Here is an 81,692-nt window from a genome sequence, read left to right on the forward strand (position 1 = left end):
AAGGAGATCTTCGAGAAATTCGCTTTCAACCACCAGATCGATCGACTTGCCGATGCCGATCTTTTGTATAAGGTCGTCCGGCAGTTCGCCGAAATCGACCTCCACCCCGAGGAAGTCCCGAACGAGGAGATGGGCTACATCTACGAGGAGCTCATCCGGAAATTCAACGAACTGAGCAACGAGACCGCTGGCGAGCACTTCACGCCGCGGGAAGTGATCGAGCTGATGGTCAACCTCACCTTCCAGGAAGATGACGGGGCCCTGACCGAGCAAGACGCCATCCGCACAGTGTACGACCCGGCTTGTGGGACCGGTGGAATGCTCAGTGTCGCCGAGGAGTACGTCCGCCAGCTCAACACCGACGCAAACCTCCACGTCTTCGGCCAGGAGCTGAACCCCGAGTCCTATGCCGTCTGTAATTCGGATATGCTCATCAAGGGCCAAGAGCCCGAGAACATCATCTACGGGAACTCCTTTACCCAAGACGGCTTCCCGAGCCGGACCTTCGACTATATGCTCTCGAATCCGCCGTTCGGGGTCTCCTGGAAGAAGGTCAAAGACCAGGTTGTGCGCGAACACGAAGAGGAAGGGTTCGCCGGCCGATTCGGTGCGGGGACCCCCCGGACCAACGACGGCGCGTTCCTGTTCCTCCAGCATATGTTGAGCAAGATGAAGTCGCCTGCAGAGGGTGGCTCACGGATCGCTATCGTGTTCAACGGCTCGCCGCTGTTCAACGGCGGCCCAAACAGCGGGGAGTCGGCCATCCGACGCTGGATTCTGGAAAACGACTGGCTGGAGGGCATCGTCGGTCTGCCGGAGAACCTCTTCTACAACACGGGCATCCGGACCTACATCTGGGTCCTCTCGAACGATAAGCCCGAGCGCCGAAAAGGGAAGGTCCAGCTCATCGACGCCCAGGACCTGTACGCCGAGATGGACGAGAGTCTGGGCGAGAAGCGCCACGAACTCACACAAGACCATATCGACGAGGTCTCCCGTATCTTCGGCGATCTGAAGGCCAACGGCCGCTCGAAGGTCGTCTCCACCGAGGAGTTCGGCTACCGTCGCATCGTCATCGACCGACCCCTACGGATGAGCTTTCAGGCGACCGAGGAGCGCATCGAGAGCCTCGAGGACGAACGGGCGTTCACGAACCGGGACAAAGAGGTGCAGGAAGCGGTCAAAGAGGCGCTCTACGAGTTGGACTCGGAGAGACAGTGGATGGACCGCGACGAGTTCATGAAAGAAGTCGAAGACTGCTTCGAACGGAACGACGTCGACGTCCGCAACAGTGTTTATAACGCGATAGAGCGCGCGCTCGGCGAGCAGAACGACGACGCCGAAATCGTCACCGATAGTAAGGGGAATCCGGAGCACGATACTGATCTTCGCGACCGCGAACGGGTGCCATTAGGGACGGATCCGCGGGAGTACTTCGAAGAGGAGGTGCAACCCCACGTGGAGAACGCGTGGATCAACGAGAGCAGTAAGTACCACGACGATCAGGATGGCGAATTGGGAGTTGTGGGCTACGAGATCAACTTTGACCGCTACTTCTACGAATATGAGCCGCCGCGGCCGCTAGAGGAAATCGACGCCGACATTCGTGAACTGGAAGACGAGATCGTCGAGCTGCTGAGCGAGGTGACGGAGTAATGGATGGACAGGCGAACATCACGGAATTCACTGACGGTACAGAGAAAGCAAACGAACCGGAAACAGTCCGTCTGAAGCATCTCGCTCGAATCAACCCGACCAAATCGGAACTCTCGGATCTTGACCCGAAGACGGACGTGAGCTTCGTCCCGCTGGAGGATTTCGGGACAGATGGCGAAATCAAAGACACTGAAACACGTCCGTTAGAGGAGGTTTATGACGGGTATACCTACTTCCGGGAAGGAGATATCGCGATAGCGAAGATCACGCCGTCCTTCGAGAACGGAAAGGGTGCCATCTGTCGGGGGCTGGAGAACGGTATCGGGTTTGGGACGACGGAGCTTCACATACTCCGACCACGAAAAGGCGTGAACACAGAGTTCCTCTGGTACGTTCTTCGCTCAAAGCCATTTATGGATGAGGCTGAGACGGCAATGCGGGGCGTTGCGGGACAGCAGCGAGTTCCAACTGAATTTATAGAAGAATTCCGAGTCGATCTCCCCAGATATGAAATACAAACAGAAATGTCTAATTATCTGAGCTCATCGATCAATAACCTGAGAGCTGCATCTGATAAACTTGGAGAGCTCAGGGAATATCTCTCTTCAAAACGCAATGCAGAGATTACGAACCTGATTACTGGAAGACGCTCCGACGGAACTAGGGAATTGGCGCAGAAAGAAACGCCACTCATTGGGGTGGAATCAATTCCTGAGCATTGGGAGACCGCTAGAATCGGCTGGCTTATTTCCTCTCTTCAAAATGGATGGAGTCCCAACGCCAGTTCACGCCCTGCGGAAGATGATGAATATGGAGTACTGAAACTTTCTGCCGTTTCTAAGGGTGAATTCAGGCCGGGGAAAAATAAAGCACTCAGCCCATCTTCGGAAGTTCCAAGCGAATCCATCGTGAGTCCAGACCAGGTCTTGGTCACGCGAGCGAACACGCCTGAACTGGTCGCGGATGCCTGCACGGTGGATCAGCATAGTCGTCGGCTGATTGCGCCAGACCTAATGTTTATAATTAATGTCGATGCTGAGCAGCTCGATCCGCGGTATCTGTCAGAATGGTTAGTGACTGGTCCTGCTCGAAGTCAGATCCGTATGGATGCCCACGGTTCTAGTGGCTCTATGGTAAAGGTATCACAACAGAATTTGAAGGATTGGAAAATGCCTCTCCCACCAAAAGACGAACAAGAACAGATACTCGAAAAAGTGGATCAGCTACGAGACAAATCGGCTGCACTCAGCAATAGAATATCCGAAATAACCGACCTCCTCGAAGAGAAACGCCAAGCACTCGTCACCGCTGCAGTCACGAGCCAGATTGATGTACCAGAAGTGGAAAGTGAAGCTAAGACTAGTCTCCAATGAGCAAACAGTACGATGAGGCGGCCTTCGAGGACGAGATTGCCGCCGCCCTGCTGAAACGCGGCTACACACGTATCCCCAGCGACGACTTCGACGCCGAACGGGGCATCTTCCCCGACCAGGTCGTCTCATTCGTACAGGAAACCCAGCCGGAGGCCTGGGAGCAACTTGAGACTGCTCACAAGGGCAGCGCTCGCGAACGATTTCTCCAAGAACTGACCAGCGCCCTCGAACGCCAAGGGACGCTCGAACTACTGCGTCATGGCCTTCGTACCACCGGCACCCAAATCGAGCTCGCGACGTTCCAACCCAACACGGGAATCAATCCCGAACTGCAGGCTCGATATGAAGCGAATTGTCTCGGCGTCACCCAGCAGCTCCACTACTCGGCCACAAATTCGAAGCTGAGCGTAGACCTCGCACTGAGCGTCAACGGTATCCCCGTCGCGACGGCGGAACTCAAGAATACCTTTACCGACCAGGCAAACAGGGACGCCCGAGAGCAGTACCGTCAAGATCGCGATCCGAGCGAACCCGTCCTCCGGTTCAAACGCGGTGCGTTGGTGCATTTCGCTATCGATCAACACGAGATCCACTACACAACGGAACTCGATGGTGAGGACACCCACTTCCTCCCGTTCAACAAGGGGCACGAGAAGGGCGGTGGCAACCCCCCACGAGAGAACGACCACCGCACTGCGTATCTATGGAAAGACGTCTGGGCGAAAGATAGCTGGATGGAGATTATCCAGCGGTTCATCCACATCGACACGGAGGAGATCAAGAAAGACGGTATCACCGTGGAGGAAGACGAGACGATCATCTTCCCGCGCTATCACCAGCTTGAGTGTGTCCGCCAGCTAGTCGCCAGCGCAAAAGAGGAGGGTCCTGGCGAAGACTACCTCATCCAGCACTCCACCGGGAGCGGGAAGAGCAAGTCAATCGCGTGGCTGGTTCACCGGCTCAGTTCGCTACACGACGACCAAGACGACGCGGTATTCGACGGCGTCGTCGTCGTCACCGACCGAACCGTCCTCGACGAACAGCTCCGGAACACCATCTACGAGCTCGACCACAAGACTGGCGTCGTTCACCCGATCAAAGGCGAGAACCGCTCGAAATCCGAGGAGCTCGCGGAGGCCTTGGAGGCTGGCAAGCCCGTGATCATCACGACGCTCCAGACGTTCCCGTACGTCATTGAGCACGCACAGTCACTTCCGGAGCGGGATTACGCCGTTGTCGTCGACGAAGCTCACAGCAGCCAGAGTGGCGAGATGTCCGCCGAAATGAAGGGCATTCTCTCGGGTGTCGACGAGGAGGATATCGAGGATTGGGAGGATGCTATGGCAGAGAATGCTAAATCTCGGAACAAACAGCCCAACCTCAGCTTTTTCGCGTTTACTGCGACGCCGAAGGCCAAGACCTTGCAGGCCTTTGGTGGACCCGATGGAGACGGTGGGCACGAACCGTTCCACCTCTACTCGATGCAGCAAGCGATTGACGAGGGATTCATCATCGACGTCCTCCAGAACTACACGACATACGAGACGTTCTACAACGTCGCGAAGGTCGTCGAGGAGGACCCACAGGTGCCCGAGCAGAAGGCAGTGAACGCGATATCACGGTTCCTGAAACTCCACCCCCACAACGTCTCTCAGAAGGTCGAGATCATCGTCGAACACTTCCGGAGCCACACGCAGCACAAGATTGGTGGGAAGGCCAAGGCGATGATCGTGACGTCCTCTCGCGCTCACGCAGTCCGGTACAAGAAGTCCATCGACGAATATATCGAGGAGAATGGATACGACCTCAACGCGCTAGTCGCGTTCAGTGGAACGGTCGAGGACGATGGCGGTAGCTACACTGAAGAGAGGATGAATGATGGCATCAAAGAGTCGGAGCTTCCCAACGTCTTCGACACTCAGGAGTATCAGGTCCTCGTCGTCGCAGATAAGTATCAGACTGGCTTCGACCAACCGCTTCTCCACACGATGTACGTCGACAAGAAGCTCTCCGGAATCCAAGCTGTCCAGACACTCTCCCGGTTGAACCGACAGCATCCCGGGAAAGAGGATACGTTCGTGCTGGACTTCGAGAACGAGCAGGCAGAGATCAAGGAAGCGTTTGAACCATTCTACGGCAAGACAACCGTGACCGAGGAGATGGACCCACAGCATCTCCAACAGTTAGCCTCCGACCTCAATGGGTTCCGCATCTACGAGCAAGAGGAAGTCGACCGCTTCGCGAAGGTGTTCTTTGACCCGTCCAACACGGGGACGGAAGGTGCCCATGGAAAGCTCAGCAGTATTGTTCAGCCAGCCCGGGACCGCTTCGTCGCCAAAGAGGAGGAAATCCAAGAAGACTTCCGCTCAACGCTTCGGTCGTTCCTGCGGCTGTATAAGTTCCAGTCGCAGATCGTCAGCTACGCGGATACCCACCTCGAGAAGCTCTACACCTTCGGGCGGTTCCTGTACAAGGAACTCCCGAGGCAATCGCATGACCCCACCGTGGAATTCGACGATGAACTCGCCCTACAGTACTATCGTCTTGAGAAGTCCGAGGAAGGTTCCATCGGGCTCAGCGCGACTGACGGTGAAGTCAAAGGCCCGACAGAGACCGGGACGGGCGGTTCAGAGGCTGATGACGAAGTCGAACTGTCGACTATCGTCGAGAAAATCAACGAGAAACTTGGGACCGACTTCACGGAAGCCGACCAGCTGTTCCTCGAGCAGCTCAAGGAAGACGCCCTAGAAGACGATCACCTCCGTCGGTCTGCGCGCGCAAATAGTCGCGAAAACTTCGCACTTGAATTCGATGATGCACTAACCAGCATGTTCATCGATCGAATGGACCAGAATCAGGAACTCTTCGCAGAGTTCATGGACAATGACGAGGTTCAGGAAGCGATTACCAAACATCTCCGACAACAGGTGTATCGAGAGAGCCAATCAGGAGAAGTGTGATCTGAGCCCGACCGCTGTGAGCAGGCTATCGGCACGTTATATGGAATCTCATCGTGATCGGAGTGAGCGAAAGAGTGATTCCCGCGTTGGAGTCTTTCATCTCGATGATGGACTTCAGAGGGGTCAAGATGTTCAGGAGAATGCGCAAAGGGAGGGTCCTCATTCACGCCCATTATCGACTGGTTGAGATGGCAGTCCCATAAATCAACGCTTCCTCTTCTTACCACACAATTTGAGCTATTTTGCTCCCAGAATTTGGTAAGAGTATCGGGACACCCTCCAAGGGTTGGGCAACAGTATTATGGCTGTGGGAGATTCTCAAGCCGTTCGATGCCGTTGATTCCCCACTCTGATTTGTATCCGTCCTCCTTCTTTTCCGCTCGTATCGGAGTGACGAATGGATCCTCGGTTGCGGGTGTGATAACCTCAAAAAAGTAGGTGTCAGCTTCCTGGTCGCCAGCTGGTGGTTGAACATCAATTCGGGTCGTCGGGTACTCTGTTTCGCTATCAGGGAGAGGCAACGACAGCGTGACTTCAGTTTCAAACGGGGAAGTCGGTTGAAACTGGTGCGTACTGAAGCTCCCGTCAAAATGGAACCGTACCTTGTCACCGGTATCAATATCGCGAGCCACAGCAGCGGGATCAGTTGAATTCGGCATATTTACTTGTATAATGGTTTGCTGTTCGTATTTAAAATCGCCTTCTGTAGAGGAGGCGACGTAGCCCAATTTAACGAGAGGACCCTGATAACGGTGTGAGAGCGTGTAGTTTTACGTAATCTGAGCGACGGATACCAGTATGGTCCGGTTGCTGGACGCTCTCGATAGGGCACGAAGCGACCCTGAAAAAGAGAGTCACTATGCTCTACAACTGGACAGACTCTTTGATAGTGTTAGAGAGCCAAGCCGTCTCAACGAGAACACTCGTCTTCAGCTCGACGAAATGGAGGACGACAATCCTCTCCCGGAGCTCGTAGATGATCTCTCTGGATGGTATGATGACAATCAGTTCCAATCGGCGCTGGATGCTCTGGATCAGTTAGAAGCCTCGATTGCCGATGCAGAACAGAAAGACTGGCTGAGTGTGGCTGCTCAGTATCAATATAGGCGGATTCAGTTACGTGCTGGTCTTCAGGGCCATAATGCCACAGATGAGATCGAAGAAGTCCTCGATTTTCTCCGCGATCATCACGAAGCGATTTCATCGACGTTCATCACGCCCATCATCGAGATCGTCATTGAGAACCTAGACGACCTTTCGAATAGCATCAAGGACAGATGGTTCGTGCTACTGGAGGATATTTCGGACACGCATCGGGCTAACAACCAATTTAATCAAGAACGAGAAGGTCGCCGTCTCCTCCGACAGTTCAAACAGCAGGACGGTCGCGACACGGCCGACGTAGAACGTACTCTCATCGAGTCGTATCAGACTGAAGCCAACCTGATAGCGTCTAAAAGCCAGCTTCAGAAGGCCGACATCCTCCAAAGCGGGATTGCAGAATGTGGCGAGTATATGGATGATGAGCAAAGGCGGGACTGGAAACAGGAAGCACTCCGGGCCCGCCGGTCAGGAATAGAGAGCGAGCTGACCCAGATTCCGATCGAGAATCTCTCTGAAGAGGACGGTGACAGCCTTGAGGATGCACTGCTCCAAGAGATGGAGCAGAACACCGAGACACTCGTCGAGTGGTTCAAGCAGGTAAAGCAGGAAACCGGCTCCAGCGCCTACGCACTCTATTGCTTAGTCTTCTCGAGTAAACTCATTCCAGACGTCAACAAAATGCGGCTCACGACCGAAGAGTTCGTGATCTCTCAATTGGTCCAGCGACGGATTTACTCGCCAGAAGCACACTCGTTAGCCATCGATCCGACGGAAGTTGAGACGATTCCCAACGCCTACGCGCAACACGCTGGCAGCACTATGACCTCCCTTGGGAACGCACTGTACCAGTTGATCAAAGAAGGCCATCTTACGCCCGCTGATGTCTTTCAGCTCTTTTGGATTGGAGACTCGCTCTCACCCGATACCGGGGCGTTCCTCACAGACGGAGTCCTCGATTTGTATGATGGCAACCACATTCAAGGCCTCTTTGTGTTGATGCCACACCTCGAGGCAGCCATCGTTGATACACTCCGATCGATTGGCCGTCCCGCGTACAGCATCGTCGACCGTGGTACACGCCAACAGCTTCTCGGCGGTCTTTTTCGGAATGGTGCAGACATTTTCGGACAGCACTACGCCGTCTACTTGCGGTGGCGATACACGAGTCGACAGGGGATGAACCTCCGGAATCGGCTTACTCACGGCCAACTCCGCTACAACAACGCAAATTATCTGAACGCGGTTCTGCTGCTGTTCGATATCCTGAAATGTATGATTACGATCAACAATTCCGCATATCTCACCTACTTTAGTGTTCCCAGTCAGGCGTTGACGCCCGCGACGAACTACGGTCGCGGTCTCGATCTTTCCCTTTACACAGATCTCAACAAACAGCTTATCGGATATGGACGGTCAGATGACGGTCATAGCATCCTTGTACTGCGTCAGGACCCCCACGACGACCGGATAGAACTCTTCGTCGACAGAGGGTCGATCAACCACTACGACATCAACACGACCGACCTGACACGGGATGAGCTTATAGACCGAATCGATGACTTGCGATCTGACCATCCGTCGATCCCGGAGAACGTCGATTATACTTGGTTAGATACCGATGATCTCGTCCTCCACACCATCAAGAAAATCATCGACGAGGCACTCGATTCGCCGGCTGATTCAACCTCTCAAGAGGCAGTATTAGACACCGCAACCACGCGGGGGATCGACGAAAGCACTGGACGGTTCGCGATCTCAATGCTAGACGATCGCGGAGAGATTATCACTGCAGACGTCCGTGGAGACGAGCACATTCTCCGTAGCGACGAAAAACTGCAAGTGTTTGAGACTGCTCGAAGAATCGACGGTATAGGTACGTACCGTGGGTGGAATATTGCGGACTATTTCAAGAGTTACACAGCCTTTGAGGATGCGGACTCGGAAACGTTCGAACAGGTTGATGGAATTGGTCCTAGACTGGCCGTAGAGCTCTCATCACTACAGTAATATCACAAGGCAGCACACCCTTTCCGAGATCCTCAATACACGCTGGTATCTACCTCTCCACTGTTTCCGAAGCTTTTAGCTGCGAACTGACTGGCCTTACCAAACACATCAAGAGGTTGAAAACGAGATGTTTTGGTAAGACTTGATCGCTCGTATCCATTTCTTTCTCCCTGATTTCCGAAGCTCTTGGTGAGATTCAGACCCTCCACTGTTTCCGGAGCTTTCAGCGACAGGATTCGGCTCGATTTTCCTCTGGAGATCGTAAACGGACTTAATAGTCGGAGATATCCGACTGGAGGAGGTTGTTATCGTCGGCTGTCGACTGGATGATGTTCGCGAGTTCTTCGAAACGAGTCGTCGAGAGAAGGACCTCAAGCACTGCTTTCATCGGGACGTCAAGCTCATACTCGTGATACCGGCCGGCCGAGAGTCCCTCGTTCCGTTCGTAGACGCTGATGAGCCCGAGCATATTCATATCCGAGAGGTGGTCGCGAACACGCCGTTCGCTCACGCTGTCGGCATCGAGCCGGTCGCAGATCTTCACGTATCGTTCGTAGAGATCTCGAGAGCGGACAGGGACGTCGTCGACGTAGCCATTCGACCGTGCTCGAGGAAGCCCATAGAGTATGTCGTCAGACTGGCCGATGTTGTCGATCTCGTCGAAGACGATCACGACGGTGCCACCGAGTGCGTCGAGTTCCTCGTAGAGGATGTCGAAGACTCGTTGCTGGGAGTTACCGGTAGTGATGCGGTCTTGCCTCTCACGAATCAGACGCGAGTCTGAATGGACACACCCACCACTATTTCACCAATTTGGCGACGAGAGCGATGGCGAGGTGTCGGGTAACAAAGCTATAACAAGGAGACACCGTGGTTTCATGAATTCTGCTCCGAGTCGAGATCGACAGTCTCGAACAGCTCACAAGACACCCCACCGTTTCAGGAATTCAGGTAGCTCCAGGGACAACCACGCCCCCAGAATTTGAGTAACTGAGCACGTATCTCAAAGCGAGATAGTCGAACAACACTCGAGATAGGGGAGAAAATGAGGGCTATTTCCGAAAAGTAAGACCAAACCCGGCCTCCAAGGACCTCCCTTGAGGGAACGTCACGATCTACTTGAGTCCGGTATAGAGTGAACAGCGATAGCATGTAAGTTCGTGATTTTGCGCCGATAAAATACCGGGACCCCCACCACCGTTTCAGCAATTCTCTCGGATTAGAAGCAGGGTCAAAAATCCGGAAAAGCGCTCAAGAAAAGGAGTTAACGTATAAACACCTAGATTGCGGGTGTTTTGTGCTAAATAAACTGTCGTTAGTAGCTGTCTACTGCTATACTTACTACTACTAAACGAAAACGTTATAATATATAATATAGGGCGCTATGAGCTCATTCCGGATGAAACAGGCGTTCACAGCCTAAATACCGTGTTTTCGGGGTGGTAACCGAGTTTAGCCGTATTTGACCGCCCCCTCTCCCTCACACGAGAATTGCTGAAACGGTGGTGTGGGTGTGCCCCATTCATTTCTATTGGAACTCTCGTTGAAGACATTCAGGACATTCCTGAAGTCGGGGTTTTATTATGTCTTGCCCAGAGGGTTCCGTATATGACTGAGTTTTCGAATACTTCGCCTATCTTCCAACAAGAGGAGGTTCTCCGTGAAGAATATCGCCCTGACGACCTCCCAGAACGAACCGACGAAATGGAAGACCTCCATATGTCGCTGGCTCCTGCAGCCCGAGGAGTCGGTGCCAATAACGTATTTCTCCATGGAAAGGCCGGACAGGGAAAAACTGCTGCTGCGAAAGCAAAACTCTCTGAACTCCAAGCACACGCCGAAGAAGAATCTGATCACCTTGATCTCACGACTGCATATGTCTCCTGTGAATCCCACGACCTTTCGACGTCGTACAAAGCCGCTTCCCGTATCTACCAGGAACTCACCGGCGATAGCCGTCCCACGGGTTACGCGACCGACGTCGTGATGGATATGATGTTCGAGGCGATGAATGAGGCCGGTGGCACGATCATCATCGTCCTCGACGAAATTGATACACTTGGTGACGATGATCGAATTCTCTATAGTCTTCCGCGAGCTCGAGCCCAAGATTACGTTGAGGATCACGTCTTCCCCAGCATCATCGGCATCAGCAACGACCTCCAGTGGCGAGATAATCTCAGCCCGAAAGTGAAGAGTTCGCTCTACGATGATTCTGTCCTCTTTTCACCATATGATGCGACACAGCTCCAGCAGATTCTTCGTCGGCGCGCAGCGAAGGCATTTCGCGATACCGAACTTATTCCGATCGACGAACTTGGCGTCGATGGAGATTCGGACGGAACCGTCGTCGAAATCGACCAATCCGGGCAGGAGTATTTGTTCCGGAGTGGCGTGCTGACCGATGATGTGATTCCCCTCATCGCTGCGCTTTCAGCACAAGATACGGGAGACGCTCGTCAGGCGATCAAATACCTTCGCAAGGCCGGCGAACTGGCGGATAAGCACGGTGATGACTGGGTTGGTGCAGAACATGCTCGGGAAGCCCAGGCACTCGTTGAGCGAGAAGCCGTCGTCGAGGCAATGCGAGAAATGACGACACAAGCACATCTCGCCCTTGCTGCCCTCACTGCGTTGGAACTTTCCGGAGATGCTCCCGTCCGGGCGAAACCGATCTACGGCGTGTACAAGAGTGTCGCCTCACGAATCGATGCTGACAAACTCGGTCAGCGGCGATTCAAAGACCACCTCCGCGAACTCGATATGCAGGGGATCGCCGATGGCGAAAAGGTGACAGCGGGTTCGATTGGTGGGCCAGCATGGGAGTACCAGCTCCAGGTCGACACCGAGATCGCCGTTGAGGTTCTCAAGGATACGGCTCGATTCGCAGATATCGATTTCGAGCGAATCAGTGCTGATCGACCGAGTGCGTAGTCTTGTTGGCGAGTGAACCTCAACCTAGATTTGCCGGTACAACACCCACCACCGTTTCAGCAATTTCCCTGGGCCCCACCGTTTCATAAATTCTATCTGACACCATTCGTAGTGTGAGGCCGTCCAAATCGCGTAAAGCTCCGGTACTGGTGGAGGGTATCTCCGACTCTTACCAAACATTTATTCTTTAACAGACTGTCTTGTTTGGTAAGACAATGCCCATTCGGCCCCCTGCTCCCGATTCGCTTCCGCAGTATCTCGCTGAGGGCGTCCCAAAGCAATCCGACACGGACTTACGCGCCCTCCAGGACTGGATCGACGACCTGCTTGAGTACCGCCAGGATGTCGCCGCCGAGGACATCGACGCTGGCGAGGGCGAATCGATTGAAGCCGTTGAGGAATCCAGTGGAGGAACCGTCGTGATTAAGAAGGTCAGCTGTGGCAAGGACAACTGCAAATGCCAATCTGGGGCGCTACATGGCCCCTACAAGTATATCGTCCGTCGACAGGGAGACCGTCTCGATTGGGAGTACAAGGGGCCGGTCTCTGAGTAGCTACTCCGCGTAACTTTCTCACAGAAGTCCCTCGACGAGGTCCTCAATCTGCTGTTCGTATTCTGGCACTGTTTCCCATTCGTAGAGCTGGTCGTAGTACTCGAAGATCTCGAAGACGCCGAAGGCCTGCATCCAGCTGTACTGCTCTTTCTCGCGCTCGGGTGGATAGGTTCGCTTCAGGATATGGGTTTTGTCGATATACGATCGTGATTCGATCAGCAGTCCGTGTTCGATGAGTGCGCCGCCTTGGTCGTGTTCACAGACTCCGACGACGTAGTGTGAGTCGTCGGCGATGAGCTTGAATTTCAGAATCGGGTGGAGGATGAGATCAGTATCAGGGAGGAAGTCGTCCATCCTGTAGGCGACGGCGTCATCGCCCGTCTCTCGATTGATGTGGTCCTTTAGCTGGTTCACCCGGTCGACGTCGCCCTCGGCGAAACTCCCCAATATGAAAAATCGGTTATCGGCCTCTGCGGCGATATCCGCCCAGTCGGCTCGAAAGTGATTGAGGCTCTCGTACTCTTCCGGCGTTAACGACCGGTAGTGATGCCGTTGAGCTCGGGCCTCAAGGTCGCTCTCCGGGGAGCTGTCCGGCATTACCAGCCCGTTCGCGCGCCCAAATTAAAACCCTTTCGACCACAACGGTTTAGACCAATGTGGTTTCCACCAAAGCATTTATAGCGCCGGCGACTATACGCTAGCGTGAACACAAGCAACACAACCAGCACCGCGATACCGGTTGGATAACCCGCTATAGACCGGTATTTCGTCACTCCCATCCTCTGTTAAGGACGGGAGTACGACCACTCAGCGATAGCTGCAGCAGGTGCCCCAATCGACTGTAGCTGTCCATCAAAATCATGGCCCACAACACGACGCATCGGGATCACCCCGATACGACCGATGCAATCGACAGTACGGTTGAGAACCAGCGACAGCGCCTGAACGTTGTTACGCAAGAGACTCGGTTTGTCCTGATTCAGAACATTCTCTCCCATCCGCAGCAGCTTCCCACGCTCAAAGAGCTTGACTACGTGAATCCGAGCAAGAGCAAGAGTACCATCCGCGAACATCTCGGGGTGCTGATCGAGAACGATATCATCGAGGAGTGTACGCTTCCGAAGGGCGAGCGCAAGCGCGATCTGCCGTGGCGCTTCTACGGCCTCACCGATGTCGGTCGCGACCTGTTGGAGGAGATGGGGCTGCTTGGAGCTGAGGGCACGTTGCGGGATATGTACGAGATGCTGGAAACAACCGATGAAATCGACAAATATGCGCAGGCTCCACGTCCGGGGGATGAGAGTGAGGACGAGGAGCTGACCGGCAGCGATGCGATTGCTGCCTATATTCAAGACCAGAAGGGAGAGCTCCCCAGCGTTAATGATCAGATCTCTATTGTGACTGCCTTGTACGAAGAGGGAATCGGACCAGAGTCAGAGGGCCTGACTCGAAACGACATCGCGGAACGGTTGACGTTCGAGCATTCGTTCAGTACTGCTCTTAATCATCTCGTTGATCTTGATATCCTTGAAGAGTTCCAGCCCCCCGGTCCATCGATGTATGTGATCAGTGAACGGCGAGACCAGATCATCAATGGAGAGGTAGAGAAAACGGTTGAAGAGGAGATCGAACGTCTCATCAACGATATGGTGGATCGGCTTGATAGCCCGATGCAGCCTGGTAACGGTGAGTACGCTGGTGACACTGTAATCCGTGCGGATGGTGGTCATCGGACCCTTCGATTTATTCTGGCGGACGAGTTTGATATCCGGCCAGACAAGGTTGAATCCTATCTTCGCGAAGGGGATCAGTTGTCGAAACTGAATAGGGCGGTTGACGCGATTGAGGAGAGCGAAGTGGACAAAGGTGATGGCTACGGTCGGGTCATCTTCCGTCACGCTCCCTATCGCTATCGACTCTCTGAGTCTGCGATGTCTCTTGCAGAAGAAGGCCTGAGTTCGTGAAGTACAGTCACTTTCCTCAGGCTATATGATGTCCTATAGTCTAGTTCTTATCGAAGTTCAAAACACGTCAATAAGACCTGTTCTTACTGGATAACTATTTGTTCCCCACTTTCCTCCTCTCTACCTGTACCTGGATTTGTCAACAAGCCTGGCGCGTTTCATGTCATCCCGAGCAATCTTCCCAGCATCATCGCCCGTCACCTGTATTGGGGCCGTCGTACCAGGGCTCACATCTAACATCGACCGCCAGATCTCTGCGGTGATGTCGTGATATTCCATTAGTTGGACGACTTGCGTCAACTGACGATCGTTGATCTCGGGCGGGAGGATAATGCGCTCGATCAGGTCTCCTGGATTCACTTTTAGATTGAAGCCTGGATCGGCGTCGACTTCAATATCGATATCCCCCGTTTCACTCACCTCCAGATCCAGATTGTTGAGCTCTTGTCTCGCTAGGAGGCGCAACTCTTTCTCATCCCCGAAGGCGATACGCTTGTGGAATACTCGGTCAACTCCATTTGCTGCGAACCGCTCGTCGCTCCCCTTGTATTCCCTGTAATTGACTTTCCCGGTCAGGACCTCACGATGGGTCCGTTCCATTGCTGATGAAAGTGTATCCAAGGTTGTCTCGACGGCGACCCCATTTCCGTCGTTGATGTAGGCGTTCCAGAAGACAGCCGACTCCTCTCCACCATACCGCCAACAGGACACGAAGGATTGCTTTCGGAGGATTTCGTCTTCTGCGGCGTACATCTGCCGCAGATCATACGGCGGTGGGTCGTCTTCGAATTCAAGGTACTCCCACTGATCAAACCGATGCCTGACCGTTTTATCGGATACCCTCCCTTCGTAGTCATCGTCGAAATTGTCGAGTCGGCTGAACCAAATCCCATCCTGTAGCAACGAAACGAACTTCGAGAGATCGAGGTATTTACGAACCAGAATGGGCTCCTCATCGGATCTCTCGGGCAGCTCCGGTGGATCGTCTAATTCTGGGAGTGTAGCTGCGTTCTCTACGGTTTGTTCGAGGTGGGATGCGACGAAATCTCGGCGGATCTTCGAGCGGATCGCATCAGAGAGGTATTCTCGAACTTCCTCTTCACTATGGTTTTCTTGAAGAATCTCCCGTAGTGCGCTATCGTGTTCACCTGTCGCCTCAACGACTGCATCGAGGTAATCCATATTCCCAATCCTTCCGACAGTCACAAAATAACTGGGCTCCAACTCTCGTCAGCAGCTATCTCGTTTCTCTGACTGGATATAGTAATTCCTATAGGAAATCATAACACCACGAAGCAGCATTTGGACATATTCCGCGCCGGCTACGAGTTAGGCTGATTTCGGCGATGTCCGAACCAGGTGCATTATTCGAGATCAGGTTCGTCGAACTCGAGTGCCTCTGCAACCGCCGCTGGCAGTTCCGGTCGCGGTGCCGATTCGTGGCGTTCGATCTTTTCAGTCTTGCGGGTGTTCTCGTAGAGAGCTCGAGCAACCGGAAGCCCACGTAGATACTTGTAGTCGTGGAGAACCTCGACACCTCGAGCCGTGAAACCGTAGAACTGCGAGGGGAGGTCCCGTTTCCCCTCGCTCGGTTCGTACGTGTAGCGTGCGAGGAGCCCGGCGTCAATCAGCGTCTCAAGTTGGTCTTTGATGGCCGCCTGGCTCTTTCCAGTCATATACTCGAGTTCGGCGAGCGACATGAGATGGGCGGGATGGCCGAGAAGCTCCTGGATGATGAGGTGGCGTGTATCCTGGGACAGCAGCTTGAACAGCCGCTGCTGCTCTGCGAACGGGCCCGCATCAGCTGTTCCGCTGTGACTCTCGCTCATACGTGTCTCTACGAGCAGCGGCGCTATAACAGTTAGGGCTATCCAAGTTGGTGTTTATCGAATAGACCAAAGTGGTTCAGAAGAGATAAGGTTCTGTGGTCTGAATCGGCAGCTAATGAGTAAACCGAGTCCACCGCCAGACGCTGCGGACATTATGACGCTGGTCCACGAAGCGGTCGGCGGCATTGAACTCGAACCGGCGGAGAAGCGAGAGATATGGCGCTTCACTCAGCGTGAATTGCCGTATCTCTGGAGTCAGCGGACGTCGTATTTCATTCTCGGTAGCTATCGCGATCCCTATATCCGCCGTCTCCGCGCCGTGCAGAATGAACTCACGAAGCAACTCGGCGCGTATCCGTTCATAATGGGCGATCTCCTCGAGCTGCCGACTGACCGGCTCAATACGTTCGATATCATGTTTTCCCTGTTGGCGACGTACAGCGACTACATCGTCGGTGTCTTCGAGAAGGAAAGCGGTGGTGAAGCGCCGGAATTAGGCGAGATCGATGACTCGCCGTATTTCGACAAATCGTACGTGTTCCCACGCGACTACGCGTGGGTGGCTGACGAAAATCTTGAGTCGAAACGCCATGTCGTCCAGGCAGCTCTTGAAATTGCGTTCGCGGACGACTTGACGGAGGATGAGGCCCACTCGAAGATCGACTCGCTCATTGATCGCGCACAGGCTAGCGATATCGACATCGACGAACACGAGGTCTGGGATATTCTTGATGACCGAGTGGACGAAGATGAGGAACCAGCGACCTACAGTTGGGTCCATCTCAACAAGTTCCGTAAATTCGAACTACACGATCGGTGCTTCCCGTGGACGACAGAGGAAGAACTTCGAACTGCGGTCGATGAACTCCCGTCGCCGACACCACGACCAGAGTGGGAAGAGGATGGATAACCCTGGCCTTCGGTTGCCATATTCACACGCTCTGTAAACTATGACCAACGATATCGATCCTGAAGACCCGCACCCGGAAGGCCACTACCCTCGGTTCCGAAACAACGAGTGGCACTACGTTCCTGACGAGCTCGCACAGACGATCTCGCTAGGGCCAGCCGGCGATGGTGAAGAAGGTCAGGACTGGGTGCTAACGTACACTCCTGAGCGACGAACCAAGGACGAGCGAGAAAAGGTGCTCGTTCGATTGACGCCCCATGCACTACACGAACTGTACATCGAAGTCAAGGATCTGGATGTTGAAGCGCGGCAAATGGGGCACCGAGCAGAGTGTGATCTCTGTGGCGAGAGAGTGGACTTGGACCGGGCGATTCCGAACGCTAGGGGAGAGCCGTGTCACGAGCGATGTTGGGCCGAGTACACAGGCGCTCCGGACTGGTTCACCGAGCATGATTGATGGCTGATGCGCTGGTGCTGTAGCTGTACTACCCCGCCGATAATCGGTTTACCCCCCGGTTGCAGTGACGGCGTGCAAGCCCGATCTGAGAAGGCGTCTCACCTGTCGGAGCAGTCCGACATCGAGATGGCGATTCTCGACGAAGATACTGAACTGAGTGAGACAACTCGAATTGGCTATAGGGAATCCTATAGCCTGTAGAAAACGGGGTGTCTGACGTATTTTTAAGCATACAGGCTTCGCTATAGGAGTTACTATAGGGATACGACAATGAGCGAGACACTACGCGCCGCCGCGTTCCTGGATAAAGGCGGCACTGGGAAGACAACGACCGTCGCCCACCTCGGCGTCGCCCTCGAGGAACTGGGAAACGAGGTCTTACTTATCGATCTTGCTGGGAAGCAGGGGGATCTCGCGAAACACTTCGGCGTCTGGGGGGACTATCAGGCGCGGATCGAGGCCGACGAGGCGTGGCCGAACATCAGCACGGTCTTCGACGACGCGTGGGGGACGATCGCTGAGAAGCTGGGCGATGACGCTCTTGCTGATCTCGTTGTTCCAACTGCTGAGGGACCTGACCTCATCCCAGCCCACCCTGGACTCGACACGCTTGATGCTGAACTCGGAAATATCGACGATGCCCGCGAGCGGTACAGTCGGTTGGAGCAGTTTCTCGACACGTACGTCGACCCGCTTGGCTACGACGTCGTCCTCGTTGACCTCCCAGGGATGACGAACAACGTCGCGTACAACGGACTGTGGGCCGCTCGCCACGTCATTACGCCTGTCGAGATGGGTCCGTTCGAGGCCGAGCAGGCTGATGCGTTGCGACGTGATCTCGGGAAGATTGCTGAGAATTTCGCCGTCGACATCGATCTTGCACTCGTGCTCCCGAACAAGGTCGATACCCGGACCAAGCTGGCTGAAGAATATCTCGATGCGTTCGAAGCGGAGTATCCTGACGCGATCGCGCCCGACTACATACCGTATTCGCAAGATATTCGGAACGCGGCTGAACGGGGGATGACTGCGTTCTCGCTCGATGAACCATCGACGACAGCCCGTCGCGCCCGTGAGGCGTATCTTGCCGCTGCTGAAACGCTCGTCGCACGTCTCGGAGGTGAGGCTCATGTCTGAGGAGGACGACGATCTCGCGGCACTCCGGGAACAGACGTCGCACGGGGACCGCCTCGAGGAAGCTGCTGCCGAGGACGCAAAACGCGTTCTTGTCGAGGATATCCTTGATGAACTGGAGTCCATCGAGGCCGGGGACAAACAGAAGACGATTAGCGTGTGGGATGGCCATCTCGCGGCGTTTATTCGCGCCCTCGAGGAGAATCCTGATCGACTGATGGACGTCGGCCACGCACTTCAACGCCAGTTGAATCTCGAGGAGGGTGATGTCGATCGGAGCGAGATCCTTCGACTCGCGCTTCGACTGGGGTTCCAGGAAGCAGCTCCTAAAGAGTTCGAAGCGGTTCGCGAAGCGGCCCGGAAACAGGCGACGAAGGGGTTGTAGAGCCCTATAGTTTTAGCTATAGGTGCTCCGATAGGATTCAGTTTCACTTCGGTTTACATACCCTTTTGAGCAATCCGTTCAACACTCTACTATGGTATTATATCGCATTGTTTGTACGGACCAGAAACCGGCTGGCGCTTCACACGACGCCGCACACATCGTCGCCGTTGGCGTAGGGGACGATCCGAACGGAGCGGACCAGCGGTTCGAAGTCGACGAGGTACGAGCGAAAATAGATCGGGGAACCACGTTCTATACGAAGAGTGAAACCACCGGTAAAACGGCTGAAGTCGAGAAATACGACTGTAGCTGTGGCTACGAAACGATTCGGACCAATCCGGACGACAGGATCGACAATAATCTAGATAACCTCCGAGAGTGCAACTGGCAGTAATTGCGATCAATTTCAACCGGCGTTCCAAAGCCCTTCCGCGGCTTTCACAATCCAGTCTCTTCTCACTGGATGTTGTCTATTCCCTCAAGATCTGTCGATAGAGAGCGTCCGACTCCTCTATTGAGGAGGAACTCGCCGATCTCTTTGTCTCAGCTCAGAGGACGTTCTCATATTTATCCTCAGTCAGCAAAAAGAGGTGAGTTAAAACGACGAAGAGGAATCCAACCGTCCCAAAGAATAGCACCTCATGGAGTATCCACTCTTGAGGAAAGGCGTCTTTGAGTCTGAGTAGGCTGAACCCTAAAGTCACGAGCCAGACCACGCCTCCCAATACAAACATTGCTGTCGTTGAGAGGCTGACCTTGTCTGCCTGATCAACGGGAATCCCGTCCAGTATATTATAAACAACAGCTGATGAAGCGACGGCTAGCAGACAGAGAACAAACTCATAGCTCCGGGTTGTCGTTGCTACCAGTAATGTGTGGTTGACTGCTGGCAGGAAAAGAAACAGCTTCGGGGTGTTGAGTAGGTCGTTGAGATCACTTGCGGACATATCTCAAAGGGGCTCCGCATTTTTCGGATCAATACGATAGACTAGTTCTCTATCGTCTTCGATTGTTTCGACTGGAAGGGTTGCAAATTCCCCCTCAAGCCGTTCCAGCGCTTGCTCCGCAGTCTGCCTATTATCGCGTCCTTGAGCCCGTATATCGATGTATGGAATCGTGTATACGTGTGAATCGTGCTCAGATATGCGTGTTCTGGCTTGTTCTTTCACTCGTTCCGGAGTATCGTATCTTCCAACATAGACGACGAAGGGATGCTCTAGTACGATCTCCTCGTATTCTTCTTGTATTTGTTCGGGGTCCTCGTATTCGGAGGAGAGGCCGTCCATAATGTGCCGAAGAACTCCTCCTTCGTCGTAGTACCCAGAGCTACAGAAGTTTGAGACAATATTTGCGGAGTCGCCAAATTGTTGCTTCAGATCGTTTTTCCATTTTTGCATCGTTCGCCGGGGAGTATATCGATCTTCTCTTTCCCAGGCAATACGGATACTTTGGCTTCTACGTAGTAGCTTCAGCTGGCGAGAAGAGAGATACGATGAGAAGTGGTCTAAAATCTCGTTGGTCTTCTCATCTTTTCGGGCCTGTTCGGCGACCTCGAACTCTTGCTCCTGTTCGTGTTTGAGAAACCGCCCCTGATCAGCTTCCGTTGGTATGATCTCGTCCAGAATTTCTCGCTTGCCTTCCTCACTAAAGGCGTCGAGGTTGAGCTCGATGATTGTTTCCCCATCGACCTCAATTTCTTGGAAGGGTTCGACGCTCTCACCCTTCTCGACGATCTTTATCTCTTGCTCAGGGTGTTCTAGAATATCCTGATTGTAGATCGTCTTCGGACCCTCGTCAGCAGAGATTGTGTGGGAAAATACTGCCCTGAAGCCTCTCGTAGCAACCTCGAAGACTCGGTCCTTGACTGCGATAACCTGTTCAGATCGGACGAGACGGATGGCTGTCTCAACAAGGTTCGCGTTTTCTTCTTCTCCGCTATCCGCCATCTCAGGTGTCGGAACGGTGTTCTTCGACGTATTCTGAGACGGAGTTGAAATCGTCCTTTATGAAAACCCGAGAACCAACACCTGTTCCAGCAAACTCCTCGAGGGTCATCGGCTCATCGCTCCCACTAGGGATGACGGGGTCGCCGTCTTCGTCGACGAGATAGCCATCTTCGCCGACTTCAAGTCCGAATTCATTGGCCACTGTTTCAGTCGCACTTTGGCCAAATGTGATCGTGGGGGACATAGTGTGGTCTCGCTGCTCCTGTTACTAGAGGATAATTTGGCACGGGTAATATTCTTATTGGTCTGTGGAATTGATGCAGCGAGGAATCCGGTCTATACACTGGTCCACTTTTTCACAACCTCGGAGGATGGAATTGATGCGTGCCTTCTGTTCAACCGAAATCACCGTGAATAAGGAGAAGTCTGGTGGTTCCGGTTTCCTTCCACTCAGAAAACTTTTCTGAGCGACATACGCTCTATCGGTTCGGTAATCACCGGACAGGAGCCTACCCAACCACACAATCTGTGAAAATAAGGCACGCAACAGAACCCATCCTCCGAAACTCTGACTTTTCACAGTTTCGGAGGATAGCCCAGTTTCAGATCGAATTAACATCACTTCGTGGTTCTTCTCACCGACCAGTCCTGATTTGGATCCTTACCGATCGCATCTACTGGGCGGACGTGCGAAATTGCGTAGATTCTGCCGCTCCTGATTAGGGTTGTCACTCCCAAACGGCGGACTCAGGGGGATCAGCCGGTTAGTCGTGTGGAATCAACGACGAGGCAACGAGCTCAACACACTCACCCGCAGTAATCACAGGTGCGTAGTCCATCTCACCTCCCACACTCGCTTTCAGCAGGAAGTCGGTGAGCCGCCAGATATTGTACAAGAGGACCGCGAAAACGAAGTAGAACAAACGAATGCGGTAGTCTTTCGAGGAGGTCTTCGCGAGAAAATCACCTTTGATCGATTTGTACTCACTCTCGATCTGCCACCGGCGGCTGTAGCGCTGACAGAATGTCTCGGCTTCCTCAGGACCGACTCGTAGATTCGTCGCGAAGACGGCCGTTCCCTCCCCACTCGTCGACGGCACGTACAGGAGCCGCATTGGATGCGATCCAGATTCTACATGGATAGAAGCCGACTCAACAGCCACCTCTTGGTCGTCTCCCTCCATTTGTTCGAGCACATCCCGTTCGGAGCTTGAGACTCGCTTCGGAATGAGGTAGTTCACATCGAGGTTTGAGAGTGTCTGGAACACTTGTATCGAGTCAAACTCTCGATCACACAGCACCGTCTCGATCGGAACTTGTTCTTTCGCTCGTCGAACGAGCCGTCGCACAGTACGATGGATCTGATTCGACGGGTTCTCATCCCACTCGGAACTCTCACGGACCGGCTCAACCGCCAGAACGAGCGGGATGTTCTGCCCGATGATCGAGAGGGTTGCGAATTTGAATGCTCGACCGTCTCTGTCCTTGGTCCCGCTGACCATCGGCATTCCTTCGACCTCTCCGTAATAGGGAATAGTCGTGATATCGATTGCAGCGGTGACCGGCCTTCGAAAGGATGCTTCCGAGGCGATCACGGAGAGCAAGCGATCCGTTGTCTCGTTGAATCCGTTCACGAGTTCTTCGGGATCGAACTGCTTGACGGCGCGGAGGTGGGTATCACCATGGGGGCTGTACTCTTCGCCATGGCGATATTGGAAGCGAGTCGCTCCCTGCGCAGTTCCACAGTGGACCATCCCCATGAACGTCTGTAGCTCAAAGAATTGTGTGTCCTCGTACGAGGCGTTCGACGCCCGACCAGAGTCGAAGTGACCGAAGGCGTGATCACGCGCGAGGCGCGTTGTCTGGATGATCTCCTCCTGTGAGAAGGATTTGTCTTCTACTGGATCTGCGGCTTCTTGCTCATCGTCGACGATCTCTGCCTTAGGCCGCACCTCCGGCGCTGAGATGTCGCGATCGTGGACTTCCTTGATGACGTAGTGGGCGGCTGTGGTGACGAACTCCCGGGTCGCCTCGTCGAACCGGTTACGCCAGGTCCGCGAGAGCACCGATTCGTCGGGGATTTTCTCCAAGTCGAAGACAACTGCGAGTTCGGGATACTGGGCGAGCGAACGGTAGCTTTCGCCAGTGAGTTCGCGGTAGAGTAACAAGCGTACCATCCCCTCGAACGAGTGCGGTGCTGGATGCCACTCTGGGTAGCCGTCATTGAGCGAATCGAACGGCCCCTCCAGAGTTCGAAGAGCCGTGCAGAGGGACTGATCGGCTTTGAGTGCCTCTGTGAGTGTCAACCCGACAAGGTAGGCGTCGGTCAATCGGTGCTCCTGAGAAGTCATGTGAGCTATCCCATCAGCCAGTCACACAAGCGGCGCGATCCCATCCTCTTTGCGCAGGAACCGCTGCTGTTGAATCGGTCAGCACAAACAAGTACTCTGTAAGTCTCGCAGCTACGCTTCGTTCACTCATAGCTAACACCTTCATTGATGATGACTCAATCATCCTGCTCGACGTTGAGGGTGAGAAACTGGTCGGGAGATTCTGGAATCAACTATGCTGAGATAACTCGTGTGAGGACAACCAGCTTCTCAAGAAGAGGCGCGGCGTGAGTGGGAAAACTGGCATCTATAGCCCGTTAAATCGGTTTACAGAGTGCCATCTATCCAAACTGCACCGATTTTCTGATTCCGAATACCAACCGTATGCAATCGAAAAACCCCTCCTAAAGCGATCAGGCAGAGTTTCAGTCTGCAGTTTGGGTGCTAGTGGATGGTGTCACTCCTGGAAGCTCGGGGATGGATAGATCCACCCGGCGGAGCAGTTGCGCGTTGATGGCGACGATTACTGTACTCAACGACATCAGAAGCGCACCCACAGCGGGAGACAGCAGAATCCCGATCGGTGCCAACACGCCTGCTGCGAGCGGAATCGCGAACACGTTGTAGCCGGCGGCCCAGACGATGTTCTCCTGCATCTTCCGGTAGCTCGCCTTACTGAGTTTCACGAGTCGCACTACATCCATCGGGTTGTTCTGCACGAGGATGACATCTGCCGACTGGACGGCGACGTCGGTGCCGCTCCCGATGGCGATCCCGACGTCGGCTCGCGTCAGCGCCGGCGCATCGTTCACACCGTCGCCGACCATCCCCACCAGCTTCCCCTGGTCCTGGAGTTCCTGCACTTTCTCATCCTTGTCCTCGGGGAGGACCTCAGCGAACACCGTGTCGATACCCAGTTCGTCAGCGACAGCGTTGGCGACGTCCTGGGAGTCCCCAGTCAGCATCGCCACCTCGATGCCCAGATCGTGGAGGGCATCGACGACGCGGAAACTCTCCTCGCGGATCACGTCGGCCATCGCGAAGGCGGCGATCAGCTCTCCGTCACGAACGAGATACACCACAGTCTGGGCGTTCTGACCGGCCTCGTCAGCGAAGTGCTGGAGATGGTCGGGAATTTCGCTATCGAGTTGGGCCAACAGGTTCGGGCCACCGACGTACACCTCGTTTCCGTCGACATTCGCCCGGACACCCTTGCCTTTAATCGCCTCGAAGGCTGTCGCGTCAGGAGTAGTTACATCTCGCTCGTCGGCGGCCTCACGGATCGCTCGGGCGATCATGTGTTCGGAGTCACTCTCGACGGCTGCCGCCAGCCCGAGCGCGTCGTCCTCGTCAACGCCGTCGACGGTCGCCATATCCACGACGCCGTGTTCACCCTCAGTAAGCGTTCCTGTCTTGTCGAAGATGATGGCATCCAAGTTCCGCGCGTCCTCCATCGCAATTCGGTCGCGGACGAGCATCCCGTTGCGCGCTGCAAGTGAGGTGTTGATCGCGACGACCAGCGGGATGGCGAGCCCGAGGGCGTGTGGGCAGGCGATGACGAGCACCGTCACGACTCGCTCGATGACCGTCGCGTCGAACGAGACTGCGACCGTCCACGCAATCGCGGTCACGACTGCCGCCCCGAGCGCGACGTAGAACAGCCAGCCGGCCGCCCGGTCGGCCAACACTTGCGTCTTGGACTTGCTCTGTTGAGCTTCCTCGACGAGGCGCATGATGCCCGCGAGTGTTGTCTCCTCGCCCGTCGCACCGACGCGAACACGGAGACTCCCGTCGCCGTTGATGGTGCCGCCGATGACCTCGTCGCCAGGCTCTTTCGAGACGGGCTTGGACTCGCCGGTGATCATCGACTCGTTGACGTCGGAGTCACCCTCCTCGACGGTGCCGTCAGCAGGGACACTCGCGCCCGGCCGGACGAGCACGAGATCGCCTTCCGAGAGCTCACTGACGGGAACTTCTTCGGTCTCCCCGTCGTCGGTGATACGCTCGGCGGTGTCTGGCATCAGTTTCGCCAGTTCGTCGAGCGCGCTGGAGGCCCGCCGGACCGACCGCATCTCGATCCAGTGGCCCAGCAGCATGATGTCGATCAGCGTGACGAGCTCCCAGAAGAACGCCGACTGTGTGGGGAAAATCACGCTCGCGAGGCTGTAGACAAACGCGACGGTGATCGCCATCGAGATCAACGTCATCATCCCCGGCGACCGGTCTTTCAGCTCCGGCACCGCCATCTGGAGGAACGGCATCCCACCGTACGCGAAGACGATGACCGCGAAGACGGGGTTGATCCACTCGCTGCCCGGGAACGCGGGGGCGGAGAACCCGAGCCACTCCTGCAGCATTTCGCTGTATAGCAGGACTGGGATCGACAGGAGCGTCGAGACGAAGAAGCGCCGGCGGAACATCTGCTCGTGGCCCTCGTGCATCCCGCCATGCCCCTCACCGTGGCCCTCATGGGAACCGTGGTCGTGTCCTTCGCCCTCGTGTCCAGCGTGCTCGTGCTGCTCGTCGAGCACCGTCTCACTCTCCGCAGCAGGGTGTGCCTCTTCTTCCAGTAGCTCCTGTTCTACCCGCTGCTCGTCCGACTCGGCGTCCGATTCATCCTGCTCGCCGTGTTCGTGCTGGTGACTGCTGTCGTCCTGCTGGTGTTCCCCTCCAGGGGGATTCTCATTTGTATCTTTGTGGTCGTCCATAGCCCATATTCTCTGTAGAGGTGGATCCGCTGGCCCCCTGAATCTTCCCCACTGAAACTGTACAGCAGGACCAGCGTAGCGAAGCTTCAAAGACAACGGTTGGCCGTTGTCTCGGAGTGGTCCGCGCGATTCTCAGGCGTAAGCGGTGTACCCGGCGTCTTCGACGGCCTCCACGAGAGCTGTGACATTTGCCTCACCATCGACGCTCGCCTGTTCGCTCTCCCTGTCGACGGTCACGTCAGTCACGCCGGATACCTCTTCGAGGGCCTCTTCGACCGTCTGCTCACAGTGACCGCACGTCATGCCTTCCACGATGATCGTCGTCGTCATACAGGGATACACACGGCCTCCTCTCTTTAGCGGATTTCCCCTTCGATCATACTGATATCGTGGGGCTCAAACTTTAGATTCAAAGTGATACCTGCGGCCGTAACGAACTAGACATCGGATGCGCCAGGTGTCAATAGCGAGGTGGCTCAAGTATCGTTGTGACGCTCTCTGTACGTCTTCGCCGCTAAAAAGACATAGAGTGCGCCGATAGCCCGAATGCCCAAGCGGAATCGCTCGTTCCATTCTATCGACTCTGGACGCTCGTACAGGAACGCGGTGGCAAATCTCTGATACAGGTCGGGAAATAAGAGGACTATCGCACCGAACACGCCGGTAAGATTCATCAGCAATGCGTATGCTCGCCCGTTAAAGAGTGAAAGCGCAGCTATCAGAACACCCTCCGACCGGACTGCTGGACGTATCCACCCTCTCACTGTTCCCTCGTCTGGATTCGAAATGGCGAGTTTCTCGAAGAGCTCGACGATTTCGTCCGGGAACAGCGCTGAGATAGCGCCGAGGACACCGACGAGTGTTCGAATCATACGATATGGTACGACCGATATGGATATAACTCCCACTGCGACGCTACACTATCGAGAACGAGGGGAGTCCGAACAGTAGCGGCTTCGAACCGGGCACGACGCGCAGAGGCCGCTTGTCGAATGGGCGTCCTGAATCCTTATGAATTCGGGGCATACAGGGCGTAGAGGATAGACAGCATCCCGGCTGCGGTGACGAGTGCTGCGACGAATCCTGCTTCGAAGATCGACACCTGGAGGAGTTCGAAGAGGACGCCTTCAAGGAGGCCGCCAAGCCCGACCAATGCGAAGCCGGCGGCGACGTACAGGAGTAACTGCGTGTGATGTCGTTGGTACCCGCGATAGGCCTGATATGCGATGACCAGTGCTAACGCGGTCGTGAACAGTTTGCCGATGACGAATAGCGTGTGGTCCATGATTCAGTCTCCCCGCATTTCCTCGAAGATGGTCGTAATCCGGTCGGCGGGGTCAGGCTGGATGTCGATGTTGACGTCGAAGCCCTCCGCCTGCAGGAGGATTTCGATGCGTTCGAGGCGCGCCTCCTACTCGCTGTAGTGCCGTCCCCCGGGGTCGACGTGCGTATACTCCTCGAGGAGGCCCTGCTCGACGAGGCGGGTGACACGGCGCGAGACGGTCGGGCGTGACATGTCACATTCCTCGCTGAGCTCCTTCGCAGACAGGCGGTCGGTCTTCGTCGCCACGAGGATGTCGCGGGCGTACTCGTCGTCGAGTGTCGCGAAGATTTCCGACGGGTCGGCCTCCTTTGTAACTTCACAAAGTTTGGAGATTGTCGTCTCTCACGGTTGAAGAGTGGAGGATTTCTATGACGACCAGCTGATGCTAAGCTATTTCCTGTTATGAGTCGTACTGATTAGCATGGGTACCAGACCAACTGACCTCCGGATGGATATTGGTCGTATTGCTGATGAGTCGGTCGCCCGTGTCACGCCTGACGCCACGGTTGCCGAGATCGCTCACACGATGATCTCCCAATCGCGGTGTCCAGGTACGTGGTCGTCGAAGAATCCGATCAGATCTCTGGTATCATCACCGATCGAGACCTGATTGCTAACCTGCTCACCGAGGAAAGCGAGTTAAGTGTGCTCACAGCCGAGACGAGTGGAGACGACGTACGAGCTGCTGACGTGATGACGCGTGACCCACTTACTGTGCCAGCAGATGCTGAGATTCCAAAAGTCCTGAGACAAATGAACGAAGTGGGTGCTCGACACGTCCCGGTTGTTGAAGACGGGAGCGTTATCGGGATGATCACTCTGGACGATTTAATTACGCATGTTGCTGGTGAGAGCGCACACGTTTCAGCTCAGATGGATAACGTAGCGGGCATCATCCGAACAGAGTCTACGCACGATTGAAACGCTAATTTGGACTCAAAGTTTTTCGTGTTGCTTGTGCTTCCAGAAATAGAGTCAGTTGAGAGAGATTATCGCATGAGGAGCCGTCTAAGGACGTAGTGGAGGATGCCGCCGTGTTCGATATAGGTCACGGCGGCCGGCGTGCCGACCTGTGCTGTGACCGGGAACTCGGCAGTCGACCCGTCCGCGCGCTCGGCGATAACGGTCAGTTCGTCCATCACATCGAGCCCGTCATCGAGGCCGTGGATCGTGAAGATCTCAGACCCATCCAGACCGAGAGATTCCCACGAGTCGCCATCATCGAACTGCAGGGGGAGCACACCCATGCCGACGAGGTTGTCGCGGTAGATGCGCTCGTAACTCTCGGCGATGGTTGCGCGAACACCGAGTAGGTCCGTTCCTTTCGCCGCCCAGTCCCGGCTGGAGCCGGTACCGAACTCTTCGCCTGCCATCACGACGAGCGGGACTCCCTCCTCGCGGTAGCGCTGGCTGGCTTCGAACACGGTCGTCTGCTCGTCGGTTGGGTGGTGGATCGTATAGCCACCCTCGACATCGTCGAGCATCTCGTTCTCGATGCGGACATTGGCGAACGTTCCCCGCATCATCACCTCGTGGTTGCCCCGGCGCGCGCCGTAGGTGTTGAACTCGTGCGGCTCAACGCCGTTATCGAGCAGCCACTGGCCGGCAGGGAGGTCAGATCCGAAGGGGCCAGCAGGGCTGATGTGGTCGGTCGTAACGGTATCGCCGAGTGTCAGCAGGCAGCGTGCATCCTCAATATCGGCGACGCCGGGTTTTTCGAGGGGGAAGTCCTGGAAGAACGGCGGCTCTCGGATGTATGTCGAGTTGTCGTCCCACTCGTAGACGTCACCTGTGGGCGCGTCGAGAGCAGCCCACCGCTCGTCACCCTCGAACACAGAGGCATACTTCTCCTCGAACATCTCAGGAGAGACGTTCTCGTGGATTGCTGCCTGCACGTCCGCTGCGTCGGGCCAGATGTCCGCCAGATACACCGATTCCCCCTCCTCGTCGGTGCCTAGCGGCTCGTTCTCGAGGTCGACGTCCATCCGCCCTGCGAGGCCGTAGGCGACGACGAGCGGCGGGCTCGCGAGGTAGTTCGCGCGGATCTTCGGGTGAATACGCGCCTCGAAGTTCCGATTCCCGGAGAGGACGCTCGTCGTCCAGAGGTCGTGGTCGTCGATCGCTTGATCGATGGGATCAGGAAGTGGTCCGGCGTTCCCGATACAAGTGGTACAGCCGTAGCCGACGACCGCGTACCCGAGCTCTTCGAGATACGGAAGCAGGCCCGATTCCTCGAGGTACTGCGTGACGACACGACTGCCGGGTGCGAGACTCGTCTTGACGTACGGCGGGACATCTAAACCTTTCTCGACGGCGTTCTGGGCAAGCAGACCAGCAGCGATCATCACCGACGGGTTCGAAGTGTTCGTACAGCTCGTGATGGCGCTGACGAGGACGTCTCCGTGTCCAATTTCCACTGTCTCACCGTCGAGGTCGACCTCGACGCGTTTGGTTAACGGGTGCAGTTCCGATTCGGGTTCGACCTGAACACCGCCGTCGGTCTCCGCACCAGCTGCACCACCTTCGCCGAGCCACCGCTGTAGGGCGTCTTCGTCGACATCATCGAGGTCGTCTTCGAACTCCCCGTGGAGAAGTCCCCGGAAGCTCTGTTTCACGTCCCCCATCGGAATCCGGTCCTGTGGCCGCTTGTGTCCGGCGAGACTCGGCTCAACAGTCGAAAGATCGAACTCGACGACCTCGGTGTATTCCGGTTCCTGTTCTCCGAATAGCCCTTGCGCTTCGAGGTACTCGCGAACAAGGTCGATGTGGGCGGGGTCACGCCCGGTGAGTTCGAGATACTCGAGCGTCTGCTCGTCGACCGGGAACATACTGATCGTCGAGCCCTGTTCGGGCGCCATATTGGCGATCGTGGCCCGGTCGGGGACTGTGAGATTCTCCACACCAGGACCGAAGAACTCGACGAACCGGTCGACGACGCCGACCTCGCGGAGCCGTTCGGTGATGTGGAGCACGAGATCCGTCGCCGTCGCGCCCTCGGGTAATTCGCCTTCGAGGCGGACGCCGACGACCTCGGGAAGTTTCATCGTGACCGGCTGACCAAGCATTGCCGCTTCCGCTTCAATGCCGCCGACGCCCCAGCCGACCACACCGATGCCACCGATCATTGGGGTGTGGCTGTCCGTGCCGACGAGTGTGTCCGGCAGGAGCCATTTCTCACCGTCTCGCTCGCGGGCGTGGACGATCCGGCCCAGATGCTCGAGATTCACCTGGTGCACGATGCCGGTCCCCGGCGGGACGACGTTGAAGTTCTCGAAGGCGTTCTGCGCCCACTTGATCGCGCGATACCGTTCGGCGTTGCGCTCGTACTCCAGTTCGACGTTCTTCTCGTAGGCGTCCTCGGAGTCGAAGTAGTCGACTTGGACGCTGTGGTCGATTACGAGATCAATAGGGATCTCTGGTTCGACCAGGGTCGGGTCCCGATCTTTGCGGTCGACTTCGGATCGAAGGGCCGCCAGGTCGACAACTGCGGGCACGCCAGTGAGATCCTGTAGGACGACTCGTGATGGAGAGAACGGAACCTCTGCGTCCGGTACGTCTGGCTTCCAGCCAGCAGCATTCTTGACATCCGCTGCAGTAACAGTTTCGCCGTCGGCGTTCCGGAGCACCGACTCAAGCAGAATACGGATGCTCACAGGGAGCGTGTCGAGGTCACAGAGCCCCTGCTCTTCGAGTGCTCGAAGATCGGCCATCTTGTACGTCGTCCCGTCGACGTCGAGCTCGCGGACGGCATCGAACGGAAGTGTATCAGTCATAGTATCTACACCTGGGATTGGCAGTCGTATCAATCCCTCTCCGAATCCGATTCGACGAGAATCGGGATTTGTTACGCAGAGGCATCGTATCCAGCGTCTTCGACCACAGTCACAAGCTCATCCCGTTCAGCGGACCCCTCGACCGTCGCGGATTCTGAGTCACGATCCGCAGTAGCGGACGTAACCCCCTCAACTTCTTCGAGTGCCTCTTCGACGGTCTGCTCGCAATGTTCACAGGTCATTCCTTCGACGGTGATTGTCTGAGTCATATCCATTCGTAGATAGGGGCGAGTATTCTATGTGGTTTTCTGCTTAGAATCCAATGTTGTCGCAGCCCTAGATCACCGATTTCGAAGGTGTGTTGTGGGCAACAATAATGTATCCTGCGAGACGAAGCGGTCGTATGCGCAATTTGGATGAAACCGACTTAGAAATCCTCTCGTTACTCGCTGATGACGCCCGCCGCCCGTTCAGCGATATTGGCGAGGAGGTCGACTTGTCGGGGCCAGCCGTTTCTGACCGGGTAAAGCGATTACAGGAAGCTGGCATCATTAACAACTTCACGATTGACGTCAACCGGGCTCATCTCCGAGCTGGTGTACCGGTATTTATTCAGGCCGAAATCGGCTCAGCGTCGTTGGAGGCCGCCCGCGAGCGGGCTCGAGAGTCAGATGGCGTTGAACACGTCTTCACGACCTCCGAAGGAGATCTTTGGTTCTATGCCCGTGTTGAAGCCCAGAACGTACGTCAGTGGGTAGATGGACTCTTTAACGAGATCGATGTAGCAGATTACACCGTCACACTAATTGACGAGCTTGAATGGACGCCGTCCGTTGATGGCGTCGAATTTGCACTCACCTGTGATGAATGTAACAATACCGTTGATAATCAAGGTGAAACGACGAGAATCGACGGAGAGATCTATCACTTCTGTTGTCCGTCCTGTCTCACACGGTTCGACGATCGGTATCAGCGACTCGAAGAGGGAGCGTAACGCCGTCTTTGGAATCCAAATTTTCCTGCAGTCGAAACCCCGCCTCTCGAAGCAGTAAATCGCCTAAACCTAGACCCCGTATAGTAGAACAAGCATGACAAGCCAAACAATCCATCTTGATATCACGGGAATGTCCTGCGCCAACTGTTCGGCGACGATCCAGGACACTCTCGAATCGCTCGACGGGGTATCGGAGGCGGATGCGAACTTCGCCACCGACGAGGGTTCCGTCACCTACGACCCTGAAGAGGTATCGCTCAAAGAAATCTACGACGCGATCGACGAGGCCGGGTACGGCGCAGTCTCTGAGACGGTAACGATTGCCATCTCCGATATGACCTGTGCCAACTGCGCCGAGACCAACCAAACCGCTCTTGAAAATATTCCGGGCGTCGTTAATGCGGAGGTCAATTACGCAACCGACGAAGCACAGGTCACCTACAATCCTGCGGAAGTATCTATTGGTGCGCTGTACGATGCTATCGAGGAGGCTGGCTACTCGCCCGTCCGCGAAGATGGTGCCGACGAAGAGTCGGGCCAGGACGCACGAGATGCCGCCCGTCAAGCCGAAACTCGGAAACAACTCAGGTTGACCCTCTTTGGGGCAGTGTTATCGGCACCGTTGCTCTTCTTCCTCATCGACAATTATCTGCTCGGTGGCGCGATCGTCCCTGAAGCCGTCTTCGGTGTGGAACTTGGCTGGGTTGAGTTCCTCCTCGCCACGCCGGTACAGGCGATCCTCGGCTGGCCGTTCTATAAGAACTCGTACAAGGCGATCGTGAAGAACGGCCGCGCCAATATGGACGTGCTGATTGCGATCGGTTCAACAACGGCCTATCTATACTCTGTGGCAGTCCTTGCTGAACTCATTGCAGGTGGACTTTATTTCGACACGGCAGCCCTCATCCTCGTGTTCATCACGTTGGGTAACTATCTCGAAGCTCGGTCGAAGGGCCAAGCGGGTGAGGCCCTCCGAAAGCTCCTCGAAATGGAAGCCGAAACGGCGACCATTGTCCGCGAGGACGGCAGTGAAGAAGAAGTTCCACTCGAAGAGGTCACAACTGGTGACCGGATGAAAATTCGTCCAGGTGAGAAGATTCCCACAGACGGTGTCGTTGTCGACGGTCAGTCTGCCGTCGACGAGTCAATGGTCACTGGCGAATCTGTGCCTGTCGAGAAAGAGGAGGGCGATGAGGTCGTCGGCTCGACGATTAACGAGAACGGCGTCCTTGTCGTGGAGGCGACGAAGGTTGGAGAAGACACGGCCCTCCAACAGATCGTCCAGACAGTCAAGGAGGCCCAGTCGCGCCAGCCCGACATCCAGAATCTCGCCGACCGCATCTCCGCGTACTTCGTGCCTGCGGTCATCGCGAACGCCCTTCTCTGGGGTGTCGTCTGGTTCCTGTTCCCCGAGGCTCTCGCTGGCTTCGTCGACTGGCTCCCGCTGTGGGGTCAGGTTGCTGGCGGCCCGGCCCCGGTCGGTGGGACCGTTTCAGTCTTCGAGTTCGCGATAATTGTCTTCGCGTCCTCGATCCTCATCGCCTGTCCCTGTGCGCTGGGGCTGGCGACGCCCGCAGCGACGATGGTCGGGACGACGATTGGTGCCCAGAACGGCGTCCTGTTCAAGGGCGGTGACATCCTCGAACGCGCAAAAGACGTCGACACGGTCGTCTTCGACAAGACGGGCACCCTCACGGAGGGTGAAATGGAACTCACCGACGTGGTCGTCTTTGATAGCGATGGAAATGTGGTGACTGACGGTGGCGAGCCGACCCCAGATGGTGGACAGCTCAGCACCCGTGAGCGCCTCTCAGAGGATGATGTGCTTCGACTGGCGGCGATAGCTGAAAGCGGCAGCGAACACCCGCTCGCCCGTGCAATCGTCGAAGGGGCCGAAGAACGCGGCCTGGACGTGACTGAGCCTGACGACTTCGAGAACGTTCCGGGCCACGGGATCAAAGCAGTCATTGGTGACAGCGAGGTGCTGGTCGGCAACCGCAAGCTGCTGCGGGACAACGGGATCGACCCCTCTCCCGCTGAGGAGACGATGGAACGCCTCGAGAACGAGGGGAAGACGGCGATGCTGGTCGCCTACGAGGGGGAGCTCGTGGGTGTGGTCGCCGACGCCGACACAGTGAAGGAAAGCTCCAAGCAGGCTGTCACAGCACTCCAAGAGCGGGGAGTTGACGTGATGATGATTACGGGCGACAACGAGCGAACTGCCCGTGCGGTCGCTAAACAGGTGGGTATCGACCCGAAGAACGTCCGCGCAGGAGTCCTTCCTGAGGACAAGTCCAACGCGGTCGACAGTATTCAAGACGAGGGCCGGCAGGCGATGATGGTCGGTGACGGCGTCAACGACGCTCCGGCACTCGCGGTCGCACACGTCGGGACAGCAATCGGCTCCGGCACCGACGTCGCCATCGAAGCTGCAGACGTCACGCTGATGCGAGACGACCCGCTCGACGTGGTAAAGGCGATCCGAATCTCAGACGCGACACTCCAGAAGATCAAACAGAACCTCGTGTGGGCGCTCGGTTACAACACGGCGATGATTCCGTTAGCGTCGCTCGGCCTCCTCCAGCCCGTGCTCGCTGCAGCAGCAATGGCGTTCTCGTCGGTGTCGGTGCTGACGAACAGTCTCCTGTTCCGGCGGTACACCCCCGATCACGACTACAAGCTCTTCGGATTTCTTCGCTAACCGTCACCTCTAGATCAATGTCGAATATTTCCCGGCACACGGTTCGAAGGTACCTCGTCGAGACAGCCAGTAGCGAACCGACATACCTCCGGGCTCGCGAGATTGCCAGCGACCTCGACGGATCTCCCAAGGCAGTCGCGCAGTATCTCAGCCAGCTCCAGGACGAACTCACAATCGTTTCACTCGAACAGTGGGGGCGCTCGAAAAGCACGACGTGGCGATTGGAGGTAAACGGGTCGTGAGTACTGTCACCCGCCGCGTCGAGACTGTCCTTCCGGAGACCGGCTCACGCGAGTGGTGGGCGCTGTACCTGCTGGCCCCGCTCGTCCTCCTCGGTGGGGGCATCCTCGTGTTTCCGACGTTGGTCTACGACCGGTTCATCTGGCAGTATCTCTGGGGACCAGTCGTCGCCGATGCGGCCGGTCAGCCAGTCACGCACGAGGGGGTTCGTGCTGTCCAGGGCTACAACGCGGTGAACACGGTAATCTACCTCGCGGCAGTCGTATACAGCCTCCCCGGACTACGTGCGTATCTCGACCAACTCGACGTCACGTTCGACGCACGACTGGCCTACGGGTTCGCTCCGATCATCATCGCAGGTGGGGCGATGCGCGCCCTCGAGGATCTCGGGCTGCTCGGGGACTACGCGGTGTGGTTCATCACGCCATCGATTTACATCGTCGTCACCGCTGTCACCATCCTCGCGCTCGGTGTCGGTGCACTCTTGCGTGACCAAAATATCGGATCTATCCCGCTAACAGTCGGGCTCGTCGGGTCGGTGTGGGCTGTCGGGGCCGTCTGGTGGGCTGTTTGGCACGGCCTCTCGACATCGACCCCACTCCGCCTATGGGTTCCTGTCGCGACGACGGGGATAGCGCTCGGCGTAACCGCACTCTACTACTGGGGCGCGAGTTTCGTCAATATCACACACCTTCGACACCCGCTAATTCTGCTGGCCGTTTTCGGCCAGTTGTGGGACGCTGCGCAGAATCTCATCGGTGTGACGTTCCTCGGCTACTCCCCAAAGCTGGTCGTGACGAATCTCGTGTACCAGGCGACTGGATTCTCCGGATCGACGTTCGTGCTGAAACTCGTCGTGACTGTCGGCATCGTGTGGTATCTCGCCGATGCGAAAGAGGAGATGAATCACACGTGGTGGTGGCTTATGACGTTCTTCATCGGAGCGATCGGACTCCCGATGGGCGTTCGTGGGTCACTTCGGATGCTGTTGGGAGCTTAACGATGGCCTCAAAGATTGGCAAAAACCGATGACACGAACGTCCAAAATTGCGGTAATAGGTGGAGGGATGGCCGGGCTTGCAGCAGCTGCTGGATTCGACGACGCTGGATTCGTCGTCGAACTATATGAGCGGCAGTCCTACGATAGCAAACGCGTTAATTGCGGAGAAGCGATGACAGCGGTATCGAAGATCCCACTCGAGCCGACTGTAGAGAACGGCTTTCTCAATCCGCTGCCAGCGATGGAAGTGGAGGTGTATGACGGAATCGACGCCGATCGCCACCGCACTGGAGCCGGCACCTTTCCTGCTGCGGATACATATATAACGGACCGGCTCTGTTGAAATCCTCAGAGGGTTACAGGTTCGCCCGGTAGTTTGACCGAATGCAGACCCTCCCGAAGTCGCGGTTACTCCGGTTTGTTGAGCAGGCGTATCACTTGGCTCGAAGAGCCGTCGCTCGGTATTCCTCGAAGTTCTCGAAACGCCGGTACACACTCCACCAACACATCGTCCTGCTGTGCCTCAAGGTTCGGAAGAATACGACATACCGGACGCTTCTTGATGAACTCCTCGAGATGCCTCGGATACGAAACGCCATCGATCTTGAGAGACTCCCGTCGCCATCAACGTTATGTAAAGCGTTCAACCGACTTGATATGGCGGTTTGGCGCGTTCTGCTCAATCTCTCGGTCACACTTCTCCCGACTAGCGGTGTCGTCGGTATCGACGCCTCCGGGTTCGACCGGAGTCACGCCTCGAAGCACTACACGAAACGAGCGAAGTTGACGATTCAGCAGTTGAAAGTCACGCTCCTCGTAGACACGAGGTCAAACGCGATTCTCGACGTACACGTGACGACGACGCGAAAACACGATTCGCAGATTGCGCCGTCGCTCATTAAGCGGAATACCGAGAAAGTAGCGGTTCTCCTCGGCGACAAGGGATACGATGACCAGAAGGTTCGCGCGTTAGCCCGTGAAACTGGTGTTCGTCCGCTCATCAAACACCGCGAGTTCTCGTCACTCCACAAAGCGTGGAATGCTCGACTGGACGCCACTCTCTACGGTCAGCGCAGTCAAAACGAGACGGTAAACTCTCGCCTCAAACGTAAATACGGTGCATTCGTCCGCTCACGGTACTGTTGGAAGCAGTTCCGCGAACTTGTTGTCGGCTGTCTCACTCACAACATCGACAAGTCACTCTGAACGTTAGATATTGTGGAGTCACCTATCGATGTAACGAGAAACCAAGTTGGCAAGAAGAAGACCAAGAGGAACCGCTACTCCAGCTGCCAGGCCAAGTACAAGTCCACCACCAAGTGAACCTTGTTCAAGATAGCGGCTCTGTTGAAACCCTCAGTCGCTGATAGTTTTCTGAAGCCGTGCTGAATACAGCGCGCAAGTCGGTCAGGCGAGATTGATTACAGACGAACCTTTTGGATGGTTCGATGCAGGTAGGTTGATAATCGGATGAACTGTATATGTGTAATGTGCTTGAATCGTCATTTGCTCGTTTTGTGGCGACCGTTCTGGGTGTCCTTTTCTTTGCACAATTGATAGACGGGCTGTTCATCCCGCCTGACCCGTTCACACAGTTGCTCTTCATCGGTCCAGTGATCGTTGTAGCTCTCCCGGTTGCGTACTACCTGAGTTACCGAGGCGGGTACGAGCGACTGGCAACACGTGTAGATTGGTGAATTTTCCACATTCAATCTCGCGTGAGTAAGCCGAACCAACGTGAATACAACAGTAGGGAATTGCTGAACTCTCCCTCTGTCTGTGTCACGTATCTCTTGTCAGAACCTGAGGGTTTCAACAGAGCCAAGATAGCCAACTAAGAAGCCTAACACTGCCGCTATCACGGTATATACCACCGCACGCCGACGGTTGAACGATATTATATCACTCACATCTGGTCTTTGAACTGAGGTAATATACAATCTTTGTGATGATATACACACATACCTACCGAACGGCTATTCCATCGAGACAAATGTTGGGACGATAGGATTTCAACAGAGCCAACGGACCGAAATGTCGTTGAGCAGTCCTGGGCAGAACAACTCTCAGAGAAGGGTGTTGACATCCACGAAAACCAGTCTATCACACGGACAGATTTCCACGAGTTCACCGATGAGTATGATCTCGTCGTTGATGCAACCGGTCAGCCATCACTCTCTAGTAAAGCGCTCGGAACAACCAACGAGTATTCAGGATATATGGTAGCGCTTAACAGTGATGTCGAAGGGGACTTCACCGAGTTGTACCCGAACAGCCGGATAATTCTGGAGAACTATACAGGGTACTCGTGGGCATTCCCGAAGACATCGCAACGAGCCAACGTTGGTATCGGCTGGACGGTCAGTGACCGGCCTAATGATTATATGAAGGCATTGAGGGAAGCCTGTGAGCGGAATGGGTGGCCAGTCCCGTCGCAGGAACGGACGAACGTCGCAATCATTCCCGAGGGACCAAGCCTTGATCCCGACAGAACCCATCTACCGGAGCATTCAGTCGTACGAGTGGGTGATGCTGCAGGTATAGCAAACCGACTCACCGGAAAGGGGATCTCACAGGCCGTTGAATCGGGATTCTTGGCCGCAGAGCTGGCTAACAGAAGCCAATTACGCAATTATCCTGATAGATTATATCAGAGGATGAAAACGGAGTACATTTTCGCCACAGTTGTGAGATACTTTCTTGAAACTCGTAATCCCAAGGTTCTGGGAGCAGCAATTCGTGCCGCTGCCGGGATCGATATTGAAGACGTTGACCGGTCTCCGAGTGCAGTTCTACTGCGTCTCCTCCGCCACCCTGTTTTATTTGCCCGTATTTTCTCGAGACGACGAGTTTTAAACCGTGTCTATGGAGGAATGACTAACCAGTGGGAGTTAATTGATTGATATCCACTCGAGTTAAATTCTCGGCTCTGTTGAAATCCTTAGAGGATGATAGCTTCGGTGCCCGCTGCGGTCAGTACAGGTTGGACAGATATCGGAGTCGGCTCTCTCTTTCCCGATGTTGTTCTATCTATCCTGCTGAGACTGGAGAATTCGGTATTACTCGCTACTGGTTCGTTGTTCCACGTACTCGCGCGTCTCTCCGTGCAACACGTATTCCACCTGCTGAAGCTCGTCGATCGACCCCGAGCCGGTGACGAACATCGCTGTCCGCAGCTCGGCGATCAGGTCCTTGACTCGTTCGATGACAGCGTCTGGCCCGTCTGTAGCTGGTTTCAGGAACGGTTTCGCCAACCCGCCGGCGTGGGCACCCAGGGCAATCGCTTTTGCCACGTCCAATCCCGTTCGTACACCACCACTCGCAATTACGCAGTCGTGTTCGGCAACACACTCGATCGTGCTTGCAGCGGTTGGGATGCCCCATTCTCGGAACAGGGTGCCGATTCGTTGCTGTCGCGGCGCGTTCGCGGCTGCTGCGCGATAGGCCTCGATCCCGGACCAAGTCGTCCCACCTTTTCCAGCGACGTCAATCGCGTCAACGCCTGCCGCAGTCAGCTCTCGGGCAGTCTCCCCGGAAATTCCGTTGCCCGTTTCCTTGACGATAATCGGCACCGAGAGTGCCTCGGACACTCGTTCAACCGCAGCTACACAGTTCCGCCCATCGACATCGCCTTCAGGTTGAGTGGCTTCCTGGAGGAAGTTCAGGTGGACCGCGAGCGCGTCGGCGTTAATCATCTTGACTGCCTGCTCGACCATCTCGATGTCGTACTCTCGAAGCTGTGCAGCGCCGAGGTTCCCGTAGATGAACGCATCGGGTGCAGCATCGCGGACGACCGTGTACGATTCAAGGACGCGTTCGTCGTCGAGTTCGAGGCCTGCTCGCTGGCTACCGAGACCCATGGCGATACCGGTCTCGCTGGCGGCCCGGGCCAGCGCCCGATTAATCTCCGTCGTGTTCTGGTGCCCGCCAGTCATGCTCTCGATGAAGATTGGGGCAGATAGGTCGTGACCCAGAAAGTCGATGGAGGGGTCGATCGCGTCGTAATCGAGTTCCGGAAGCGCGTTATGGATGAGTCGGACGTCGTCAAAGCCCGTCCCTGTCGTTTCGACGTCCCGCTCCTGAACGATTTGAAGGTGGTCGTCTTTTCGGTCTTCAGTCTCCGAGGAGTCCTGCGCCGTCATTAGTCGAGTTTGTACAAGAGATGGGAAAACAATACTGTTGTATCGACTCGCCCCCATTCTAACTATTCTTGAAATGATAATATCCTGGGGTCGCTCTGTGTCTGTATCCAGCATTGCGCTGCTATACGACATAAATGACAGAGGTACCAGTGATAAGTTCGCAGGCCTCCTGAGCAGGCAATTCACCATTAACAGCTCTGAGATCAACCTCCTTGTGAACGGTTCTATGACATCTTCGGTGGAGAGTACCACTGCGAATTGTCCCTACCATGGTCAATAAGCTCGTCGGGAAAGATCAGTAGAGAGAACAACAAGACCGACGGTTCTCTTCAGATAATTAATTCGAGATCGAGAAAGGGAGTAGCGACGATGCACAGCAATACGAGGATCGCCGCGGAACGGAGTACGCCTACCGCCTGTAGCTGGGTCTCTGGGAGGGACTCGGCGATTCCGGACAGCGCAGTTCCGACGACCATAAATAGTAACCACCGGGTTTCGCCAGCGTCGCCGACGCTCCAAGCGTACACGAACATGCACAAGAAGGTAAGCGACACGCCGAACTGAAAGAGTGCCATACGACGGCCTTGTGGCTCGTTGAACAGCACCTCGCTGATATAGGGGACCATAAGCGACGCGTTCCTGTTTCCGGTACAAAATAATGCCGCAACGCGATCCCAGTAGAACATCCTCTCCCGTGCTACACGATTCCTCTGCGGGAGACGGTAGGTGACATACTGCGAAATGCGTACGTGTAGTGAGGCCGCGATTCACGCTACAATGTATCTGGAGAAGAGGATTTCAACAGAGCCAAATTCTCAGAATCTGTTAGCTACTGAGAGGATCGGTAAGTACAAAGGATTAGATCAGTAGATGAATTCAGTCCCTCAAACAGAATTTTCCGAAATCCAGAAATCGGTGGGCTCAGCTTCATCGGTGCTCCTGCTTACATGCCCCAGCACACAATCAGTGCGTTGAGGGTGACCGAATTCCTTCTTGAGGATCATCCAACTCACCTCTGACACCCGCGTTCCTGCAATGAGCCCCGACTCTTAGAGATCACGAACCACCACCAATCTTTTTACCACTTCTGATAAACTCAGTCGTGAGGTGAAGTATGCCATGTCAACACAATCCATTCGAACGAGATTTCTCGGAACTGAGACGTCGTTCTCGGTCTCAGGAGCCTGGTTGTCGTATTGGATCCTGCTGCTTCGGCTGACCGCCGGGTGGTGGATGCTCCACGCCGGCCTTGACAAGATCTGGGCGTGGCCCTTCGACGCCAGCTGGTTCGTCGGCGGAGCCGCTCAGGGCACGATTCTCGCCCCCTTCGTCACGCCGTTCAGCGACGGCATCCTGTTGGCGTTCGTCAACGTGGCGGTACCGCTTGGGCAAACCGCCATCGGTTTCGGGCTGATACTCGGTGTCCTCACGAGGACCGCCGCCTTCTTTGGTGCCTTCATGATGCTGTTCTTCTACTTCATCAACGGCTACGGTGGCGGCTGGGCCAACGGTATGGTCACGGGTGAACTACTTGGGATCATGGTCTTCGGAACCATTGTGGCACTCGGAGCGGGCGGCGTCCTGGCAGTCGATAACCGCCTGCGTGAGATGGAACTGTTCGAGAACACGCGATTACGGAAACTCCTCGGGTGACTACCAATGAGTGACTTATCAACGGCAGACCAAATCGCCATGTACGTCGGCGGTGGCTTGGTTGTCTTGGGCGTCGTCGTGATCGGCCTGCTCGACATGCTACTGGGAGCCGGGCACCCAGTCGATAGCGAGGGAGCAATCGAACACGCTGCAGTGGTCCCCATCGACATTAGGGCGGGCATCATCCTGCTCGGCTTGGTGATTTGGGGACTCGTCGCCGTTTACAAGTTTGCCGCAGGGTCGGCACCGTCGGGATCGACTACGGGCCAAACCCCATCCGGCATGGACGACTAGTTCAACAACTCAGTCTACGGCTCTCTCGTTGGTGTGGGCTACTGGATATCTTCTCCTCGTAGCCGTGCTCGCAATTGGTGTTTACTACCGAGCCACACAGGCGAGTTGATCACAAGAGAAATCAGTCATAAATGGAACAAAACAAGTCACGGGATCGTTCTGAAATCAAAGGTATCGGTGAGGGCGGTATTCTCTAATCCCCGAATCACTTGACCCCGGTGAGTTCACCCTCTCACGGTGGCAATCAGTTGGAGATGTCCTCATCAGTAGCATCTAATCGCTCACGGCGACGTCTATACTCCTCCTCGTCAATTTCGCCCCTGGCATAGCGGTTCTGGAGCGTTTTTCTGGCTGAGTCGTCGGTAGTCGATTGAGGAGATTTTTGGTTTCCAAGCCAGTAGAGCCCGCCACCGAGAACGCCCAGCATTCCGAGTACGCCACCAACAGCTGGTAGCCCTCCAACTCCACCTCCGTTGCGGCCACTCATCATTCCAGAACCACCTCGTCCCATCATTCCACCACCAGTATTCCCGCTTCCATCGCTGCTTGAGCCGTAGGCGACTGTACCCTGGTCAACAATCGCCTCACTCGATGGGACCTCTCCATCCGGGATTGAATCCTCCTCTGCCGGTCCGCCAGGACTGCCAACTACGATCCGTCCGACCATCCCAATCGACTTGTGCGGGATGCAGTAGTAATCATACGTCCCTGGCGTTTCGAACGTATATTCGAAGCTCCCGTCTGAGATCGTCCCACTATCGAAGGCGGAAGCGCCCTCCGGAATACGATCTGCGTACGCCGTAGCGGAATGTGCCCCCGCTGCGAGTTCAAATTGAACGGTTGTCCCGGGATCAACACGTAGGCCGATTGGGTCGAAGTAATTGTTTCCCATCTCCACGATGGGCGTCTCCTGTGCGTTCGCTGACTGAGCAAAGCCGGTGCTGGCGACTGCGCTGGCACCGACAATGCCTAAGAATTGACGTCGGCTGTGATGTGTCATGTTGTCTGGATCATTCTTCGGTGGGTAGCTACGCGCGATACTGGTGCGAAGACTTCGGACGTGACTCACTCCGAACTTGTCGTTTGTTCCCATTACTACTCATAACCATATGCTGAATCGAGCACACCATTTCGATGTAACGGAACGATGCTGCCGAACGGTTGGTTTCGATACCCTCGAGTCGATCCGCAGGTGTTCAAACGGGTGAAACGCGGTTTGGGTAGTGGTCACTCTGATTGTTCGAGCTTTTCTCGTCGGGCTTCGAACTCTTCGTCCGTGAGATCGCCACGAGCGTACGCCAGACGTAACTCTTCCATCGCGGGGTTATGAGACGTCTGTGTCTCGCTCATCCGCCGGAAGATGAGATATCCACCGCCCAGAAGCGCAAGGAGGAAGATGACCGGGACGAGCATCCCGATGAGGGGCCACCAACCACCTGTGGTACCGTACTGGCCCATCATTCCTCCGTATCCCATCATCCCACCGAACCCCATACCCATTGTGAGCAAGGGAAGGAGGATGAACGCTCCGAGGACGATGAGCAGTATCGTCGTCGTATCCAGTTGATCCGATGATGCCATCAGAGATCAGGCCTCCGATGCGGATCCGAACTCGTCAGTTACGGCTGCCAGTACGCGGTCGAATCGTTCGCTGACCTCGGTCGCGACGGAGTCAAGCGCGTCGTTATCAGCGATCCCGACTAACTGTTCCGGGTCGACCGCACTCACCACGATGACGCCGTCATCGTTCTCGTAGACGATGACGTTACAGGGCAAGAGCGCACCGAGTTCAGTTTCTACACTCAACCCTTCGTATGCCAGCGGAGGATTGCACGCACCGAGGATGCGATACTGGCGGAACTCCTCACCGAGTTTCTCCTTGAGCGTCGCCTGAATGTCGATGTCACAGAGAACACCGAATCCCTCGTCTTTGAGCGCGGCATTCGTTGCGTCGACGACATCGTCGAACTCTCCATCAATCTTGGTTTGTATTGTGTAACTCATGTAATACTGTATCCTGTTTACGCACTTAAGCTCCCGTCGCCCCAACTGGCAGACGAGAATTTTTTCTCGACGATGCTCCTTCTATTTCGGTCATGGGCACTACTCGAGTTGCTTTCGTCGACGTTCGAACTCTTCATCGGAGAGTTCACCGCGAGCGTAACGCTCACGAAGAACCGAAAGCGGCCGACTATCACTCCTCTCAGAATCTCTGTTGAGGAGTGAGTAGACGAGATAGAGCGGGACGACGATTAGGAGCCCCATCCAAAGGAAGCTCCAGAGGCCCATTCCACCGCTGAAGACCCCCCAACCGCCGCTACCCATCATACCGCCGCCGTAGCCTCCACCACCGTGAGCCGCTGCGGTGCCCGTTGCTACAATCAACAGCGGAACCGCTAGTATTGCGATTCGACGAGTCGTCCGCCCGAGAGTGTTGGTGTAGTGTGTCATTGTGATCGTTGAGTCAGTAAGTCGAATATCTATCGTGTCAGACGAGGATCCGAACAGGGATCGTTAGCAGCCGTACCCCTGTCCGTTCATCCCCGTCGCGGTGTGATTGTCGTCCGCCATATCTTGGGCCATCTCGTCGACGGTCACGCCCATGTGCGCTTCCATCTCGTCAACGGCATTCGGGCCCATGTAGTCGGTCATGTGACCTTCCATCCAGGCCGCCCAGTCTGCTGCACTACCATCGGCTGGCGTCCCTTCAGCTGCCGTCTCGTTCCCCTGGATCGGTTCGTCACCGTGTGCGCTAACTACCGGGGCGGCAAACGCGAGTCCGACAATCGCGAGCACCACGAGCAGCCATCGTCCGAGGTTTCGGTTGGTCATTGTTTTTCGCCTCAAGTAGTCATACGGTGGGTTCGGGGTTATCTTCGTGGGAGTGAACTCAAACAGGAGAGCGTTCAAGAACGTCTATAACGCCATCTAAACGTTTTCTACTGACGGGATCGTTCATACCTGCCGAATTCGAAAGGATCAGAGGAATGGTGAGAGCAAAGGGGATCCGTCGAGACTGTTCACCTCATTGCGGCGATCCAGACAATAACCACGGTTCAGGCGGCGAGGGAGGCTCGGGTATTGCTGACCACGAACGAGATGGATCAGTTCCCTCGGAACTGGTGATACTGCCTCGTGAGTGCCTGACGATGGTAGAGGATTCCAATTGTCATGAGGAACAGAACGGTCGCAATTTCGTAGCCATACGCACCAAGCAATAACATCGTTGAAGAACCACTCAGTCCGCCTGCAAGTAGTACGGCAAACAACGGGCTAACGCAGGCAGGGCACGCCACAATCCCGACTATTCCTCCGACTGCCGACTGCGAGAAATCAAGCAATGCATCATAGACGAGATACGCCAGCGCGAACAGGCCAACCGCTTGGTAAGGAATGAGCGAGACCGTGATCAGGTCACCTGTATAGACGAAGACCGGACTCCATCCCAAAGATCGACCCCACGTTATTCCGAAGCCGCTTGGTCCAGTGAGCTGCCCGAAATGAGAGGTGCTCGGTCCAAGTAATCCTGAAAAATAAAACATCACGATGAGATATAGAGCAACGACAAGTGCGGCACCAATACGATACACTCGACGTTTCGTTACAGGTCGAGTGTGCCAGATCACCCAGACTGAGGCGGTGAACCAAATAAATGGAAGGACGAAATGGGTCCACCGGCTCCCCATATCTCCTGTGAAATATGCGTACACCAACCCGGCGATCAACTGTGCGGCGAGGAGGAGATTGAGCCACGTGCTTGACTTGAGAACCCGGCTAATGCGATCAGTTTCGAGTGTTGCTTGTGACATGATGGGTAGTGTTAGTATGAATTTCTACGTCTGTTAGTTCTGCAGGTCATCACTCGGATACACGCGGTAGGTTCGACCCTGTCGTTCCCGATACAGCAGCCCGCGCTCCTCGAGTGAACTCACGGTCTGGCTCACTTTACTCTTTGAGAACTCAGATCGATCCCGAAGTTCGATCTGCGTGATTCCAGGCGAGTTCAGGACGGGTTCAAGGACGCGTCGTTCATCATCCGGTAAGAGATCGAGAACGCGCGCTTGCGGATCCGATTCAGGATTGATAGGCGTCGCCGGCGAGGCGTCATCGTCTATCGATGTAGGCGTTGCCTCCGATACCTGATCGGGGTCGATGTGATCCGCTGAGTCGGTTGTCGAATCGATGAGATTCCCTCGAACCACGTAATAGATGCCACCGATACTGCCTGCGACCAGAAGGGTTCCAACCACGTACCAGAGAGGATCTGGACCGTGAATCGCCCCCATAGACGAGTCCATCATCGGCCCCATCGACTGCTCGATAGCGCGACGCTGTTGATAGGCCCGCCAACTGAGTAGTCCGCCAGCCAAGAGGACGAACCCAAGGAGCACACCAACGACGGTATCCGCTGGACGTTGGTTCATATGACATCCCCTTGTTTCGATATCTGACTGCTCATACAATCAATTTTGGCGCGACAGGTGTGACAATTGCGGATTGAAGGTGCGATGATGAAGTGCTTCACAGCGGATGAACCACAGTACATCTATCAGTGATCGTGATCGTGGTTTGTTATCTGCGGGCTTTGATCAGCAAATTCCGTGGGCTCTTCCTCGAATGCCCGCTTACAGGTCTTCGAGCAAAAATAGTACGTCATCCCATCATTGGACGCACTCGGCCCCTCATCGTCGGTCCGCATGCCACACACCGGATCACGATACTGACCTGGTGCGCCGATTCCACGTCGGTAGACATACAGGAGGAACCCGGAGAGCGCGAAGGCGATAATATTGAGGTAGAACGTGTAGTTGAGCTCGAAGTACGTCTGTTCGGTCGCCGTCTCGCCACCGGCCAGATCTGGTACGATGCCGAGGGCGTCGAACAGCAACTCCATGAGGAAGCCAGTGAACGCCATCGTCACGAAGAAGACGCCAAGGATGTACAGCATGATCTTCCAGCCGTAGTACTTCCGGTAGACGTTCAGCACGGGCACGGTGATGAGGTCGGCGTAGACGAACGCGATGATCCCGGCGAAGCTGACGCCACCGCCCCACAGCGCGACGGCGAACGGGACGTTGCCCATACTGCCGACGAAACTGAGGACGGCGATGATGACGCCCATGACGGCGTTCTCGGCAGTCACGAGCAGGCCGTCGCCCTGAATGAACAGCGTGTTCCACACCCACTGCGGGACGAAGACGATGACGAACCCAGAAATAAGGAAGCCGGCGACGATGTCTTTCCAGATCATCGACCACTCCTTGCGGTACTGATTCCCGACCTTGTACCAGCCACCCCACGACAGCAACTCGTCACGCCACCCGCCGCTACTCGACGTCTCCTGGCGATAGGTCTCCATACAGCCCTCCGAGCAGAATTTGAGCGTCTCACCGCCGTCGGTCGTGAGCGTGTACTCGTCTTTCCCCTCCATCCCGCAGGTGGGATCTTCCGTGACGCCCGCCTGGCGGTCGCGCTCGTTGAGCTTCTCGCGGACTTCGTTAAACAGGTTTTCGGGAAGCGTAAGGTGGACGATGGCGGCCATGACGGCGATGAGAATCAGGCCGCCGAGCAGTTCCGCGACGAGGAACTCCCAGCCAAGCAGGATGAGAATCATCAGCCCTAGTTCGACGATGAGGTTCGTCGACGCGAACATGAACGCGAGGAAGTTCACCGCGTGCGCCCCCTTCTTGAACAGGCCCTTCCCGATGGCGACGGCGCCGAAACTACAGCCACTGCTTGCTGCTCCGAACACAGTCGCCTTGGTAAGTCCAGTTAGATCGCCCTCACCCAGCACCTGTGCCATCCGCTCCTTCGAGACGTAGACCTGGACCAGACTCGTAATCGTGAGGCCCATGATGATCGCCCACGCCGCCGTCCAGAGAAATCCGACACCGATACGAAGGGATTCAAGAACTCCGTCGATTATCGTCGCCTGCATAGGTGTATCATTGTAGGGATCATCTATTGCGGTTTTGATTAGAATATACTGCCTATGAGGGTATCAGTACTATGGCATCGTAACCGTCGGCCATAGATGATCTATCGTGAAGAGGGGAAAACATTGCAAACCTCCACAAGCTCCACGGAATCCGACTTCAGATTCAAAAGGGGAATCTGATTAAATCACGCCGACGTATTAGAGGCTAATGGGACCAGTAGAGACCGATGATATCCCAAATGAGGGGAACACCACCTGGAAGAACAGCCTTCGCCGGCCTGCTCGGTTGTCCAGTACGGTAACTGTCACATCCACTTCCTAATTTACGATGGCTGTCGATCTGGCAATCCATGATGCACTCGTTCTCACAGCCGACGAGCGGAACCGCCTGTACGAGCGCGGCACAGTATGCATCACCGATGGCTGTATCGAAGAAGTCCGACCATCACGTGCAGGAGACGGAGAATTAGAAGCGTCCACCGTTATCGACGGGAACGGGAAACTGGTGATGCCGGGGTTGGTGAACGCCCACACGCACTTGGAGATGACACCGCTCATCGGTGCGTTTAGCGAACTCGAGCTGACGGAGATGCTTGGGAGTGGGACGGCCTTGTTTAACAGATTAGGGAACGGCGAATTCGAGTACCTCGTCGAGGCAGGCGTCGAGCTCGCAGCGCTCAATTTCCTCTTGGGCGGTGTCACGACCGTGAACTCGATGGACGCACGGCCTGCCGCAGGTGCAGAGGCGTTCGGGGAAGCAGGGCTCCGCGGATTTTTCGGCCCGGCGATCTCGGACCTCTTCTGGGACCAACCAGTCGATCAGCAGTTCTCCCGTGCTCGCGAGTTCGTCGAAACGTACCACGACACGTACGAGGGCCGAATCAGGGCGACGATCTGCCCGCACGACGACTGGTCGTGTACCAGGCAGCTGTGGGAACGGACCGCGTCCCTCGCCGCAGAGTACCCGGACCTGCTCGTCCACACGCACTTGCTCGAACTCGAGGAGAGTAACACGATGGCACGAGCGAACGGTGGCGAGGACTCGGTGGGATTGCTCGACGACGTTGGACTCCTGGACGACCGACTGGTCGCTGCTCACTTCCGCCTCGCCGACGAAGAGGACATCCAGCGAACCGCCGAGGCGGACGCGGCTGTTGCGCACTGCCCGTCCGTCTTCTGTTACTGGAATCCGGACGGGGAGACGCAGTGGACGCCCGTTCCCGAGCTTCGAGCCGCCGGCGTCGACGTCGGAGTAGGGATTGACGACCACTACTGGCACGACTCGTACAGCATGTTCGGTGAAGCGCGGCAAGCTCGGCTGGCGGCAAATCTCAAGCGTTCAGCCGGGCAGTTCGACTCGATGGAACTGATACGAATGCTCACTATTGAAGGCGCACGCGCGCTGGGGATGGGCGACGAGATCGGCAGTATTGAAGCGGGAAAGCGCGCGGATATTATCCTCCTCGACGTCGACAAACCGAAGTTCACGCCACGGACCAATATTCCTGCACAGGTCGTGAACAACGCGGTGCCGGCCGACGTCGAGACAGTGATCGTTGACGGCGACGTCGTCCTCCGGAATGGTGTGCCCGAGACAATGGACTCGGACGACGTGCGACAGCGAGTAAATCAGGCTGTCGAACGCTTCATGGACGAGACAGGCTGGGAGTTAGACATTGGTGGTAGTGAACCGCCGACCAGCATCGAGACTGTACGGGACCTCCCAAAGCGTGGCCCTGCGCGACTCCTGACTCGCCTCGCGATGCAATCCGCGCGTGATCGGTTCTCCTTCTAAGACCCTGCCAGCGTAGGGGTGGTTCCCCCTCAGGAATTTCTGTGGGCGCGAACGAACGCACGTCGCAGGACGGTCAGAAGAACGTACGTCTCGTACTTCTGGGTCTGGCAGTGCTCGCAGGGCTGCATATCCTCGACGATCTCCTCAATAGCGTCGTCGTACTCGTCGGTGAGCGTAGTGAGCGCGTCCGTGATCTGGGGCTGGGCAGCGTCGATCATCTCCTCGACGGCGGCGTCGGCCGAATCTGGTAGTGAGTACGAGAGGACGATCGTGTTCGCGTGGTAGTACTTCGTCGTCCCACCACGCCCCTCCTCGAAGCGAACGACGTCGACGAGGCCCGCATCCCGGAGCTCGTTGATGTGATGGCGGACCGTGTTCTCCGTCCGGTCGATGCCGCGATCGTCGAGGCGTTCGTGGACCTCGGTCGCAGTTAGGGCTTCCTCGGACAGAATGTCGAGGACCATCGCCCGCATCGGCTCGTCGATGGCGTCCGAAATCCGAGTGTCTCGCACCGCGATGTCGTCGAGACGGTGGTCGGTATCGGAATCACTCATACGAGAACTGAGCGCGAGCACGCGGGAAAAGGTAGCGGGGCAGGAGTCGGGTAGGTGTCTGTCGAGGTATCCAGTACAGGATGGACCCGCGATAGCGAAAGCCCTAGACGACCCGTTTGACTGTTCCAACGACCCGTATCCGAATTCAAACATATCATCTAAAAAATACTTATTGAGGTACGGGCACTATCTCAAACTGTAATGAGCGACACAACCCAATTCCGCGTCCTCGACTTCGACTGCCCGACCTGCGCGAGTACCGTCGAACGCGCCCTGTCGAACGTCGACGGCGTCCAGCACGTCGAAGTCCACTACGCGACCGGCCGCGTCGAGATCGAGTACGACGACAGCGTCACTGACCCCGACGCCTTCGCAGAGACCATCGAAAACCAGGGGTACACTCCCCAGCCCGCCTAACACTATGAACAAACAATCGATCACGCAGTACTACCGGAACCACCGGAAGGCCATCGTCACGGCGACGAGCGGCCTGCTGTACGGCGGTGGCTGGAGTCTCGGCTACCTCACGAGTTTCGAGATGGCAAGCGCCGCCATCCTCGTCCTCGCGACGGTCGTGGGTGGCTACGACATCGCCAAGACCGCTTACCACGAGGTCACCAACCGGACGCTCGGCATCAAGACGCTGGTGACGCTGGCCGCCATCGGTGCTATCGTCATCGGGGAGTACTGGGAAGCCGCCGCCGTCGTCTTCCTGTTCAGCCTTGGCAGCTACCTCGAAGGCCGGACGATGCGGAAGACCCGGACGGCACTTCAGGAGCTACTGGAGATGACGCCCGACACGGCGACCGTCCGTCGCGACGGGACACTCCAAGAGGTCTCCGCCCGCGATGTCGAAGAGGGCGAAGTCGTCGTCGTAAAGCCGGGCGGGAAGATCCCGGTCGACGGAACCGTCGTCGACGGCGAGAGCGCAGTCAACCAGGCGCCGGTCACCGGCGAGAGCGCGCCCGTCCACAAGGCCGACAGCGACGAGGTGTACGCCGGGACGGTCAACCAGGAGGGCGCGCTAGAAATCCGGACGACGGGAGCGGGATCGGATACGACTCTCGAACGGATCATCCGTCGCGTCGAGGAGGCCCAGGAGGCTCAGTCGCCCACGGAGAGTCTCATCGACCGGTTCGCGAAGTACTACACGCCGGCCGTCATTGCCCTGGCTATCGGCGCGTACGCGGTCACGCAGAACGCGATCCTGTCGCTGACGCTGCTGGTCATCGGCTGTCCGGGCGCGCTGGTCATCGGGCCACCGGTCAGCATCGTCTCGGCCATCGGTAACGCCGCCCGGTCGGGCGTGCTGATGAAGGGCGGCGAACACCTCGAACGCGCCGGCAAGATCGATCTCGTCGCCTTCGACAAGACGGGGACGCTCACGAAGGGCGAGACCACCGTCTCCGACATCGAGGGGTTCGGCGTCGCCGCCGCCGACGTCCTCTCGCTCGCAGCGACCGCCGAGAAGAAGAGCGAACACCACCTCGCGGACGCCATCGTCGACATGGCCCGCGAACGCCAGACGGCTGCGACGGACGGTGGAGCGACGGTCGCCCAAGCGGACGATACGGACGTGGGGCGCAGGTCGGTCCCCGATCCCGACGACTTCGACGTGGTCGCCGGCAAGGGCGTCATCGCCCATGCCGATGGCCAGGAAGTCGTCGTCGGCAACCGCGCGCTGCTGGACGACCGCGACGTCGATGTCCCCGATCGGGTCGCCGACTACGTCCGCGAGCGTGAGGGGCGCGGCGAGACAGTCGTCCACGTCGTTCGGGACGGGGACATCATCGGCGCGATTGCGATGCGGGACGAGCTCCGGGAGGCCGCTCCTGGGGTCGTCGCGGCGCTCCAAGACGCTGGCATCGAGACGGTGATGCTCACCGGCGACAACGATCGGACGGCCGCTGCCGTTGCCGAGGAGGTCGGTATCGACGAGTACCGTGCCGAACTCCTCCCCGAGGACAAGCAGTCCGTCATCGAGGGCTACCAGGCCGACGGCCACGTCGTCGCGATGGTCGGCGACGGCATCAACGACGCGCCATCGCTGGCCACTGCCGATGTCGGCATCGCGATGGGTGCTGCGGGAACGGACACCGCTATCGAAACGGCTGACATGGCGTTGATGGCCGACGACCTCGAACGCATCCCGTACGCGGTCAAACTCAGCAAGGCGACGCGCTGGAACGTCCTCGAGAACGTCGGGATCGCGGTGCTGACCGTGACCGTCCTCCTCGCGGGCGTGCTCACCAGCTACGTCACCCTCGCGTCGGGAATGCTGGTCCACGAGGCCAGCGTCCTCCTCGTCATCCTCAACGGGATGCGACTGCTCCGCTACTGACCACGAGACACGATCACAACCACAACTCATGACATCGAATTCGACTGCGACTGACACGACCCAGACGAGAACCAATTGGCAGGTCGACTACGACGTCGAGCCGATCGAAATCCGCGACCCCGTCGCGGAGGCCCTCGACGTCCTCGAACCGGGCGAGCCGTTCGTCATCGCTTATAGAGACGCGGTGAAAGAGGCAGGACACTCCTGTCCGACTGCCTCGGGCGCCTACCGGATCGTCCAGCTCGGGCTCGACGCCCTGTATCCCGACGACTATCCAGTCCGGAGCGAAATCGAGGTCCAGACGGCCGGCCCGCAGGAGGATGCTGCGTACGGCGTGATGAGCCGTATCATCTCGTACGTGACTGGCGCGACCGGCGATGACGGATTCAGCGGGCTCGCCGGCGGCTATGGCGGCCGCCGCGACCTCCTGTGCTTCGACGGGTTCGACCCGGACACGGCGGACCCGACGTTCCGGTTCCGGCGAACCGACACGGACGAGACCGTCGAAGTGGCCTACCACGTCAGCGACGTTCCTAGCGGTGGACCCGCAATCGGGAACCTCCAGAGGATTCTCGACGGATCGGCAAGCGACCAGCAACGGGAGGCCTTCGCTGACGCTTGGCACCGCCGCGTGCAGGCTGTTCTCAGAGACGCCACCCTATTCTCCGTCGAAGGGGTATGAACGCGGCGGTGTACCCCTCACACTCGTAATGAGAGTTACCGCGATATACTGTTGGGCTCCTTGGGTACCTTGGTAGCGCCATCACCTAACTCGCCGACATCGATATGAGAGTACCCCACGCAAACCATCCCCTCAGAGTTGTCCAAGTATCGAGCTACAACCGCCAACCCAAATACTCAAACAAGAATCTCGCCCATCCCGCGTCAACTGCCATATGGAGCAAGGTAATCGTGTTTCCAATGGTCGATATCGATCTCCACAGCCTCTGAAGTCGTTGGAGAACCGACCGTGACCCATCAGTCATAATCTGCGGCAACGTCTACGGACACATCTATGCCGTTGTATGAGTCGTCGGAGCGCCCTGTCGGTGCCGTCGATATTGACGGGGTACAAGAGGTCAACTATGATTTATTTCCAGTTCATTTCGAACTGATTCGAAGGCACGCATCAAATCTATCCTCCGAGGTTGTGAGATGGAATGCTACCCATCCGCGTTCGGTTAAGCCGAGAAACCGAATGACAGCGCTCTACTGACGAAGTTATCGTTGTAGACTGCGTGGGGAGTGGTTGTGCTACCCAAACTCTCCCCAGTCCTCATACGACGGCGGCTGACTTCCCTCTTTCCAGCAGCGCTTATCGAAGACATCGCGCACGAGCGCGATCTCGTCCCTGGAATTCCGCGAAATGCTGCTGAAAGCCACCGTCTACAACCTTCGCCGGGGCGTCCGATATCCGTGAAATCCGCCGCCGTGTACCGAAACCACAGAGCCAAAAAGATAAACAGGTTTGGGCATACATTCCGATAGATGACATTAGTGTCTCCCGAGAACCCCCTCCCAATCTCACCAGCTGAATATCAGAGCCAGCTACATAATTTCATCGAGTACGAGGCTGATGTTGAGAGGAAGAACAACTGGGAGACACTCACTTCAAACAGCCCACAGACCCTCCAACGGATGGATGTGGGATTTCTGCCATATGCACAACCGCTTGGTGGCATACGTAGAATACAGATGCGCGTACAGCCTGCTGTCGAAAATCCTGATGACGTAGACATACGTGATGACTATGGGTTGTTTGAGGACTACGAGGTTCTCGTCCAGTGTTGCCAATACAAGGAAGGTGAGCAGAACGATGAATACGAAGTCGTCGAAACTATCACAGGGACAATAGGACGGATTGACAACGGGTATATCACTGTCGGATTCCCGGAATTAGCCGTCTCTCAGGACCGAATTGATGAGGCCAACCAGACCGTTTCCGAGTGCGACTTCGTCCATATCGGCGAATTACTCAACCCAACCGTCTTCGACAGAGAGGAAAATGCAGTTAGGGGACTAAACGAGGAGGTATTGGCATACTTTAGCGGGACCCGTGACATAGAATTCGCGGAGAACTCGCGTGCCCTTCGAGAAAGCGAACGCAAAGACGACGAACTGTACGAGAACAGGAACCAAGCTAAGGCGATTAGTCGGGCGCTCACTGCGGAGGGTCTAGCCTGCATTCAGGGGCCACCGGGGACTGGGAAGACAAGGGTGATTGTTGAGTTGGTCCGGCGATGTGTTGAAGCCGACCTGACAGTACTGGTCACCGCAGAGTCCCATCAGGCAGTCGGGAATATCCTCGTTGGAGATAGTAGTGATGAGGATATTGACGAACACTCTCTCCACTACCACAAACGGATTAACGGCTTCCCTCTTGTGCGAGTCAACCCGAAGCATGACAAGATGAGCCCGTTCGAGCGGAAACACTACGGCTCAGAACAACCTTCGGTCTCATCCCCACAATCTAAGGGTGGTATAGTCTACGTCTCGACGAACAACAGCGCCGCTCGGTTAGGCAGTGCCGACAGCAATCCATTCGACGTGGCAATTGTCGATGAAGCCACCCAATCACGTCAGTCATCGGCCTGTATCCCGATTTCACGGGCTGAGAAGACGGTTCTAGTTGGAGATCACAAACAGCTCGGTCCAGAGCGCCCGTTCACTCCAGAAGACGCTGATAAGCCACCGGAGTTAGATTTCGATGCCGAAGAATCGCTGTTCACCCATCTCTACGGAGAAGAAGATGGAGTCTATGGAAACGAAATTGGTGTCATGTTCGATCAACAGTATCGGATGCACCCTAACATCGCTGGCTTCCCCTCCGAAGAATTCTATAACGGCGACCTTGATACAGCAGTTGATAGAACGCGTCTCAATAACCTCCAGCCGATTCTAGCCCAACACGTGGAAAACAGAGACTCAGGAGATACCGAGCGCAATCAAGCGGAAGCAGAGGTCATTTCCAACTATCTCTCGAGGCTAGTTAGCGTCAGCGGGGTCTCGACCGACAACATTGGTGTCGCCACTGCATATCGTGACCAGGTTCCAGTCCTCCAAACAGCGATGGAACAACGCGACTTCAACCATAAACCCATTCTCGTACAGACCTTCGACGCTTTCCAAGGGAGTGAGCGTGGAGTAATGGTCCTCTCGTTTGTGCGATCAAACCGTCACGGAAACATTGGATTCCTTGGTGGCAAAACTGGAGAACGACGACTCAACGTAGCTATGACGAGAGCAAAACACCACTGCGCGATGTTCGGAGACTGGGACACACTGGCGCAGGGAAGCGGTCTATATGCCCGCCTCAAAGACTACATCCAGCAAACTGGTGTACTCATTGAATAGCAGTTTGATATCAGAAGCGCGTGTCACATCACAGGAGCACCCCTGAGAATTCGAACGCTGATTAACTCCGGATCTCATCCATATCAGAAAGGATTCAGTTAGCGCTCCAAAACGAACTCTCGCCCCCTCTCAAGTAACACCACTGTCTTAGCCGACAACACATTCGAAGCACGCCCATCGGTAATCCTTCGAATACCGCGCATCCTCCATCGGCTTCTTCAACGCTCCACAATGCGGACACTCCTCAAACTCACTCTCCGGCAATACCGTTTCTAACTCGTCTATACACTTCTCAAGTGCGAAGCGAGTGTAGTGATTTCGGAACCACTCATTCCGATTCAGAATCCGCTTGTCGCGGTCCTCTGCCTCAGCTCGCCACTGACCTAGGACAGCAAGTACCTCTTCCAGCTCATTACAGTCTTCAAGATCGTCGAGGCATCGTTCGACAGTTTTCTTCTTGAGTTCTGGTGCGGCACGTTCTCGGATCGCTGGCATATCCGCCTTCACCATCGGATCCTGCCGCTCCTCAATCGCCTCACCCTCAGATTCTAACTCTTCAATTCGTTCTCGCCATTCCTCCCGCAGTGAGTCTAGTTCTACGGACATAGTCCGTCATATGTGAGTGATTGAATTAGTATTCAGGGTGGCTCATGTCGTTTGCTGTGGCGGCGTGCATCGGTATTCGCTTCTCTCGATACCGGGTTAAGGAAATTTAATGTGGTGGTGGCCGTACTACGACTCGTTGCCTCAGCACCCGCCTGCTTCCGGGGATGCGAAGCTCTCACCGGAAGTCCCAGAAGACAGCCTGTTCACCATCGAGGAGTACCTCGAGATGTACAAGGTCGCCGCATCAGAACCCGCATTCAGCATTCTGTGCACGTTGAGCGAGGAAGACAAGCTTAGCGCCAGCAAATTGGGGATGATGCTCGACCGCGAAGACAACGACCTGCACTACTACCTCCGGAAACTCAAGCGCTCAGCGCTCATTCGGAATCGTCGTGACCCGAACACCGGTACGGAAGAGACGTATTCTTATTACGAGCTCACGGATCTCAGGCACGTCATCCTCACCGAGGGGATGGCGACTGGAATCCAGGAACTGGTCAAAGAGGAAGCCACTATCAGTAAACAGGACGGCAAATAGTCCGAACGGTCAGGGCGACTAGTCCAAGGGACTACTGGTTTGTCTTGGCCGGTCACACGGATCGTCTGAGCAACGCTAAATCCGACTTGGAGAGGTTCGCAGACTAAGGCGAGTGAAGAAGGGCTTACGCAAGGCGTGGTTACAACTCAGACGACAATGGCGGGCTATCGGTCCTCCCGGTGTACTAGGATCTCTTCGGGCGGAATGGAGTAGATACATTTCAATTCAGGGAGGTCTAGTGCCTTTGCGGTGAGCGAACGGTGGATGCCGTCAGACGTGACATAGTATTCGTTACCGATTTTCTGTAATCGTGGTGGCGCAGGGTCATCTCGCCTGAATTCGCCGTTGTGAAATCGTGCAAGGTGGCTTTTGATGCGACCAGGATTGAATCGGTTGATGTTTGATTCAAAGGTTCCTGTAATGTTTGAGGGGTTGATGAACTCGGTTTTCTCAGGGTACGGAAGATAGTCCGAGTCGGAGTCAAGCATCGGGTCCGTTATTCGGGATGGGGTCTTCCATTCGTTGACAAGTTCGGTTGGGGTACTAATCTTACCGTCGTCAACTTTGTGATAGAGGTCTCTGGCGCGGTCGCGCTGGGGGTCAGTTAGTGTGTACGTTTCCATTGAAATTTAGTATTCAGATATGTGCTTTAACGTTCAACCGTGGACTACCTGAACTCGTCCAATCGATCTAATCATTTGAACTTGACCGACTTGATATTGGTCGTGCCGTTGATTAGTAATTGAGGTCCCTCAGTTCGTCTAGGATAGCCAAGACTTCGTCGCTAGTCAGGTCAAAGAGACCTGCTCGAATCGGTGCCCAAGTCTCCTGTTGCTCTTCTACCGCCTCTTCTATCCGATTTAACGCCTCGTCCCAGTATGTCGCTCAGAATTTTCGGTGTGATGTGAAATCAGAACCGCATTATAGTTCCCCTTTCACAGTCCCTTTGGACGAACAGAAGGCACGCATCAAATCCATCCTCCGAGGTTGTGGACTTTTTGCCCGCCCACCAAATTATATATCGGCATACGATATATCGTTTCGAATAGCGGTTGGCTAGGGGCGCTGAAAGACAGAAAGTAATCTACGATTCAGCGCTCTTTCCTATATGTATCTCTATTAGAATTCCTATCGTAATTCCTATATCCGAAATCTACCCGCATAAGCTGGTCTCCAAGTCCTATTCTCTAGATCGTACGGAAGTGATCGTACTCTCGGAGCGTCGTCTGGAGAGAGGCGTGGCGCAACCGATTCCGGACAAAGTAGATATCAAACCGATCGTTATCGCGCTCGTGGAGAAGCCGATAGGCGAGACTATGGCGCAGGACGTGAGGATGGACGTCCTCAGGATCCCCGCGGCCGAAGTCCCCATCCTTGTATTTGTAGGGGCGGATGTCGGCTTCGACTGCAGCCCGCTTGATGAGATTCCGAACTGACCGCGTCGTGATCTGCTCTTTCTGGCGGCTCGGGAACAGAAAGGGGCTCTCCTTCCACCGATTGTCGAGGTAACTGTTCAAGGAGCGCTGTGTGCCCAACGTCTCGTCGACGTCGAGCTCGAGGTGGTGAGATCGTGGCCAATCTGAGCGGCCGTTGTGACTCGATTTCTGGATCTCTTTCGGGAGATAGAGTTCCCCCTGGTCACGCAGGTACATTTCGACCGTCAGCTGCGTGAGCTCCTCGTTGCGGAGTCCGGTGTCCGCGAGCAGCGTAATGATAGCTTCGTTGCGCTGTCGGAGGTACTTAGCCCCGGTATCGATCGCTACATCACGCATCGCGTCGACCTGGTTGGGCGTAAGCCAGACATCGGCCTGTTCGTTCGGCTGAGTTTCCGAATTCGTATCGGTGGACATCGGTTTATATACAGTTACCCGTAGGAACCGGCGCTAGGTACTTTGAGTTTCCGACTCCATTAACAAAGTCGGAAAGTCAATTCTTGTCCTATTTTGAACAGCTGGATGTCGCGTCGGGTCTTACCAAATATGGGCTCTCAGATCTAGACAAGTGTTTGGTAAGATAAACTGAGTAGTATCCATATCCGGCGAAGACGCTAGCTTTTCCAAGAAACGGACAGAGGGATTCGGTCTTTGATTGTACCCACAATCTTAAATCTCGCAGTTTGGACCTGTTCGTCAACACCATGGGCGGCTAAGAATGCTCCGGCTTTTGCAGCAATGCCGATCAAGATGCCGATCACGATGAAGAATAGTCCTGCCAGAGTTACGAGCGCCCCTAGTGTGGCAGCATCCCTTCCAATTCCTCCGACGACGGGTATATTTGCGTCTTGCAGAGCGAACACAATAAAACCGACAAAGGTTGGCGGGAAGGCAATCGTTACAACCGTATTCGCTCGCTCCGTCCACGACTCCCAATAATCTGGAATATTGAATTCTGGGTGGTCTTCGATCTTCTGCGGTGGTATTTCTTCAGGCTCTATTTGTGCCCAATTGATGGCGGAGACATCGACTTCGCCTTCCACTTCCTCGCCATCTGGGACCCACCATACCTTCCCCCGACCAACCTTGAGTGAATTCACACGGTGATCAATCTTGTCCAGCCGTCGCTTGATAGTCTGCTGCTGGATATCGATTCCGTCTACCTCCTCGATCAATCGGGTTGGGGCAACGGGTAGTCCGCGTTTCTCACAGACCTGCCTCACCGCCTCTATGAGCTCATCATCGGAGACCGCTTGATCCGGCGGCTTGTCGGTTATTCCTCTGATTATACTCAACCGTTGGGTATTATCTTTGTGTGTAAATTGTCACTTCCTGCCCTACGCTCAACCGTATTCAAATCTTACTTGACAATAAAATAACCTATGTTATCTACCCCGTATTAAGAAAGAGATAGAGTGATAGCATGAAATCAGATGCCATCAACTTGGTAGTTGATGGGAGTCAAATCGACACCGAACCGTTTCCGCTTGAGCGACAGGAGAAGGGTGAAACGCTCCGCTCAGCTTTGCGCGTGTGTGGTGGTCAAGAGACGTTTAGCGGGCTGACTATTCGTCAGGGACGCATGATGAAAGAGGATATGGCGGAGATTAAAACTCGCCACATCAACGCTGATGGGGAACTCGAGATCGATCGTGAGGTGACTGAAAAGCAAGTTGAAGACACTGAGTTCTTCGAGGTCAATGCCGAGTTCGTCATCACTGAGAGTACCCGAGACGATACCGCTCGCGAACTCCTGAGTTATGCGATGGATGGTTCAGTTCGACAGGCTCTCATCGACGTCGTCGAATTCGCCAAAGCGAATCCCTCTGCGGAGATGAATATGGCGGGCACTGACCAGGGGTCAAATGTTGATCACATCACCGCTGTCGGGGATATTCAGCATGCAACTGATCTTCCGGATGATGTTCGTGATCATCCGAACATACTCTTAGGATTTGAAGATCTTGAGTGGGAGCAACGCGAGCTCCGGGGTTTCATCACCAAGAGTGGGTATCTCGCCATCTACGAGCCCTCTGAGATGGATGTCGAGGAATACCCTCGGTTCGTTCGGGAGGCAGTCCTCCCGTTCGCAACCCCCGATGTCTCGTAGCGACTCGCGTACGCAGCTTATTTTACTCAGGACTTTCCCACAGGGCGGTCTTCTAGTCGACTTCCGAACGTTGTCCAATGAATATCTGCGACTTCGGACCCACGATTATCCCGCCAGTGATTCGTTCTCCTTTCGTGCTTTCGCTGTCTTCGTCAGCACCCACTTGTTGGCGGTATTACGCCAGCCCATCGGTTCGTACTCACGCTCTCGACTCACCTCATCGTTCTCGATGATTGCCGAGACTATGCCATCAAACCGCTCAATCCGCTCGATGTAATCCGTGGGATTCGTGAGCGCGTCCTCAACCGGTACCTCGACGTCCAGCACAGCTGCGGCGACTGCGCGAAGCGTTGTCGGTACGTTGTCGGTGTCCTCATCATCGTCGACTTCGGCCCCCTCAGTCTCCGAATCGGCGTCTTCTTCGCTTGTTTCGGGTTCGCCGCCATCAGCGACCGATGGGGCCTCGTCGGTACTGGTATCGTCGGATTCCTGTCTCCGCCTTTCCTGCTCGTGTAGGTCCTCGAGGAAGCGTGAGACCTCTTCTTCGAGGAATGGGATCATGTCCCGGTTGCTCGGGTTGAAAAAGGCCTTATTTTTCCGTTCGTGTAGAATCATCTGTCCGCCACCACGCGACACCTCGGTGACGACGTTGATCTCTTCGAGATGGTCGAGGGCCGTATCAACCCCGTATTCGAGCCGATCACCAAGGATCTCCTTGAGGTCACTCGTGGGGATCAGGCGATCGTTGGTCTCGAAATACTCGTTCGCGTAGAGCCAATTCGCGAGCGCGACTATGCTCTCGCTGCTGGGAAGGTGGCCCTTCTCGTTGCGGATATACTGTTCGAGTCGGTCAGAGTCGTCAGAATCGTTGGTACTCATTGTGTAGTGTGTTGGGTTCTCGATCACTACGGGCGGCAGTTCCTCGGCGTGAAACCGGGCGCTGTGAGCGGAGCGTCACCAGACAACTTCGCATTTCTAACGGCTACCCCAACAGAGACGCTGTCTGAACTTAATGTTTTTCCACTCTGTTTCCCATGTTACTATTGTCTTATACACATCAGACATACTTTGAAGGCCCGAAAAATAATCGAGTAAGCAACCTGTTCCAGAGCTTTTTGAACTTTAGCTCTCTCAGAACCGAGCACCTTGTAACAAGAGATTGAAACTTCCTCTCGTATACTCGACTCACTTACTCACCGTCAGTTTTCCTAGTTGTGATTAACTACTGATTTCGGCGATATTGTACAAATAAGGCCCTAAATCCTAATTTCACGAGCTCTATTTGTGTTGAGGTCTTGAAACTCTGTTCTAACGCGATTCGAATAGATGACTCTAGCTATCACCAGAAAATTGTACTATGCCAGCCAATTCGGCGTATCATGGATGAATGCAGGCTCTGTGGGGAAACACGCGAGCTACAGAACAGCCACATCATCCCTCGATTTGTGATTCGGTGGATGAAGAAGTCCGGACCAACACCATTTCTCAGAAAGGTAGTTGACCCAGATACTCGGATTCAAGACCATCACGAAGAGCTACTCTGTGAGGATTGTGAGCAGATTTTCTCCGACTGGGAGAGTAAATTTGCCTCTCAAGTGTTCTACCCGCATATCCGTGGCCAGAAGGAGGTGTTTGAGTACGGTGAGTGGTTGTACAAGTTTGTTCTCTCTGTCTCGTGGCGGCTTCTTGTCTCCGAAATGGCCGTCTGGCACGAAGAAGAACACCCTCAGAACGAGGTCGTCGAAGAGCGGTTGGAGACGTGGGAAGCGATTTTATTGGGCGAGAAACCGATATCGGAGGATCCCTCTCAGCACCACATCTTCTTTGCCGACGAGATTGACCTCGTCAAGTCGGATCCGGAGGCACCCGAGGGGTTTGAGGTGTATATACAGCGGAACCTCGACGGCACTAGTGTCTACGGTGACGACCAAATTCACGCCTATTTCAAATTCCCCAGAATCTTGTTCTTCTCGACGATCATGCCCTCCGATCCAGGCGGGTTCACAGGAACCCGTATTGAAGAAGAAGGGCTTATCGAGCAACCTCAAGAACTGGGTGAGCTATGGGGGAGGTTCTTGTATAGTAGGGCTGAGCGATTCGGACAGGTTTCGATGTCTGAATCGGAACGGGAGAAAGTACAAGATCGTATCCTAGAAGACCCAGAGCGATTTTTCGAGTCGGACTATTTCGAAGCGCAGCTCGCAGAGTTGCGGCGCCAGTACGCCGAGCACGACCTGTTGGAATATTTGGGCGAAGGGGAGTGTCCTGTTTGTTTCACAAATCACAGAATAGTCGATAGCTTGCCAAAACAGCCGCTGACAAAGTCAGCTGTTGAGAAACTGGACGAGCAGCTGCCATTTGTCCGGGGGACGTTCCCGAATCCGGACGAGGTGGTGGATGAAATCCCGACGAACATCACGGACGTGCTGGTGATCTCAACGGAGGATTCTACCCGTATTCTGCAGTTCTACGTCGATCACGGTTGGATCGTCGGTGAAGAGAGGGAGCATTATGAGGGTATAGAGCCGGAGGAATTTGGCCGAGCAGCTTGGGAAAAGTATTCCGAGGATTTCCACAGACAGATGCGGCAACGATTCGGCCGTTAGAATGGAAGTCGGTGTCGACAGAGCCGATATGATGACTCAGTAACCGGTTTGAGACCGTTAGAACGGTCTCATTCGCTAATCTGGAACAGTAGACCTGGTCAGCTGGTCGATGCTGTCTGGAACGCGTCGTGCTGGACGACGAGCGTCGTCCAGTACACGTCGCCCTGGTACCGAACCAGATACGTGCCGCTCAGATCGCCTTCGCCGTCTTCGTCGAGCCCGTGGGCCTGTTCGTGTCCGCGAAATCGATTGGCGAGCGCCACAAGCGCATCAGACGGCGTCTCGTCGGGGTCGACGACGTACGGGCCGTCTGTGATCGCCGTCTCGACGATGTCTTGCTGGGCGTCTGGAAGGCCCGTAAGTTCGAACGAAAACCGCTCGCGCATCTGTTGGCCGTAGTCGGCAGCGGTCGCCACTTGGTCGGCCGAATAGCGATAGGTGTTCAGCGTCGTGTTGTAGGCGTCGTCGACGACCCATTCGGCTTCGGTCCCATCGTCCCATGTGATATACGAGTACTCCGACTCGGGAACGAGGACGGACTGCTCGCGTTCGGCGTCCGTATAGAGGAACGTCGTCCCGATCCCGACCGGATCACCATCGGCCAGTCCGTGAGCGGCAAACTCTTCTTGGTCGACCTCAGGGAGATCAGCGAACTGGATGGCTTCGGCCTCGGTCACTGAGTCTGTGACGATATCGACCTTCACGGAGTACCTGGTGGCCGGCGTTTCCTCGATCACCTCGTAGGACAGTTCGTAGACGCCGTCCTGGTAGGCGATATGTCGCTGTTCGGGGAATGGCGGGCGTGTCGCCTTCGTTGTCGCACCGCCGTCGAGGATTCGATCAAATAGTCGGGCTGTTTCATCGTTGCCTTCGGCGGGCCGGACCGTATAGAGGACCTTCGTCGGGAGGTTCGCGTCGGCGAGCGTTTCCAGTTCGAGGCGCGCTGTGGGGGCTTCCGCGGCAGCGTTGCTTCCACCAAGCCTACCGGGGCCGGTGCAGCCAGCGATGAATGCGGGGAGGGACGTGGCAGCGGTCGCGAGGAGGGCACGACGGCGCATATTCTCTTCTCTCGGAGGGGATCGAAAAGCATTGTGTCGCCAAGCCGAAGACAGCCAATGCTCCGGAAACTGTGGATGGAGCTGCTGGGGCTCTGTCGACTCGCAGTCGTTTGGTTTAGGAATTCCTATAGTGATTCATATAGGCTGCCTCGAACAGTTATCCGTTGCGATTCGTGCCACGGAGAAATGGTCGGAGTGTTGCTCTCCAGGTGGTTTCGAGACGCGTTGGCGCGTTCTACCCCTTGAGCTGAGTCACCACGATACTCCGCTCCGGACTTCGACCAGCTGCGACACGCTCGCGGTCGTGCCGTACCTCCACGACAACCAGCATGTTTATATATGTGTATTGTGTGTACACGTATGGACACAAGATCCACACAAGACTCGTGTCTGAGGAGACTCAAGATGTACCACGCAACCATCGACCCCGACGCCCGCACATTGACCCTCACCGAACGCCGCCCCGACCCCATCACCGGGGAGGAGCGGGAGGTGACGATCAACACCTACCAGCTGAACGGCAGCCCCCTTGAGACCGACTTCGTGACGCGCTCGATCTCAGAGTCCGAGGACGGTAAGATCCACCTGGAGCTGGAGGCCGACGCGATCACCGACCTCGCCAGCCCACGCGCGGACTTCTGGGATGAGGTCGCCGCCACCCTCGGCATTGAGTACCGACATGGCAACGTCCGATTGAACGATGAGAAGAGTGCCGCACAGAACTACCGCGACTTTGTCCGTTTCCTCGCCGAGCGTGACTACCTCACCACCGAGGATCTGCCCATTGCACTCCCGTCTGCGACCAACCGGTACATCGTCAACAATGCTCCCTACCATCAGGACGGCTCGGAGATGACCCGGGAGGAGGAGGTCGCCGAAGACGTCTACATCGATGTCAACGCCAGTGCGGACACCATTGGGCGCCACATCAAGGCGCTGTCCGAGCAACTGGTCCCCGCGTAACGGACTTGTCCCGCGGCGATCGGTGATCCTTCCAGGTATGCCCTGCGGTATCTGACGAAGCTCAGAAACCGGTGGAGTGGTTGATGCTATCGCCAGACCATCGTTCTATTAACCAACACTGGAGCCATTCCACCCTACTGTTGGTTAAGAGTCAGCGCAATCAGTATCTTGCTCCGATCTGGCGACGGGGTACGCGTAGCCGTGGAGTCCAACCGTCGTCGCGACTCGCACCCGCGTCGTCTCCCCCGGCTCGACGTCGGCGACGTGGAGTGTCTCGTCGGCCGGTGTGTACGCCCGATACAGGCCATGACGATCCGGTTGTGGGCTCCGGTCGTCGACTGTCACGGTGTATTCTTCGCCTGGTGAGAACGACTGCTGCCAGCGCCGCCACCACTTCTCGCCGGCCCCCAGCGCTATCGCCACCAGATTGTTGCCTGCATGCACCAGGATCGCCAGCCACCAGAGCCCTATCAGCCACAGATACAGGCTCAGCAATCCGCTGACGAACACTGGGATCGTTCCACGACGATAGGGACGTGGATTCCGGGTATGGAGGAACGCCCATAGAACTGACCCAGCGACCAACAGCGGGAGGTGAGCGCCGCCTAGCGTGACCGCCAGCAGGTATGGGCCGCCACGAAAGGTGAGTTCCTCGACCACCGGCGCGATCACGACGGCCCGGATCCCCCGTCGTGCTGTTCGACGCCACCACTTGCGTTCCCAGTCGAGTTCGTCCTTGAGATCCGCAACCGTGTACGTCTCTGTCTCTCTCAAGTCGCCTTGGTGATCGCTGTCGAGCGACGCGAACCAGCCGAACGGATGCGTGCCTGTGAGTTTGACAGTCCAGTATTTGCACCGGTGGATGACGCGTTCGAGAACAATGCTGGCGATAGTGAGTATGGCCCACGCTGCAAGGAGCCGTGCTGGGTAGACGACCTGTGTTCCCGTTATGGTCGGAGCCGAAATGCTCGGTCCGAATCCCATATCCAACATAGTGCTACCGGATCTGATAAATACAGTGAGTGAACCCCTCGAAAGCCCTCGGCCGCTCGGCATCCCGTGACCACGGGAAGACGGTCCTGCTCACTCCGTTGTGCGGGCTGCGACTTCCCTGCCTTCGTTCGCTGCGCTCACGAAGACCACGCTGCGCGCCTCGTTACACTCGGTGCTTGCGGGGTCGGGGGACGACCGAGCCGGCCTCGCCCTTTCTGAGTCCACCAGGATAGCGGTTGGTTCCTCGAGTTTCGGAACCGGATAGACGGGTGTTTCTCGACGGCTCGCCCCGCTCGCCGCGTGCCGCCCTCCGCGTCGCTCGCGGCCGACCAGTGTCGGTGATGCTACCCAACGGTCGACTTACGGCTCACGAACCGCCAGTAGCTGGCTATCGTCATTGTGGCCGGGATTTGTCTGGATGTACGCCGTCTCCTCGACAACGACCGGCGGGCCAATACGCGCCCCGAGTTCCAGTTGCCAGCGGCGTGTTCCATCCGCCCGTGCGACGGCTGCAAGCTCCGTTCCCTGGCTGAGATACACCGTATCCCCCGCGACAGTCGGCGACAAGACAGCCCCGACATCGGACTCGTAGGTCCAGGTGCGACTGCCGTCACTCACGTTGAGTGCGTGTAACCGGCCAGTGTCGGCATCGGGGTCCCACTCGCCAACGTAGAGCGCCCCATCCGCGTATGCCGGCGGACTGAGCGTCTTCTTTGGGAGCGTCCAGTCCCACGTAACCTCACCCGAGGCGGCGTCAAGGGCGAACAGCCGCTCCGATCCCGACCACGGTGAATCGTCCATCCCTGCCGACACGTGCGGCTTCAGCGCCGCGACGAAGACGAGGTCGGCGCCAACGACGACGTGCGCCTTGAGATACCACCCGTCGCCGACGTTCAACTCGGCGGTCCAGTCCCGATCGCCGGTCCGGCGGTTCACCGCATACACTTTTCGTGTCGCCCGATAGCTGTCGTTCATATCGAACGTGAACACCCGATCGGCGGTGACCGCCGGCTTTGCCCAGTCGGTACGCCAGGTCGGTCCATTCTCTGTCTCGACGACGTGTGGGCCGAGCGTCGCCGTCCAGTTGAGGTCTCCTGTCGTCACATCGCACACGATAATCCCTCGATTTGACCCAATATAGACGGAGTCACCGTGGACAGTCGGACTGATCGGCGGATGCTCGCCGCTGGAGGCCGTAATCCCTTCCTCCTGTACCCACACCTGGTCGCCGCTGGCGGTGTCCAACGCGTGCAGACGGACGACGTTCCCTTCTGCACGCGTAATGACGAGCAATCGGTCGTCGTGGAGGGCTGGCGCCCACCGCGTCGGCGGCAACTCCGAGGTGGACCACTGCTGTGTCCCGTCCTCAGATGCGAGTGCAAACGCGGTGCCGTCTGTCCACCCCTCGGTGCAGTAGAGCGCGTCGTCGACGACGGGTGGATAGACGGGCCGGTCACCGAGGCTCTGCCACGCGATCGTCGCGTCGTCTCGTGGACCACGGGCGTCCGGTATGTGGCGCGTGTGCTGGCTATCGTAGCCGATCTGTGGCCAGGTGCCTGCCGGAATCGTATCGTTCGTGGCGGTCTCTCCTTCGGTCGTGTTACTGGATCCACGACGTGGGGCGGACAGACAGCCGGCGAGTGCTAGGACACCGCCACCAGTTACCATTTGTTGGAGGAGTTGTCGACGCGTCAGCGGGACCATATGCCTAGTGGATAGCACTGGGTCAAACGTTTTCTGGAGGGACAAACAGCTGGGTGCGTCAATCGAGACTACTACGAAAGCCCCCGGACGCTCGCCGGCCACGACTCGCTGCGCGCCTCGTCCCTGCGGTGCTTGCGTCGTCGGGGCACGTCGAGCGTCCGGCCCCTTTCAGTCCCGCCCGGAGTCTATAGCTGGGTCAGCGATCTCCATCGGTTGACTGGTGTGGTATGAACGGCCCGCCCCGCTCGCCGCTGCCGCCCTCCGCGTCGCTCGCGACCGACCATTCCGGGCGTGCGGGCGCTCTCGGCACCGCCCGCGCCCGTTCCGGGCTAAAATGGATGTGCCCTCGACGCCAGCGCTTCACCCGTTCGGGTCCTGCGGACCTCGGCGAAGCCGCCCGCGACGGACGTGGTTGCGTCGCGGCGAACGGGGAATGCGCTGGCCGCTCGCTCCGGGCGGGTCGGCGCGCGGTGCTGGATGATCGGCCGCCTCGGGCGCGCTCTCGCTCGCGCCCACAGGGCGCTCGCGAAGGCGCGAGCGAGAGCGCGCAGACGAGTCTGTCGGGTTGTCGTCGAGGAAATCCGCGATGTAGAGGCATCGCGGTGTCGGGCGCGTGAGCGCCTTCAGGTCTAAGACCAATGTCGAGTACCAACGCGAGCGAAAAGACGGTTTCGGACGAACAGTATTCAACCACCAAGCTGGACGGCCTCGAGGCGACAGTCGAGCGAGAGCCAGCGGCCCGGTCGGCGTGCCCGGAGTGTGAGGGTCGGGTTGTGACCCACGATGAGGAGTCGTTCTGTGCGGACTGTGGCTTGGTCGTCGCGGCCGAGTGGGTCGATCGGAGCCCAACGCTGGGCGATCTGGGGATGGTCGGGAACGCTGAGCAGAGCATCGAGACGGTGGACCCGCTGCGGACGGACAAGGGCCTCCACACGAAGATAACGAAGAGCACTGACGGACACGGAAATCCGCTCAGTACCAAGCAGTGGAAGAAGTTCCAGCGCCTCCGGAAGTGGCACAAGCGCTACCAGTTCGGCGAGGGTCGCAAGCGGACGAAGCGGCTCAACGAGGGGCTGCGCGATATCGAGATGATCGGCGGCAACCTGGGGCTGCCGGGGCACGTCGTCAAGACGGCGGCACGATACCTCCGACGCGCCTCAGAGGCGCGGTTGGCCGGCGGGCGGATGGCCTGGGAGGCACTCGCGGGCGGTGCCATGCTCCTCGCAGCGCGCGAGTCGCGGATTGAGCGCGAGGCAATCGACGTCGACGTGGCGACCTACACGAAGGCACCGCAGGAGCGGGTGTGTGCCGCGGCGCGGAAGATTCGGTGTGAACTCGGGGTCGATACTGTCCCCGTTCCCCGACCGAACGCGGTGATGACGGTCGTGGACGCACTCGATGACGACGCCATTCCGGGGAGTGCAGCCGTGCGGACGTGGCGGTTGGCACACTACCTCATGGAGCTGGGTGATCACGAGCCGGTCGGGCCGGGGACGTCGCGGCTCACCATCGCGGCGGCGGCACTCTATGGTGCGGATCGGTTGACGCCCCAGAAGCATCTCACCCACAAGCAGGTGGCGGCGGCGACCAGTACGGTCCTGGAGACGTCGACGAGCCGGATCAGTCGGTACAACTGCGAGCTCGTCGACGCCTACGAAGCCCGACACGGAACGAAAGACCCGGGTGTCATCCTCGATCAGGAGCCGGACACCCTGCACTGAGCGCACTCCTCCCTCGTTTTTTCTTGCGACCACCGCCCAGTAGACGCCCCACCTCCCCACCCTCCGCTCCCGGCCTCCTTCCGGTCGGCCGGCAGCCACAACCTGATAGCGTTATACAGGGGATCTACTACTGCATTATCCCCGTGCCTACACCGTTCAGTACAGACGGTGTATGTGGCATAGTGTCTATGTTTGTTTCAATCTATATTTAATTCTGAAAAGTCACTTATCATAGAGATGTTAGTTGGTTCAGCAAAAACACCAACTATCACCACAATCTATTGTTGATACTCGCTTACACAGAAGCCGTTCCCCTCAGGATCTTCCATCACGGTCCACGTTGCGGTATGCGTTTCGTACGCTTCGGTCTTAGTTTCACGGACGGATCCACCGAGGTTACGGAGCTGTTCGACTGTCTCCTCACGGTTCTCGGTTGACACGTCGAGATGGATTGGGAGGTCTCGTTCCGTTCCTTTCGGTTGTTCTTTGAACAGCAGATCTGGGCCGTTGCCGGGGCAATCAACAATTTCCGGATCAAGCGATGCTGGAAGCTCTCGTCGTTCACCACCGAGCGCCGCCGACCAGAACTCCGCCAATTGTTCCGAATCATTACAAGCGAAGGTAATAAATTCTATCTCAACCATGCATCTTAGTTATTTAGTGGTGTATAAAAACATCTGCTGGAAACGGAAAGTACTACCGTAGTTGTCAGCGATACTTGTAATTGGGAGAGTTAGAACCTCCCGTGATTGTTGGTGGTTATACCTTCAAGACATTGTATTGACCGTTCTGTGTTGTCTTGTTTCTCCCAACTCCAGCGATCAATATGCAGACCTACGTAGCGGCCCATTCAGTTTTGGTCTCTCTGAAACAAATAGTCGTATAAATCATTAAGTGATGCTCCACAATCACGATACAGCTACTGTCACTCGGCGTTGAACGCTGGCTGGCGAGCGCTGGTTTGTCGTTCCCAAGGGGGACGGAGCGAGTCACTGATGTCACCAACCCCATCGTTTACGCTCGACGTTGAGACAGCAACCGCCTTTCGCGACTGGTTATTCGAGACGGGTGTCGAGAACCATGCCGAGCCACAGATCGCGAACCCCCTCGCTGAACTCGCCGCTGCAATCGATGGCGAACTCCACGACAGTACGGAGTACGTCGCGATCAGCGCGTCGACGACAGCCTTCCCACCGACTGATCGCTCTGCTGGTGTCGACGATGCCGGGTCAGCAACACACCAGGAATCAGCGGAACCAACACGACCAGCTGACGCTGTCCCCGTCGACGACACTGACAGCGACCCCGATCGACTCTACGACAGTCTCCCCGACGACATGTGGCACAGTTCACCCGACCAGTCCGATCCAGGCCAAGCAGACACGGCACCTGAACACAACCAAGAGCCATCGTCGACAACAGCACCTCACACACAAGAAAAAGATAGCCGAATACCCGTTCGATATCGGATCTCGTACGAGTGTTCGGTGTGTGGGGCTCTCCGAGAATTAGAGACCTCGTTGCAGATCTGTGCGTTCGTTGACGACTGCGCTGGCTGTGGTGCTGTTGACGTCCGGTTCAGCGCGGTCGGCATCCCCGAGCCAGTTCACGATTCTTCGTAATCCAGCTGTATCGCTACAATCGGCTTCGGGGTCGTGGAACAGCTCTTACCTCCTCGTTGCACCCGTCAGACGACCGTTCAATACAGGAGAACCACGCAGTTCCCAGACAGCGGCTATTAATTGGCTGTGACACGAAGCACTAGCAATCAGAGAGCCGACGATGTGGTCAAACGAGCCCCGGTCGCTGCCCGACTGGATCGAGGACGCCTATCAGATCCTCGTATCGGGGACGCCGGATCAGCAGACGGAGCTCTCGCAGGACCAGGCCAAGGACCTCCTGCTCGCTGCTGAGGACTTCCCGGATGAACCGGCTGATGCGGAGTACGTTATCGAACGGCTGCTCAACTCCGGGTGGCTCTACGAGGTCGATGGCGAACTTCGGATCACTGATCCGGAGCGCTAGCCGAGATCCCTGATCGCTCTCTAGTCACTACTCCGGTGTGCGCTCAAGCGCCCGCTCGAGCTGCCTCCGAATGGCTGTGAAACGGATGATTAGGCCGCGCAGCCAGCCGTCGGGGACGACGACGATCGCCTCGCCATCGTTGAGGCGTTCGAGATCGCTTTCGACGATTGGATGGGTTTCATCCTGAAGTTCCTGCCGGCCAACCGAGCGGCCGTCGCGGTCGTGGACAGGGACGGAACGGTGCTGTTTCTCACGGCCGATCTGTGATTGCGCGTACTCAACACTCGCTGCATCGCCAACGCGCATGATGACTGATTGGACGAGGCCGCTCAACAGCGCGTTCGCCCGGTCTTTCCCGTAGGTGTCGTGGAGTTGTGCGACCGACTGCACACCGAGCAAGAGCTGGGTGTTTCGCCCCCGGCCTGCATTGATCAGGTCGCCGATCTTGCGGAGGCCAGGGAGCCGCGCAAATTCGTCGAGGACAAAGTACGTGTCCTGATCGTTCGCGAGTGCAAACCGTGCCGCCCAGTCGATGAAGAACCGAAACGCGGGTTGGACCGCGTCGCCCTCCGTAATCGGGAAATCCAACAGTAATGTCCGTCCCTGTGGGTCGTCCATATACTCGCGAATCGAAAATTCGCCTGCCTCTGCGAAATCACCGCGGAAGAGGTCAGCGATGACTTGCTGGAAGTTCGCGTAGACGCCGGCCGCCTGTCGTTCCGAATCCGGGTCGATTGCCGACGCTGCCGCAGTGAGATCCGAATAGTCCGTGAGCCGCTCGTGCATCTCTTGCTTATCCGTCGACTGGACGAAGGCGACGAGGTCGGCGTTCGTCGGCGTCGTATCGCTTACCTGGGCTTCTCGATGAAGGTACGTCACGACGGCAACGAACAGTTGGCGGCCAGCTTGGCTGAAGAATTCTGACCCATCTGTGTGGGGAAACAGCGCCCGGCCGATTTCGTCGATATCGGCTTCGCGTTCGATTTCGGCGAAGAGATTCCAGTATTCGGTTGCGTCCGTCGACGAGAGGTAGATCAGGTTCTCGTGATCGTGGTCCTGTTCGAAGTTCTCCTGATATTCGCCTTTGTAGTCGAAGACAACGAACGGATCGCCAGTTCCGGCCTGCATCTGGTGAGTGAGGAGCTTGATCGTCTCGGTCTTCCCGGCGCCCGTCTCTCCGAGGACGAGAATCGATCGGTCCTTGCGGAGCGGGACAAACCGCGAGAGACTCATGCGATCACTTGCTGCAGAGAGGCCCTGAAACGGGAGGACGTAGTTCCCGTCGTCGATGATTCGACGGAGTTCGCGTTCCGTATCCCAACTCCGCAGTCGCTGGGCTGCATACACTGCGCTTCCGAGTACGACGACGAAGCCACCCACACGGAGCGGCGTGAACTGCTCGATGAGCGGCAGCGACAAGCCGGTCAGATAGCCGGCCTGATGAAGGAGGACTTCGGCGATTTGTGCCAGCAGCAGGACGTGGAACGCCCAGAACAGCTGGAGATGCGCTGGAAACAGCAGGACAGTGCCGACTGCGCCCACCAGATAGAACAGGGGGACGAGCCAGAGCGCGCGACTCCGATGTAACCCATCGAATTTGAAGTCGTGGAAATTCGCGCGCTCGAGGATAGCATACACCCAGGGCAACAGCAGCGCAGCCGCCATCGCTGCCGCGATTTGGAAGAAAATCTCGACCTCATCTTCTTGCCGGTAGTCCTTGCTCTGAGACTCGGAATCAGTACGGGCGCTCACGAGTCAGGCCCCTGTGCTTGTGCCTGCTCGGGCTCTGGTCCGGAGTCTTGTTCGTGGTCCAGGTCTCGATCGGATTCGGTCTCCAGTTCGGGTGTGGCGTCGTGCTGCAACGTCTGTTCGAACTGGTGCGAGAGCTCCTTGGTAAGCTCGCGATGCTGGTCGTGGAACTGCTCGTGGGCGCGCTCGCGGAGCTGTTCGCAGTCCTCTTTGTCCATCCAGAGGTCGCGTTTCGTTCCAGTCAGTGCAACTTGGGCGTGTGGATGATCGGTATCGCGATGGATTGCATAACAGTACGTCGCTGTATTGCGGTCCTTGCAAAACTCGCTCATCACCTGCCGAGTGTACAGACTGAATTGGTCGTCGGAGAGATCGGTACCGTTCTGCGGTGAGATGATGACCTCCCGCTCGAACTCGTATTCTTCGGACTTCTCGATGAACGCCTCAATCTCCTCGTCGGACATCTCCTCGCCGGCGCGGTTCTCAAGCCCCTTCTCCTTATCCAGATACTCGACGAGGTTCCGCGCACCGTGCTCGCGGTAGTTGGTGTCCGTGAAGACCTTCATTCGCGATCACTCCGAAGTTTGGTGAAGAGGTCGCTACCATCGTCCTCATCGCTTTCAGCATCGCTGGGGGCGGCTGTCGTCTCGTCGACGTCGTCTGGCGTGTCGTCGGTGGCTGCGTCAGGCGAGTCGGGGGCCCCGTCAGACGTGGGCTGCTGCGTCGCGGTCGAATCAGTCGCGCTCTCAGCACCCGCCTCCGTGGATGACGGAACCTCTCCTACCTCCTGGATACTCGTTTCGAGATCTTGCCGGATCCGACGAGCGCCCGTATCGAGTGCCTCTTGCCGGACGTGCGCTGACCGATCCTGTTTCATGAGTTCGAAGTTGGCGATTGTGTAGGCACCGAACTTCGCGTTCATATCTCGGATCTCCTTAGCGGTCTCGACCATTTGCTCGGTGCCGACTGAGATCAGCTCCTGAATCCGTTCTTCAGCGCGCGCTTCTGAGGCAATCGCGTCTTGGGCGTCCTGCTGGAGCTGGCGGTCGATCATGTCGTTGATGATCCCAGACATGGAGGTGTCCTCCTCATCGGCACGCTGTTTGAGTTCGGCCTTGCGTTCGTCCGTGACGTACACCGTGATCTGCGTGTCGCGCCCACCCATTTCAGATGCTCCGAGCGATATTCGTCGTGGTTGGTGTGAGCGATCCGGTGGAGATATCGGCAGTCGTTGTTCGCGGAAGGCCGGTGTGTGGCGGTAGAGGGCAAGCCAAAGCTGCACATTGGTCTGTGAAAAACCGCTGGACGGCAGTTTGTGGAGACCACATTGGCTGTATCTACTCCCACATTGGATTCCACCTTAATTATTATGCCCACAGTCAAGCTGCGAGTAACACGGGTACTGTAGATCGAGTGCTTCGAATGCAACCGGAGCGTGATTCTATTAACCAACAAACAGCCGACATAATCAGACTTGTTGGTTAAGGCGGTGCTCCGAGTGGTGTCGACTGTAATGACTAGTTTGATTTGTTAACTACCGAACTCAACGCTAGTCTTTTGTATGACTGGAACAAAGTAATGATTGGGAAGTGTATGAGCAAGACAGAGTCTGAAAAAGTGGTGTCCGTATCGTCGCGCGGGCAAGCCACCATCCCGAAGGAGTTCCGTGAGGAGTTGGGTATCGACACGCCCGGCCGTGTGAAGTTCGTCCGGACCGAGGAGGGTGACATCGTTGTTCGCCCCATCCACTCGGTTACAGACCTGCGTGGGATTCTGGAAGGGAAAACCGACGAGCAGGGGCGCTCGGGAACCGAGCGCCTACGGAAGGAACGCGCAGCGGACAAAGCCAGTGACGAGGAGTTGCGGCAGCGCTACGCCGGTGACGACGAGGCTGACGCATGACGGACGGGGCTGAGATTCCCGAAACGATCGTCTTCGACGCCGAACCACTCATCGCCTATTTCTGCGACGAACCGGGGAGCGACACCGTCGAAACGTACGTCGACGCCGTTGAAGGCGCGGCCGATGGGTACATCTCAGCGATCAACCTCGCTGAGGTCCACTACGTCGTGCGTGCAATCGACGGCGAGGAACGCGCTGATGCTGTCGTCGACGTCCTCGAGGAGAGCGGTATCCGCCGGGTCGATACCGAACAGACGTGGTCCGCCGCCGCCGATTTCAAGTTCCGCTACTCGCCAGCACTCGGTGATGCCTTCGCACTCGGGACTGCGGCGCACGTTGACGGGATGCTACTCGTCGGTGCTGACGATGACTACGACGACGTCACTGACGTCCCAATCACTCGGTTCCGGACTGAATCGGCATAGATCTATTTCGGACTCACTTTCGCCGCTACGAGGCTTCCTCTGCCTGCTCTTCGAGAAACTTTCGCAGTTTCTCTTTGAAAGACGGCGGCGTAGCCTCGAATGTTGATGTTGCATATTCCGTCACTTCTTCAACCTCAGCTTCCTCTTGCACCGTTCCCAGTCCGTAGAATGCCGAACGGGCGACCTCACTGTAAAAGTCGTCTTCGTCGTAGCAGAACTGGCAGTCCTGTCGCCAGTAGTCAGGGACGAACTGCACACCGAGCGCGTGATGTTTGGGGCAGATTCGGCTCTGTTGAAATCCTATTGGTCAGATACTATTTGCTGTGAAACAGCCGGTAAGTGAGGATGCTTATTGAATCCGGTTACGCGTCCTGTTCATCTCAAACCTCGCTGAAACCTCGTCCGATCAAGTACCCAACTACTGTAATCACGCCAGAGATGATTGCTCCGCTTCCAACTGGGAATATGAAAGCGCCCGGCCCCGCCATGATCGGGATGAATAGATTGAGTGTGAAACCAAAACATGGGCCGAATGCGAGTATCCAATTCCCAACGAGATCTGCGCCCTGAAACGCCCGGAAGACAACGATGGCGGTAATAAGGAGCGCACCCACCCAGACTATAGCCGATTGTACTGAAGTCGAGGGCTCCAAGTCCCAGACCCGCAACCCAGTCAACGTCCCAAGAACAAAGAGAAAGGCGGCTGTGGCCGCTAAAATCTCACTTGTTCGCTTGTTCAAAAGCATATAAATTCAATTTGTCCTACATTACGTATGTGCCTTGTGGGTCAAACCGAGATGGTCTAAGGGATTTGCGAGTCTCCTGTACTTAGCGAGTTGAGCGCAGTTCCTGTTAGCTGGTGAGGATTTCAACAGAGCCGCAGATTCCTTTCCGAACCTGCCCGATGTTTCGGAAATCGATTTCCCACGTTCCGTCAGGTGCGATTTCGACGACGAAGTACGCGCCGAGAAGAGCGTCTGCACCATGGTCAGCCGTTCGGTAGAGGAACGCAGTGTTGAGAGCCTTATTCTTGTAGCGGCCGGTATGTACATGACCGGAGAAGTACGCCTTTCCCTCGAAGTGTTCCAGCAGTTCGGGGTGCCAGTAGTGATTCACGAGGATTGTCTCGTCTTCAACTAGTTCGGGATTCTGCGTGAACGTCTCTCCAGCAACGGTAATCACGTCGTCTTTGGGGATGAACGTCCCTGGGAGATCGTAGTCTTGGAACGGCTGTTCCGGACCGATTGCCCCGTCCCGATTCCCCCAGATGTAGAGGAGTTCTCCCCGCTCGTGGAGCGTCTCGAAATACGGCGTGACCGCATCGAGCTGTTCCCGGCCCTCGTCGACGCCATCAAACCATGCATTCGTGATATCGCCGACGTGAATTACGAAGTCGAATTCCTCGCCTTCAGTACCGTCGACGACCCGCTCCAGAGAGTCGACATCTCCGTGGTTGTCTCCCATACAGAGTAGCCGGAGCGTCTCATCGTCGTTAGTCGTCATTGGTTGACTCCCCGTACTCACTCAGGTGTATAGAAGACCACGTTGACCGTCATGGAGATATCTCATAACAGTCTCTCACTGCTATTCTTGTTGGTCCTTCTCTCCGTAGTGCGAAGCCCCTCTCTGGTTCTTCTGCAATATACATTCAGCAGATAGAGAGGGGTGCGATAGACGCCAGCCGATTCCAGCACGTCGTCACACTGCACTGCCTCGAGCTGGTCAAAGCCTGATGGATGAGCCAGCCGAGAGCATCCGCACCCTTGCTGACCGCCTCGACCGGGACGCCCTCCAGGCCCACGACGACCTGCAATCCTGAGCGAGTACCGCAGAGCCGTCGACGTCCGCGTAGCCGTCCACAAGCTTATTACAGAGGAGCGCCGATATTTCATCAATGAGTCTCCACCCCGCTGGCGACGACCGCGAAGGCGACGCCGAGGACGGAGATCGTCCTGAGGTTCCTGAAGGCGTTCTTCGCGGCATTGAGGACATCGCCGAAGGGAATACAGCGAGCAAAGAGGACCTCGAGTCTCTACTGAAGTACTAACCGACTTTTTCTGAGGCAGATGTGAGCTACGTATCACTGTCGGACGAAGAGACGAGGGTCATCTTTGCTGGGGAAGCCGCTGCAGATTTTGCTGCACTCGATGCCTCGGAACAGGAGGAGGTCATCACCCGGCTCCTGAACATCGTCACGAGCGAGGCGCCACCCAGCTCGTTCATCTACGAGCGCATCGCCAACCTCGATATCATCACCGTCGGTGATCAGGGTCGATTGTACACCAAGGTCGTTGACGAAATCCCACGCGGAAACACAGAGTATCATGTCATCTATCTCTTCTTCATCGACCCGTACCACGACTACCCTCACAAGGCGCTGGCAGAGTACAGTCCGAGTGCAGAGACGAAAGCTGAGGAGGTCACTGCGCTGGAGAAGGTGCCCGATGTTGAGCAACACTTCGCGGATCACGACGCGCTCGACGAGGACGATCTCCGGGATTTGCTCCCGTAACACGCTATGGAACCCGGTTCTCCCCGGATCGACCCCTACCCTCGCGTTCCAGAAACCGCTCCCCTCGCCGCCCTATCATTCGTTTTTACCGATTTTCGCTACACGTGGTCGGTGAACCACTCAGGCGCGCCCGTGTACTCTGCCCAGCAGTGCTTGTGGCACGGCTCTCCACGAGGGTTCGGAATCGCTCGTTCGAGATCGACCTGCTCGCCGCACAGGTCACACTCGGCACTGTGGCCGTGCATCCGGGTGTCGTTCGACAGGTCTTTCGTCTCGATGTAGAGTTCGTGGAGCGCACGCGGCGTCAGCCGAACGAGGACTTTCTCGCGGTCGTTCTCATCCCGCTGCTCCGGCGTGTACGTGAGCACCCAGTCTTGGCCCTCTTCACCGTCGCCGCCCGGTCCGAGCGAGATCGTCTGTGCGAGTTCGTCCGGAACGTAGTGCCACTCATTGTCCGCGAACCGCGGGTAGTGGCCCGCCGGTCGCGGGTCGTCGGGGTCGACGTCGTCTTCGGTCATGCGAGCCCGGCCTCCTCGAAGGCGTCGTTGACGACGTCGGCCGTCGGGGCATTGAGATATGGTTCAATAGCCTGGAAGCTATCCCAACCGCCGACGGCCATCACGACGCGAGGATTCATCTGGCGGTCGACGAGGAGGCGTTGCGCGAAGCGGCGGCGGAGATCGTGAGAACTCACGTACTGGTAGTCGTCGTCCCCGGTTTCGGCGGCCGCACGCTCGGCCGTGCGCTTCACGACGTCGCGGACGCCGCGCTCGGTGAGATCGATCAATAAATCGTCTGGCGCTATATCTTCGGCAGTCTGGTAGCGGTGAACGTCCCCCTCGACGTCCGCGGGGAGGTAGGCGTCACGGGGCTTGCCGCCGTTCCCGGTCGTGTCCTTTCCCTCTGGTACCCGGAGTCGGTAGTGATCGCCGTCCGGCGTGCGCTTCACGTGTTCCGGGCGGATCTGCGGAATTTCGAAGGCTCGGAGGCCGACGTAGCCGCCGAGCTGGATAATGAGATCGTCGCGATGATTCGCAGCGGCCCGCCGCAGCTCCTCGAGTTCGGCGTCGGTCATCCAGACCTTGTATTCGTCCTGCTTTGCGGTCGCTTCCAGTCGCATAGGAGCTTCTATAACAAGCTTACACTAAATATCTGTCGAGCATCAGAAACGGTGGTGTGTCACCCCCTGATTAGGCCACTTGAGCGGAGAATAGCGGTATTCCAGTGACGACTTCTGTGATAAGTCGGCATTAGCTCGTGTACTGTGTACCTCTGTTGGTGAAGGACAACTTCTAATAGGAGGCACCTGCATGTACTAGGTGGAGCGCCGCAGGCACCGGCGTTTGAAGCCCGTCGCACCGCTCCTGCCATCCCGGTAAGACGCGGTCCGAACGGGGACGCACCACATCACAATTGCGTCCTCGGACAGGTCCCGCGTGGAAACGGGGGTGGAGGCGGGAATCAGTGCCCTTTCACTACTGCTCAGCAAGCCACGTAGCGACATCGCTACACCCCATTGCCTCGAGCCTCCCTACAACAGGTTGAACGCCATCACTCTCCGGAGGTGGAGCATGGGTCTTCCCAAATATTCCGTGAAACCAACAGCTGACGCGCTCCCGGACGGAATGCGCATATCGCTGTTCGTATGTTGCCCGTCGAACCTCTCCTTCGCCACGCGCAACAGCGGAATATCCACGTCCCCATCGACCTTTCCGAGATTCCAGTGTCGTCTCCAGTATCATCTCAACTGGTCCAGCGACCGAGGCTGAAGAGAGAGCTGTAGGATTCGCCGCAATGGTATCTGCGACAACGCCAGCAACAAGGTCCGCCAACAGGAGATGTGGATAGTAGAGCTCTGACTGGGCACAGTTTGTGATTGACGGCGGAACCACGTCGATTGCAACGGCAGTCTGATACAGCTGGCCTGCTCTACCCTGGTCACCGTCGACGATGGCTATCGTGTCGTCGGTAGTCACACTCAGTTCGTCAAGGAGGATCGCGGAGTGGACTGCCTCAGCAAATGGAAGCTTGACGTCGTCCTGATGAACGCAAATACCGACCTCCCCGTTACACCGAAGAAGGAGCTCCTGAACCTTCTCAGGAGGGAGTGAAAGGTCACGGCTTTTCGTCCGGAACGGCAGATAGCCGTCATCATATATCGTCTGATAGAGGTCATCCAGGAGTGTGGCTTCCTGCGTCCGATTGAGAAGAACACCGACAGTCACCACGAGATCCTGTCGGTCTGTGGCGTCAAACCCGATAGATCGAGGGTGCGAGTCCTCATCCACAATGAAATCCTGCATTCGTGCGTAACTCAGTCTGTGAACCGTGGGGTAATGAAACAGGTCGGAACAGTGGTCATCGCTCCTCGATATAGAAGAACAGAGATGAGCTCTCTCACTGTGTGACCGAATTTCGCTTCGAGAAGGGCAGTGTGGTCGAAGTGTGTAGAGTGAATTGAGGTCGATAACGGGCTTTCTCGGTGAGTACTCCGTGGCGTTTATCATACACACTTACCTTCCACCGTACAATGGTCGATAACTTCAACGAGAAGTCGGACTTTATCTGGTCTATTGCAGATCTTCTCAGAGGGGACTACAAGCAGTCGGAATATCAGAAGGTCATCTTGCCGCTGACTGTTCTTCGACGCCTCGATTGCGTAACTGAACGGAACAAGGACGAGGTATTGGAGCGCTACGAACAGCTTCAGGAACAAGGTATCGAGAACGTCGCCCCCTCGTTGAAGAAGGCTGCCGATGCACAGGTGTACAACACTAGTGAGTACACCTTCGAATCCCTGTGTAACGACCCCGACGATATCGCAGAGAACCTCCAGTACTACATCAACCAGTATGACGAGGAGACGAAGGAGATCTTCGAGAAATTCGCTTTCAACCACCAGATCGATCGACTTGCCGATGCCGATCTTTTGTATAAGGTCGTCCGGCAGTTCGCCGAAATCGACCTCCACCCCGAGGAAGTCCCGAACGAGG

Annotated in this window: 81 protein-coding genes and 2 pseudogenes; 38 read left to right on the forward strand and 45 right to left on the reverse strand. The window is 56.4% G+C overall.

The window, feature by feature from the left end; genetic code table 11:
* The 3 genes from FY251_RS18565 to FY251_RS18575 all read left to right on the forward strand — a co-directional run.
* On the forward strand, positions 1-1,656 hold a 1,656-nt coding region (locus FY251_RS18565), incomplete at its 5' end, for a class I SAM-dependent DNA methyltransferase (protein ID WP_148416516.1).
* Positions 1,656-3,029, forward strand: coding sequence for a restriction endonuclease subunit S (locus tag FY251_RS18570; protein WP_148416517.1), 1,374 nt, complete (start codon positions 1,656-1,658; stop codon positions 3,027-3,029). The genes FY251_RS18565 and FY251_RS18570, both read left to right, overlap by 1 nt.
* Positions 3,026-5,989, forward strand: a complete 2,964-nt coding sequence (locus FY251_RS18575) for a type I restriction endonuclease subunit R (RefSeq protein ID WP_148416518.1) — start codon at positions 3,026-3,028, stop codon at positions 5,987-5,989. The genes FY251_RS18570 and FY251_RS18575 overlap by 4 nt, the downstream gene beginning before the upstream one ends.
* 299 nt (positions 5,990-6,288) lie before the next feature.
* Here FY251_RS18575 and FY251_RS18580 read toward each other — a convergent pair whose 3' ends face one another.
* A complete protein-coding gene (locus FY251_RS18580; protein ID WP_148416519.1) occupies positions 6,289-6,621 on the reverse strand; it encodes a hypothetical protein in 333 nt (110 codons plus the stop codon).
* A gap of 166 nt (positions 6,622-6,787) precedes the next feature.
* Here FY251_RS18580 and FY251_RS18585 point away from each other — a divergent pair, with 166 nt between their 5' ends.
* Positions 6,788-9,100, forward strand: coding sequence for a DUF4209 domain-containing protein (locus FY251_RS18585; protein WP_148416520.1), 2,313 nt, complete (start codon positions 6,788-6,790; stop codon positions 9,098-9,100).
* 271 nt (positions 9,101-9,371) lie between these two features.
* Here the strand turns inward: FY251_RS18585 and FY251_RS18590 are convergent.
* Positions 9,372-9,863: pseudogene (locus FY251_RS18590) on the reverse strand (cell division control protein Cdc6); the annotation flags it as partial.
* An 845-nt stretch (positions 9,864-10,708) separates the two neighbouring features.
* On the opposite strand from FY251_RS18590, the gene FY251_RS18595 reads away from it, so the two are divergent.
* Both FY251_RS18595 and FY251_RS18600 read left to right on the forward strand, forming a co-directional pair.
* Positions 10,709-12,034, forward strand: a complete 1,326-nt coding sequence (locus FY251_RS18595) for a Cdc6/Cdc18 family protein (protein WP_148416521.1) — start codon at positions 10,709-10,711, stop codon at positions 12,032-12,034.
* Positions 12,035-12,249: 215 nt separating this feature from the next.
* Positions 12,250-12,588, forward strand: a complete 339-nt coding sequence (locus tag FY251_RS18600) for a DUF6788 family protein (protein ID WP_148416522.1) — start codon at positions 12,250-12,252, stop codon at positions 12,586-12,588.
* A gap of 18 nt (positions 12,589-12,606) precedes the next feature.
* On the opposite strand, the gene FY251_RS18605 is transcribed toward FY251_RS18600, so the two are convergent.
* Positions 12,607-13,185, reverse strand: a complete 579-nt coding sequence (locus FY251_RS18605) for a hypothetical protein (protein WP_148416523.1) — start codon at positions 13,183-13,185, stop codon at positions 12,607-12,609.
* Between the two features lie 263 nt (positions 13,186-13,448).
* On the opposite strand from FY251_RS18605, the gene FY251_RS22845 reads away from it, so the two are divergent.
* On the forward strand, positions 13,449-14,552 hold the full coding sequence (locus FY251_RS22845; RefSeq protein ID WP_222847846.1) for a hypothetical protein: 1,104 nt from the start codon (positions 13,449-13,451) through the stop codon (positions 14,550-14,552).
* Between the two features lie 120 nt (positions 14,553-14,672).
* Here the strand turns inward: FY251_RS22845 and FY251_RS18615 are convergent, their stop codons facing one another.
* Together FY251_RS18615 and FY251_RS18620 are read right to left on the reverse strand one after the other, a co-directional pair.
* Complete coding sequence (locus tag FY251_RS18615) at positions 14,673-15,734, reverse strand: DUF2971 domain-containing protein (protein WP_148416524.1); 1,062 nt, start codon at positions 15,732-15,734, stop codon at positions 14,673-14,675.
* A 182-nt stretch (positions 15,735-15,916) separates the two neighbouring features.
* Positions 15,917-16,381 carry an ArsR family transcriptional regulator gene (locus FY251_RS18620; RefSeq protein ID WP_148416525.1) on the reverse strand — a complete coding sequence of 155 codons (465 nt, stop codon included), beginning with the start codon at positions 16,379-16,381 and terminating at the stop codon, positions 15,917-15,919.
* Between the two features lie 115 nt (positions 16,382-16,496).
* On the opposite strand from FY251_RS18620, the gene FY251_RS18625 reads away from it, so the two are divergent.
* The 5 genes from FY251_RS18625 (at position 16,497) to FY251_RS23435 (ending at position 19,661) form a co-directional block, all read left to right on the forward strand.
* Positions 16,497-17,291, forward strand: a complete 795-nt coding sequence (locus FY251_RS18625; protein ID WP_148416526.1) for a hypothetical protein — start codon at positions 16,497-16,499, stop codon at positions 17,289-17,291.
* 40 nt (positions 17,292-17,331) lie between these two features.
* Complete coding sequence (locus FY251_RS18630; RefSeq protein ID WP_148416527.1) at positions 17,332-17,748, forward strand: hypothetical protein; 417 nt, start codon at positions 17,332-17,334, stop codon at positions 17,746-17,748.
* A 270-nt stretch (positions 17,749-18,018) separates the two neighbouring features.
* Complete coding sequence (locus FY251_RS18635) at positions 18,019-18,885, forward strand: ParA family protein (protein WP_148416528.1); 867 nt, start codon at positions 18,019-18,021, stop codon at positions 18,883-18,885.
* Entirely contained in the window at positions 18,878-19,267 is a 390-nt protein-coding gene (locus FY251_RS18640) for a hypothetical protein (RefSeq protein ID WP_148416529.1), read from the forward strand. The genes FY251_RS18635 and FY251_RS18640 overlap by 8 nt, the downstream gene beginning before the upstream one ends.
* A gap of 91 nt (positions 19,268-19,358) precedes the next feature.
* Positions 19,359-19,661: a DUF3892 domain-containing protein gene (locus FY251_RS23435; protein WP_148416530.1), complete on the forward strand. Its 303-nt coding sequence runs from the start codon at positions 19,359-19,361 to the stop codon at positions 19,659-19,661.
* Between the two features lie 154 nt (positions 19,662-19,815).
* On the opposite strand, the gene FY251_RS18650 is transcribed toward FY251_RS23435, so the two are convergent.
* The 9 genes from FY251_RS18650 to FY251_RS23200 form a co-directional block, all read right to left on the reverse strand.
* Positions 19,816-20,214, reverse strand: a complete 399-nt coding sequence (locus FY251_RS18650) for a hypothetical protein (protein WP_148416531.1) — start codon at positions 20,212-20,214, stop codon at positions 19,816-19,818.
* A 3-nt stretch (positions 20,215-20,217) separates the two neighbouring features.
* Positions 20,218-21,213, reverse strand: coding sequence for a hypothetical protein (locus tag FY251_RS18655; RefSeq protein ID WP_148416532.1), 996 nt, complete (start codon positions 21,211-21,213; stop codon positions 20,218-20,220).
* Between the two features lies 1 nt (position 21,214).
* Entirely contained in the window at positions 21,215-21,457 is a 243-nt protein-coding gene (locus FY251_RS18660) for a hypothetical protein (protein ID WP_148416533.1), read from the reverse strand.
* Positions 21,458-21,977: 520 nt separating this feature from the next.
* Positions 21,978-23,390, reverse strand: a complete 1,413-nt coding sequence (locus FY251_RS18665) for a transposase (protein ID WP_379812511.1) — start codon at positions 23,388-23,390, stop codon at positions 21,978-21,980.
* 578 nt (positions 23,391-23,968) lie between these two features.
* Positions 23,969-26,251, reverse strand: a complete 2,283-nt coding sequence (locus FY251_RS18670) for a copper-translocating P-type ATPase (protein ID WP_148416534.1) — start codon at positions 26,249-26,251, stop codon at positions 23,969-23,971.
* Between the two features lie 132 nt (positions 26,252-26,383).
* Positions 26,384-26,581, reverse strand: a complete 198-nt coding sequence (locus tag FY251_RS18675; RefSeq protein WP_004594582.1) for a heavy-metal-associated domain-containing protein — start codon at positions 26,579-26,581, stop codon at positions 26,384-26,386.
* Between the two features lie 146 nt (positions 26,582-26,727).
* On the reverse strand, positions 26,728-27,123 hold the full coding sequence (locus FY251_RS18680; protein ID WP_004594583.1) for a hypothetical protein: 396 nt from the start codon (positions 27,121-27,123) through the stop codon (positions 26,728-26,730).
* Between the two features lie 137 nt (positions 27,124-27,260).
* Positions 27,261-27,536 carry a hypothetical protein gene (locus tag FY251_RS18685; protein ID WP_148416535.1) on the reverse strand — a complete coding sequence of 92 codons (276 nt, stop codon included), beginning with the start codon at positions 27,534-27,536 and terminating at the stop codon, positions 27,261-27,263.
* A 126-nt stretch (positions 27,537-27,662) separates the two neighbouring features.
* Positions 27,663-27,821 (reverse strand): winged helix-turn-helix domain-containing protein, encoded by a 159-nt coding sequence (locus FY251_RS23200; protein ID WP_255516752.1) that lies wholly within the window; start codon positions 27,819-27,821, stop codon positions 27,663-27,665.
* A gap of 309 nt (positions 27,822-28,130) precedes the next feature.
* Here FY251_RS23200 and FY251_RS18695 point away from each other — a divergent pair, with 309 nt between their 5' ends.
* On the forward strand, positions 28,131-28,496 hold the full coding sequence (locus FY251_RS18695) for a cyclic nucleotide-binding/CBS domain-containing protein (protein WP_148416536.1): 366 nt from the start codon (positions 28,131-28,133) through the stop codon (positions 28,494-28,496).
* Positions 28,497-28,564: 68 nt separating this feature from the next.
* Here FY251_RS18695 and acnA read toward each other — a convergent pair whose 3' ends face one another.
* Positions 28,565-31,348 carry an aconitate hydratase AcnA gene (gene acnA, locus FY251_RS18700; RefSeq protein WP_148416537.1) on the reverse strand — a complete coding sequence of 928 codons (2,784 nt, stop codon included), beginning with the start codon at positions 31,346-31,348 and terminating at the stop codon, positions 28,565-28,567.
* A 71-nt stretch (positions 31,349-31,419) separates the two neighbouring features.
* Positions 31,420-31,617, reverse strand: coding sequence for a heavy-metal-associated domain-containing protein (locus FY251_RS18705; RefSeq protein ID WP_049938510.1), 198 nt, complete (start codon positions 31,615-31,617; stop codon positions 31,420-31,422).
* Between the two features lie 134 nt (positions 31,618-31,751).
* Here FY251_RS18705 and FY251_RS18710 point away from each other — a divergent pair, with 134 nt between their 5' ends.
* From FY251_RS18710 to FY251_RS18740, 7 genes are all read left to right on the forward strand, one after another.
* Positions 31,752-32,342, forward strand: a complete 591-nt coding sequence (locus FY251_RS18710) for an AsnC family transcriptional regulator (RefSeq protein ID WP_148416538.1) — start codon at positions 31,752-31,754, stop codon at positions 32,340-32,342.
* 94 nt (positions 32,343-32,436) lie between these two features.
* Positions 32,437-35,043 carry a heavy metal translocating P-type ATPase gene (locus FY251_RS18715; protein WP_004594598.1) on the forward strand — a complete coding sequence of 869 codons (2,607 nt, stop codon included), beginning with the start codon at positions 32,437-32,439 and terminating at the stop codon, positions 35,041-35,043.
* A gap of 17 nt (positions 35,044-35,060) precedes the next feature.
* Entirely contained in the window at positions 35,061-35,285 is a 225-nt protein-coding gene (locus FY251_RS18720; RefSeq protein ID WP_004594599.1) for a hypothetical protein, read from the forward strand.
* A complete protein-coding gene (locus FY251_RS18725) occupies positions 35,282-36,283 on the forward strand; it encodes a DUF63 family protein (RefSeq protein WP_004594600.1) in 1,002 nt (333 codons plus the stop codon). The genes FY251_RS18720 and FY251_RS18725 overlap by 4 nt, the downstream gene beginning before the upstream one ends.
* A gap of 28 nt (positions 36,284-36,311) precedes the next feature.
* Entirely contained in the window at positions 36,312-36,626 is a 315-nt protein-coding gene (locus FY251_RS18730; protein ID WP_148416539.1) for an NAD(P)-binding protein, read from the forward strand.
* A gap of 41 nt (positions 36,627-36,667) precedes the next feature.
* Positions 36,668-37,489: an IS5 family transposase gene (locus FY251_RS18735; protein WP_148416540.1), complete on the forward strand. Its 822-nt coding sequence runs from the start codon at positions 36,668-36,670 to the stop codon at positions 37,487-37,489.
* Positions 37,490-38,502: 1,013 nt separating this feature from the next.
* Complete coding sequence (locus FY251_RS18740; RefSeq protein WP_222847847.1) at positions 38,503-39,186, forward strand: hypothetical protein; 684 nt, start codon at positions 38,503-38,505, stop codon at positions 39,184-39,186.
* A 156-nt stretch (positions 39,187-39,342) separates the two neighbouring features.
* Here the strand turns inward: FY251_RS18740 and fni are convergent, their stop codons facing one another.
* Together fni and FY251_RS18750 are read right to left on the reverse strand one after the other, a co-directional pair.
* Positions 39,343-40,425 (reverse strand): type 2 isopentenyl-diphosphate Delta-isomerase, encoded by a 1,083-nt coding sequence (fni, locus tag FY251_RS18745; RefSeq protein ID WP_049986204.1) that lies wholly within the window; start codon positions 40,423-40,425, stop codon positions 39,343-39,345.
* 329 nt (positions 40,426-40,754) lie between these two features.
* Positions 40,755-41,051 (reverse strand): hypothetical protein, encoded by a 297-nt coding sequence (locus FY251_RS18750; RefSeq protein WP_049986203.1) that lies wholly within the window; start codon positions 41,049-41,051, stop codon positions 40,755-40,757.
* Positions 41,052-41,532: 481 nt separating this feature from the next.
* Between FY251_RS18750 and FY251_RS18755 the strand changes: the two genes are divergently transcribed.
* Both FY251_RS18755 and FY251_RS18760 read left to right on the forward strand, forming a co-directional pair.
* Positions 41,533-42,078 (forward strand): DoxX family protein, encoded by a 546-nt coding sequence (locus tag FY251_RS18755; RefSeq protein ID WP_231554252.1) that lies wholly within the window; start codon positions 41,533-41,535, stop codon positions 42,076-42,078.
* Positions 42,079-42,084: 6 nt separating this feature from the next.
* Positions 42,085-42,372 carry a hypothetical protein gene (locus FY251_RS18760; RefSeq protein WP_004594603.1) on the forward strand — a complete coding sequence of 96 codons (288 nt, stop codon included), beginning with the start codon at positions 42,085-42,087 and terminating at the stop codon, positions 42,370-42,372.
* Between the two features lie 244 nt (positions 42,373-42,616).
* Here the strand turns inward: FY251_RS18760 and FY251_RS18770 are convergent, their stop codons facing one another.
* The 8 genes from FY251_RS18770 to FY251_RS18805 form a co-directional block, all read right to left on the reverse strand.
* The gene (locus tag FY251_RS18770; protein WP_227262414.1) at positions 42,617-43,465 is read right to left on the reverse strand and encodes a plastocyanin/azurin family copper-binding protein; all 849 of its coding nucleotides are present in this window, start codon (positions 43,463-43,465) and stop codon (positions 42,617-42,619) included.
* Positions 43,466-43,599: 134 nt separating this feature from the next.
* Positions 43,600-43,953, reverse strand: a complete 354-nt coding sequence (locus FY251_RS18775) for an SHOCT domain-containing protein (protein ID WP_049983674.1) — start codon at positions 43,951-43,953, stop codon at positions 43,600-43,602.
* 6 nt (positions 43,954-43,959) lie between these two features.
* Complete coding sequence (locus FY251_RS18780; protein ID WP_004048654.1) at positions 43,960-44,376, reverse strand: DUF302 domain-containing protein; 417 nt, start codon at positions 44,374-44,376, stop codon at positions 43,960-43,962.
* Positions 44,377-44,475: 99 nt separating this feature from the next.
* The gene (locus tag FY251_RS18785) at positions 44,476-44,823 is read right to left on the reverse strand and encodes an SHOCT domain-containing protein (protein WP_049986201.1); all 348 of its coding nucleotides are present in this window, start codon (positions 44,821-44,823) and stop codon (positions 44,476-44,478) included.
* Between the two features lie 63 nt (positions 44,824-44,886).
* Positions 44,887-45,204 carry a hypothetical protein gene (locus FY251_RS18790; RefSeq protein ID WP_004048656.1) on the reverse strand — a complete coding sequence of 106 codons (318 nt, stop codon included), beginning with the start codon at positions 45,202-45,204 and terminating at the stop codon, positions 44,887-44,889.
* Between the two features lie 272 nt (positions 45,205-45,476).
* Positions 45,477-46,181: a hypothetical protein gene (locus FY251_RS18795; protein ID WP_123624180.1), complete on the reverse strand. Its 705-nt coding sequence runs from the start codon at positions 46,179-46,181 to the stop codon at positions 45,477-45,479.
* 33 nt (positions 46,182-46,214) lie between these two features.
* The gene (locus tag FY251_RS18800; RefSeq protein ID WP_004048657.1) at positions 46,215-46,796 is read right to left on the reverse strand and encodes a MarR family transcriptional regulator; all 582 of its coding nucleotides are present in this window, start codon (positions 46,794-46,796) and stop codon (positions 46,215-46,217) included.
* A 125-nt stretch (positions 46,797-46,921) separates the two neighbouring features.
* Positions 46,922-48,310, reverse strand: a complete 1,389-nt coding sequence (locus tag FY251_RS18805; protein ID WP_049986199.1) for a permease — start codon at positions 48,308-48,310, stop codon at positions 46,922-46,924.
* Between the two features lie 328 nt (positions 48,311-48,638).
* Between FY251_RS18805 and FY251_RS18810 the strand changes: the two genes are divergently transcribed.
* Positions 48,639-50,105, forward strand: a complete 1,467-nt coding sequence (locus FY251_RS18810; protein ID WP_050051507.1) for an amidohydrolase family protein — start codon at positions 48,639-48,641, stop codon at positions 50,103-50,105.
* Between the two features lie 29 nt (positions 50,106-50,134).
* Here the strand turns inward: FY251_RS18810 and FY251_RS18815 are convergent, their stop codons facing one another.
* The gene (locus FY251_RS18815; protein WP_004048660.1) at positions 50,135-50,659 is read right to left on the reverse strand and encodes a helix-turn-helix domain-containing protein; all 525 of its coding nucleotides are present in this window, start codon (positions 50,657-50,659) and stop codon (positions 50,135-50,137) included.
* A 201-nt stretch (positions 50,660-50,860) separates the two neighbouring features.
* On the opposite strand from FY251_RS18815, the gene FY251_RS18820 reads away from it, so the two are divergent.
* The 3 genes from FY251_RS18820 to FY251_RS18830 are packed head-to-tail and all read left to right on the forward strand — an operon-like array spanning position 50,861 to position 53,682.
* Positions 50,861-51,076 carry a heavy-metal-associated domain-containing protein gene (locus FY251_RS18820; protein WP_004048661.1) on the forward strand — a complete coding sequence of 72 codons (216 nt, stop codon included), beginning with the start codon at positions 50,861-50,863 and terminating at the stop codon, positions 51,074-51,076.
* A 4-nt stretch (positions 51,077-51,080) separates the two neighbouring features.
* Entirely contained in the window at positions 51,081-53,000 is a 1,920-nt protein-coding gene (locus FY251_RS18825; protein ID WP_006186939.1) for a cation-translocating P-type ATPase, read from the forward strand.
* A 28-nt stretch (positions 53,001-53,028) separates the two neighbouring features.
* A complete protein-coding gene (locus tag FY251_RS18830; protein ID WP_006186940.1) occupies positions 53,029-53,682 on the forward strand; it encodes a hypothetical protein in 654 nt (217 codons plus the stop codon).
* Between the two features lie 35 nt (positions 53,683-53,717).
* On the opposite strand, the pseudogene FY251_RS23205 reads toward FY251_RS18830, so the two are convergent.
* A pseudogene (locus FY251_RS23205) lies at positions 53,718-53,995 on the reverse strand (site-specific integrase); the annotation flags it as partial.
* 502 nt (positions 53,996-54,497) lie between these two features.
* On the opposite strand from FY251_RS23205, the gene FY251_RS18845 reads away from it, so the two are divergent.
* Complete coding sequence (locus FY251_RS18845) at positions 54,498-56,354, forward strand: AAA domain-containing protein (RefSeq protein WP_187367450.1); 1,857 nt, start codon at positions 54,498-54,500, stop codon at positions 56,352-56,354.
* 147 nt (positions 56,355-56,501) lie between these two features.
* Here the strand turns inward: FY251_RS18845 and FY251_RS18850 are convergent, their stop codons facing one another.
* On the reverse strand, positions 56,502-56,960 hold the full coding sequence (locus tag FY251_RS18850) for a hypothetical protein (RefSeq protein ID WP_123624144.1): 459 nt from the start codon (positions 56,958-56,960) through the stop codon (positions 56,502-56,504).
* A 136-nt stretch (positions 56,961-57,096) separates the two neighbouring features.
* On the opposite strand from FY251_RS18850, the gene FY251_RS18855 reads away from it, so the two are divergent.
* Complete coding sequence (locus FY251_RS18855; RefSeq protein ID WP_148416543.1) at positions 57,097-57,498, forward strand: MarR family transcriptional regulator; 402 nt, start codon at positions 57,097-57,099, stop codon at positions 57,496-57,498.
* 164 nt (positions 57,499-57,662) lie between these two features.
* Here FY251_RS18855 and FY251_RS18860 read toward each other — a convergent pair whose 3' ends face one another.
* The 3 genes from FY251_RS18860 to FY251_RS18870 form a co-directional block, all read right to left on the reverse strand.
* Positions 57,663-58,121, reverse strand: coding sequence for a hypothetical protein (locus tag FY251_RS18860; protein WP_148416544.1), 459 nt, complete (start codon positions 58,119-58,121; stop codon positions 57,663-57,665).
* 564 nt (positions 58,122-58,685) lie between these two features.
* Complete coding sequence (locus FY251_RS18865; protein WP_148416545.1) at positions 58,686-59,348, reverse strand: site-specific integrase; 663 nt, start codon at positions 59,346-59,348, stop codon at positions 58,686-58,688.
* Between the two features lie 197 nt (positions 59,349-59,545).
* Positions 59,546-60,226, reverse strand: a complete 681-nt coding sequence (locus FY251_RS18870) for a hypothetical protein (protein ID WP_148416546.1) — start codon at positions 60,224-60,226, stop codon at positions 59,546-59,548.
* Between the two features lie 287 nt (positions 60,227-60,513).
* Between FY251_RS18870 and FY251_RS18875 the strand changes: the two genes are divergently transcribed.
* A complete protein-coding gene (locus tag FY251_RS18875) occupies positions 60,514-61,041 on the forward strand; it encodes a hypothetical protein (protein WP_148416547.1) in 528 nt (175 codons plus the stop codon).
* Positions 61,042-61,146: 105 nt separating this feature from the next.
* Here FY251_RS18875 and FY251_RS18880 read toward each other — a convergent pair whose 3' ends face one another.
* The gene (locus tag FY251_RS18880; RefSeq protein ID WP_148416548.1) at positions 61,147-61,920 is read right to left on the reverse strand and encodes a hypothetical protein; all 774 of its coding nucleotides are present in this window, start codon (positions 61,918-61,920) and stop codon (positions 61,147-61,149) included.
* 500 nt (positions 61,921-62,420) lie between these two features.
* Here FY251_RS18880 and FY251_RS18885 point away from each other — a divergent pair, with 500 nt between their 5' ends.
* Entirely contained in the window at positions 62,421-63,647 is a 1,227-nt protein-coding gene (locus tag FY251_RS18885; RefSeq protein WP_148416549.1) for a hypothetical protein, read from the forward strand.
* 98 nt (positions 63,648-63,745) lie between these two features.
* On the opposite strand, the gene FY251_RS18890 is transcribed toward FY251_RS18885, so the two are convergent.
* Positions 63,746-64,705 carry a hypothetical protein gene (locus tag FY251_RS18890; protein ID WP_148416550.1) on the reverse strand — a complete coding sequence of 320 codons (960 nt, stop codon included), beginning with the start codon at positions 64,703-64,705 and terminating at the stop codon, positions 63,746-63,748.
* Positions 64,706-65,065: 360 nt separating this feature from the next.
* Between FY251_RS18890 and FY251_RS18895 the strand changes: the two genes are divergently transcribed.
* Positions 65,066-65,668 carry a hypothetical protein gene (locus FY251_RS18895; RefSeq protein WP_148416551.1) on the forward strand — a complete coding sequence of 201 codons (603 nt, stop codon included), beginning with the start codon at positions 65,066-65,068 and terminating at the stop codon, positions 65,666-65,668.
* Between the two features lie 144 nt (positions 65,669-65,812).
* Here the strand turns inward: FY251_RS18895 and FY251_RS18900 are convergent, their stop codons facing one another.
* Entirely contained in the window at positions 65,813-66,652 is an 840-nt protein-coding gene (locus FY251_RS18900) for a CPBP family intramembrane glutamic endopeptidase (RefSeq protein WP_187367451.1), read from the reverse strand.
* A gap of 369 nt (positions 66,653-67,021) precedes the next feature.
* On the reverse strand, positions 67,022-68,365 hold the full coding sequence (locus FY251_RS18905) for a PQQ-binding-like beta-propeller repeat protein (protein WP_255516753.1): 1,344 nt from the start codon (positions 68,363-68,365) through the stop codon (positions 67,022-67,024).
* A gap of 638 nt (positions 68,366-69,003) precedes the next feature.
* Here FY251_RS18905 and FY251_RS18915 point away from each other — a divergent pair.
* Positions 69,004-70,086 (forward strand): transcription initiation factor IIB family protein, encoded by a 1,083-nt coding sequence (locus FY251_RS18915; protein ID WP_148416553.1) that lies wholly within the window; start codon positions 69,004-69,006, stop codon positions 70,084-70,086.
* A 278-nt stretch (positions 70,087-70,364) separates the two neighbouring features.
* Here the strand turns inward: FY251_RS18915 and FY251_RS18920 are convergent, their stop codons facing one another.
* On the reverse strand, positions 70,365-70,730 hold the full coding sequence (locus tag FY251_RS18920) for a VOC family protein (protein ID WP_148416554.1): 366 nt from the start codon (positions 70,728-70,730) through the stop codon (positions 70,365-70,367).
* A gap of 1,138 nt (positions 70,731-71,868) precedes the next feature.
* Here FY251_RS18920 and FY251_RS18925 point away from each other — a divergent pair.
* Positions 71,869-72,111: a hypothetical protein gene (locus FY251_RS18925; RefSeq protein WP_148416555.1), complete on the forward strand. Its 243-nt coding sequence runs from the start codon at positions 71,869-71,871 to the stop codon at positions 72,109-72,111.
* Positions 72,112-72,138: 27 nt separating this feature from the next.
* Here the strand turns inward: FY251_RS18925 and FY251_RS18930 are convergent, their stop codons facing one another.
* The 3 genes from FY251_RS18930 to FY251_RS18940 are packed head-to-tail and all read right to left on the reverse strand — an operon-like array spanning position 72,139 to position 75,025.
* Positions 72,139-73,863 carry a type IV secretory system conjugative DNA transfer family protein gene (locus FY251_RS18930; protein WP_148416556.1) on the reverse strand — a complete coding sequence of 575 codons (1,725 nt, stop codon included), beginning with the start codon at positions 73,861-73,863 and terminating at the stop codon, positions 72,139-72,141.
* Positions 73,860-74,426, reverse strand: coding sequence for a relaxase (locus tag FY251_RS18935; protein WP_148416557.1), 567 nt, complete (start codon positions 74,424-74,426; stop codon positions 73,860-73,862). Before FY251_RS18935 ends, FY251_RS18930 begins: the two co-directional genes overlap by 4 nt.
* A complete protein-coding gene (locus FY251_RS18940) occupies positions 74,423-75,025 on the reverse strand; it encodes a hypothetical protein (RefSeq protein ID WP_148416558.1) in 603 nt (200 codons plus the stop codon). Before FY251_RS18940 ends, FY251_RS18935 begins: the two co-directional genes overlap by 4 nt.
* Positions 75,026-75,453: 428 nt before the next feature.
* On the opposite strand from FY251_RS18940, the gene FY251_RS18945 reads away from it, so the two are divergent.
* On the forward strand, positions 75,454-75,762 hold the full coding sequence (locus FY251_RS18945; RefSeq protein WP_148416559.1) for an AbrB/MazE/SpoVT family DNA-binding domain-containing protein: 309 nt from the start codon (positions 75,454-75,456) through the stop codon (positions 75,760-75,762).
* Positions 75,759-76,187: a PIN domain-containing protein gene (locus tag FY251_RS18950; RefSeq protein ID WP_148416560.1), complete on the forward strand. Its 429-nt coding sequence runs from the start codon at positions 75,759-75,761 to the stop codon at positions 76,185-76,187. The genes FY251_RS18945 and FY251_RS18950 overlap by 4 nt, the downstream gene beginning before the upstream one ends.
* Before the next feature lie 25 nt (positions 76,188-76,212).
* On the opposite strand, the gene FY251_RS18955 is transcribed toward FY251_RS18950, so the two are convergent.
* Both FY251_RS18955 and FY251_RS18960 read right to left on the reverse strand, forming a co-directional pair.
* Positions 76,213-76,443, reverse strand: coding sequence for a hypothetical protein (locus tag FY251_RS18955; RefSeq protein ID WP_148416561.1), 231 nt, complete (start codon positions 76,441-76,443; stop codon positions 76,213-76,215).
* A 596-nt stretch (positions 76,444-77,039) separates the two neighbouring features.
* Entirely contained in the window at positions 77,040-77,690 is a 651-nt protein-coding gene (locus tag FY251_RS18960; protein WP_148416562.1) for a metallophosphoesterase, read from the reverse strand.
* Between the two features lie 391 nt (positions 77,691-78,081).
* On the opposite strand from FY251_RS18960, the gene FY251_RS22690 reads away from it, so the two are divergent.
* Positions 78,082-78,234, forward strand: a complete 153-nt coding sequence (locus tag FY251_RS22690; protein WP_157573400.1) for a hypothetical protein — start codon at positions 78,082-78,084, stop codon at positions 78,232-78,234.
* 21 nt (positions 78,235-78,255) lie between these two features.
* A complete protein-coding gene (locus FY251_RS18970) occupies positions 78,256-78,699 on the forward strand; it encodes a hypothetical protein (RefSeq protein WP_148416563.1) in 444 nt (147 codons plus the stop codon).
* Positions 78,700-78,797: 98 nt separating this feature from the next.
* Here FY251_RS18970 and FY251_RS18975 read toward each other — a convergent pair whose 3' ends face one another.
* The 3 genes from FY251_RS18975 to FY251_RS18985 form a co-directional block, all read right to left on the reverse strand.
* Positions 78,798-79,217 (reverse strand): hypothetical protein, encoded by a 420-nt coding sequence (locus FY251_RS18975; RefSeq protein ID WP_148416564.1) that lies wholly within the window; start codon positions 79,215-79,217, stop codon positions 78,798-78,800.
* Positions 79,214-79,819, reverse strand: a complete 606-nt coding sequence (locus tag FY251_RS18980; protein ID WP_148416565.1) for a site-specific integrase — start codon at positions 79,817-79,819, stop codon at positions 79,214-79,216. The genes FY251_RS18975 and FY251_RS18980 overlap by 4 nt, the downstream gene beginning before the upstream one ends.
* Before the next feature lie 355 nt (positions 79,820-80,174).
* Positions 80,175-81,002, reverse strand: coding sequence for a hypothetical protein (locus tag FY251_RS18985; RefSeq protein WP_148416566.1), 828 nt, complete (start codon positions 81,000-81,002; stop codon positions 80,175-80,177).
* 227 nt (positions 81,003-81,229) lie between these two features.
* Between FY251_RS18985 and FY251_RS18990 the strand changes: the two genes are divergently transcribed.
* On the forward strand, positions 81,230-81,692 hold a 463-nt coding region (locus FY251_RS18990; RefSeq protein WP_187367452.1), incomplete at its 3' end, for a type I restriction-modification system subunit M N-terminal domain-containing protein.

The organism is Haloferax sp. KTX1, assembly GCF_902410085.1.
In the GTDB taxonomy this organism is placed as follows: domain Archaea; phylum Halobacteriota; class Halobacteria; order Halobacteriales; family Haloferacaceae; genus Haloferax; species Haloferax massiliensis.

What these genes read in the sequence shown, in the direction of transcription:
- FY251_RS18570 (WP_148416517.1), top strand. Translation starts at nt 1,656, where the DNA reads ATGGATGGACAGGCGAACATCACGGAATTCACTGACGGTACAGAGAAA.
- FY251_RS18575 (WP_148416518.1), top strand. Translation starts at nt 3,026, where the DNA reads ATGAGCAAACAGTACGATGAGGCGGCCTTCGAGGACGAGATTGCCGCC.
- FY251_RS18585 (WP_148416520.1), top strand. Translation starts at nt 6,788, where the DNA reads ATGGTCCGGTTGCTGGACGCTCTCGATAGGGCACGAAGCGACCCTGAA.
- FY251_RS18595 (WP_148416521.1), top strand. Translation starts at nt 10,709, where the DNA reads ATGACTGAGTTTTCGAATACTTCGCCTATCTTCCAACAAGAGGAGGTT.
- FY251_RS18600 (WP_148416522.1), top strand. Translation starts at nt 12,250, where the DNA reads ATGCCCATTCGGCCCCCTGCTCCCGATTCGCTTCCGCAGTATCTCGCT.
- FY251_RS18605 (WP_148416523.1), bottom strand. Translation starts at nt 13,185, where the DNA reads ATGCCGGACAGCTCCCCGGAGAGCGACCTTGAGGCCCGAGCTCAACGG.
- FY251_RS22845 (WP_222847846.1), top strand. Translation starts at nt 13,449, where the DNA reads ATGGCCCACAACACGACGCATCGGGATCACCCCGATACGACCGATGCA.
- FY251_RS18615 (WP_148416524.1), bottom strand. Translation starts at nt 15,734, where the DNA reads ATGGATTACCTCGATGCAGTCGTTGAGGCGACAGGTGAACACGATAGC.
- FY251_RS18620 (WP_148416525.1), bottom strand. Translation starts at nt 16,381, where the DNA reads ATGAGCGAGAGTCACAGCGGAACAGCTGATGCGGGCCCGTTCGCAGAG.
- FY251_RS18625 (WP_148416526.1), top strand. Translation starts at nt 16,497, where the DNA reads ATGAGTAAACCGAGTCCACCGCCAGACGCTGCGGACATTATGACGCTG.
- FY251_RS18630 (WP_148416527.1), top strand. Translation starts at nt 17,332, where the DNA reads ATGACCAACGATATCGATCCTGAAGACCCGCACCCGGAAGGCCACTAC.
- FY251_RS18635 (WP_148416528.1), top strand. Translation starts at nt 18,019, where the DNA reads ATGAGCGAGACACTACGCGCCGCCGCGTTCCTGGATAAAGGCGGCACT.
- FY251_RS18640 (WP_148416529.1), top strand. Translation starts at nt 18,878, where the DNA reads ATGTCTGAGGAGGACGACGATCTCGCGGCACTCCGGGAACAGACGTCG.
- FY251_RS23435 (WP_148416530.1), top strand. Translation starts at nt 19,359, where the DNA reads ATGGTATTATATCGCATTGTTTGTACGGACCAGAAACCGGCTGGCGCT.
- FY251_RS18650 (WP_148416531.1), bottom strand. Translation starts at nt 20,214, where the DNA reads ATGTCCGCAAGTGATCTCAACGACCTACTCAACACCCCGAAGCTGTTT.
- FY251_RS18655 (WP_148416532.1), bottom strand. Translation starts at nt 21,213, where the DNA reads ATGGCGGATAGCGGAGAAGAAGAAAACGCGAACCTTGTTGAGACAGCC.
- FY251_RS18660 (WP_148416533.1), bottom strand. Translation starts at nt 21,457, where the DNA reads ATGTCCCCCACGATCACATTTGGCCAAAGTGCGACTGAAACAGTGGCC.
- FY251_RS18665 (WP_379812511.1), bottom strand. Translation starts at nt 23,390, where the DNA reads ATGGTACGCTTGTTACTCTACCGCGAACTCACTGGCGAAAGCTACCGT.
- FY251_RS18670 (WP_148416534.1), bottom strand. Translation starts at nt 26,251, where the DNA reads ATGGACGACCACAAAGATACAAATGAGAATCCCCCTGGAGGGGAACAC.
- FY251_RS18675 (WP_004594582.1), bottom strand. Translation starts at nt 26,581, where the DNA reads ATGACGACGACGATCATCGTGGAAGGCATGACGTGCGGTCACTGTGAG.
- FY251_RS18680 (WP_004594583.1), bottom strand. Translation starts at nt 27,123, where the DNA reads ATGATTCGAACACTCGTCGGTGTCCTCGGCGCTATCTCAGCGCTGTTC.
- FY251_RS18685 (WP_148416535.1), bottom strand. Translation starts at nt 27,536, where the DNA reads ATGGACCACACGCTATTCGTCATCGGCAAACTGTTCACGACCGCGTTA.
- acnA (WP_148416537.1), bottom strand. Translation starts at nt 31,348, where the DNA reads ATGACTGATACACTTCCGTTCGATGCCGTCCGCGAGCTCGACGTCGAC.
- FY251_RS18705 (WP_049938510.1), bottom strand. Translation starts at nt 31,617, where the DNA reads ATGACTCAGACAATCACCGTCGAAGGAATGACCTGTGAACATTGCGAG.
- FY251_RS18710 (WP_148416538.1), top strand. Translation starts at nt 31,752, where the DNA reads ATGCGCAATTTGGATGAAACCGACTTAGAAATCCTCTCGTTACTCGCT.
- FY251_RS18715 (WP_004594598.1), top strand. Translation starts at nt 32,437, where the DNA reads ATGACAAGCCAAACAATCCATCTTGATATCACGGGAATGTCCTGCGCC.
- FY251_RS18720 (WP_004594599.1), top strand. Translation starts at nt 35,061, where the DNA reads ATGTCGAATATTTCCCGGCACACGGTTCGAAGGTACCTCGTCGAGACA.
- FY251_RS18730 (WP_148416539.1), top strand. Translation starts at nt 36,312, where the DNA reads ATGACACGAACGTCCAAAATTGCGGTAATAGGTGGAGGGATGGCCGGG.
- FY251_RS18735 (WP_148416540.1), top strand. Translation starts at nt 36,668, where the DNA reads ATGCAGACCCTCCCGAAGTCGCGGTTACTCCGGTTTGTTGAGCAGGCG.
- FY251_RS18740 (WP_222847847.1), top strand. Translation starts at nt 38,503, where the DNA reads ATGGTAGCGCTTAACAGTGATGTCGAAGGGGACTTCACCGAGTTGTAC.
- fni (WP_049986204.1), bottom strand. Translation starts at nt 40,425, where the DNA reads ATGACGGCGCAGGACTCCTCGGAGACTGAAGACCGAAAAGACGACCAC.
- FY251_RS18750 (WP_049986203.1), bottom strand. Translation starts at nt 41,051, where the DNA reads ATGGTCCCCTATATCAGCGAGGTGCTGTTCAACGAGCCACAAGGCCGT.
- FY251_RS18760 (WP_004594603.1), top strand. Translation starts at nt 42,085, where the DNA reads ATGAGTGACTTATCAACGGCAGACCAAATCGCCATGTACGTCGGCGGT.
- FY251_RS18770 (WP_227262414.1), bottom strand. Translation starts at nt 43,465, where the DNA reads ATGGGAACAAACGACAAGTTCGGAGTGAGTCACGTCCGAAGTCTTCGC.
- FY251_RS18775 (WP_049983674.1), bottom strand. Translation starts at nt 43,953, where the DNA reads ATGGCATCATCGGATCAACTGGATACGACGACGATACTGCTCATCGTC.
- FY251_RS18780 (WP_004048654.1), bottom strand. Translation starts at nt 44,376, where the DNA reads ATGAGTTACACAATACAAACCAAGATTGATGGAGAGTTCGACGATGTC.
- FY251_RS18785 (WP_049986201.1), bottom strand. Translation starts at nt 44,823, where the DNA reads ATGACACACTACACCAACACTCTCGGGCGGACGACTCGTCGAATCGCA.
- FY251_RS18790 (WP_004048656.1), bottom strand. Translation starts at nt 45,204, where the DNA reads ATGACCAACCGAAACCTCGGACGATGGCTGCTCGTGGTGCTCGCGATT.
- FY251_RS18795 (WP_123624180.1), bottom strand. Translation starts at nt 46,181, where the DNA reads ATGTCACAAGCAACACTCGAAACTGATCGCATTAGCCGGGTTCTCAAG.
- FY251_RS18800 (WP_004048657.1), bottom strand. Translation starts at nt 46,796, where the DNA reads ATGAACCAACGTCCAGCGGATACCGTCGTTGGTGTGCTCCTTGGGTTC.
- FY251_RS18805 (WP_049986199.1), bottom strand. Translation starts at nt 48,310, where the DNA reads ATGCAGGCGACGATAATCGACGGAGTTCTTGAATCCCTTCGTATCGGT.
- FY251_RS18810 (WP_050051507.1), top strand. Translation starts at nt 48,639, where the DNA reads ATGGCTGTCGATCTGGCAATCCATGATGCACTCGTTCTCACAGCCGAC.
- FY251_RS18815 (WP_004048660.1), bottom strand. Translation starts at nt 50,659, where the DNA reads ATGAGTGATTCCGATACCGACCACCGTCTCGACGACATCGCGGTGCGA.
- FY251_RS18820 (WP_004048661.1), top strand. Translation starts at nt 50,861, where the DNA reads ATGAGCGACACAACCCAATTCCGCGTCCTCGACTTCGACTGCCCGACC.
- FY251_RS18825 (WP_006186939.1), top strand. Translation starts at nt 51,081, where the DNA reads ATGAACAAACAATCGATCACGCAGTACTACCGGAACCACCGGAAGGCC.
- FY251_RS18830 (WP_006186940.1), top strand. Translation starts at nt 53,029, where the DNA reads ATGACATCGAATTCGACTGCGACTGACACGACCCAGACGAGAACCAAT.
- FY251_RS18850 (WP_123624144.1), bottom strand. Translation starts at nt 56,960, where the DNA reads ATGTCCGTAGAACTAGACTCACTGCGGGAGGAATGGCGAGAACGAATT.
- FY251_RS18860 (WP_148416544.1), bottom strand. Translation starts at nt 58,121, where the DNA reads ATGGAAACGTACACACTAACTGACCCCCAGCGCGACCGCGCCAGAGAC.
- FY251_RS18865 (WP_148416545.1), bottom strand. Translation starts at nt 59,348, where the DNA reads ATGTCCACCGATACGAATTCGGAAACTCAGCCGAACGAACAGGCCGAT.
- FY251_RS18875 (WP_148416547.1), top strand. Translation starts at nt 60,514, where the DNA reads ATGATGAAAGAGGATATGGCGGAGATTAAAACTCGCCACATCAACGCT.
- FY251_RS18880 (WP_148416548.1), bottom strand. Translation starts at nt 61,920, where the DNA reads ATGAGTACCAACGATTCTGACGACTCTGACCGACTCGAACAGTATATC.
- FY251_RS18885 (WP_148416549.1), top strand. Translation starts at nt 62,421, where the DNA reads ATGGATGAATGCAGGCTCTGTGGGGAAACACGCGAGCTACAGAACAGC.
- FY251_RS18890 (WP_148416550.1), bottom strand. Translation starts at nt 64,705, where the DNA reads ATGCGCCGTCGTGCCCTCCTCGCGACCGCTGCCACGTCCCTCCCCGCA.
- FY251_RS18895 (WP_148416551.1), top strand. Translation starts at nt 65,066, where the DNA reads ATGGACACAAGATCCACACAAGACTCGTGTCTGAGGAGACTCAAGATG.
- FY251_RS18900 (WP_187367451.1), bottom strand. Translation starts at nt 66,652, where the DNA reads ATGGGATTCGGACCGAGCATTTCGGCTCCGACCATAACGGGAACACAG.
- FY251_RS18905 (WP_255516753.1), bottom strand. Translation starts at nt 68,365, where the DNA reads ATGGTCCCGCTGACGCGTCGACAACTCCTCCAACAAATGGTAACTGGT.
- FY251_RS18915 (WP_148416553.1), top strand. Translation starts at nt 69,004, where the DNA reads ATGTCGAGTACCAACGCGAGCGAAAAGACGGTTTCGGACGAACAGTAT.
- FY251_RS18920 (WP_148416554.1), bottom strand. Translation starts at nt 70,730, where the DNA reads ATGGTTGAGATAGAATTTATTACCTTCGCTTGTAATGATTCGGAACAA.
- FY251_RS18925 (WP_148416555.1), top strand. Translation starts at nt 71,869, where the DNA reads ATGTGGTCAAACGAGCCCCGGTCGCTGCCCGACTGGATCGAGGACGCC.
- FY251_RS18935 (WP_148416557.1), bottom strand. Translation starts at nt 74,426, where the DNA reads ATGAAGGTCTTCACGGACACCAACTACCGCGAGCACGGTGCGCGGAAC.
- FY251_RS18940 (WP_148416558.1), bottom strand. Translation starts at nt 75,025, where the DNA reads ATGGGTGGGCGCGACACGCAGATCACGGTGTACGTCACGGACGAACGC.
- FY251_RS18945 (WP_148416559.1), top strand. Translation starts at nt 75,454, where the DNA reads ATGAGCAAGACAGAGTCTGAAAAAGTGGTGTCCGTATCGTCGCGCGGG.
- FY251_RS18950 (WP_148416560.1), top strand. Translation starts at nt 75,759, where the DNA reads ATGACGGACGGGGCTGAGATTCCCGAAACGATCGTCTTCGACGCCGAA.
- FY251_RS18960 (WP_148416562.1), bottom strand. Translation starts at nt 77,690, where the DNA reads ATGACGACTAACGACGATGAGACGCTCCGGCTACTCTGTATGGGAGAC.
- FY251_RS22690 (WP_157573400.1), top strand. Translation starts at nt 78,082, where the DNA reads ATGAGTCTCCACCCCGCTGGCGACGACCGCGAAGGCGACGCCGAGGAC.
- FY251_RS18975 (WP_148416564.1), bottom strand. Translation starts at nt 79,217, where the DNA reads ATGACCGAAGACGACGTCGACCCCGACGACCCGCGACCGGCGGGCCAC.
- FY251_RS18980 (WP_148416565.1), bottom strand. Translation starts at nt 79,819, where the DNA reads ATGCGACTGGAAGCGACCGCAAAGCAGGACGAATACAAGGTCTGGATG.
- FY251_RS18985 (WP_148416566.1), bottom strand. Translation starts at nt 81,002, where the DNA reads ATGCAGGATTTCATTGTGGATGAGGACTCGCACCCTCGATCTATCGGG.